General features: G+C 73.6%; 65 protein-coding genes and 1 pseudogene (2 of these 66 running past the window's edge). 40 read left to right on the top strand and 26 right to left on the bottom strand.

Annotation, left to right across the window (positions count from 1 at the left end):
* Positions 1 to 2307, top strand: the 3' portion of a protein-coding gene (locus ACHZ99_RS19080) for a glycosyl hydrolase family 95 catalytic domain-containing protein (RefSeq protein ID WP_420305842.1). Its footprint begins 144 nt before the window's first position; the window shows 2307 of its 2451 coding nt (coding positions 145-2451); its start codon lies off the left edge, out of view; its stop codon occupies positions 2305 to 2307.
* Between the two features lie 67 nt (positions 2308 to 2374).
* On the opposite strand, the gene ACHZ99_RS19075 is transcribed toward ACHZ99_RS19080, so the two are convergent.
* Entirely contained in the window at positions 2375 to 3145 is a 771-nt protein-coding gene (locus tag ACHZ99_RS19075) for a FadR/GntR family transcriptional regulator (RefSeq protein WP_420305841.1), read from the bottom strand.
* 150 nt (positions 3146 to 3295) lie between these two features.
* On the opposite strand from ACHZ99_RS19075, the gene ACHZ99_RS19070 reads away from it, so the two are divergent.
* From ACHZ99_RS19070 to ACHZ99_RS19050, 5 genes are all read left to right on the top strand, one after another.
* Positions 3296 to 4558, top strand: a complete 1263-nt coding sequence (locus ACHZ99_RS19070; RefSeq protein ID WP_420305840.1) for an ABC transporter substrate-binding protein — start codon at positions 3296 to 3298, stop codon at positions 4556 to 4558.
* A gap of 74 nt (positions 4559 to 4632) precedes the next feature.
* A complete protein-coding gene (locus ACHZ99_RS19065; protein WP_420306060.1) occupies positions 4633 to 5550 on the top strand; it encodes a carbohydrate ABC transporter permease in 918 nt (305 codons plus the stop codon).
* On the top strand, positions 5550 to 6377 hold the full coding sequence (locus tag ACHZ99_RS19060) for a carbohydrate ABC transporter permease (RefSeq protein WP_420305839.1): 828 nt from the start codon (positions 5550 to 5552) through the stop codon (positions 6375 to 6377). Before ACHZ99_RS19065 ends, ACHZ99_RS19060 begins: the two co-directional genes overlap by 1 nt.
* Position 6378: 1 nt before the next feature.
* The gene (locus ACHZ99_RS19055) at positions 6379 to 7614 is read left to right on the top strand and encodes a mandelate racemase/muconate lactonizing enzyme family protein (protein ID WP_420305838.1); all 1236 of its coding nucleotides are present in this window, start codon (positions 6379 to 6381) and stop codon (positions 7612 to 7614) included.
* A gap of 28 nt (positions 7615 to 7642) precedes the next feature.
* Positions 7643 to 9655, top strand: coding sequence for a right-handed parallel beta-helix repeat-containing protein (locus ACHZ99_RS19050; protein WP_420305837.1), 2013 nt, complete (start codon positions 7643 to 7645; stop codon positions 9653 to 9655).
* Between the two features lie 57 nt (positions 9656 to 9712).
* Here the strand turns inward: ACHZ99_RS19050 and ACHZ99_RS19045 are convergent, their stop codons facing one another.
* The 4 genes from ACHZ99_RS19045 to ACHZ99_RS19030 all read right to left on the bottom strand — a co-directional run bounded on the left by ACHZ99_RS19045 (position 9713) and on the right by ACHZ99_RS19030 (position 16614).
* Complete coding sequence (locus ACHZ99_RS19045; RefSeq protein ID WP_420305836.1) at positions 9713 to 12064, bottom strand: alpha-glucuronidase family glycosyl hydrolase; 2352 nt, start codon at positions 12062 to 12064, stop codon at positions 9713 to 9715.
* Between the two features lie 102 nt (positions 12065 to 12166).
* On the bottom strand, positions 12167 to 13801 hold the full coding sequence (locus ACHZ99_RS19040) for a glycoside hydrolase 43 family protein (protein WP_420305835.1): 1635 nt from the start codon (positions 13799 to 13801) through the stop codon (positions 12167 to 12169).
* Positions 13802 to 13835: 34 nt separating this feature from the next.
* A complete protein-coding gene (locus ACHZ99_RS19035; RefSeq protein WP_420305834.1) occupies positions 13836 to 15497 on the bottom strand; it encodes a glycoside hydrolase family 27 protein in 1662 nt (553 codons plus the stop codon).
* Between the two features lie 148 nt (positions 15498 to 15645).
* On the bottom strand, positions 15646 to 16614 hold the full coding sequence (locus tag ACHZ99_RS19030) for a glycoside hydrolase family 6 protein (protein WP_420305833.1): 969 nt from the start codon (positions 16612 to 16614) through the stop codon (positions 15646 to 15648).
* A gap of 303 nt (positions 16615 to 16917) precedes the next feature.
* Here ACHZ99_RS19030 and ACHZ99_RS19025 point away from each other — a divergent pair, with 303 nt between their 5' ends.
* A complete protein-coding gene (locus ACHZ99_RS19025; protein ID WP_420305832.1) occupies positions 16918 to 17928 on the top strand; it encodes a LacI family DNA-binding transcriptional regulator in 1011 nt (336 codons plus the stop codon).
* Between the two features lie 339 nt (positions 17929 to 18267).
* Positions 18268 to 18561 carry a hypothetical protein gene (locus ACHZ99_RS19020; protein ID WP_420305831.1) on the top strand — a complete coding sequence of 98 codons (294 nt, stop codon included), beginning with the start codon at positions 18268 to 18270 and terminating at the stop codon, positions 18559 to 18561.
* A 181-nt stretch (positions 18562 to 18742) separates the two neighbouring features.
* On the opposite strand, the gene ACHZ99_RS19015 is transcribed toward ACHZ99_RS19020, so the two are convergent.
* From ACHZ99_RS19015 to ACHZ99_RS18995, 5 genes are all read right to left on the bottom strand, one after another.
* Positions 18743 to 20533 (bottom strand): ABC transporter ATP-binding protein, encoded by a 1791-nt coding sequence (locus tag ACHZ99_RS19015; protein WP_420305830.1) that lies wholly within the window; start codon positions 20531 to 20533, stop codon positions 18743 to 18745.
* Between the two features lie 158 nt (positions 20534 to 20691).
* Complete coding sequence (locus ACHZ99_RS19010) at positions 20692 to 20913, bottom strand: hypothetical protein (protein ID WP_420305829.1); 222 nt, start codon at positions 20911 to 20913, stop codon at positions 20692 to 20694.
* A 688-nt stretch (positions 20914 to 21601) separates the two neighbouring features.
* Positions 21602 to 22051 carry a hypothetical protein gene (locus ACHZ99_RS19005; RefSeq protein WP_420305828.1) on the bottom strand — a complete coding sequence of 150 codons (450 nt, stop codon included), beginning with the start codon at positions 22049 to 22051 and terminating at the stop codon, positions 21602 to 21604.
* A gap of 360 nt (positions 22052 to 22411) precedes the next feature.
* Positions 22412 to 22780 (bottom strand): ArsR/SmtB family transcription factor, encoded by a 369-nt coding sequence (locus ACHZ99_RS19000; protein WP_420305827.1) that lies wholly within the window; start codon positions 22778 to 22780, stop codon positions 22412 to 22414.
* Positions 22781 to 23150: 370 nt separating this feature from the next.
* Positions 23151 to 23876, bottom strand: a complete 726-nt coding sequence (locus ACHZ99_RS18995) for a 4'-phosphopantetheinyl transferase family protein (RefSeq protein WP_420305826.1) — start codon at positions 23874 to 23876, stop codon at positions 23151 to 23153.
* A 339-nt stretch (positions 23877 to 24215) separates the two neighbouring features.
* On the opposite strand from ACHZ99_RS18995, the gene ACHZ99_RS18990 reads away from it, so the two are divergent.
* From ACHZ99_RS18990 to ACHZ99_RS18940, 11 genes are all read left to right on the top strand, one after another.
* A complete protein-coding gene (locus ACHZ99_RS18990) occupies positions 24216 to 24653 on the top strand; it encodes an ArsR/SmtB family transcription factor (RefSeq protein ID WP_420305825.1) in 438 nt (145 codons plus the stop codon).
* A 655-nt stretch (positions 24654 to 25308) separates the two neighbouring features.
* The gene (locus ACHZ99_RS18985) at positions 25309 to 26451 is read left to right on the top strand and encodes an acyl-CoA dehydrogenase family protein (protein ID WP_420305824.1); all 1143 of its coding nucleotides are present in this window, start codon (positions 25309 to 25311) and stop codon (positions 26449 to 26451) included.
* Positions 26448 to 27950: an amino acid adenylation domain-containing protein gene (locus ACHZ99_RS18980; RefSeq protein ID WP_420305823.1), complete on the top strand. Its 1503-nt coding sequence runs from the start codon at positions 26448 to 26450 to the stop codon at positions 27948 to 27950. The genes ACHZ99_RS18985 and ACHZ99_RS18980 overlap by 4 nt, the downstream gene beginning before the upstream one ends.
* 65 nt (positions 27951 to 28015) lie before the next feature.
* Complete coding sequence (locus tag ACHZ99_RS18975; protein ID WP_420305822.1) at positions 28016 to 28300, top strand: acyl carrier protein; 285 nt, start codon at positions 28016 to 28018, stop codon at positions 28298 to 28300.
* Positions 28301 to 28307: 7 nt separating this feature from the next.
* Positions 28308 to 29654: an NAD(P)/FAD-dependent oxidoreductase gene (locus ACHZ99_RS18970; protein ID WP_420305821.1), complete on the top strand. Its 1347-nt coding sequence runs from the start codon at positions 28308 to 28310 to the stop codon at positions 29652 to 29654.
* 257 nt (positions 29655 to 29911) lie between these two features.
* On the top strand, positions 29912 to 45280 hold the full coding sequence (locus tag ACHZ99_RS18965) for an SDR family NAD(P)-dependent oxidoreductase (RefSeq protein WP_420305820.1): 15369 nt from the start codon (positions 29912 to 29914) through the stop codon (positions 45278 to 45280).
* 22 nt (positions 45281 to 45302) lie between these two features.
* Positions 45303 to 61412 (top strand): SDR family NAD(P)-dependent oxidoreductase, encoded by a 16110-nt coding sequence (locus tag ACHZ99_RS18960; RefSeq protein WP_420306059.1) that lies wholly within the window; start codon positions 45303 to 45305, stop codon positions 61410 to 61412.
* A 48-nt stretch (positions 61413 to 61460) separates the two neighbouring features.
* A complete protein-coding gene (locus ACHZ99_RS18955) occupies positions 61461 to 68030 on the top strand; it encodes a type I polyketide synthase (RefSeq protein ID WP_420305819.1) in 6570 nt (2189 codons plus the stop codon).
* On the top strand, positions 68027 to 70681 hold the full coding sequence (locus ACHZ99_RS18950; protein WP_420305818.1) for a type I polyketide synthase: 2655 nt from the start codon (positions 68027 to 68029) through the stop codon (positions 70679 to 70681). The genes ACHZ99_RS18955 and ACHZ99_RS18950 overlap by 4 nt, the downstream gene beginning before the upstream one ends.
* Positions 70682 to 70707: 26 nt before the next feature.
* On the top strand, positions 70708 to 71484 hold the full coding sequence (locus ACHZ99_RS18945; RefSeq protein WP_420305817.1) for a thioesterase II family protein: 777 nt from the start codon (positions 70708 to 70710) through the stop codon (positions 71482 to 71484).
* Positions 71485 to 71531: 47 nt separating this feature from the next.
* Complete coding sequence (locus ACHZ99_RS18940) at positions 71532 to 72476, top strand: lipase family alpha/beta hydrolase (protein ID WP_420305816.1); 945 nt, start codon at positions 71532 to 71534, stop codon at positions 72474 to 72476.
* Positions 72477 to 72494: 18 nt separating this feature from the next.
* Here the strand turns inward: ACHZ99_RS18940 and ACHZ99_RS18935 are convergent, their stop codons facing one another.
* The 3 genes from ACHZ99_RS18935 to ACHZ99_RS18925 form a co-directional block, all read right to left on the bottom strand.
* A complete protein-coding gene (locus tag ACHZ99_RS18935) occupies positions 72495 to 74042 on the bottom strand; it encodes an MFS transporter (protein WP_420305815.1) in 1548 nt (515 codons plus the stop codon).
* Positions 74043 to 74265: 223 nt separating this feature from the next.
* Positions 74266 to 75192, bottom strand: coding sequence for an oxidoreductase (locus tag ACHZ99_RS18930; protein ID WP_420305814.1), 927 nt, complete (start codon positions 75190 to 75192; stop codon positions 74266 to 74268).
* A 53-nt stretch (positions 75193 to 75245) separates the two neighbouring features.
* Complete coding sequence (locus ACHZ99_RS18925) at positions 75246 to 85823, bottom strand: amino acid adenylation domain-containing protein (RefSeq protein ID WP_420305813.1); 10578 nt, start codon at positions 85821 to 85823, stop codon at positions 75246 to 75248.
* 1032 nt (positions 85824 to 86855) lie between these two features.
* Between ACHZ99_RS18925 and ACHZ99_RS18920 the strand changes: the two genes are divergently transcribed.
* Genes ACHZ99_RS18920 through ACHZ99_RS18910 form a run of 3 tightly spaced genes read left to right on the top strand, consistent with a single transcriptional unit; the run spans position 86856 to position 88551 of the window.
* Positions 86856 to 87260, top strand: a complete 405-nt coding sequence (locus tag ACHZ99_RS18920) for a Fur family transcriptional regulator (protein ID WP_420305812.1) — start codon at positions 86856 to 86858, stop codon at positions 87258 to 87260.
* 44 nt (positions 87261 to 87304) lie between these two features.
* Positions 87305 to 87508, top strand: a complete 204-nt coding sequence (locus ACHZ99_RS18915) for a hypothetical protein (RefSeq protein ID WP_420305811.1) — start codon at positions 87305 to 87307, stop codon at positions 87506 to 87508.
* A complete protein-coding gene (locus ACHZ99_RS18910) occupies positions 87505 to 88551 on the top strand; it encodes a WD40 repeat domain-containing protein (protein WP_420305810.1) in 1047 nt (348 codons plus the stop codon). Before ACHZ99_RS18915 ends, ACHZ99_RS18910 begins: the two co-directional genes overlap by 4 nt.
* A 35-nt stretch (positions 88552 to 88586) precedes the next feature.
* On the opposite strand, the gene ACHZ99_RS18905 is transcribed toward ACHZ99_RS18910, so the two are convergent.
* Entirely contained in the window at positions 88587 to 89009 is a 423-nt protein-coding gene (locus ACHZ99_RS18905; RefSeq protein ID WP_420305809.1) for an ArsR/SmtB family transcription factor, read from the bottom strand.
* Between the two features lie 104 nt (positions 89010 to 89113).
* Between ACHZ99_RS18905 and ACHZ99_RS18900 the strand changes: the two genes are divergently transcribed.
* Positions 89114 to 91150: a heavy metal translocating P-type ATPase gene (locus ACHZ99_RS18900; protein WP_420305808.1), complete on the top strand. Its 2037-nt coding sequence runs from the start codon at positions 89114 to 89116 to the stop codon at positions 91148 to 91150.
* Here ACHZ99_RS18900 and rpmF read toward each other — a convergent pair.
* From rpmF to rpmG, 4 genes are all read right to left on the bottom strand, one after another.
* Positions 91120 to 91290 carry a 50S ribosomal protein L32 gene (gene rpmF, locus ACHZ99_RS18895; protein ID WP_420305807.1) on the bottom strand — a complete coding sequence of 57 codons (171 nt, stop codon included), beginning with the start codon at positions 91288 to 91290 and terminating at the stop codon, positions 91120 to 91122. The two genes, ACHZ99_RS18900 and rpmF, sit on opposite strands and share 31 nt — an antisense overlap.
* 73 nt (positions 91291 to 91363) lie before the next feature.
* Positions 91364 to 92518 (bottom strand): GTP-binding protein, encoded by a 1155-nt coding sequence (locus ACHZ99_RS18890; protein WP_420305806.1) that lies wholly within the window; start codon positions 92516 to 92518, stop codon positions 91364 to 91366.
* Position 92519: 1 nt separating this feature from the next.
* On the bottom strand, positions 92520 to 92774 hold the full coding sequence (locus ACHZ99_RS18885; protein WP_420305805.1) for a type B 50S ribosomal protein L31: 255 nt from the start codon (positions 92772 to 92774) through the stop codon (positions 92520 to 92522).
* A 14-nt stretch (positions 92775 to 92788) separates the two neighbouring features.
* Complete coding sequence (rpmG, locus tag ACHZ99_RS18880; protein ID WP_420305804.1) at positions 92789 to 92953, bottom strand: 50S ribosomal protein L33; 165 nt, start codon at positions 92951 to 92953, stop codon at positions 92789 to 92791.
* 86 nt (positions 92954 to 93039) lie between these two features.
* On the opposite strand from rpmG, the gene rpmB reads away from it, so the two are divergent.
* From rpmB to ACHZ99_RS18865, 3 genes are all read left to right on the top strand, one after another.
* Positions 93040 to 93222, top strand: a complete 183-nt coding sequence (rpmB, locus tag ACHZ99_RS18875) for a 50S ribosomal protein L28 (protein WP_420305803.1) — start codon at positions 93040 to 93042, stop codon at positions 93220 to 93222.
* A complete protein-coding gene (gene rpsN / locus ACHZ99_RS18870) occupies positions 93222 to 93527 on the top strand; it encodes a 30S ribosomal protein S14 (RefSeq protein WP_420305802.1) in 306 nt (101 codons plus the stop codon). The genes rpmB and rpsN overlap by 1 nt, the downstream gene beginning before the upstream one ends.
* Before the next feature lie 160 nt (positions 93528 to 93687).
* Positions 93688 to 95532 (top strand): PhoX family protein, encoded by a 1845-nt coding sequence (locus ACHZ99_RS18865; protein WP_420305801.1) that lies wholly within the window; start codon positions 93688 to 93690, stop codon positions 95530 to 95532.
* A 55-nt stretch (positions 95533 to 95587) separates the two neighbouring features.
* On the opposite strand, the pseudogene ACHZ99_RS18860 reads toward ACHZ99_RS18865, so the two are convergent.
* Positions 95588 to 95969, bottom strand: a pseudogene (locus ACHZ99_RS18860) (epimerase); the annotation flags it as partial.
* On the opposite strand from ACHZ99_RS18860, the gene ACHZ99_RS18855 reads away from it, so the two are divergent.
* Positions 95869 to 96408 carry a TetR-like C-terminal domain-containing protein gene (locus ACHZ99_RS18855; RefSeq protein ID WP_420305800.1) on the top strand — a complete coding sequence of 180 codons (540 nt, stop codon included), beginning with the start codon at positions 95869 to 95871 and terminating at the stop codon, positions 96406 to 96408. The pseudogene ACHZ99_RS18860 and the gene ACHZ99_RS18855 overlap by 101 nt on opposite strands.
* Positions 96409 to 96417: 9 nt before the next feature.
* Here the strand turns inward: ACHZ99_RS18855 and ACHZ99_RS18850 are convergent, their stop codons facing one another.
* Positions 96418 to 97233, bottom strand: a complete 816-nt coding sequence (locus ACHZ99_RS18850; protein ID WP_420305799.1) for an SAM-dependent methyltransferase — start codon at positions 97231 to 97233, stop codon at positions 96418 to 96420.
* A gap of 173 nt (positions 97234 to 97406) precedes the next feature.
* On the opposite strand from ACHZ99_RS18850, the gene ACHZ99_RS18845 reads away from it, so the two are divergent.
* From ACHZ99_RS18845 to ACHZ99_RS18820, 6 genes are all read left to right on the top strand, one after another.
* Positions 97407 to 98231 (top strand): HipA family kinase, encoded by an 825-nt coding sequence (locus ACHZ99_RS18845; RefSeq protein WP_420305798.1) that lies wholly within the window; start codon positions 97407 to 97409, stop codon positions 98229 to 98231.
* Positions 98228 to 98620, top strand: coding sequence for a DUF3037 domain-containing protein (locus ACHZ99_RS18840; RefSeq protein WP_420306058.1), 393 nt, complete (start codon positions 98228 to 98230; stop codon positions 98618 to 98620). The genes ACHZ99_RS18845 and ACHZ99_RS18840 overlap by 4 nt, the downstream gene beginning before the upstream one ends.
* Before the next feature lie 186 nt (positions 98621 to 98806).
* Positions 98807 to 99565, top strand: coding sequence for a 3-oxoacyl-ACP reductase FabG (fabG, locus tag ACHZ99_RS18835; protein ID WP_420305797.1), 759 nt, complete (start codon positions 98807 to 98809; stop codon positions 99563 to 99565).
* Between the two features lie 17 nt (positions 99566 to 99582).
* On the top strand, positions 99583 to 100380 hold the full coding sequence (locus tag ACHZ99_RS18830) for an SDR family oxidoreductase (protein WP_420305796.1): 798 nt from the start codon (positions 99583 to 99585) through the stop codon (positions 100378 to 100380).
* Between the two features lie 126 nt (positions 100381 to 100506).
* Positions 100507 to 102087 carry an ABC transporter substrate-binding protein gene (locus ACHZ99_RS18825; protein WP_420305795.1) on the top strand — a complete coding sequence of 527 codons (1581 nt, stop codon included), beginning with the start codon at positions 100507 to 100509 and terminating at the stop codon, positions 102085 to 102087.
* Positions 102088 to 102180: 93 nt separating this feature from the next.
* A complete protein-coding gene (locus ACHZ99_RS18820; RefSeq protein ID WP_420306057.1) occupies positions 102181 to 102849 on the top strand; it encodes a uracil-DNA glycosylase in 669 nt (222 codons plus the stop codon).
* A 4-nt stretch (positions 102850 to 102853) separates the two neighbouring features.
* Here ACHZ99_RS18820 and ACHZ99_RS18815 read toward each other — a convergent pair whose 3' ends face one another.
* Positions 102854 to 103339, bottom strand: a complete 486-nt coding sequence (locus tag ACHZ99_RS18815; protein WP_420305794.1) for a hypothetical protein — start codon at positions 103337 to 103339, stop codon at positions 102854 to 102856.
* 116 nt (positions 103340 to 103455) lie between these two features.
* Positions 103456 to 104079 (bottom strand): TetR/AcrR family transcriptional regulator, encoded by a 624-nt coding sequence (locus ACHZ99_RS18810; RefSeq protein ID WP_420305793.1) that lies wholly within the window; start codon positions 104077 to 104079, stop codon positions 103456 to 103458.
* A gap of 96 nt (positions 104080 to 104175) precedes the next feature.
* Here ACHZ99_RS18810 and ACHZ99_RS18805 point away from each other — a divergent pair, with 96 nt between their 5' ends.
* The 3 genes from ACHZ99_RS18805 (at position 104176) to ACHZ99_RS18795 (ending at position 107657) form a co-directional block, all read left to right on the top strand.
* A complete protein-coding gene (locus tag ACHZ99_RS18805; RefSeq protein WP_420305792.1) occupies positions 104176 to 105396 on the top strand; it encodes an FAD-dependent monooxygenase in 1221 nt (406 codons plus the stop codon).
* Between the two features lie 112 nt (positions 105397 to 105508).
* Complete coding sequence (locus tag ACHZ99_RS18800) at positions 105509 to 106411, top strand: Gfo/Idh/MocA family protein (protein ID WP_420306056.1); 903 nt, start codon at positions 105509 to 105511, stop codon at positions 106409 to 106411.
* A gap of 106 nt (positions 106412 to 106517) precedes the next feature.
* Positions 106518 to 107657, top strand: a complete 1140-nt coding sequence (locus tag ACHZ99_RS18795) for a CapA family protein (protein ID WP_420305791.1) — start codon at positions 106518 to 106520, stop codon at positions 107655 to 107657.
* Positions 107658 to 107703: 46 nt separating this feature from the next.
* Here ACHZ99_RS18795 and ACHZ99_RS18790 read toward each other — a convergent pair whose 3' ends face one another.
* Complete coding sequence (locus tag ACHZ99_RS18790) at positions 107704 to 108573, bottom strand: undecaprenyl-diphosphate phosphatase (protein ID WP_420305790.1); 870 nt, start codon at positions 108571 to 108573, stop codon at positions 107704 to 107706.
* 56 nt (positions 108574 to 108629) lie between these two features.
* A complete protein-coding gene (locus ACHZ99_RS18785) occupies positions 108630 to 109433 on the bottom strand; it encodes a TVP38/TMEM64 family protein (protein ID WP_420305789.1) in 804 nt (267 codons plus the stop codon).
* 74 nt (positions 109434 to 109507) lie between these two features.
* On the opposite strand from ACHZ99_RS18785, the gene ACHZ99_RS18780 reads away from it, so the two are divergent.
* From ACHZ99_RS18780 to ACHZ99_RS18770, 3 genes are all read left to right on the top strand, one after another.
* Positions 109508 to 110323, top strand: a complete 816-nt coding sequence (locus ACHZ99_RS18780) for a DNA alkylation repair protein (protein ID WP_420305788.1) — start codon at positions 109508 to 109510, stop codon at positions 110321 to 110323.
* A gap of 271 nt (positions 110324 to 110594) precedes the next feature.
* Entirely contained in the window at positions 110595 to 111764 is a 1170-nt protein-coding gene (tuf, locus tag ACHZ99_RS18775) for an elongation factor Tu (protein WP_420305787.1), read from the top strand.
* Between the two features lie 89 nt (positions 111765 to 111853).
* Positions 111854 to 112717, top strand: coding sequence for a spermidine synthase (locus tag ACHZ99_RS18770; RefSeq protein WP_420305786.1), 864 nt, complete (start codon positions 111854 to 111856; stop codon positions 112715 to 112717).
* Here ACHZ99_RS18770 and ACHZ99_RS18765 read toward each other — a convergent pair.
* Entirely contained in the window at positions 112648 to 114003 is a 1356-nt protein-coding gene (locus ACHZ99_RS18765) for an MFS transporter (protein ID WP_420305785.1), read from the bottom strand. The genes ACHZ99_RS18770 and ACHZ99_RS18765 overlap by 70 nt on opposite strands.
* Positions 114004 to 114081: 78 nt before the next feature.
* The gene (locus tag ACHZ99_RS18760) at positions 114082 to 115020 is read right to left on the bottom strand and encodes a hypothetical protein (protein WP_420305784.1); all 939 of its coding nucleotides are present in this window, start codon (positions 115018 to 115020) and stop codon (positions 114082 to 114084) included.
* 63 nt (positions 115021 to 115083) lie between these two features.
* Here ACHZ99_RS18760 and ACHZ99_RS18755 point away from each other — a divergent pair, with 63 nt between their 5' ends.
* Positions 115084 to 115343, top strand: partial view of a DUF4442 domain-containing protein gene (locus ACHZ99_RS18755; RefSeq protein WP_420305783.1) — the 5' portion only. The gene runs 193 nt beyond the window's last position; only the first 260 of its 453 coding nucleotides appear in the window; it begins with the start codon at positions 115084 to 115086; its stop codon lies off the right edge, out of view.

Below are 115343 nucleotides of genomic sequence, written 5' to 3'. Positions count from 1 at the left end.
TGGTACGACGAGCCGGCCGGCTCGGACTGGCTGCGTGCGCTGCCGGTCGGGGCCGGCCGTCTCGGTGCCATGGTCTTCGGGAACGTCGGCACCGAGCGGCTCCAGCTCAACGAGGACACGCTCTGGGCGGGCGGGCCCTACGACCCCGCCAACCCGGCCGGCGCCGAGGCCCTGCCGGAGATCCGGCAACTGGTCTTCGACGGTCGGTGGGAGCAGGCGCAGTCGCTGATCGACCGAACGATGCTCGGCCGGCCGGCCGGAGAGCTGGCCTACCAGCCTGTCGGCGACCTCACCCTCACCCTCCCCGGCGCCGCCGGCACGTCCGAGTACCGACGGTGGCTCGACCTCACCACCGCGACCACCGCGGTGACCTACACGGCGAACGGCGTGCGGTTCCACCGCGAGGTGATCGCCAGCGCACCGGATCAGGTGATTGTCATGCGCCTGACCGCCGATACGCCCGGCTCGGTCTCGTTCACGGCCACGTTCTCCAGCCCGCAGAACGCCTCGGTGTCCAGCCCCGACGGAACGACGATCGCGTTGGACGGAGTCTCGGGGAGCATGGAGGGCATCGCCGGCTCGGTCCGGTTCCTCGCGCTGGCCAGGGCCGTTGCCGAGGGCGGCACGGTATCCGGGTCGGGCGGCACGCTCCGGGTGGCCGACGCCGACAGCGGCACGCTGCTGATCTCCATCGGTACCAGCTACGTCGACTACCAGAACGTGGGCGGCGACCACCGGGGCATCGCCCGGCAGCACCTCGACGCCGCCCAGGGCACCGCGTACGACGACCTCCGCAGCCGGCACGTGGCCGACTACCAGGAGCTGTTCGGCCGGACCACCCTCGACCTCGGCCGTACGGGGGCGGCCGACCAGCCGACGGACGTCCGGATCGCCCGGCACGGCGTTGCCGACGACCCGCAGTTCTCCGCGCTGCTCTTCCAGTACGGCCGGTACCTGCTGATCTCCTCCTCGCGGCCCGGTACCCAGCCGGCCAACCTCCAGGGTCTCTGGAACGACCAGATGGCGCCGCCGTGGGACTCGAAGTACACCCTCAACGCCAACCTGCCGATGAACTACTGGCCGGCCGGCCCGACGAACCTCTCCGAGTGCCACGAGCCGGTGTTCGACATGATCGACGACCTCACGGCGACCGGCGCCCGCACGGCCCGGGCGCAGTACGGGGCCCGCGGCTGGGTCACGCACCACAACACCGACGCGTGGCGGGGGACCTCGGTCGTGGACGGGGCGTTCTGGGGCATGTGGCAGACCGGTGGGGCGTGGCTCGCCACCATGGTCTGGGACCACTACCGGTTCACCGGCGACGTCGACTTCCTGCGCGCCAACTACCCCGCGGTGAAGGGCGCCGCGCAGTTCTTCCTCGACACCCTGGTGGCCGAACCGGACCAGGGGTGGCTGGTCACCAACCCGTCGAACTCGCCCGAACTCGCCCACCATCCGAACGCGTCCGTCTGCGCCGGTCCCACCATGGACATGCAGATCCTGCGCGACCTGTTCGACGGCTGCGCCCGGGCCGGCGAGATCCTGGGCGTGGACGCCGACTTCCGCGGGCAGGTCCTGGCGGCCCGCGAGCGGCTGGCCCCGACGAGGATCGGCGCCCGCGGCAACATCCAGGAGTGGCTCCACGACTGGACGGAGACCGAGCAGTTCCACCGGCACATCTCGCACCTCTACGGTCTGCACCCCGGCAACCAGATCACCAAGCGCGGCACACCCGAGCTGTTCGAGGCCGCCCGCCGGACTCTGGAGCTGCGCGGCGACGACGGAACGGGCTGGTCCCTGGCCTGGAAGATCAACTTCTGGGCGCGCATGGAAGAGGGCGGCCGCGCACACGAACTGATCCGCGACCTCGTGACCCCGGACAGGCTCGCCCCCAACATGTTCGACCTGCACCCGCCGTTCCAGATCGACGGCAACTTCGGCGCGACGTCGGGCATCGCCGAGATGCTGCTGCACAGCCACCACGGCGAACTGCACCTGCTGCCCGCCCTGCCGACGGCCTGGCCGAACGGAAGGGTCGAGGGCCTGCGCGGCCGCGGCGGCTACACGGTGGGCGCCGCCTGGACCGGCGGCCGGGCCACGCAGCTCTCCCTCGCACCCGACCGCGAGGGACCGGTGAGAGTCCGCAGCCAGATGTTCCGCGGCGGCTACGAGGTCCTCGATCTGACCAGCGGCGACCCGGTCCGGCCCGAGCAGACCGAGCCGGATCTGATCGAGTTCGCCGCCCGGCCGGGGCACACGTACCGTGCGCAGGCCCCGGGGGCGCGGCGTGGAGGGAAGGGCGGGTGACCGGCCGCCCGCCCGCCTGCGGGCGCGGCCCACCGCGGCGGCGCCGGCCGCCTGCCGGGTGCGGCCGCTACCGGTCCAGCCGCACCGGGTCGCCCGGGGCGCTGCGACGGACGAGCCAGGCTTCGGTGATGTGGGTGAACATCGCCTCCGCGGCGCCGTCCGGATCGTGTGCGGCGATGCGCTCGTAGACGCGGCGGTGGCCGCGGTTGGACGCCATGCACATGGCGCGCTCCGGATGCCCCATGTACCGGGCGGTGTTGACGACCTGGCTCTCCAGCGCGCGCACCACCGCACGGGCGATGCGGTTCTCGGAGGACTGCATGATCACGTCGTGGAACGCGCGGTCGTGTTCGGCGTACGTGACATGGTCGTCGACCAGCTCGTCCATCCGGTCCACCAGCGTGCGCAACCGGTCGACGACCTCGGGGGTGGCCAGCCTGGCGGCGACGTTCGCCATGTCGGATTCGAGCAGGCGCCGCGTGACGACGAGGTCGTCGAGGATCTCCAGGCTCTCGTCCTGGGCGATGCTCGCGGTCAGGACCTGCTCGTCGAGCATGTTCCACAGTGCCGGGGCGGTCACCGTGGTCCCGGAACCCTGCCGGACCTGCACGAGCCCCTTCTCCTGCAACACCTTGACGGCCTCCCGGACGACGGTCCGGCTCACTGCGAAGGTCTCGCAGAGCGCGGGCTCCGGGGGCAGCGGCGTCCCCGGCGGATGCTCCCCGCGCACGATGCGCCCCACCAGTTCGGCCGTGACCGCCCGCGCGAGGCTGGCCGGTCGCTGCGCCCAGGCGGGGGGCGTGGAACTGCTCCGGGCTGCTGGCTGGGATGTCGTCATGGTTCCTCCGGCGGCCCCGCGACCGTGCGGCGCCACGACTAGACGGTCATCATACGCGACCAGCCGTTGACGTAATACGTCATACGAGTTATGTTTCCGGACCATCGGCGATGGCCCGCCGTCTTCCGTCTGCAACGGAGAGTGATCGACATGAAGGGGCCAGCACTGTGGTCGGCCGTCCTGGTCGCCGGGCTGCTGTCCGGTTGCGGCAGCGCGGGCTCCGGCTCGTCGTCCGGCACGGCGGACGGCACACTCGTGGTCTGGGACTGGAAGTCCGGCGAGGAGACGGCCGCGTCGTACATCGAGAAGGCGAAGGCCGACTTCGCCGCGCAGCACCCCGACGTGACGGTCGAGTTCGTGGCCCAGCCCTTCGACCAGTACTACACCCTGCTGGGTACGGCCATGCAGGCCGGCAAGGGCCCCGACGTCATGCTCTTCAACGGCGGCGGCCAGATACGCGACCGCGCGGACGCCCTCCTTCCCCTCGACGACCACCTCGCCGGGGACAGGCAGCGGCTCGCCGGCTGGGAAGCCTTCACCACGGGCGGCAGGACCTATGCCGCACCGGTGACGCTGCAAGGCCATCCCCTCTACTACAACAAGGCGCTCTACGAGGAAGCCGGGCTGGACCCCGACGACCCGGCGACCACGTGGCGCGAGTTCACCGACGACTGCGAGGCCATCACCGAGGCGACGGACGCAAGCTGTCTCTCGCTCGGGAACAAGGAGGGCTTCGGCATCCAGTTCTTCCTCTCGGGCCTGGGACCGGGCGTCCTCACCCCGCGCGAGTACGACGCCTGGATCGACGGGGACCGGGACTGGAACTCCCCCCGCGTGCGGCGGATCTTCGAACTCTGGAAGGAAACCGGCGACGCCGGCCTGAACAACGACGGGTCCAACTCGACCGCACTGTTCAACGACGCCTTCGCCCTCTTCCAGTCCGGCGAGGCGGCCCACATCTTCGGGCTGATGTCGGACGTCGGGCACTGGAAGGACTTCGCCGAGTTCCTGGACCCGGACGACATCGGCGTCATGCGGGCACCGCGTGCCGAGGCCGGCGCCGAGCCCGTCCTGCCGTACGACGGCGGGATCGGCTACGCGGTCGCGAAGTGGACGAAGAAGCCGGACGTGGCCGTGGACCTGGTGCGCTCCCTCACCTCGACGGACGCTCTCCAGGCGTTCCACGCCGAGGCCGGCGCGGTCGTGTCCGACACCACCGTCGACGTCTCGGGCGGCGGACCGGCCCTCTCCACGATCGCGTCGGAGATCGAGGCGGGCAGGCCCGCACTGCACGTCGCACTGTCCACCGGGACGCTGGAGCTGATGGGCAGGCTGTCCCAGCAGATCCTGAGCGGATCGGCCAGCGTCGACGACGCGCTGAAGCAGCTGGCCGACTCCGACCGGAAGGGCTGACCCCCGTGCTGCCCGGAGGCGCGCAGCCGTCGGCCGACCGGGCGGGTGCCGTGCGGACCGGCAGGGCCGAGGCCATGCGGCGGACGCGCGGCACGGGCATCGGTGCGGGCTCCCGGCGTGCCGCCGGTGCGCAGCGTGCGGAGCGCCTCGCGCCCTACGTCCTGGTGGCCCCGGCCGTCCTGGTCATCGGGACGCTTCGGCTGTGGCCGCTGCTCCTGGGCGTCAACTTCTCCTTCACCGGTGACGGCGCGCGCGACGGGACCTCGGTCGGCCTGGACAACTACGCCGAACTCCTCGACGACCCCCTCTTCCGCACCGCGCTGGAGAACGTCGGCCTGCTGGTGCTGCTGCTCCCCGTCGCGGTCGCGATCCCGGGGCTGCTGGCCACATTCATCTTCCTGCGTGTGCCCGGTCACCGGCTCTTCCGGAGCGTCTACTTCTTCCCGGCCGTGCTCTCCCCGGTGATCGTCGGCGCGATCTTCAACCTCCTGCTCGCCTACGACGGTCCGCTCAACACCCTGCTGGAAAAGGTGGGCGTCGGCCCGGTCGACTGGCTGGGCGATCCCGACGTCGCCTTGTTCACCGTCGTCGGAGTGCACGTCTGGGCGACGTTCGGGATGGCCCTGGTGGTCTTCCTCGCCGGCTTCGCCACCCTGGACACCACCCTCCTCGACGCCGCCCGCGTGGACGGCGCGTCGCTCGCCCGGGTCATCCGGCACGTGATCGTCCCCGGCCTGTCCCGCACCATCCAGTTCGTCTTCGTCACCACCATGATCGGGATGCTGACGTCCATGTTCGGCCTGCTCTACGTGATGACCGGCGGCGGACCGGAGGGCTCGACCTATCTGCCGGAGTACTACATCTGGATCCAGCAGGGGCAGATGAACCGCCCGGCGCTCGCCTCCGCCGCGTCGACGGTTCTCTTTCTCCTCATGCTCGTGGTGGGGCTGGCCCAGATCGGGCTGCTCCGGCGCGCGGGGAGGGAGAGCTGATGCGCGTATCCCGCCCGAGGCGCTGGGCGGTCGCCGTCCCGATGGCGGCTCTCGCCGTCGCGACGGTCTACCCCCTCGTGTTCACCGCCAACGTCGCCATGAAGTCCCGCCACGACTACATCCTCGACCGGTTCTCCCCGGCGGACTCCCTGCGCTGGGACAACATCGGCACGGCGTGGACGAGCGTCGGCCTGGGCCGGTACTTCGTCAACTCCGTCGTCGTGGTGGCGTCCGCCGTCGCGCTTCTCCTGCTGCTCGGATCGATGGCCGGCTTCGCGCTGAGCCATCTGCGGTTCCGGGGTTCACGAGCGCTGTTCCTGTGCTTTCTCGCGGCGCTGTTCGTTCCGTTCCAGGTGGTCATGGTCCCGCTCGCGCGGTTCATGGCGGACACCGGCCTCATCGACACCTACCCCGGGCTGATCCTCGCCTACGTCGCGCAGTTCCTCCCCTTCTCGATCTTTCTGATGACGAGCTACTACTCCGGGATCCCGCGCGAGATCGTGGACGCCGCCCGCGTCGACGGGAACACGCTGTACGGCGTCTACCGGCGGATCATGCTGCCGGTCGGCCGCCCGGCACTGCTGTCGGTCGGCATCCTCAACGCCCTGTTCTGCTGGAACGACGTCCTCATCTCCCTGCTGATGATGCCGTCCGCAGAGCACCGCACCCTGATGGTGGGTGTCACCTCGCTGCGCGGACAGTACTCCGACGACATCCCCACCTTCGCCTCCGGAGTGCTGATCGCCGCACTGCCGGTCCTCGTGATCCACCTCTTCTTCCAGCGTCAGATCGCCGACGGGATCACCGCCGGCGCCACGAAGGGCTGATATGCGGATCACCGGGTACCGCACGCTGACGACCGGCCTCGACTGGGGCCGGCCCGTCGGCGACGCGAACGGCGTCCTCACCGACGGGATCACCCCGGTGCCGGTGGTCCTGGTGGACACCGACGCCGGAATCACCGGCGTCGGACTGGGACCCCACGTGGCGGAACAAGCCGTCTTCGCCGCCCTCGACGGCGAGGACCCGCGCTGCGTGACCGCGCTCTACGACCGCATGCTCCGGCAGGCGTTCAAGGCCGGCCACAGCGGGGCCGTCTTCGGGACCATCGGCGCCTTCGACACCGCCCTGTGGGACATCAAGGCGAAAGCGGCCGGCGAACCGCTGTGGCGCCTGCTGGGCGGACGGGACCGGCGGGTCCCCGCCTACGCCTCCGGCCTCGACATCGCCCTCGGCGACGACGAACTGGCCACGGTCTACCAGGTCTACGCCGAGCGCGGCCTGCGGGCGGCCAAGCTCAAGGGCGGCCTCGACGTCGAGCGGGACCGCGACCGCCTGACCCTCGTACGGGAGGTGCTGACCCGGGCCGGGCACGGGATGCGGCCCGCCCTGATGCTCGACGTGAACGAGACCTGGACCCGCAAGCAGGCGGTCCGCCACGTCTGCGAGCTGGAGCAGAGCCTGGACCTCACCTGGGTGGAGGAGCCCGTCCGGCGCTGGGACGCCGAGGGCCTGGCCGCCGTCGGACGGGGGATCCGCGCCTCGGTGGCGAGCGGGGAGAACCTCACCGGGCTCGAACAGTACCGCCCCCTCCTGGCCCGGGGCGGGCTCGACATCGTGCAGGCGGCGGCGGCCTGGGGCGTGACCCACTTCCTGCGGGTGGCCGCCCTGGCGCACGCCCACGACCTGCCGGTCAGCCCGATCGGCGGCTCTCCGATCGCCCTGCTGCACGCCGCGACAGCCGTGCCCAACCACCTCGCCAGCGAACTGCAGAACCTCCAGGAGCCCGTCGGCCTCTCCTTCGACCTGCGCGTCGAGGACGGCGCCTTCGTCCTCGGCGACTCGGCGGGCCTGGGCGTCGAGGTCGACGAGAAGACGATCGAGGCGACGGTACGGCCCCGGCCCACCGCCGCGTCCGACGGCCCCGACGTCCGGCCCGCACACGCCGGACGGAGGCTGCTCGCCGTCCGGGACCGCGGCCGTCCGGCCACCCACCACCCCGGACTTCCCGGGCTCCCCCCGCCACAGCACCTCGACGACACGCCGCACACCGCCTGGCCCTGACTCCCCACCCCGCAGAAAGGACACGGCCATGCCCCCACTCCGCGCACCCTTCACACGCACAGGCGCCGCGGCGGCTGCCGCGGCCCTGGCCGCCGGACTCCTCGCCGCCCTGCCCGCCGAGTCGCTCGCGGCACCCCGGCCGCACACGCTGGTCGTCGCCCCGACCGGAGCCCCCCGGGCCGCCGACGACGGCCCCGGGACCGCCGCGCAGCCGTTGCGGACGCTGGCGGAGGCCCAGCGGCGGGCGCGGGACCTCGCCCGCCGGGGCGACGGCGACGTCCGGGTCAGCCTGCTGGCGGGAGTCCACCGCCTCAGTTCCCCGCTGCGCTTCGGTTCCGCCGACTCCGGCCGCGACGGACACACCGTGACCTGGACGGCCGCACCGGGAGCGGAAGCCGTGGTGAGCGGCGCGGAACCGGTGACGGACTGGGAACTCGACGACCGCGCGCGGGGCATCTACCGGGCCGACGTCGGCACCGGCTTCGACAGCCGGCAGCTCTACGTCGACGGCGTACCGGCACAGCGCGCACGGACCGGGCTCTCCCGGTCCGACATCACGCTCAACCCCACGGGCTTCACCCTCGACAACCCGGACCTCGGCTACCTCGCCACCCTGCCCGACCAGCGGCGCATCGAACTCCAGGCGAAGCTCTCGTTCACCAACCGGTTCGCCCCCGTACAGCGCATCTCCGGCTCGACGGTCGTCATGCAGCAACCCGCGTGGGACAACAACACCTACGGGTACGACACCATCCAGTCCCCGTTCCGGACCCCGGTGTTCTCCCTGCTGAACTCCAAGCGGTTCCTCGACGAGGCCGGTGAGTGGTACCTGGACACCACCGCCGGCACGCTGTACTACAAGCCGCTTCCGGGGCAGGACCTGCCGGGCGCCCAGGTCGAGCTGCCGCGGCTGGAGTCACTGCTGGAGGTCGGCGGCACCTACGACGAGCCGGCCCGCAACCTCCGGTTCGAAGGGCTGACCTTCTCCGGCACCACCTGGCTGCACCCCGGCGGCTCCGACGGATACGCCAACCAGCAGACCGGCGCGTTCCTCACCGGAGTCCAGCCCCACCGGCCGTCCGACGCCTTCACCTCGTGCGCGGTCGGTTGCCGCGGCTTCGAGGGGGCCCGCAACAACTGGGCGCAGACCCCCGGGGCGGTCCAGGTGTCGGCCGCCGAGGACATCGCCTTCGAGGGCAACAGCTTCGTCAACCTCGGCTCCGTCGGCCTCGGCATCGGCAACGACGCCAACGCGCACGCCACGGGCGTGGGCCTCGGGGCGAGGAACGTGTCCGTCGTGGGCAACACGTTCACCGCGAGCGCCGGCGGCGGCATCGTGGCCGGCGGGGTACGCCCCGACGCGCACCACCCGTCCGACCCCCGCATGACCAACAGCGACATCCTGATCAGGAACAACCGCATCCACTCCACCGCGCTCGAATACCTCGATCAGGACGCCGTCTTCGCCAGCTACATCTCCGGACTGGCCATCGAGCACAACTACGTCTCCGACATGCCCTACACCGGCATCGGCATCGGTTACGGCTGGGGCGCCAACGATCCCGGCGGCAGCCCGGAGTACCTCGACCGCGGGCTCTACGACTTCCAGCCGATCTACCGGACCCCCACGACGCTGCGCGACGTGCGCGTCGTGGGCAACCACGTGCGCAACGTCGTGCAGACGATGTTCGACGCCGGCTGCATCTACACCCTCTCCGCGATTCCCGGCGGCCTCGTCGACGAGAACCACTGCGAGAAGAGCGGACAGCTGGGCCTGTACTTCGACGAGGGGTCCCGCTACCTCAGCGGCAGCCGCAACGTCTTCGTCGCCAGCGCCGGTCAGTGGGCGCACGCCAACAACCAGAACGGCAACCACACCGGCGACCTCACCCTGGTCGGCAACTACACGACGAACCCCGCCATCACCGGCATCGTCGACGGCCAGCGCGGCAACGTGGTCCGGGACAACGTCACCTTCGACGCCGACGACATCCCCGCCGGAGCCCGCGAAGTGATCTCCAACGCGGGCCCGACCGGCTAGAGGGCCGGCGTGCACGGGCACCGCGGCCGGCGGTGCCCGTGCGGCGGCCGGTGCAGTTCAGTCCGGTACGCGGACGTCTCTGCCACTGAACCGCTGCCAGTAGCCCACGCAGGTGTCCCGCCAGTCGGCCGCGTCCGTCTCGTGGAGGGCCAGCTTGGACCTGACCTCGGCGAACCGCCGGGCGTCGAGCCAGGGTTCCAGGGAGTCCCAGGTCCGGCGCATGCCGCTGACGTACCGGACTCCCGAGTAGTAGTGGTGGACGAGTTCGTCCCAGAAGATCCTGCCGCTGCTCATCGGGCGGTCCCAGGGGACGTGGTGGAACCACATCATCAGGTTCTCGGGGACGGTGTCGATGTCCCCGTACTCCGCTTCCAGGGTGGGGAAGTACTGGGCGGTGAAGTTGCTCCCGGTGGGAGAGCGGTCGTAGCCCAGACCGACGCTGTCCGCCTTGTTGTAATAGACGGGGTTCCAGTCCTCCCGCGGGAGGTGCGACTCCGACGGGCCCGGGCCGTAGTGCACGTCGGCGGTGAACTGGTGGGCGATCCCGAGCGGGGTCTGGTAGCTCACCAGCGCCTCCCAGGAGCCCATCATCATGGCGACGATCGCGTCGACGACGTTCCGGCGGTTGCCCCAGGTCATCCGGACCCAGTCCGCGGCGATGTCCGCGGAGTCCAGGGTCCAGTCCCAGGCCTGGCGGCCGAAGGCGTACAGGTTCGCCTGGGAGAAGTGGTGCCCGGTCAGGTTGTCCGCGTTGCCCAGGTTGGCCACGCCGACGACGGCGGTGTCCGCGTGGTTCTGGGCCGTTCCGTCGACGACATGGCCGACCAGGCGCTTGTCGAGCAGCCGGCCCCGCTCGTCCGTCGCATAGGTGTCGGTCTTGAAGATCTCCTCCCACATGGGGGCCAGGAAGCAGAGCATCCGGTTCTGGCCGGTGTACTCCTGGGTGATCTGGAGTTCGATGGCCTGGTTGGTGTTCTCCATCCGGCCGAACATCGGGTGGACGGGCTCCCTGGCCTGGAAGTCCAGGGGGCCGTTCTTGGTCTGGAGGAACACGTTGTCCAGGAAGCGGCCGGTGGTCCCGTCGGGCTGGGCCTCGTCGTCGATGTGACCGAACTCCAGGTAAGCGCGCTTCAGCCGGTCGCTGTCGACGTCGGGGTTGTAGACGAAGGTCCGCCAGTAGATCCTCAGGCCGAGAGGTGCCACGGCGGTCGCCATGCCGTTGGCGCCGTCTCCGTGGTCGTAGCCGAAGTCCTGAGGGCCCGGCTGGCCCTCGGAGTTGGCCTTCACGGTGAAACCGAGGAAGTCAGGTATGGATTCCTGGATGCGCCGGGCCCGCCGGGTCCACCAGTCCCGGAAGTCGTCGTCCGTGGGCGCCATCTGCTCCTCGGTGAGGGTGTCGGGAGCGAAGCGGCCGTCCAGGGGCGCCGCGTACCGGATGGAGAGGGCGAGCCTGATCCCGTACGGCCGCAGCGCGTCGGCCAGCGCGGCCTCCTGGGCGATGTACTCGGGGGTGAGGTAGGAGTTGTCGGCGTTGACGTTGTTGATGGTGATCCCGTTGATCCCGACGGAGGCCATCGCCCGCGCCGCCACGAGGTAGCGGTCGAGGACGACCGGCAGGTTCAGCGGGGCACTGGCGCCGGTCGCGGCGAAGTTGAAGATCGCGCCGTTCTCGCCGTGCAGCCCGCCCGTTCCCGACTCGTCGTTGCCGGCGTAGAGACGCTCGGTGTCCCAGTAGTTCAGGTGGCGGTTGGCGACCCTCGGGGTGTCGGTGAGTGCCAGTTCCGTGATCGGCTCGTGCGTCTGGATACGCCGCAGGAACGCGAACGCGCCGTACAGCGCACCCACTTCGGTGGCACCCGCGATGAGGGTGAACGCCCGCCGCCCCTGGGAGACCGACCGGATGACGAAGCCGTCCCGGCCCACGCGCTCCAGCTCGCCGGCCGGCAGGAACCGGCGCACGGCCGGTGAACTCTCCGGGGTGCCCACGACGACGGCGCCGTCGGGCAGGGCGTTCCCCGGCCGCGGGAGCGCCCGCACCGGCCGGTCCAGCAGCCCGCTCAGGCCCCGGACCAGCTCCTCTCTGGCCGCCCCCAGGGTGGACGCCATCAGCCGCTCGGTCGATCCCGGAGCCATGCTCAGGTTCGGTGTGTGGCGGTACGAAGCGTTCCGGTCGGCGTTCTCCACGACGACGGCGGTCACCTGCCGCCGGTACTGCCTCAGCAGGTGCGGGTCGCGGACGGGCACGTAACGCAGCCACATGTCGGAGCCGTCGTAGTCCTCGTCCCGCGGCCCGGCGGGACCTGAGGGCGCGCCCTCCCGGTCCAGTGCCCCCGCGGCCCTGCCCGCGTTCGGTCCCAGGGCCGCGCCCGCCGCGACCGCACCCATGAACGAGCGTCGATTCATTGACATGAACCCCTCTTACCAAAGTGTCCCGGGCTTGTCAGTATGAGGAACTCTGCTCACATCCGTGAACCTCCTTCTGGTGCGCCTCCACGCCTCCGTCGTTCGGGGTCACGGGGTTGCCAACTCGAACCACGCCACCCGGACGCTGCCGCCGAGCTCCCGGGTGGCGTGGTTGAAGATCGCGTAGCGGTAGCCCATGAAGAACTGCCAGGCGTTGTTGAGCGTGAAGGCGGGCCCCAGCGGGCTGAAGGCGCTGCCGTCGGTGCTGTACGAGAACCGGGCCTGCCGCCCGCTCCCGGGCCGGATGTCGGCGCTGGCGCGCAGCCAGATCCGGCTGCCCGCGAAGCCCGCGCTCGCGCGCTCGGTGCCGGTGCCGGTGGTGTTCCAGCTGCCGTCCATGGTCAGGCCGTCGACCATCACCACCCGCGTCGTACCGCCGTCGCGCTTGAGGCCGATCCAGGCGGAGGAGTCGCGCAGCATGGCGAGACCCGTCCGGTCGCCGTCGGCCATCGAGGAGCAGTCGAGTTCGATGGTGGCGGTGGAGACGGGCCCCTGGATGCGGTGGGTGAGGGTGTTGCGGGCGGCGTACAGGTCGTCGGTCACCGTCGCGGTGCGCAGCGTCAGCCCGTCGTCGACGGAGAAGCTGCCGGTGTCGGGGTTGTGGTTCCACTCCCACCGCGGGCCGAGCCGGGTGCCCGGGAAGGTGTCCGTGCCGGTCATCGGCGCGACGGGGCGCAGGGGGAGCGGTGCGGTGTACGACTGCCCCCAGGCACCGTTCACGAGTTGCAGCACGGGCCAGCCGTCCCAGGTCCACGTGACCGGGGCGAGCGCCGGGACCCGGCCGCCGGGGTAGGCGTCGATGAAGGCCATGTAGTGCCACCCGCCGTCCGGGGTGCTCACCAGGCCGCCCTGGTGCGGCACTCCGCCGCCGGGGATCGGTCCGGGCAGGTCGAGGAGCACCCGCCGCATCTCGTACGGGCCGAACGGGCCGGAGGTGGACTTCAGGATGTACTGGCCGTTGGCGGGCCGGGTCAGGAAGATGTAGTAGTTCCCGTTGATCTTGTAGAAGCGGGCTCCCTCCAGGGTGCCGACGCTCGGCGGGGTGCTGAACACCTGCCGGGAGCGGACCTGGGTGCGCGCGTCCGGCGAGAGCTGGGCGACGTGGATCGCGGTGTTGCCGTAGGCCACGTACGGGGTGTCGTCGTCGTCGAACAGCAGCCCCGCGTCGAAGTAGACGCTGCCGAGCGAGGCGTGTCTGGCCCACGGCCCCTCGACGGACGGGGCGGTGTAGAGGTAGGTGCGGGCGAAGTCGATCTGGCCCACCCAGTAGAAGGTGCGGTTGCTGGGACGGTAGCCCAGGGACGAGGCCCAGATGCCGCGGACGTAGCCGCGGCCGCCGTTCAGGTCGTACTTGCTCCCGAAGTCCAGCACCGGCACCGAGTGGCCGGCGAACTCCCAGTTGACCAGGTCGTAGGAGCGCAGGATCGGCGCGCCGGGCGAGTAGTGCATGGTCGACGCGGAGTAGTAGTAGGTGTCGCCGACGCGGATGATGTCGATGTCCGCGAAGTCCTGCCACAGAACGGGATTCGTGTACGTCGCCAGCGGGGCGTCGGCCGCGGCGGGGGACGCCGCGGCCGGGCGGGCGTGTGCGGGGTGCGCGAGGGGCAGGGCGGCAGCGGCGGTCAGGCCGGTGGCGGCGGTGAGCATCCGCCGGCGGCTCCAGGCGTGCAGCGGGTCGGACATGGGGGGTCGGCCTCCACGGTCGGTCGTGTCGGGGTCAGCTGCGGGTCCACCGCTGGTGGGCCTGGCCGCCGCAGCTCCACAGGACCAGCCGCGAGCCGTTCGCGGTGGCCGCGTCGCTCGGCTGCAGGCACAGTCCGGCGTGGACGTTGCGGATCGACCCGTCGGCGGCGAGGGTCCACTTCTGGTTGTCCTGGCCGTTGCAGGGCCAGGTGATCACCGGGGTGCCGTTGGCGGTCCCCTGGTTCTCGGCGTCCAGGCACTTGTCGCCGAAGACGCGGATCTCGCCGCCCGCCCACGTCGTCCAGAGCTGGTTGGCGGCGGTGTGGCAGTCCCAGATCACGACGGCGGCCCCGGCGTCGGTGGCGGAGTTCTCCACGTCCAGGCAGCGGCCGGAGCCGGTGCCGCGGATCGGGGAGGTCTCGGCGGCGAGCGGGTCGCCCCCGGTGACCCGGAACGCCGTCACGCCGTGCGCCGGCACGCTCGCGGTGATCTGGCCGCCCGTGTCCGACGTGGCGCCGGTCCACAGGTCGGTGAGCGTGAACGACCCGCCGGACAGGCCGATCTGCGCGGCCGAGGCGCTGACGGTGGCGGTGCTGTCGCCGCGGTTGAACAGTCCGACGGCGACCGAGCCGTCGGACAGGGGCTTGGCGAACACCTCGGTGGCGCCGTCGTCGCGTACCCGCCGTCCGCCGGCGCCCAGGGGGTCCTGGTTCACCGCCAGCAGCCGCTGGTTGCGCAGGATCGCGCTGACGTCGGCGGACATGGTGCGGATGTCGTTGCCCGCCATCAGCGGCGCGGCCATCAGGGACCACAGGGTGAAGTGCGCGCGCGACTCGGTCAGCGACAGCCCGGGCCGGCCCACGACCAGCATGTCCGGGTCGTTCCAGTGCCCGGGGCCGGCCTGTGCGGCGAGCGGGGCGTTGACGTCGACGACGTTGCCCACGCCCATCGGATAGCTGTTGACGTTGCCGTTCTGCCAGATGTCCAGCAGGTCCTCGGTGGTGCGCCACAGGTCGGCGACCTGACCCCAGTTGTACGTGGAGCCGGTGATCGCGTGGAAGCTGTTGGGGTTGATGCTGTAGACGATGGGCCGGCCGGTGTCCCGCAGCGCGTCGCGCATCAGGGAGAACCGGGCCACCTGCTCGTCGCGCGTGCCCTCGGGCGAGCACCAGTCGTACTTCAGGTAGTCCACGCCCCAGGAGGCGAAGGTGCGGGCGTCCTGCACCTCGTGCCCCATGCTGCCCGTCGAGCCGGGGAACGTGCCGACGCGCTGTGCGCAGGTGCGTTCCGTGGGCACCTGGTAGAGGCCGAACTTCAGGCCGCGGCTGTGGATGTAGTCGCCCAGCGCCTTCATCCCGCTGGGAAACTTCGTCGGGTGCGCGCGGAGGTTGCCCTGGGCGTCCCGTTGCGGGTCGAACCAGCAGTCGTCGACCACCACGTACTCGTAGCCCGCGTCCCGCATGCCCGAGCCGACCATGGCGTCCGCCGCCTGGCGCACCGTGTCCTCGGTGACGCCGCAGCCGAAGCTGTTCCAGCTGTTCCAGCCCAGCGGCGGGGTGACGGCCGGGCTGCCGGGCGCGGCCCGCGCCACCGGCGCGGCCTGGGCCACCGGCTGGTGGGGCACCGTGGCGGCGAGCGTCAGCGCCGCGGCCGTCACCGCGAGCCGGGCCAGTCGCCTGCGTGATCGAGTGAGCATTGTCGCTCCTTCCGCCGCGCCCGTCCCGCGGGGTCTCGCTCGTCGCGGGACGGGCGGTTCCTTGCGGCAGTCCGGTGTTCAATCGGGTGGAGTCGGTCCGGGTGGGCGGGCCGGGTGCGGACCGGGAGGCCCGCCCGGTGCCGGGGGGTCAGTAGCCGTAGATCATCTTGTAGGCGACCTCCGGCAGGAACTGTCCGGCCGAGGAGCCCGATCCGACACCGCAGTCGCCGTCGGACTCTCCCGGCGTCTTGATCCACAGGAGCATCTCGGCGCCGCCTCCCTGCTGGGTGGGCGTGCCGATCCTGCGGCCGCCGGGGTTGCACCACTCGCCGTTCGAGCCGTTGCCGTTGCGGCTGGTGTCCACGACGAACGGCTTGCTGTAGCCGTAACGCTGGCCCAGCGCCTGGTTGACGCTGCCGGCGTAGGACAGGTTCTCCCCGGTGGTGAAGTAGTTCGAGACGTTGAGGGAGAAGCCCCGGGCGAGGCTGAGCCCGGAGGCGTGCAGACGCTCCGCCATGGTCGAGGCGTCGACCCAGCCGGGGTTGCCCGCGTCGAGATAGACCCAGGCGTTGGGCGCGGCGGACCGGAACCGCGAGAGGGCGTTGGTGAGCATGTTCTGCCGCTCGACGATCTGCGCCTGGGACATGCAGCTGTAGTCGCCGAGGGCGTCGGGTTCCAGCACGACGACGGCGGGGCGGTTGCCGATGCCGCGGGCGAAGGCGTCGATCCACCCGGCGTACGCGGACGGGGACGAGGCTCCGCCGCCCGAGTGCCCGCCGCAGGCGTCACGGCCGTACATGTGGTAAGCGACGAGGAGCGGCAGCTTGTCGGCCGCCTGGGCCGCGCCGGTGTAGGAGCCGACGGCGGAGCCGATGTCGCCGCTCCAGGAGCCGAACCAGCGGGCCATGGGGGTGCCGGCGATGGAGTCGCGGATCGCGGCGGCCCGGCCGTCTCCGGGGTTGGCGGCCGACCAGACCGCGGGGCTGGAGTTCGGGTCGACGTAGAAGCCGCTGGTCATGGCGAGCGGGGTGGGCGCAGCCTGCGCGGCGGGCGACGAGGTCAGGAACAGCGGCAGAGCGAGCAGCGCTGCCACCGCCCCGCGTATGAGTGTGCGCATGGGTGAACCTCATTCGTGAAGGGGAACGCCGCGCGGCTCTCGTCCTGAGCCCGCGGCATGAAGGTGCGACGCACGGGTGGCGCATGGGAGCGGTGGTCCCTGTTGGGAGCGCTCCCAGTTTGCGGCGGGGAACCGCGGGGTGCCTCCGGTCATCGTGGGTGTGCTGATGGGGACCTGTCAAGAGTCGGGGCGCGGCCGCCCTTCACCGGAGAGCGCGGAGTCGCTAAGGTCCCGGAACTGGAAGCGCTCCCGGCCCAGCGGGAGGCATCCCCGCCGCCGCCGGCTCGGAGAGGTACGAAATCCATGACAGAGGTGCCGCGCCTGCGGCCCACGCTCGACGAGGTGGCCGAGCGGGCCGGCGTCTCCCGCTCGGCGGCCTCCCGGGTGCTCAACAACGCGCCCCACGTCAGCGCCGAGAAGCGCGCGGCGGTCCTCCGGGCCATCAGGGAACTCGACTACGTGCCCAACACGACGGCGCGGGCGCTGGCCACCCGTCAGCGAGGCGCGGTCGCGCTCGTCATCTCGGGCGAGGCCCCGTCGATCTTCGCGGACCCGTTCTTCGCCAAGGTGATCGTCGGCGCCTCCGCCGCCCTGGAGGAGGCCGACCTGCACCTGATGCTGTGCCTCGCGGCAAGCGACCGCAGCCGGCGGCGGCTGGCGGAACTCCTGCGCGCCCGGGGCGTCGACGGCGCCATGCTCATGGCCGTCCGGGAGAACGACCCCGTGCTCCCCCTCGCCCATGACACGGAGGTCCCCGTCGTCTTCGGCGGGCGCCCGGCGGGCTTCGAAGCGCCGTGGTACGTGGACGTCGACAACGCGGGCGGCGCCCGCCAGGCGACCGAGCACCTGCTCGCCCGCGGGCGCAGGCGCGTGGGCATGATCTGCGGACTGCCGGACACCGAGGCGAGCCGTGCGCGCCATCGCGGCTACCGGGAGGCCCTGATCCTCGCCGGACTGCGGCCCCTCCCTCCGGAACACGGAGACTTCACCGAACCCAGCGGCGCCACCGCGATGGCGGCGCTACTGGAGCGGCAGCCGGACATGGACGGGGTGTTCGCCGCCAACGACAACATGGCGGCCGGCGCCCTGCGCACGCTGCGCGGCGCGGGCCGCGCGGTCCCCGGTGACGTCGCGGTCGTGGGCTTCGACGACCTCGACATCGCGCACATCGCCGAACCGTCGCTGACCACGGTTCACCAGCCCATCCAGGCCCTTGGCGCGGAGATGGCACGCATGCTCACCGCGCGCATCGCCGGCGAGGAACCCAGCTCCCTGATCCTCCCCACCCACCTCGTCGCACGCTCCAGCACGTGAGCCGCGGCCGAAGGCGTACAGGACGATCAGGGCCGGGAGGCTGCCGTACAGGAGTAGCTTGAAGACGATCAGGTGGACCGGACATCTGGCGCCGCAAGAAGATCGCGGACTTCGACGTCGACACGTTCGAGAACGACGTCGAGGCCCTCGCACGGGCGGAAGGATGGACACGCCGGTGAACAGGATCGCCGCGGACTCCCTGTACGCGGTGTCGTACCGCTCCGCCTGGGATACGGAGCCGGCGGCGACGGCACGGCGGCGAACTGGCTCCTGTTCCACGTCGACAGGAACGGGCTCTACCAGCTGCGGGGAAACCCCGGCCTGCTGCACGAGGACTCGATGACGGACAGCCCACCCGTCCACCCCGAGGCCCGGAACCAGCTCGACGCGACGCGGGCACGCTGGGAGCGGTACGGAGCGCTGGTCCGGGGCGACACGGACGACCCCGTCCGGCAGCGCGAGGACTGGGGCACGGACATCGCCGTCCCCGCGCTGCGCCTCGACGAGGGGCGACCGTTCACCTTCGTCGCGGCCACCGCCGGATACCCGTGGCGGCCCGAAGGCGCGGACGCGATCCTGCTGTTCTTCGAGCCGCACACCCGCACCGCGGCGCTCACGTACGACTGGAGCTGAGCCGCGGACGGTACGGCCCCGCGTCGAGAACACCCGGCGGGAACGGCCACGATGTCCGCGGCATCCCCCGGGGCCCCGGATACGGCAACGCCTGCGGACCAGACGGCACGGCCCGTGGGGGAGCGCCGGTGCGGCGGGCGGGGCCGCTGCGGTGGGCGGCCCCGCCCGGTGGGGAGAGGGATCAGCGGTCCTGGGCGAGCGCGTACAGCTCGCCCAGGAGGCTTCCCTGCGTGGCGACGAGCGTGTCGAAGCTGCCCTCCTCGCGGAGGCGCCCTTGGTCGAGGACGAGGACGCGGTCGGCCATCCGCACGTTGTCCAAGCGGTGGGTGACGACCACGGTGATCCGGCCGGGAGCCGTTTCGCGGAGCCGGCGGAAGATCAAGTGCTCGCCGCGGGCGTCCATCTCACTGGTGGGCTCGTCGAGGACGAGCACGGCCGGCTCCCGGTACATCGCCCGGGCACAGGCCAGGCGCTGCCACTGGCCGCCGGACAGTTCGTGTCCGCCCCACACCGAGCGGGCCAGGAGGGTGTCGAGCCCGCCGGGGAGCGTGTGGAGCTTCTCGGCCAGGCCGACATGTGCGGCGGCCTCCCACACGCGGTCGTCGGTGTGCTCGCGGGGCTGGCCGAGGGTGATGTTCTCGCGGGCGGCGAGCGGCCAGTGCCCGTTCTTCTGGGGGACGAGGCCGACGTGCCGCCAGACCGACTCCGCGTCGGCGGTGGCCAGGTCGGTGTCGTCCCAGTGGACGGTCCCGCCGGTCGGCACGGTGAGGCCGGTGAGCATGCGGATCAGCGTGGACTTGCCGGCGCCGTTCTCGCCGACGAGGGCGACGACTTCTCCGCGGCTGAGGGTGAGGGTGACCGGGTGCAGGGCGGGGGTGTCCTTGCCGGGGTAGGTGAACTCGGCCCCGCGCAGGCGGATCTGCCGCGGCGCCTCGGCCCGGGTGGCGCCGCGTGCCGTGGTCATCGAGCGGACCTCGTCGATGAAGTCGTAGTAGTCGCCGAGGTAGAGGCCGTGGTGGAACATCACCGCGCCGTAGCGGACGATCGAGTTCAGAGCCCGTCCCGCGGTCTGCGAGGCGACGATGGCGGTGCCGGCGATCGCGGTGGACATGGCTCCCGAGAGGGCGAGCGCGGCCAGCGTGCCCCACATGCCGAGCGTGAACAGGCCCGCCAGGGACGTCGCGAGGAGGGTCACGAGCAGGTAGGGGCGCGCGCCCTGAAGCTCGCGGCCTTCGACGCGGTCGCACATCACCCGGTACCAGGAGTACAGGTAGGGGCGCATGGTGTTGGCGCGCAACTCGTCGGCGAGTTCGGGAGTGGTCAGCCACCAGCGCATCATGCCGCGCACGGTCCGGGCCGAGATGGTGCGGTCGTGCACGCGGTAGTCGATGCGCGCGGCGATGACGCCGCCCATGCCCCTGGGGATGACGGACAGCAGCAGCACGCCCAGGAGCAGGGGGTGGAGGGTGGTCAGGACGGTCGCGGCGGACAGGAGCTGGACCAGGCCGTTGGTCAGCGTCTTGGCGTCGTCGGCGAGGTCGACCGCGCGCAAGGCGCCGATCTCCGCGGCACGGCTGCGGTCGGTGAACCCTTCGGTGTCGTACGCGGACAGCTCGGCCTTCATGTGGAGGTCGACCAGGGTGAGATCGACGGCCGAGGCGATCTGCGGGTTCAGGCGCCGGGTGGCCCAGTCCGCGAGGATCCACATGCCGGCGCCGAGCGCCATCGCAAGGACTGCGACGGTGAGCGCCGGCCACGCCTGTTCGAGCCCGGTGCGGGCATCGGAAGTGGCCAGGTGGGGCATGGCCTTGGCGACCGCGGTGAGCATCGCGGCGGTTCCGAGGCCGGAGAGCATCTGGCAGACGAGGATCGTGAGCGTCATGCGGCGGTCGACGGACCACGCCAGCCGGGCGGACTGGGCGAGCGCCGTCGGGATCCGGCGGGCCATGTCCCCCAGGCCGGCGTCGTCCATGGCCCGGCGGTGCTTGCGCCCGTGGAAGTCCAACTCGGGCGGCGGAGAGGGTTGCGGAGCCGCCGGTCGAGCGGCCGGAAGGGCGGCCGCCCGCTGGGGCGCGGGCGGGGCTTGCTGCCACGCGCGGGCCGTCTTCCCGGTGGTGTGGCGGAGGCGCCTCATGCGGCCACCTCCGGCGTCAGCCGGTGACGGCTGGGCTCGGTGCGGCGCGCGGCGACGGACGGGGCCTCGTGCGCGTTCGGTGACGGATGGGCGCCGACCTCGGCCACGGGCTGCTTCCAGCCGGGTCCGGACTGCCTGGCCGCCGGGTGTGCCCGTACTTCGACCAACGATGGCGCGGAGAAGCGCGGAACTGCGGCATGTGCCTTCGCGTCGCTCATGCCCCCCACCTCGGTGACGGTCGTGAGGCGGAGGCGAACGGGGCGCGGCGGGCGGCAGCCGGGCGCTGGAGCACCGCGGGCCCGGCGGGCCGAGTGGGAGGATTCTCGAACGCGGGGCGGGCGGCGGGACAGGGGCGCACAGGATTCACGGTTTGCTCCTCGGATGGAGATCGGGTTGAGCACCACGGACAACGCGGATGATCACAGGGCCGATACGGGCAGAGCCGGGCGATGCGTCGAACGCAAGTTCCTCAGCGGGGGCGCCGGGCAAGCCTGGCCCGCACCCCGTACGTTCGATTCACCCGCGCAGGGGAAAGCGGCGAGGGCGTGAGCCGGGCGGGGGATTGCGCGGAGGTCGACAGCACCGGTCTCCTCGGTGGTGTGAGGGGAAACGCAGGAGCGCAACCATCGCCCACGCCACTGACAGGCAGACGGCTGCCGCGCCGGGATCCGGACAGCACGAGCTGCGATCCGGCGTGGGGCAACGATCTCGGAGCGCGCCGGGTGACCTGGGAGGGGCCGGGAGGAACCGTTTTCGCACCGCTCGGCGGATCACCGAGGTGAAGGGGTTGGCGAGTTGGCTGGAACTGCCCGGACCCGGTGGCGGCCGCGGAGTCCATCATGAGGTTGACGTGCAGCGTCGGGCATCGGACGCAGGCTTCGCTGAACTACCGGCAGCGGGTGCGGATCACGTCTCGTCGGTGCCGATTGCGGCGTTCAGCGCGCGCAGGGCGTCATCGTATGGGTGACGGTCGAACCGGAATGGACCGAATGCCCTGTAATCGCGGGCCTTGCGGTGCGGTTGCTCAAAGGCGTCCCAGGTCACGAAGTCGGCCGTCGCGGTGATGCGGGCCATGAGGGGCCAGCATCCCCACTCGCCGCATTCACAGCCGAGAACGGGTGTCTTCGGCCCCTTCGCGCTGGCGGACCGTCCGAGGAAATGATCCTGCATCGGGCCGAACCGGAAGAACTCCGGAATCAGACCGCCGTAGGCGTCACCCGCGGGCTGCATTCCGGCGGCGATCTCGAACCCGTCGATCAGCTCGACGAGCGGTGTTCCGTCGATGTGGGGGACGATCACGAGCGGGCCGTCGTCGCCACGGTGCCGGCAGTCGAACCGGATGCCATTACTGGTCATCCGGCGATTGTGTCAGCGAGGTTGTCGCGGTTGGCGGGCTTGCTCCGCGAGGTCGAGTCGGGGAGTGGGGGAGGGGAGGGCGCCTGAGCCGGCGCGGGTTCGGGCGGTGAGCCCGGCGCGGTGGCGGGACGGGCGTCGTTGTGCCGGGTGTACTGATCGGGAGGCGGACCGGCCGCGCGGGCGTCGGCCTGCCCCGCCCCCGGACGACGGGAGTGCTTCCGTTGTCCGGGGGCGAAAGCTCTGCGACGGGTCCATCGGCCGTGTCAGCTCCGAGTCCGGTCGATGGGCCCGGGGCCGGTCCACCTCACGGCGCAGGCCGTGGTGCGAGGCACACGGACGCGGGACGTCCGTGTGCCTCCCCTATCGTCTGCCCCCGTGGTGTCGCAGTTCGGGCACGGGGGCACCCGTGTCTTCCGCTGCGGTGACCAGCAGTTCGACGCTGAGGAGCAGATCCATCAGCTCCGGCCGGGCCAGGTGGTAGTACGAGGCGGGTCCCTCGCTGCGGAACCCCACCAGCCCGCAGTCGTGCAGGCACGCCAGATGCGTGAGAACGGTGGAGTGGGGGAAACCCAGGGCCGCGGCCACCTCCCCCGGCTGCGCCTCGCCGTTGGCCAGATGCTGGAGGATCGCCAACCGGGTCGTATCCGCGAGGGACCGGAACAAGACCGCTTTCGGAGCTAAATTCTCGCCGCCGGAGCCGTCCCCCCACGAGTCCAAGCTGAAGGCCATGCGCTTCCTTTCCGATCACACCGGGATCGGAAGACACGAGACTCCGACCCCGGCATTGCTGCCATGGGTCGAAGGTCTCGCCCGCCTCGGACTACGAGGCCGCGCGGCCGGACACCTCTGGAGGTGTCAGTATGTCGACCGCGACATTGGGGGCTACTCCCCTTCGCTTCAAAAAGCGTGCCACAGGGACGCGCGGCCGGGCAAGTGCCAGAAGACTGCCGGTGGACGGCCGCTGCCGCGATGCCGTAATGCCTTCGAGGCGCGTACCGGAGTCGTGAGTCGGGCCCGGTGCGCTATCGGTGTACGCGCTGCGAACGAACGGGAAGGCAATGTTACCGGTATCGGCCGAAAGCGCGTACTATTGGCGCCGTCATCCGCCTTTCCGGCTGGGCGGCGGCATTTCCGACGGTGACGCCACCGCCGCGGCGAAGCCGGGTGGCACGGCCACGTCCACGACCTGCCACCGCGCCACCCCGACCGGCCCCGGCGCCGCACCGAGGTAGTCGAGCGACGGGTCGCGGGCGAGTCCGGTCCCGATGCCCTTGAGGTACGCCTCCTTGCGCGCCCAGATGCGCGCACAGGCCGCGGGTCGTTCCGCCGGGGGCAGCAGGCCGAGTTCCGTGGCCTCACGCGGGTGCAGTGCCCCGGCGATCTCCGCCGCCGCACGGGCGGACGGCAGTGCCTCCGCGTCCACGCCCACCGGTTCCGCCGCGAACGCGAGCAGCACGAGCCGGTCGCTGTGGGAGAGGGAGAAGTGCAGCCGTCCGCCGGTGACCGCGGGACGGCCGTGCGCCTGCCCGCAGAGCGGGCACGCTTCGCGGACGAGGTCGACGCGGTGCGGGGCGAGGCCCAACTGTGCGCCCAGCAGCATCCGCAGGGCCACGTGGGCGACCGTGTACGTGTCGCGGTCGCGCGTCCGGCGGAAGGCGGCGGCCCGCCGGCGCTCCTCCTCGTCCAGAACCGCGGGCGCCGCGAGCGCGGCCTGTGTCGCGTGCCGGGCGGCGTCCACGGTCCACAGCGCCGGCGGATCGCCCGGGGCGGGCGGCCGCACCTCGCCGGGGTCGAGAGTGGGGTTCAGCTCGGCCGGGTGGCGCACCTCTGTCCCGACGGGGGTATCCGGGCTGCCGTCTGCGGCGGCCGGCGGCCGCGCGGTGCCCGGGTCCGGCGGGGGTGCCGTCGTGGCCGCCTGATTCCGGCCGACTGCGGCTGCCCGGACGGTGTTCGACGGCACGGAGTCCCCCGTTCCCATGGTCGCCGCACGTCTCCCGTCTCTGTGCGGCATCGCCGAGTCACGGTAGCATCGACGATTGACGTTGAATAGCGGAGTGCGGAGCCCGGCGTACGCCGCCGCGGGGCGGCCGCCGGTGATCGAAACGTTGCCGAATGTTGGTGTACGGCACGTCGACGCAGCATTGGTTGCCGTTATCATTGTGCTATGTCGATAGTCAGTGAGACCGCGTCCGGGTCGCGCCAGGAGCTCGCGCCGGCGGCAGCCATGTTCCGGGGTCTGTCGGACTCGACCCGCCTGGCGATCCTGCAGCGCCTCGCCGGTGGCGAGGCGCGGGTTGTGGACCTGACGACGGCGATGAACCTCGCCCAGTCCACCGTGTCGGCCCACCTTGCCTGTCTACGCGACTGCAACCTGGTGACGGCGCGCCCCGAGGGCCGCCAGATGTTCTACTCGCTCGCCCACCCTGAACTCCTGGACCTGCTCGCGTCGGCGGAGACGCTGCTGGAGGCCACCGACAACGCGGTGGCGCTCTGCCCGAACTACGGCGTCCCGGCGGACGGCGAAGTGGCGGGCGAGCCCGTGCAGTTGACCTCCCGGCCCGCCCGCCGCGCGGCGCGCAAGCGAGCCACCCGGAGCGTCTGACCGCACCCCCCCCGTGGCAGTGCGGTGCCGTGTGTACGGCATCGGCACCCGGCCCGGGGTTGCTCCATGTACTGTCTCCACGCCCCGCCCGTCAGCCCTGTCGATGCCACGGGCGGGGCGGCTCCTTCGTGTCCTCACCGGAATCCACGCAAGCGGTCACCCGTCGGCCCTCGCCGTGGCGTGACCTCTCCTCCGGACGTCGTGTCCCGTCACCGGGCTTGAACGATCCGTGACCGAGACTCGCCACCGAACTTGCTATACGCCCGGATCGTACGCCGCCGCCGTCGCGCGAAGGTCGCAGGTCAACACCCCTGGATCATCCAGTTTCGGCGATGCCAGCCGGTTGGCCTGATGTCATCTGGCGTTCTCGCTCCTTGACTGTTCCGGTGGGGACGTCTTAGGTTTGCCGATGACAGCAGAGATCAACGGCAACATCGTCAACATCCGATGAGATCAGCCCGATGCCGATCGCATTCCCTCGCGGGGGGGTCGGCACACCTGACGAGCGCCAGGTCGCAGGGCGGTCCACGGGGGATGCCGACATTCAACGCACAATGCACTGAGGGCAGTTTCGGCCTGCCCGGTTTGCGGGTGGGAAATAGTCCCGGCCGGTGTGTTGGCAGATGGCGCGCATTCCACAATTAAAGGGGGAATTGTGGATTTTGAACTTACCGTCGAGCAGCAGCGGCGGTACGACGAGACCCTCTCCGCCGTACGGGAACAGCTCGGCGAAGAATCCCTCGGCACCGGCCGTTTCTTCACCCGGCAGCAGTGGAAGACCGCCGCATCTCTCGGGCTCACCGGACTGTGCCTGCCTCCCTCTCAGGGCGGCGGCGGACTCGGCGCCCTGGACACCGCCTTATCGCTGGAGGCGTTCGGCCGCGGCTGCCGCGACACCGGCCTGGTGTTCGCCGTCTGTGCCCATCTGCTGGCCTGCGCCGTCCCCATCCGCGACTTCGCGTCCGACGAGCTGCGCGAGCGGATGGCGACCGGCCTCACCAGCGGTGACGTCATCGCCGCGAACGCGATGACCGAGGACGACGCGGGCTCCGACGTCGGCCGTCTCGCGGTGACGGCCCGGCGCGGGGAGGACGGCGCGTACGTACTCGACGGCGAGAAGTCCTTCGCCAGCAACGCCCCCGCGGCCGACGTCATCGTGACCTACGCGCTCTCCGACCCCGCGGCCGGATTCTTCGGCGTGAGCGGCTTCGCGGTGCCCCGCGACCTCCCCGGCGTCGTCGTCGGCGAGCCGATGGAGAAGATGGGGCTGAGCAGCTGCCCCGCCGCGCGGGTGAGCTTTGAGAACTGCCGCGTCCCCGAGGCGTACCGGCTCGGCGCAGAAGGCCAGGGCGGTGCGATATTCCAGCACTCGATGACCTGGGAACGCGCGTGCCTTCTCGCCGCCTATCTGGGTGTCATGGAACACCAACTGGAACGCTGCGTCGCCCACGCCAGGGAGCGCAAGCAGTTCGGCCGCCGCATCGGCGAGTTCCAGGCGATATCTCACCGAATAGCCGTGATGAAGCAACGGCTGGAAGGCAGTCGGCTCCTGCTCTACCGCGGCTGCTGGCTGCTCGACAACGACCGCGCCCACGTCGGAGCGATTGCGCTGGCGAAGCTCGCGGTGTCCGAGGCGGCGGTGGCCAACAGCCTCGACGCGGTGCAGATATTCGGCGGCGCCGGATACCTCTCCGCCGCCGGTGTCGAGCAGATGCTCCGGGACTCGATCCCGACCACCATCTTCTCCGGCACCAGCGAGGTCCAGCGGGAGATCGTCGCCCGGGAGGCCGGCCTGTGACCCTGCACCGGTACGTCATCGACGCCGCGGCCGCGGCCCCCCGCCACCTCGCGGTGGCCGGCCCCTCGGGCTCGTACACCTACGGCGAACTGGACGACCGCGCCGGCGCCCTGGCCGCCAGGTTGCGAGACCTCGGCGTCGACCAGGGTGACCGCGTCGTCGTCTGGGCCGAGAAGTCCCCGGAGACGGTGGCGGCGATGCAGGCCGTGCTCCGGCTGGGCGCCGCGTACGTCCCCGCCGACCGCAACGTGCCGACGCAGCGGGTCGCCGCCATGGCGCGCGACTGCGGGGCCCGCGCGGTCGTCACCGACGCCGACTCGATCCCGCAACTGACCGCGGACCTGCCCGGAATCCGTACCCAGGACCTGCACGAGGAGATCGGGCCGCCGGCGGCCCCCGTCGACGAGGACGTGGACTCCGACGCCCTGGCGTACATCCTCTACACCTCCGGATCCACCGGCACTCCCAAGGGCGTGTGCGTCAGCCACCGCAACGCCGCGGCCTTCGTCGAGTGGGCGGTCCGCGAACTGGGCGCCACCCCGGCGGACCGGTTCGCCAACCACGCCCCGCTGACCTTCGACCTCTCCGTCCTCGACCTGTACGCGGCCTTCGCCAGCGGGGCATCGGTCCACCTGATCCCCGGCGAGCTGGCCTACGCCCCCCTCCAGCTCGTTGACTTCCTCCACCAGGAGCGCATCAGCGTCTGGTACTCGGTGCCCTCCGCACTCGCGCTGATGATGCGTGCCGGCGGCATGCTCGACAGGCCCGCGCCCGAACACCTGCGAGCGGTGCTGTTCGCCGGCGAGCCGTTCGCGATCGACCACGTCCGGCAGTTGGCCGGGTGGACACCGGCGCAGCTGCTGAACCTCTACGGGCCCACGGAGACCAACGTCTGCACCTTTCACCGGGTCGCCCCCGAGGACCTCCGGCGGGACCGGCCCGTGCCGATCGGCGCGGCGTGCAGCGGCGACCGGGTCTGGGCCGAGCGGCCCGACGGCGCGGTGGCCGGCGTCGGCGAGGAGGGCGAACTCCTCGTCGACGGCCCGACCGTGATGCTCGGGTACTGGGGGCAGCCGGAACACCGGGGCCCGTACCGCACGGGCGACGTGGTGCGGGTGCTGGCGGACGGCGTGTTCGAGTACGTCGGCCGGCGCGACCACATGGTCAAGGTGCGCGGGCACCGCGTGGAGCCGGGCGAGGTGGAGGCGGTCCTTTCCGCGCACCCCGACGTGGCCGAGGCGGTCGTCACGGTCGCCGGTCACGGAATGGAGGCCCGGCTGGTGGCCTTCGTCCTTCCCCGGGCCGGCCGGGAACCCGGGGTTCTGGACCTCAAACGCCACAGCGCGGAAAGGCTGCCCCGCTACATGGTGGCCGACGAGCTGCACACGGTCGCGCACCTCCCGCGGACCCGCAACGGAAAAGTGGACCGGGCCGCGCTGGCCGCACGCGTCGCGCCGGCCTCACCACCGGTGGAACCGCCGGCGAGCGTACGGGGCTGACGTCCCGGCAGACCCTTCACACCAGTACCGACACCCCAGGAAGTCAGCGCAGAGAGGGAACTCACGTGTCCAGTGACGAGATATCGGCAAAGATATCTGCCTATATCAAGGAGAGGTTTCTCAACGGGGACCAGAAAAAAGAGCTGGAGAACAGCACCCCGCTGCTCGAATGGGGCGTGCTCAACTCCATGAACACCGCCCTGCTGCTCATGTACATCCGTGACGAACTGGGCATCGTCGTGCCGCCGCAGGGGATTGTCGCGGACAACTTCAAGGACGTCAGCAGTATTACGCAGATGGTCGTCGACCTCGGCAGCCCGCAGCAGGCGACCGTCGCCGGAACGGAGTGAGGCAGGCATGAGCACCGACTACGACATCGTGATCGCCGGCGGTGGTCCGGCAGGCGCCACCGCGGCGGCGTACCTCGCCAAGGCGGGGCTGTCCGTGGCCCTCTTCGAGGGCGAGACCTTCCCCAGGGAGCACGTCGGCGAGTCCCTCGTGCCCGCCACCACCCGGGTGATGACGGAGACGGGGGTGATGGAGAAGATCGACAAGGCCGGATTTCCCAAGAAGTACGGGGCCGCGTGGACCTCGAAGGAAACCCGGGAGATCGTCACCAACGACTTCAGCAAGATAGCCCACGAATTCGGCGCCGCCGAGATCCAGTTCAGCGAGCGGGACCAGCCCGGCGTCACCCGCGACTACACGTATCACGTGGACCGCGGCAAGTTCGACACGATCCTCCTGGAGCACGCCGAGGAGCTGGGCGCGAACGTCACCCAGGGCACCCGGGTGCTGAAGGTGGACTTCGACGACCCGGACAAGGTGACCGTCACCTGCCGCAACTCCTCCGGCGAGTTCGGCGTGACCGCCAAGATGTTCGTGGACGGCAGCGGCCGGCAGACCATGCTCGGGCGGCAGCTGCGCGTCAAGGTCCCCGACCCGGTCTTCGACCAGTACGCGGTCCACACCTGGTTCGAGGGCCTGGACCGCAAGGCGATGACGCCGAACCCGGAGAAGATCGACTACATCTACGTGCACTTCCTGCCCATCAACGACACGTGGGTGTGGCAGATCCCGATCACCGACACGATCACCAGCATCGGCGTCGTCACCCAGAAGCACCGGTTCACCGAGGCCAACACCGACCGGGACAAGTTCTTCTGGGAGTTCATCGACAGCCGCCCCGAGCTGGCCGAGCAGCTCCGCAAGGCCGAGCAGCTGCGCCCCCTGAAGGTCGAGGCGGACTACAGCTACGCCATGTCGCAGATCACCGGCGACCGCTTCGTGATGATCGGCGACGCGGCACGGTTCGTCGACCCCATCTTCTCCAGCGGCGTCAGCGTCGCGCTCACCAGCGCGAAGTTCGCATCGCAGGACATCGTCGCCGCCTTCGAGGCCGGCGACTTCAGCCGGCAGCGTTTCGGCACGTACGAGAACAAGCTCCGCAACGGAGTCCGCAACTGGTACGAGTTCATCTCCATCTACTACCGGCTGAACGTGCTCTTCACCACGTTCGTGCAGGACCCGAAGCACCGTCTGGACGTCGTCCGCCTGCTCCAGGGCGACCTGTACGACGACGAGGAGCCGGAGGTGCTGCGCGTGATGCGGGAGACCGTGGAGGCGGTGGAGAAGGACGCCACCCACCTGTGGCACCCGTACCTGGGCACGCTGCGCGCGCCCGCCGCGGCACCGGCCTTCTGAACCACCGGAGTGAGGAGAGGGGCGACGTGCAGCCTTGGCCGCACCCCGGATCCGAGGCCGCGTCCCCCCTTCTTCGCACCCCGCCCCCGCACCCGTTCCGCCCTTCGGGCCCCCTCACGCGCCCGACCTTCATCCGGATCCGGCTCCGCAGACAGGTCCCGGCCGCCGACCCGGCATCCCGGTGCCGTAGGAGCCCCGTCATCCAGCCGCCCCACCAGCCCCCGTGCCGTTGGTGACCCGTGGAGGGACAGAAAAGCATGGTTGTCGAGTCAGCCGATTCGCCCGGCGAGAACGAGCCCGTCGCCATCGTCGGCGTCGGCTGCAGATACCCGGGCGGAGTGCGTGACCTCGATGCGTTCGGCACCGTCCTCGCCACCGGTGCCGACCTCACCACCGAGGTCCCGGCGGATCGCTGGGGGCCCGAGTTCTGGGACCCCGAGCGCCGGCGTCCGGGCACCACCTCCAGCCACACGGGCGCCTTCCTCGACGACATCGACCGCTTCGACCCGGCGCACTTCGGGATCGCACCGCGCGAGGCGGGGTCGCTGGACCCGCAGCAGCGGCTGATCATGGAGGTGGCGTGGGAGGCGATGGCCGACTCCGGCCGCCCCCGCGAGCAGTGGCACGGCACGCGCACCGGCGTCTTCGCCGGCATCCTGGCCAACGACTACGCTCTGCTGCACAACAAGACCCTCGGCGCCGAAGGGATCAACCAGAGCTACGCGCCCGGGGTGGAGTTCAGCTTCGCCGCCGGCCGGCTCGCGCACGCCTTCGACCTGCGCGGCCCGGCCGCGGCCGTCGACACCGCGTGCTCGTCGTCCCTCTTCGCCGTCAACATGGCCTGCCAGAACCTGCGCTCCGGGGAGTGCGACATCGCCGTCGCCGGCGGCGTCAACCTCATGGTCGCTCCCGAGCTGAGCGTGTTCATGAGCCGGGTCGGCGCGATCTCGCCGACCGGCCGCTGCCGCCCCTTCCACGCCGCCGCGGACGGCATGATCCGCGGCGAGGGCTGCGGGTTCGTCGTGCTCAAGAGGCTGTCCGACGCCGTCGCGGACCGCGACCAGATCTACGCCGTCATCCGCGGCTGGGCCGTCAACCAGGACGGCCGCAGCCTGGGCGTGACCGCCCCGAACGCGGTCGCGCAGATCGACCTGCACCGGGCCGCGCTGGCGCACGCCGGACTGGGGCCCGACGCGGTGGACTTCGTCGAGGCGCACGGCACCGGCACGCCGCTGGGCGACCAGATGGAGCTGATGGCCCTCGCCGAGGCGTACCAGGAGCGCTCCGCCGACCTGCCCCCGGTGCAGATCGGCTCCAGCAAGGCCGTGTACGGGCACACCGACGCCGCCGCGGGCATCACCGGCCTGCTGAAGGCCGTCTGGATCCTCAACACCGCCCACGTGCCGGCACAGCCCGGCCTCGACCAGCTCACCAGGGCGGTGAACTGGGACGACATCCCCATCGCCGTGCCGACCGCCGGCCACGACCTGCCCGGCACGGACCGCCCGGTGCGGGCCGGTGTCAGCTCGTTCGGGCTCAGCGGCACCAACGTGCACGTGATCGTCGAGGCGCCCGCGGACCGCGGCACCCCCGCGGCGGCCACGGGCCCCCAGGTGCTGCTCGCCTCGGCATCCGGCAAGGCGGGCCTCGCCGAGCAGGTGGCGATGGTGCGTACGGCCGTCGACGGCACCGCCGAGGACCACCTGCCCGACCTGGTGGCGTCGGCGGCGACCCGCCGTACCCACGAATCCCACCGCTACGCGGCCGTGGCCGGCGAACCGCGCGCACTGGCCGCCGCGCTGGGCGACCCCGACGAGCCGCCGCAGGGGGGCTACGCGGGCGTGGCGACGCCCGGCGACGTGCCCGCTCCGGTGTTCGTCTACTCCGGGCAGGGCAGCCAGTGGTCCGGGATGGCCGCCGACCTGTACGACGGCGACGCCACCGTCCGGGACACCCTCGACGAGTGCGACGAGCTGATCCGCAGCCACGCGTCGTGGTCCCTCGTCGACGAACTGCGCCGGGCCGCGGACGGCGCGCTGGACCGCACCGACCGCGCCCAGCCCGCGATCGTCGCCGTCCAGATCGCCGTGACCCGCTGGCTGGCGGAGCGCGGTGTGCGGCCCGCCGCCGTCGTCGGGCACAGCGTCGGCGAGATCGCCGCCGCGCACGCGTCCGGCAGCCTCTCGCTCGCCGACACCATGGAACTGGTCGTACGCCGCGGGGAGTTGCTGCACGGAACCGCCGGCGCCGGCGGGATGCTGGCGGTGCAGGCCGACCCGCCCGCGGTCCGCGAGATCCTGGCCGAGCTGGCCGGCGCGGCGGTGATCGCCGCGGTCAACGGCCCGTCCGCCGTGGTCGTCGCCGGGCCGTACGCCGACCTCGACGCGGCCGAGGCCGCGCTGACCGCCGCCGGGCTGCGCACCAAGCGGCTGGGCCTGGACTACGCCTTCCACAGCCCCGTCGTGGCCCCCTGCGGCCCGCGGCTCCGCGACGAACTGGCCGATCTGGTGCCCGGGCAGGCGTCGGTGCGCATGCTGTCCTCGGTCGACCCGGAGGCGGACGCCGTACGGCCCGACGCCTCGTACTGGGAACGCAACCTGACCCTGCCGGTGCTGCTCGGGCCGGCCGTCGACCGGTTGCTGGCCGACGGCCGGCACGCCCTGGTGGAGATCGGCGGGCACCCCGTCCTCGGCCGCCCGCTGTCCGCCGCCATGTCCGCCGCGCCGCGGCCCGGCCCGGTGCTGCACACCCTGCGGCGGACGGACGACGGTGCGGTGGCCCTGCACCAGACGCTCGCCCAACTGCACGTCGCCGGCGTGCCGGTGGACTGGGAGCGGGTCACCGGCCGGCCGCACCGCTACCACCGGCTGCCCCCGCCGTCGTGGGGCGGCGAGCGCCACTGGCTTCCCGGCGTGGAGCGCGGTCAGCAGAGCCGCCGGAACGACACGTCCGCGGCGGTTCCCGCCGCCGCGCGGCTCAGCCTGCTGGACGCGAACGGCCGCGTGATCGCCGAGATGCTCGCCGAGCCGCCCGGCGGCACGGACGGGACCGCGGCACCGGCCGGCGCGGCGACGCCCGCGGCGCTCGCCGCACCCCCCGCCGCCTCCTCTCCCGCAGCGCCCGCCCCGGCGGCCGCCGCCGTCGATCCCGCACCGGCCGCCGCCGCACCGGCGGCGGGCGCGGCGGACCCGACTCCGGCCGCGCACGTCACGGATCGCGTCGACACCGTCGTACGGGGCGTCCTCGGCATCTCCGCGGGGCAACCGCTGCCGCGCCGCCGCGGGTTGTTCGAGCAGGGCATGGACTCGCTGACCGCGGTGGAGCTGCGCACCCGCCTGGAGGCGGAGTTCCGGGTCTCCCTCCCGTCGACCGTCGTCTTCGAGCACCCGACGATCGAGGCCCTCGGCACGTACGTCGCCGGTCTGGCTCCGGCTCCGGCCGCGACCGGCGAGGCGCCCGCCCCGCAGCCCCCGGCGCGGGACACCCCGCCCGCGGCCGGCGCCGACGCCGCCGAGAGCGGCGTCGCGGTCATCGGCCTGGCGTGCCGCCTGCCGTCCGCGGACTCCCCGGACGCGTACTGGGCGCTGCTGACCGAAGGGCGCCACGCGATCGCCGAGCCGCCGCCCGGCCGCCGCGACCATCCGATCTGGACCGAGGCCGGCACCGACGTGCCCACCCGCGGCGGCTACCTGGACGACGTCGCCGGATTCGACGCGGAGTTCTTCCGCATCGCCCCGCGGGAGGCACGCTCCCTCGACCCCCAGCAGCGGCTGGTCCTGGAGACCGCCTGGGAGGCGCTGGAGGACGCCGGTCATCCGGCGGCCGCGCTGCACGGCCGCCCCGTCGGCGTCTACCTCGGCCTGAACACTGCCGACTACCAGCAGCTGCTCACACGCGACATGCGCCAGGTCGACCACTACTACGGAACGGGCACCTCCTTCGCCGCCACGGCCGGGCGGGTCTCGTACTTCCTGGGGCTGCGCGGCCCCAGCATCGCCGTCGACACCGCGTGCTCGGCGTCCCTGACGGCGCTGCACCTCGCGTGTCAGGGCCTGGACCGCGGCGACTGCGAGATCGCCGTCGTCGGCGGCGCCAACGCCATCGTCGCCCCCACCGTCTCGGTGTCCATGGCCGGGGCCACCGCCCTCGCCGCCGACGGCCGGTGCAAGACCTTCGACGACGCCGCGGACGGCTACGGCCGCGGCGAGGGCGCCGTCGCGCTGATCCTCAAGCCGCTCGCGGCGGCGCAGCGCGACGGCGACCGGGTCTACGCCGTGGTGCGCGGCAGCGCCGTCAACCAGGACGGCGCCAGCGGCGGGATGACCGTACCCAGTGCCGCCGCCCAGACGGACGTGGTGCGGCAGGCTCTGGACCGGGCCGGCTGGAACCCGCACGAGGTCGACTACGTCGAGGCCCACGGCACCGGCACCCCGCTGGGCGACCCGATCGAGGTCCGGGCCCTGGCCGAGTCGCTCGGCCCGGGCCGGGACTCCGCGAACCCGCTGCTGATCGGTTCGGCCAAGGCCAACCTTGGCCACCTGGAGGCCGCGGCCGGCGTCGCGGGCCTGCTCAAGGCCGTCCTGGCGCTGCACCACGACGAGATACCGCCGCACCCGCTCGACCGGCCGTCGACCCGCATCGCCTGGGACAGCCTCCCCGTCGAGGTCGCGACGGCCCGCCGGCAGTGGCCCGAGCGCGGCCGCCCGGCGCGGGCCGGCGTCAGCGCCTTCGGGTTCAGCGGCAGCAACGCCCACGTCCTCGTCGAGCAGGCCCCGCCCGCCCCGTCCCCGGCTCCGTCCCCGGCCGCGCCCCGCGTCACGCCGTACGTCCTGCCCGTGACCGCCGCCACCCCCACGGCGCTGCGGGAGGCCGCGTCGCGCATGGCGGACCGGCTGGACGCCGCGCCGCACGAACTCGACGACATCGTCTACACGGCCGCCCACCGCCGGTCCTGGCTCCAGCACCGCCTGGCCGCCGTGGGACACGACGCCGCCGAACTCGCCGACCGGCTGCGCCGGGCCGCTGCCGGCGAGGACCCCGGCGAGGCCGCGCAGGTACGCGTCGGCAGCGCGGAGGACGAGCGCCCGCGGACCGTGGCGTTCTGGTACGGCCCCGAGTTGCCGGCCGCCGCGGTACGCCGCCGGCTCGGCGCCGCCCCCGACTACGCCCGCGCCCTGGCCACCTGCGCCGACACGCTCCGGACGATCACCGGCACCCCCCACGACCTCACCGCGGAGCCGCCGGCCGAACTGCGCGCGGCGTACCGCTTCTGCCACCACGTGGCCGCGACGATGCTGTGGTCCAGCGTCGGCATCACCCCGCACGGCACCGTCGGGCTCGGTGACGGGGAGGCCGCGGCGGCCTGGGCCGCCGGCCGGCTCGGAATCGCCGACGCGCTGCGGCTGCTGACGGGAGACGCGCAGGACATCGAACTGCGGCCCGGCCGCATCCCCGCCGTGTCCGCCGGGCACGCCGGACCTGCCGCCACCGCCGCCGAGCTGACCGGCCGGTTCGACGCGCCCGCCGAGGCCACCGCGGCCGAGTGGGGCGGGTGCGCCGACCGGATCGCGGCCGCACGGCTGGACGCGGTGCTCGACGTCGTCCTGGGGGACCTGCCGGAGCCGGTCGCCCACCGGTACGGGGTGTCCGTCGAGGCCGGTGACCCGCTGCTGCGCTTCGCCCTCACCGCGGGAGAGCTGCTCGTCACCGGCTGCGCCCCGACCGGCCCGGTCTCGCCCCGGCGCCCGGTCAGCCTGCCCGCGTACCCGTGGGAGCGCCGCCGCCACTGGCTGCACGACGAGCGCTCCGGCGCCGCGGCGCCGCTGGTCCCGTGGGTGCTGACCGCCCCCGACCGGACGATGCTGCGCGAGACGGCCGACCGGCTGCGGGCGTTCGCCGCCGCCGACGACTCGGTGACCACCGCCGACGTCGGATGGTCGCTGGCCACCGCGGGCTCCGCCCACCGGCACCGCGGCGTCGTACTCGGCCGCGACCGGGAGGACTTCCTCGACGGCCTGCGCACCCTGTCCCTCGGCACCCCGGGCGTGAACTCCCTTCTCGGACAGGCACGTCCGGGCCGGCAGCCGGTCCTGCTCTTCCCCGGCCAGGGCTCGCAGTGGGACGGCATGGGCGCACGCCTGCTCGACACCTCCGGCGTCTTCGCCGAGCAGATGCACGCCTGCGCGGACGCGCTCGCCCCGCACGTCGACTGGTCGCTGCTGGACGTCGTCCGCGGGAACCCCGACGCGGCGTCGCTGGAGCGCGTGGACGTCGTCCAGCCCGCGCTCTTCGCCATGATGGTCTCGCTCGGTGCCCTGTGGCGGGCGCACGGCGTCGCCCCCGCCGCGGTCGTCGGCCACTCCCAGGGGGAGATCGCCGCCGCGCACGTCGCCGGTGCGCTGTCGCTGCCGGACGCCGCGAAGATCGTCGCCCTGCGCAGCCGGGCGCTGGTGGCCCTCTCCGGCCTCGGCGCCATGGCCACGGTGAGCCTGGGCCTCGCCGACACCGAGCGGCGGCTCGCCCCCTGGGAGGACCGCCTCTCGATCGCCACGGTGAACGGGCCCCGGACGACCGTCGTCTCCGGCGAGACCGCGGCGGTGGAGGAGTTCACCGCCGCGTGCACCGCGGACGGCGTACGGGTCCGCCGCGTCGGCGTCGACTACGCCTCCCACAGTCCCCAGGTCGAGGCCGTACGCGACCGGATCCTGGCCGACCTGGACGGCATCGCGCCCCGGCCGGGCACCGTGCCCTTCTACTCCACCGTCACCGGCGGCGAGATGGACACCCGTGAGCTGAACGCCGAGTACTGGTACGCCAACCTGCGGCACACCGTCCGGTTCGAGCAGGTCACCAGGCTGCTCCTGGACCGCGGTCAGGATGTGTTCATCGAGGTCAGCCCGCACCCCGTGCTGGCCGTCGGGGTCGAGCAGACCATCGAGGACGGCGACGGCTCCGCCGTGGTGGCCGGGACCCTGCGCCGCAACGACGGCGGCCCCGACCGGTTCACCACCTCCCTGGCCGAGGCTTTCGTTCACGGCGTGGACCCGGACTGGCCCGCCGCCTTCGCGGGCACCACCCCCCGGCACGTCGACCTGCCGCACGAGCGCCCCGCGGACGGGCCGGCCGCCGCCTCACCGGAAGAGGCCGGCTTCTGGGACGCCGTCGACAACCAGGACGCCGCCGCGCTGGCCGACACCCTCGGCCTGCCCGGGGACGACGCGGCCGCCCCCTCGCTCGACGCGGTCCTGCCCGCGCTGTCCGCGTGGCGGCGCCGGCACCGCCTCGGCTCGACGGTCGACTCGTGGCGCTACCGCGTCACCTGGAAACCCGTCTCCGTGCCCCCGCCCGCGGCGCCGTCGGGGACCTGGCTGGTGGCCGTGCCCGCGGACCCCGGCGAGCAGGACGGGACGGGCGCGCTCACGGCCGCGCTGCGCGACGGCGGCCTCGACGCCAGGCCCGTCGCCGTGGACCCGGGCACCACGGACCGCGCGGAGCTCGCCCGGGCCCTCGGTGACGCGGCGGCCGACTGCCCGGACCTCGCCGGGGTGCTGTCCCTGCTCGCCCCGGACGAGACCCCGCATCCGGAGCACCCCGCCGTCACCCGCGGCCTGGCGGGCACCGTGCTCCTCCTCCAGGCCCTCGGCGACGCGCAGATCGGCGCACCGCTCTGGTGCGTCACCCGCGGCGCGGTCTCCACCGGCCCGGCGGACCCGGTGCGCAGCCCCGCCCAGGCCCAGACGTGGGGCATCGGCCGGGTCGCCTCCCTGGAGCACCCGCAGCGCTGGGGCGGACTGGTCGACCTCCCCGAGGAGTTCGACGGCACCGCCGTACGGAACCTGATCACCACGCTCACCCGCGCGGGCGGCGACGACGGCGCGTACGGCGAGGACCAGGTCGCCCTCCGGCCCGCCGGCGCGTACGTGCCCCGGCTGACCCGCGCGCCCCGCGGCGACACCTCGGCCACCGGCCGCTGGACGCCCCGGGACACCGCGCTGATCACCGGCGGCACCGGCGGGGTCGGCGCCCACGTCGCCCGCTGGCTCGCCGCCAACGGCACCGCGCACCTGGTGCTCACCAGCCGCCGCGGCCCCGACGCCGACGGCGCGCGGGAACTCCGCGAGGAGCTGACCGGGCTGGGCGCCCGGGTCACCCTCGCCGCCTGCGACGTCAGCGACCGCGACGCCCTCGGGGCGCTGCTCGCCGACATCCGCGCCGAAGGACCGCCCCTGCGGACCGTGGTGCACGCGGCCGGCGTCGGAGTGTTCGGCCCGCTGGACACCGTCGGCGCCGCCGACCTGGACCGCAACCTCGCCGCCAAGGCCGGGGGCGCCCGGCACCTGGACGAGCTGCTCGACGGCGAGGACCTGGACGCCTTCGTCGTCATCTCGTCCGTCGCCGGCATCTGGGGCAGCGCCGACCACGGCGGCTACGCGGCCGGCAACGCCTACCTCGACGCCCTCGCGGAACACCGCCGGGCCCGCGGTCTGCCCGCCACGTCGATCGCCTGGGGCGCCTGGGCCGCCAGCGGCATGAACGTGGGCGCAGGAGCGGAGCAGCTGCGGCGGCGCGGCCTGGTCGCCATGCCGCCCGAGCACACCACCGCGGCGCTGGCCGGCGCGGTCGGCCGGGACGAGACCACGGTCACCGTCGTCGACATCGAATGGGACCGCTTCGCCCCGTCCTTCACCATGGCCCGCCGCCAGCCGCTGCTGGAGGAGCTGACCGAGGTACGCCGCGTACTCGGCCTGGACGACGACGCCCCCGCCGACGCCCCCGCCTCCGGCCTCGCCCGCGAACTGGCCGAGCTGCCGGCCGCGGAGCAGACCCGCCGGCTCCTCGACCTCGTCCGCGAGCACACCGCCGAGGTCCTCGGCTTCGACGCGGCGGACACCGTGCAGCCGGACCGGTCCTTCCAGGACCAGGGCTCCGACTCCGTCACCGGCGTCGAGGTCCGCAACCGGCTGCAGACCGCCACCGGCCTGCGCCTGCCGGCGACGCTGGTGTTCGACCACCCGACCCCCACCGGCCTGTCCGCCTACCTCCACACCCAGCTCACCGGAGCCCACGAGGCCCGCCCGGGGCAGCCCGCCGCCCCCGCCACGGTGGCGGCCGACGACGACCCGGTCGTGATCGTCGGGGCGGCCTGCCGCTACCCGGGCGGGGTGACCTCGCCCGAGGAGCTGTGGGAACTGGTCGCCGAGGGCCGGGACGCGGTGTCGGACTTCCCGGCCGACCGCGGCTGGGACCTCGACGGGCTGTACGACCCGGACCCGGACCGCCCGGGCACGTCGTACAGCAGGCGGGGCGGCTTCCTCGCGGACGTCGCCGAGTTCGACGCGGACCTGTTCGGGATCTCCCCCCGCGAGGCCCTGGCCATGGACCCCCAGCAGCGGCTGCTGCTGGAGACCTCCTGGGAGCTGTTCGAACGCTCCGGCATCGACCCGCTGTCGCTGGGCGGCACGCGGGCAGGCGTCTACGTCGGCGCCGTCGCCCCCGACTACGTCACCGGCATGCCCCAGGTCCCGCACGCCCTGGAGGGGTACTCGGTCACCGGCAGCGCCACGAGCGTGATCTCCGGCCGGCTGGCGTACGCGTACGGCCTGGAGGGCCCTGCCGTGACGGTGGACACGGCGTGTTCGTCGTCGCTGGTGGCGCTGCACCTGGCGGCGCAGGCGCTGCGGCAGGGCGAGTGCGGCCTCGCGCTGGCGGGCGGCGTGTCCGTGCTGTCCAGCCCGAAGGCGTACGTGGAGTTCAGCCGGCAGCGCGGGCTCGCCGCCGACGGCCGGTGCAAGTCGTTCGCCGCCGCCGCCGACGGGTTCAGCCCCGCCGAGGGGGTGGGCCTGCTGCTGCTGGAGCGGCTGTCGGACGCCCGCCGCAACGGCCACCGGGTGCTGGCCGTCGTCCGCGGCAGCGCCGTCAACCAGGACGGCGCGTCCAACGGGCTGACGGCGCCGAACGGCCCGTCGCAGCAGCGGGTGATCCGGCAGGCGCTGGCGACGGCCGGGCTGACCACGTCCGACGTCGACGCCGTGGAGGCGCACGGGACGGGTACGAGCCTGGGCGACCCGATCGAGGCGCAGGCGCTGCTGTCCACGTACGGCCAGGACCGGCCCGAGGACCGCCCGCTGTGGCTGGGTTCGGTCAAGTCGAACATCGCGCACACGCAGGCCGCCGCGGGTGCGGCGGGTGTGATCAAGATGGTCATGGCGATGCGGCACGGACTGCTGCCCAAGACGCTGCACGTCGACGAGCCGTCGCCGCACGTGGACTGGTCGGCGGGGGCCGTCGAGCTGCTCACCGAGGGCCGCCCGTGGCCGGAGAACGGCCGGCGGCGCCGGGCGGCGGTGTCCTCGTTCGGCATCAGCGGCACCAACGCCCACGTCATCGTGGAGGCCGCCCCCGAGCCGGCCGCCGACGAGGCGGAGACCACGCCTCCCGACGAAGCCGGTGCCCCTGGTGGGGCGCTGCCCGTCGTGCCGTGGGTGGTGTCGGCGCGCTCGGAGGAGGCCCTGCGGGGCCAGGCCGCGCGGCTCGCGGAGTACGTGTCCGCACACCCGGAGCACAGCCCCCTGGACAGCGCCTACTCGCTGGCGACCACCCGCGCCCACCTGGAGCACCGCGCTGTGATCCTCGCCGAGGGCGAAGAGGTCGCCGGGGCACTGCGCGGTCTCGCGGAGGGGCGGCCGGCGGCGGACGAGGTGTCGGTCGGTACGGCTCGCGGTGGTGGGCGTGTGGTGGGGATGTTCCCGGGCCAGGGGTCGCAGTGGGCGGGTATGGGCCGTGAGCTGTACGCGGCTTATCCGGTGTTCGCTGAGGCGCTGGACGAGGTCTGTGCGGAGCTGGACCCGCTGCTGGAGCGTCCGTTGCGGGAGGTGTTGTTCGCCGGGGCCGACTCGGCGGAGGCGGAGTTGCTGGATCAGACGGCGTATACGCAGCCTGCGTTGTTCGCCGTGGAAGTGGCTCTGTTCCGGTTGCTTGAGGCGTGGGGGATACGTCCCGACGTGCTGGTCGGTCATTCGGTGGGTGAGTTGGCCGCGGCCCATGTGGCCGGGGTGTTCTCGCTGGCGGACGCGTGCGCTCTGGTGGCCGCGCGGGGCCGGTTGATGCAGGCGTTGCCGGAGGGCGGGGCGATGGTCTCGCTCCAGGCCGGTGTCGATGAGGTGACTCCGCTGCTTGAGGGCCGGGAGGAGCGGGTGGCGGTGGCCGCCGTCAACGGCCCCGCCGCGACCGTGATCTCGGGCGACGAGGACGCGGTGCTGGAGATCGCGGCCGAGTTCGAGAAGCAGGGCCGGAAGGTGCGTCGGCTTCAGGTCAGCCACGCCTTCCACTCGCCGCTGATCGACCCGATGCTGGCGGAGTTCCGCCGGGTTGCCGAGCGGGTCGCGTTCGCGGCGCCGCGCATACCCGTCGTCTCCGACGTCACCGGCCGGCCGCTGACCGCGGACGAGGCCACCAGCGCCGACTACTGGGTGAACCACGCCCGCCAGGCCGTCCACTTCGCCGCAAGCGTCACCTGGCTGGCCGGGCACGACGCGTCGGTGCTCGTGGAGATCGGCCCCGGCTCCGTGCTGACGGCGATGGCGGCCGACTGCCTCGCCGACACCGACTCGCAGGCCGTGACCGTGCCGATCCTGCGCCGCGACCGTCCCGAGGCCGCCTCCGCCGTCACCGGCGCGGCCCGCGCCTTCGCGCACGGCGTGCCCGTGGACTGGTCCGCCCTGTTCGACGGTACGGGCGCGCGCCGGGTGGAGCTGCCCACGTACGCCTTCCAGCGCACCCGCTACTGGCTCTCCCCGAGCGCCGGCAGCGGCGATCCGGCGGGGCTCGGCCTGGGCACCGCGGACCACCCGCTCCTCGGTGCGGCCCTGCACCTGCCCGACGGCTCCGCCGTCCTCACCGGCCGGCTGTCCACGCAGGCCCAGCCGTGGCTGGCCGACCACGCGATCGCCGGGATGGTGCTGCTGCCCGGCACGGCGTTCGTCGAACTCGCCGTACGCGCCGGGGACGAGGTCGGCTGCGACCGCGTCGGGGAACTCACCCTGGAGACCCCGCTCGTCCTGCCCGGCAAGGGCGGCGTCGCCGTCCAGGTCCGCGTCGGCACCGAAGACGACTCCGGCCACCGCCCGCTGACCGTCCACTCCCGCACCGAAGACGACACCGGCGAGCCGGCGGAGTGGACCCGGCACGCCAGCGGCGTCCTGACCAGCGCCGGCCCCGCCCCGGCGCCCGGCACCGACCTCGGCACCTGGCCGCCGCCGGGGGCGGAGCCGATCGCACTCGACGGCTTCTACGAGGAGATGGCCGACTCCGGCTACGCGTACGGGCCCGCCTTCCGCGGCGTCGGGAGCGCCTGGCGGCGCGACCGCGAGGTCTTCGCCGAGGTGGCGCTGCCGGAGGCCGCCCGCGAGGAGGCCGGGCGGTTCGGCATCCACCCCGCCCTGCTGGACGCGGCGACGCATCCGCTGGGGCTGGCGGAGCTGTTCGGCGGCGGCCCGTCGCGGCTCCCGTTCGCGTGGACGGGCGTCTCGCTGGCGGCTGCCGGGGCGACACACGTCCGGGTACGCCTGGCCGCGGACGGCGGTGACGCGGTCACCGTGGACATCGCCGACGGCACGGGCCGGCCGGTGGCGTCGGCGGAGTCACTGGTGATGCGGCCCGTCGAGGTGGACCAGCTGGAGCGGATCGGCAAGGGCGAGCAGGGCTCGCTGCTGTGCGTGGACTGGCCCGAACTGCCGGCGGCGCCCGGGGTGGCTTCCGGTCACTGGGCGATGGCCGGCGACGGCCCGCACGGGCTGCGCGAGCGCCTGGTGGCAGCGGGCGTCGAGGTGGCCGCCGCACCTGATCCGGCGGCCCTCAACGGCGACGAGCCGGTGCCCGACGTGCTGCTGCTGCCCTGCTTCGGCGCCCCCGGCGACCGGGAGACCGGGCTTGACGCCGGTGCGGTGCACACGGCCGTGTCCCGGGTCCTCGCGTTCGTCCAGCAGTGGCTCGCCGACGAGCGGTTCGCCTCCGCACGGCTGGCCGTCGTCACCCGCGGAGCCGTCGCGGCGGGCGACGGGGAGCCGGTGGCCGACCTCACCCAGGCCGGCGTCTGGGGCCTGCTCCGCTCGGCCCAGTCCGAGTACCCGGACCGCTTCCTGCTGATCGACCTCGACGACGACGAGGCGTCCCTGCGGGCGCTGCCCGCCGCGGTCGGCAGCGGCGAGACGCAGTCGGCGATCCGCGGCGGAGCCGTCCGTGCCGCGCGCCTGACCCGCCCCGACCCGGAAACGCTCGCCCTACCGCGATCCGGGCCGTGGCGGCTCGACGTACGGCCCACCGGCACGTTCGACGGGCTCGAACCGGTCCCGGCACCGGAGGCGGCGGCCGCGCTGGCACCGGAGGAGATCCGCATCGACGTCCGCGCCGCGGGCCTCAACTTCCGCGACGTCCTCATCGGCCTGGGCCTCTACCCGGGCGAACCGGTGCTGGGCACCGAGGCCGCGGGCGTGGTCGTCGAGACGGGCTCCGACGTCTCCGGGTTCGCCGTGGGCGACCGGGTCATGGGCCTCGTACCGGAGTCGTTCGGCTCCCGGGCGGTCGCCGACCACCGGCTTCTCGCCCGCGTCCCGGACGGCTGGTCGTTCGAGCAGGCCGCCTCGGTGCCGGTGGTGTTCCTGACCGCCTGGTACGGGCTGGTGGACCTGGCCGGCCTCAAGCCCGGCGAGACCGTCCTCGTCCACGCCGCCGCCGGCGGCGTGGGCATGGCCGCGGTCCAGCTGGCCCGGCACCTGGGCGCCGAGGTGTTCGCCACCGCCAGCCCGCCGAAGTGGGACGCGGTACGTGAACGGGGCGTCGACCCGGACCGGATCGCCAACTCCCGCACCCTGGACTTCGAGGAGCAGATCCTCCGGGCCACCGGTGGCGCCGGCGTGGACGTGGTGCTCAACTCCCTGGCCGGCGAGTTCCTCGACGCCTCGCTGCGGCTGCTGCCGCGCGGCGGCCGGTTCCTGGAGCTGGGCAAGACCGACCTCCGCGATCCGGCGGACGTCGCGGCCGCGCACCCGGGGGTGACGTACGCCGCGTACGACCTGATGCAGGCCGGACCGGAGCGCATCCAGCGGATGCTCACCGAGGTCGTGGCGCTGTTCGAGAAGGGCGTCCTGCAACCGCTGCCGGTCGCCACCTGGGACGTACGCGACGCCAAGGCGGCCTTCCGGCATCTCAGCCAGGCCCGGCACGTCGGCAAGGTCGTCCTCACCGTCCCGCCCGCCCTCGACCCGGACGGCACCGTCCTGGTCACCGGCGGCACCGGCGCACTCGGCGGCCTCGTCGCCCGCAACCTCGTCACCGCGCACGGTGTACGCCACCTGCTGCTGGCCAGCCGGCGCGGCACCGACGCCCCCGGCGCCGCGGAACTGGTGGCCGAGCTGCACGAACTGGGCGCCACCGCCTCGGTCGAGTCCTGCGACCTCGGCGACCGGGACGCGGTCGCCGGACTGCTCGCCGCCGTACCGGCGGAGCACCCGCTGACCGGGGTCGTCCACACGGCCGGGGTACTCGCCGACGGGGTGGTGGAGTCGCTGTCGGCCGAACAGGTCGACGCGGTGCTGCGGCCCAAGGCCGACGCCGCGCTCCACCTGCACGAGCTGACCCGGGACCTGGACCTGGCGGCGTTCGTGCTGTTCTCCTCCGCGGCCGGCGTGCTCGGCGCGCCCGGGCAGGCCAACTACGCCGCCGCGAACGCCCTTCTCGACGCCCTCGCCGCCCACCGCCGCTCGCGCGGGCTGGCCGGCACGTCTATCGCCTGGGGCCTGTGGGCGCAGACCGGCGGCATGACCGGGCACCTCGGCGAACAGGACATCTCCCGCATGTCCCGCTCCGGACTCGCCGCGCTCTCCGCCGGGCAGGGCCTCGGGCTCTTCGACGCGGCGCTCGCCGGGAGCGAACCGCTGGTCGTCGCCGCCCGAGTGGACACCGCCCGGCTGCGTGGCCAGGCCGAGTCCGGCACGCTGCCGGCGATGCTGCGCGGCCTCGTACGCGCCCAGCCGGCCAGGCGCACCGCCGCCGCGGCCGAGGACACCTCCGCCCTGGAGCGCCGCCTCGCCGCCGCCGACCCCGGCGAACGCCAGCGGATCCTCATCGACCTCGTCCGCACCCACGTCGCCGCCATCCTCAGCCACACGGCCGGCGACGCCGTCGACGAGGACCGGGGCTTCGGCGACATCGGCTTCGACTCGCTGACCGCGGTCGAGTTGCGGAACCGCCTCGGCACGGCCACCGGCCTGCGCCTGCCCGCCACGCTGACCTTCGACTACCCGACGCCCGCCGCGGTCGCCACCTACCTGCGCGGCCGACTCGCCCCCGACGGCGAGGACGGCGGGGCAGGCGTATCTGGCGACGGCGACGGCACCGACCCGAGCGAAGCCGAGATCCGCCGGATGATCGCCGCCATCCCCCTGACCAAGCTGCGCCAGGCCGGGGCGCTGGACCTGCTCGTGCAGTTGGCGCAGACGGGCGACGAGGCCGAGGAAACCAGCCCGGGCGACTCCGCGGCCATCGACGAGATGGACATCGCCGACCTCATCCAGATGGCACACAACGACGGCAACGGCCACCCAGGAACGGGAGTCCACGATGACCGCTGACACCGAGCAAGTCGTCGGCGCCCTGCGCGCGGCACTCAAGGAGGCCGACCGGCTGCGCCGGCAGAACCAGCAGCTCACCACCGCCCTCGGTGAGCCCGTCGCCATCGTGGGCATGGCCTGCCGGTTCCCCGGGGGAGTGGCCTCGCCGGAGGACCTGTGGTCGCTGGTCGCCGAGGGCCGGGACGCGGTGTCCGACTTCCCGGCCGACCGCGGCTGGGACCTCGACGGGCTGTACGACCCGGACCCCGACCACCTCGGCACGTCGTACACGCGGCACGGCGGATTCCTCGCCGACGTCGCCGACTTCGACGCGGACCTGTTCGGCATCTCGCCCCGCGAGGCGCTGGCCATGGACCCGCAGCAGCGGCTGCTGCTGGAGACCACCTGGGAGACGTTCGAGCGCGCGGGCATCGACCCGCCGTCCCTGCGCGGCAGCCGCACCGGGGTGTTCCTCGGCGCCTTCGGGTCCGACTACGGCCACGACACGCAGGCGGCGGGCGCCGAGGGCTACGCCGTGACGGGGAGCGCCACGAGCGTGATCTCCGGCCGGCTGTCGTACACCTTCGGCCTGGAGGGGCCGGCGGTGACGGTGGACACGGCGTGCTCGTCGTCGCTGGTGGCACTCCACCAGGCCGGTCAGGCGCTCCGGCAGGGCGACTGCACCCTGGCCCTCGTCGGCGGGGTCACCGTGCTGTCCAGCCCGAAGCGGTTCGTGGAGTTCAGCCGTCAGCGGGGGCTGTCCCCCGACGGCCGCTGCAAGGCGTTCGCCGCCACGGCGGACGGCACCGGATGGGGCGAAGGCGTGGGCCTCCTGCTCCTGGAGCGCCTCTCCGACGCCGAACGCAACGGGCACCGGATCCTCGCCGTCGTCCGCGGCTCCGCGATCAACCAGGACGGCGCGAGCAGCCGGCTCACCGCGCCGAACGGCCCGTCGCAGCAGCGGGTGATCCGGCAGGCGCTGGCGACGGCCGGGCTCTCCTCGGCGGATGTCGACGCCGTGGAGGCGCACGGGACGGGTACGAGCCTGGGCGACCCGATCGAGGCGCAGGCGCTGCTGGCGACGTACGGTCAGGAGCGGCCGGAGGACCGCCCGCTGTGGCTGGGGTCGGTCAAGTCGAACATCGCGCACACCCAGGCCGCGGCAGGCGTCGCCGGCGTGATCAAGCTGGTGATGGCGATGCAGCACGGGGTACTGCCCAAGACGCTGCACGTGGACGAGCCGTCGCCGCACGTGGACTGGTCGGCGGGGGCCGTCGAGCTGCTCACCGAGGCGCAGCCGTGGCCCGGGAGCGGCCGGCCGCGCCGCGCGGCGGTGTCCTCGTTCGGCATCAGCGGCACCAACGCCCACGTCATCGTGGAGGCCGCGCCCGAGGCGCCGGTCGGCGAGGCCGCCGACGACGGCACCGTGCCGCCCGTGGTGCCGTGGATGGTGTCGGCGCGCTCGGAGGAGGCGCTGCGGGGCCAGGCCGCGCGGCTCGCGGAGTACGTGTCGGCGCACCCCGAGTGGAGCGCCGCGGACGTCGGTTACTCGCTGGCGACCACGCGCGCCCACCTGGAACACCGCGCGGTGGTCGTCACCGACGACCACGACCACCTCGTACGCGCCCTGCGGACCCTCGCGGAGGGGCGGCCGGCGGCGGACGAGGTGTCGGTCGGGACGGCTCGCGGTGGTGGGCGTGTGGTGGGGATGTTCCCGGGCCAGGGTTCGCAGTGGGCGGGTATGGGCCGTGAGCTGTACGCGGCTTACCCCGTGTTCGCCGGGGCGCTGGATGAGGTCTGTGCGGAGCTGGATGCGCACCTTGAGCGTCCGTTGCGGGAGGTGTTGTTCGCCGGGGCGGGTTCGGCGGAGGCGGAGTTGCTGGATCAGACGGCGTATACGCAGCCTGCGTTGTTCGCTGTGGAAGTGGGCCTGTTCCGGCTGCTTGAGGCGTGGGGGATGCGGCCGGATGTGCTGGTTGGTCATTCGGTGGGTGAGTTGGCCGCGGCGTACGTGGCCGGGGTGTTCTCGCTGGCAGATGCGTGTGCTCTGGTGGCTGCGCGGGGTCGGTTGATGCAGGCGTTGCCGGAGGGCGGGGCGATGGTCTCGCTCCAGGCCGGTGTCGAGGAAGTGACTCCGCTGCTGGGCGACCGGGTGGCGGTGGCCGCCGTCAACGGCCCCGCCGCGACCGTGATCTCGGGCGACGAGGACGCGGTGCTGGAGATCGCGGCCGAGTTCGAGAAGCAGGGCCGGAAGGTGCGTCGGCTTCAGGTCAGTCATGCCTTCCACTCGCCGCTGATCGATCCGATGCTGGCGGAGTTCCGCCGGGTTGCGGAGCGGACCGGGCTGAGTGCGCCGCGGATTCCTGTCGTGTCCAATGTCACCGGTGAGCCGTTGAGCGCGGAGGAGGCGACGAGCGCCGAGTACTGGGTGAGGCATGCGCGTGCGGCCGTGTGCTTCGCCGATGGTGTGCGGTGGCTGGTGGAGCAGGACGCGTCGGTGCTCGTGGAGGTCGGCCCCGGCTCCGTGCTGACGGCGATGGCCGCCGACTGCCTCGCCGACACCGACTCGCAGGCCGTGACCGTGCCGGTCCTGCGCCGCGACCGCCCCGAGCCGGTCTCCGCCGTCACCGGCGCGGGCCGCGCCTTTGCGCACGGCGTACCGGTGCGGTGGTCTGCCTTGTTCGACGGTACGGGTGCGCGTCGGGTGGAGCTGCCCACGTACGCCTTCCAGCACAAGAGCTACTGGCTGACCGCCTCTGCCCCTGGCGGCGACCCGGCCGGGCTCGGCCTGGACACCGCGGACCACCCGCTCCTCGGTGCGGCCCTGCACCTGCCCGACGGGTCCGCCGTCCTCACCGGCCGGCTGTCCACGCAGACGCAGCCGTGGCTCGCGGACCACGTGGTAGGCGGGGCCGTGCTGCTGCCGGGCACGGCGTTCGTCGAACTCGCCGTACGCGCCGGGGACGAGGTCGGCTGCGACCGCGTCGGGGAACTCACCCTGGAGGCCCCGCTCGTCCTGCCCGGCCAGGGCGGCGTCGCCGTCCAGGTCCGCGTCGGCACCGAAGACGACTCCGGCCACCGCCCGCTGACCGTCCACTCCCGCACCGACGACGACGCGGCGGTGGGGGAGTGGACCCAGCACGCCAGCGGCTTTCTGAGCTCCGCGGACACCGCGCCCGCGGCCGGTGCCGAGCTGGGCGTGTGGCCGCCCGCGGGTGCCGAGCCGATCGATCTGGACGCGCTGTACGAGCTGGTCTCCGACGCCGGTCTCGTCTACGGCCCGGCGTTCCAGGGGCTGCGGGCCGCCTGGCGGCGCGGCGAGGAGGTCTTCGCCGAGGTCGAACTGCCGGAGGGCGTCGACGGGGGCCGCTTCGGCGTGCACCCCGCGTTGCTCGACGCGGCGCTGCACCCGGTCGCGATGCCCGCGGCGGGCGACGGCGGGTCCGTACGTGCCGAGCTGCCGTTCAGCTGGACGGGCGTGTCCGTACACGCACCGGGTGCCGGCGCCCTGCGGGCACGGCTGGCGCCGAACGGCGCCGGCGGCTCGTCCGTGACGCTCGCGGACGCCGAGGGGCGGCCGGTCGGCGCGGTCGAGTCCCTGGCGGTACGGCCGGTCAGCCAGGAGCAGTGGGGCGGCGCCCGCGGCGGACCGCGCGACTCGCTGTTCCGCGTGGAGTGGACAGCGGCCGCGAGCGGCCCTGCGGCGTCGGCCGACGGGTGGATGTGCCTGGGCACGGAAGCGGATCTGCCCGGGCCGTGGACCGGTGTGGTCGACCTGGCGGCGCTGGACGCCGCCGTCGAATCCGGCACCGAGGTCCCGGGGACCGTACTCCTGCCGTGTGCCGGCCCGCCCGCCGGGGACGCGGCCGGTGGCGCGCGTACGGCGGTGTCGCGCGTGCTGGCGCTGGTGCAGCAGTGGCTGGCCGACGAGCGCTTCGTGCCGTCCCGCCTGGTCGTCGTGACGCGCGGGGCGGTCGCCCTGGCGGGCGACGACGCCGCGGTGGGGCCGGACCTGGCCGGCTCGTCGGTCTGGGGGCTGATACGGTCGGCGCAGTCCGAGCACCCCGGGCGTTTCCTGCTGGTCGACCTCGACGACGAGGAGGCGTCGCTGGCGACGCTGCCGGCGGCGGTCGACAGCGGCGAGCCGCAGCTCGCCATCCGCGGCGGCACCGTGCACACGCCCCGCCTGGCCCGGGTCCCGGCCGCGCCGACCGAAGCCGCCGCACAGAAGGAACTCGACCCCGAGGGCACGGTCCTGATCACCGGCGGCACCGGTGACCTCGGTGCCATGACGGCCCGGCACCTGGTCTCCCGGCACGGCGTACGGCACCTGCTGCTGGCCAGCCGCCGGGGCCCGGCCGCGCCGGGCGCCGAGGCGCTGGCCGCGGAACTGACCGGGCTGGGTGCCACGGTCACCGTCGCGCCCTGCGACCTCGCCGGCCGCGAGGCCGTGGCGGAGCTGCTGGCCGCGGTGCCCGCGGCGCACCCGCTCACAGCAGTGATCCACACCGCGGGCGTGGTGGATGACGGTGTGGTCGCGTCGCTCTCCGCCGCGCAGCTGGAGGCCGTCTTCCGGCCGAAGGCCGACGCGGCCTGGCATCTGCACGAGCTGACCCGGGATCTGGACCTGTCGGCGTTCGTGCTGTTCTCGTCGGCGGCCGGTACGTTCGGCAGCCCCGGCCAGGCCAACTACGCGGCGGCGAACGGCTTCCTCGATGCCCTGGCGACCCATCGCCGCGCGCGCGGCCTGCCGGGGACGTCCGCCGCCTGGGGGCTGTGGGCGCAGAGCGAGGGCATCTCGGCACAGTTGGACGAAGCCGACCTGGCGCGGATGGCGCGCGGCGGCATCGAGCCGATCGAGAGCGACGAGGGCCTGGCGCTGTTCGACACGGCGCTGCGGCGGGCCGAGCCCGTGGTCGTACCGGTGCGGCTGAACCTGCGGGCGGTGCGCGGGGCGGTCCGCGCCGGCGTCGCCCCGGCGCTGCTGCACGGTCTCGTACCGTCCCGGCCCCGGCCGGGACGCCCCGCCCAGGCGTCGTCCTCGTCGCTCGCGGAGCAACTGGCGGGGCTGCCCGACGCCGAGCAGGACCGTCTGGTGCTGGACCTGCTGCGTACGCACATGGGCACCGTGCTCGGCTACGAGTCGGCCGAGGAAGTCGACGTGCGGCGCGGCTTCCTGGACCTCGGCTTCGATTCGCTGATGACGGTGGAGTTGCGTAATCGGCTGAACGCGGCGACGGGTCTGCGGTTGCCGGCGACGGCGCTGTTCGACCATCCGACGCCGGTGGCTTTGGCGCGGCACCTGCGTGAGGAGGTGTCGGGTGTGCAGGCGGCCCGTGGGGTCGTTGCGCCGGTGGCGGCGGTGGGTGCGGAGGAGCCGATCGCGATTGTGGGTATGGCGTGCCGGTTCCCCGGTGGGGTCACGTCCCCGGAGGGGCTGTGGCGGCTGGTCGCCGACGGTGTCGACGCGATCAGCGGGTTTCCGTCCGAACGCGGCTGGAACGCCGACGCGTTGTACGACCCGGACCCCGAGAGCCTCGGTAAGACGTACGCGCGCGAGGGCGGCTTCCTGCACGAGGCGCACCACTTCGACCCCGGGTTCTTCGGCATTACCCCGCGTGAGGCGCTGGCGATCGATCCGCAGCAGCGGTTGCTGCTGGAGACGGCGTGGGAGACGTTCGAGCACGCAGGTATCGACCCGGAGTCGTTGCACGGTTCGGCGACCGGGGTGTTCGCGGGCGTGATGTACCACGACTACCTCACGCGGCTGCACAACTCGCCGAAGGACTTCGAGGGCTACCTGGGGACGGGCAGTGCGGGAAGTGTCGCTACCGGGAGGCTGGCCTACACGTTCGGTCTGGAGGGGCCGGCCGTCACTGTCGACACGGCGTGTTCGTCGTCGTTGGTGGCGCTGCATCTGGCGGCGCAGGCGTTGCGGCAGGGGGAGTGCACGCTGGCGCTGGCGGGCGGTGTGACGGTGATGTCGACGCCGTCGACGTTCGTGGAGTTCAGTCGGCAGCGCGGCCTGGCGGCCGATGGCCGGTGCAAGCCCTTTGCCGCTGCCGCGGACGGTACGGGCTGGGGTGAGGGTGTCGGTCTGCTGCTGGTCGAGCGGCTGTCCGACGCCCGGCGCAACGGTCACCCGGTGCTGGCGGTCGTTCGCGGCACCGCCGTCAACCAGGACGGCACCACCAGCCAACTCACCGCGCCGAACGGCCCGTCGCAGCAGCGGGTGATCCGGCAGGCGCTGGCGACGGCGGGTCTGTCCGCGGCGGATGTCGATGCCGTGGAGGGGCACGGGACGGGTACGACGCTCGGGGATCCGATCGAGGCGCAGGCGTTGCTGGCGACGTACGGTCAGGAGCGGCCGGAGGACCGTCCGCTGTGGCTGGGGTCGGTGAAGTCGAACATCGCGCACACGCAGGCGGCCGCGGGTGCGGCGGGTGTGATCAAGATGGTGATGGCGATGCGGCACGGGTTGCTGCCCAGGACGCTGCATGTGGACGAGCCTTCCTCGCATGTCGACTGGTCGACCGGGGCGGTCCGGCTGCTGACCGAGGCCCAGCCGTGGTCCGGCGACGGTGGGCCGCGCCGGGCGGCGGTGTCCTCGTTCGGCATCAGCGGCACCAACGCCCACGTCATCGTGGAAGCCGCCCCCGAGCCGGCCGTCGACGAGCCGGAGGCGCCGTCCGACGGGGCCGGTGGCCCTGAAGCGGCGCTGCCCGTGGTGCCGTGGGTGCTCTCGGCCCGCTCGGAGGGGGCGCTGCGCGAGCAGGCCGCCCGGCTGAGCCGGCACGTCGCCGCGGAAGCGGACGTCGAGGACGGCGCCGTTGCGTACTCGCTCGCCACGACCCGGGCCCGGCTGGACCACCGAGCGGTGGTGCTCGGCGCAGACCGGGCCGAACTGCTGGCCGGTCTGGACGCCCTGGCGCGCAACGAGACCGCCGAGCAGCTGGTCACGGGCCTGGCTCGCGGTGGTGGGCGTGTGGTGGGGATGTTCCCGGGCCAGGGTTCGCAGTGGGCGGGTATGGGCCGTGAGCTGTACGCGGCTTACCCCGTGTTCGCCGGGGCGCTGGATGAGGTCTGTGCGGAGCTGGATGCGCACCTTGAGCGTCCGTTGCGGGAGGTGTTGTTCGCCGGGGCGGGTTCGGCGGAGGCGGAGTTGCTGGATCAGACGGCGTATACGCAGCCTGCGTTGTTCGCTGTGGAAGTGGGCCTGTTCCGGCTGCTTGAGGCGTGGGGGATGCGGCCGGATGTGCTGGTTGGTCATTCGGTGGGTGAGTTGGCCGCGGCGTACGTGGCCGGGGTGTTCTCGCTGGCAGATGCGTGTGCTCTGGTGGCTGCGCGGGGTCGGTTGATGCAGGCGTTGCCGGAGGGCGGGGCGATGGTCTCGCTCCAGGCCGGTGTCGAGGAAGTGACTCCGCTGCTGGGCGACCGGGTGGCGGTGGCCGCCGTCAACGGCCCCGCCGCGACCGTGATCTCGGGCGACGAGGACGCGGTGCTGGAGATCGCGGCCGAGTTCGAGAAGCAGGGCCGGAAGGTGCGTCGGCTTCAGGTCAGTCATGCCTTCCACTCGCCGCTGATCGATCCGATGCTGGCGGAGTTCCGCCGGGTTGCGGAGCGGACCGGGCTGAGTGCGCCGCGGATTCCTGTCGTGTCCAATGTCACCGGTGAGCCGTTGAGCGCGGAGGAGGCGACGAGCGCCGAGTACTGGGTGAGGCATGCGCGTGCGGCCGTGTGCTTCGCCGATGGTGTGCGGTGGCTGGTGGAGCAGGACGCGTCGGTGCTCGTGGAGGTCGGCCCCGGCTCCGTGCTGACGGCGATGGCCGCCGACTGCCTCGCCGACACCGACTCGCAGGCCGTGACGGTCCCGGTCCTGCGCCGCGACCATCCTGAGCCGGTCTCCGCCGTCACCGGCGCGGCCCGCGCCTTCGCGCACGGCGTGCCCGTGGACTGGTCTGCCCTGTTTGACGGTACGGGCGCGCGCCGGGTGGAGCTGCCCACGTACGCCTTCCAGCACAAGAGCTACTGGCTGGCCGACAACCCCTCGCCCGGGAGCCCGGTGGAGCTGGGCCAGGCGGCGGTGGACCACCCCCTGCTGGCCGCCGCCGTGGGAGACGGCGACGAGTCGCTGACGCTGACCGGCCGGGTGTCGGTGCAGACGCAGCCGTGGCTGGCCGATCACGCGGTGGCCGGGACGGTGCTGCTGCCCGGCACCGGCTTCCTGGAGCTGGCCGTACGCGCCGGGGACGAGGTCGGCTGCGACCGCGTCGAGGAACTCACCCTGGAGACCCCGCTCGTCCTGCCCGCGCACGGCGGGGTTGCCGTCCAGGTCCGGGTGGGCGCGGAGGACGAAACCGGCCTGCGGCCGGTCACCATCCACTCCCGTACCGACGACGACGCGGGCGCGGCCGAGTGGGTCCGGCACGCCGGCGGCACCCTCGGCACGACCGCAGGCGGTGTCGCGGCACCCGTCGCCGAGCTGGGCGTGTGGCCGCCCGCGGGTGCCGAGCCGATCGATCTGGACGCGCTGTACGAGCTGGTCTCCGACGCCGGTCTCGTCTACGGCCCGGCGTTCCAGGGGCTGCGGGCCGCCTGGCGGCGCGGCGAGGAGGTCTTCGCCGAGGTCGAACTGCCCGACGGCGCCGACGGCGACGGGTTCACCCTGCACCCGGCCCTGCTGGACGCGGCCTTGCACCCGGTCGCGATGTCTCCGGCGGCGGGCGGCGACCGCGGGTCGCTCCGTGCCGCCCTGCCGTTCAGCTGGACGGGCGTCTCCTTCCGTACGGCCGGTGCGGCGACCCTGCGGGCGCGGCTGACGCCGCAGGCGAGCGGCGGCCTGTCCGTGGCCATGGCCGACGGCGCCGGACAGCCCCTCGGATCCGTCGAGTCCCTCGCCGTGCGGCCCGTCAGCCGGGAGCAGTTGGGCGCCGCCCGCGGGGCGTTGCACGACTCGCTGTTCCGCGTGGAGTGGACCCCGGCCGCGGGCGGCGGCACCGCGGCATCCGCCGACGCGTGGATCTGTCTCGGCACCGATTCCGGCCTGGCCGGCCCGTGGTCGAGCGTGGCCGATCTCGCCGCGCTGGACACGGCCGTCGAATCCGGCACCGCCGTGCCCGAAACCGTGCTCCTGCCGTGCTCCCCCCGAGCGGCAGTGAGCACCGACCCGCCCACCGCGGCCAGGGCCGCGGTGGGCGGGATACTCCAAGTGGTCCAGGACTGGCTGGCCGACGAGCGGTTCGCGTCGTCGCGCCTGGTCGTCGTCACGCGCGGCGCGGTCGGCGTCCCCGCCGCCGGTACGGCCGCGCCGGACCTGGCCGGCTCGTCGGTGTGGGGACTGATCCGGTCGGCGCAGTCCGAGCACCCCGACCGCTTCGTCCTCGTGGACACGGACGACGACGAGGCGTCGCTGTCGGCCCTGCCGGCGGCGGTGGCCACCGAAGAGCCGCAGGTCGCGATCCGCGGCGGGACCGTGTACGCGCCGCGTCTGGCCCGTGTCGCCGCCGGAGCGGTCGCGGCCGGTGAAGCCGCCGCCCTCGACCCCGAGGGCACGGTCCTGATCACCGGCGGCACCGGTGACCTCGGTGCCATGACGGCCCGGCACCTGGTGTCCGAGCGCGGCGCCCGGCACCTGCTGCTGGTCAGCAGGCGCGGTCCCGACGCCCCCGGCGCCGAGGCGCTGGCCGCCGAACTGACCGGCCTGGGCGCCACCGTCACGCTGACCGCGTGCGACCTCGCCGACCGCGAGGCCGTGGCGGGCCTGCTGGCCGCCGTGCCCGCGGCGCATCCGCTGACGGCGGTGATCCACACCGCCGGGGTCCTCGACGACGGCGTCCTCGCCTCCCTCACGCCCGACCGCTACGACCGGGTCTTCCGGCCGAAGGTCGACGCGGCCTGGCATCTGCACGAGCTGACCCGGGACCTGGACTTGTCGGCGTTCGTGCTGTTCTCGTCGGCGGCCGGTACGTTCGGCAGCCCCGGCCAGGCCAACTACAGCGCGGCCAACGCCTTCCTCGACGCCCTGGCCGCGCACCGGCAGGCCGGCGGCCGGGCGGCGGTCTCCCTTGCCTGGGGGCTGTGGGAACAGAGCGACGGCATCACCGGGCAGCTGGACGACGCCGACCGCGCGCGGATGGCGCGCAGCGGCCTGGAGCCGATCGCCCCCGACGACGGCCTGGCGCTGCTCGACGCCTCCCTGGCGCTGACGGAGCAGCCGGTCGTGGTGCCGGTCCGCCTCGACATGGGTGCGGTGCGCGCGGGCGTGCGCACCGGCATGGCGCCCGCGCTGCTGCGCGGCCTGGTCCCGGCGGCGTCGCGGCGTACGAAGGCCACGCCGGGCTCGGCGTCGGCCCTGGCGCAGCGGCTCGCCGGGCTGCCGGAGGCAGACCAGGACCGGCTGGTGCTGGACCTGCTGCGGACCGAGATGAGCACCGTGCTGGGCTTCGGCTCGGCGACCGACGAGGTCGACACCGGCCGCGGGTTCCTGGAGCTGGGCTTCGATTCGCTGATGACGGTGGAGTTGCGTAATCGGCTGAACGCGGCGACGGGTCTGCGGTTGCCGGCGACGGCGCTGTTCGATCATCCGACGCCGGTGGCTTTGGCGCGGCACCTGCGTGAGGAGGTGTCGGGTGTGCAGGCGGCCCGTGGGGTCGTTGCGCCGGTGGCGGCGGTGGGTGCGGAGGAGCCGATCGCGATTGTGGGTATGGCGTGCCGGTTCCCCGGTGGCGTCACGTCTCCGGAGGGGCTGTGGCGGCTGGTCGCCGACGGTGTGGACGCGATCAGCGGGTTTCCGTCGGAACGCGGCTGGAACGTCGACGAGCTGTACGACCCGGACCCCGAGAGCCTCGGCAAGAGCTATGTCCGCGAGGGCGGCTTCCTGCACGAGGCGGATCACTTCGATCCGGGATTCTTCGGTATCAGCCCGCGTGAGGCGCTGGCGATCGATCCGCAGCAGCGGTTGCTGCTGGAGACGGCGTGGGAGACGTTCGAGCACGCGGGTATCGACCCGGAGCAGCTTCGAGGCACGGCGACCGGGGTGTTCGCCGGGGTGATGTATCACGACTACCTCACGCGGCTGCACAGTCCGCCGAAGGACTTCGAGGGCTTTCTCGGCACGGGCAGTGCGGGGAGTGTCGCTTCCGGGAGGGTGGCGTACACGTTCGGTCTGGAGGGGCCGGCGGTGACGGTGGACACGGCGTGTTCGTCGTCGTTGGTGGCGTTGCATCTGGCGGCGCAGGCGTTGCGGCAGGGGGAGTGCACGCTGGCGCTGGCGGGTGGTGTGACGGTGATGTCGACGCCGTCGACGTTCGTGGAGTTCAGTCGGCAGCGCGGCCTGGCGGCCGATGGCCGGTGCAAGCCCTTTGCCGCTGCCGCGGACGGTACGGGCTGGGGTGAGGGTGTCGGTCTGCTGCTGGTCGAGCGGCTGTCCGACGCCCGGCGCAACGGTCACCCGGTGCTGGCGGTCGTCCGCGGCACCGCCGTCAACCAGGACGGCACCACCAGCCAACTCAGCGCACCCAACGGCCCGTCGCAGCAGCGCGTCATCCACCAGGCCCTCGCCAACGCCGGACTCGTGCCGGACCAGATCGACGCGGTCGAGGGGCACGGGACGGGTACGACGCTCGGGGATCCGATCGAGGCGCAGGCGTTGCTGGCGACGTACGGGCAGGAGCGGCCGGAGGACCGTCCGCTGTGGCTGGGGTCGGTGAAGTCGAACATCGCGCACACGCAGGCCGCCGCGGGTGCGGCGGGTGTGATCAAGATGGTGATGGCGATGCGGCACGGGCTGCTGCCCAGGACGCTGCACGTGGACGAGCCTTCCTCGCATGTCGACTGGTCGACCGGGGCGGTCCGGCTGCTGACCGAGGCCCAGCCGTGGTCCGGCGACGGCGGGCCGCGCCGGGCGGCGGTGTCCTCGTTCGGCATCAGCGGCACCAACGCCCACGTCATCGTGGAAGCCGCCCCCGCCGACGAGCCCGCGGAACCGGCGGCGGCCGACGGGCCCGCCCTCGGCGTGCTGCCCATGGCGATCTCCGCGCGCTCCGAGGAGGCCCTGCGCGGCCAGGCGGCACGACTGCACCGCCACCTGACGGAGAACCCCGGCCTCGGCCACGCGGACGTCGGCCTTTCGCTCGCCACCACGCGCACGCACATGCCGCACCGCGCGGTGCTCGTGGCGGACGGCCGCGAGAGCCTGATGGAGTCGCTCCAGTCGCTCGTACAGGACGGGCCCGCGTCCGGCGCGGTCGTGGGCCGTGCCGCCGACGACGCCCGGCCGGTGTTCGTCTTCCCCGGACAGGGGTCGCAGTGGGCGGGCATGGCGCTGGACCTGATGGACTCCGCGCCCGTGTTCGCCGACCACCTGCGGGCGTGCGGAGAAGCCCTTGCCCCGCACGTCGACTGGGATCTGCTCGCGGTGCTGCGGGAAGAGCCCGGGGCACCCGGCCTGGAGCGGGTGGACGTGGTCCAGCCGGTGCTGTTCTCGGTGATGGTGTCGCTGGCGGAGCTCTGGCGGGCCAACGGCGTCGAACCGGCCGCCGTGGTGGGCCACTCGCAGGGCGAGATCGCCGCCGCGTACGTCGCCGGGGCGCTGTCCCTCGCCGACGCGGCGAAGGTCGTGGCCCTGCGCAGCCGGGCGCTGACGGCCCTGGCCGGGGCCGGCGGGATGGCGTCGGTCGCGCTCTCCGCGGAGCAGACGCGCGAGCGGCTGGGGCCGTGGGAGGGCCGTATCGGCATCGCGGCGATGAACGGGCCGACCTCGACGGTCGTCTCCGGCGATGCCGCCGCCCTCGGCGAACTCCTCGCCGCCTGCGAGGCCGACGCCGTACGGGCACGCCGCATCCCCGTCGACTACGCCTCCCACGCACCCCAGGTGGAGGCCATCCGCGACGAACTGCTCGACGCCCTGGGCACGATCAGCCCGGTCTCCGCGCGCGTGCCGTTCCACTCCACCGTCACCGGCGGGGTCGTCGACACCGCCGGCCTCACCGCGGACTACTGGTTCAGGAACCTGCGGCAGCCGGTGCGCTTCGAGGACGTCACCAGGGAGCTGCTGGAGCAGGGGCACCGGATGTTCATCGAGGCCAGCCCGCATCCCGTGCTGACCTTCGGGGTACAGGAGACCATCGACGCCGCCGGCGCGCCCGCCACCGCCATCGGCACCCTGCGCCGCGACGAAGGCGGCCAGGACCGCTTCACCGCCGCGCTGGGCGAAGCCTTCGTCCACGGCGTGACCGTCGAGTGGCCGCGGCTGTTCGCCGGCACCGGTGCGCGCCGGGTGGAGCTGCCCACGTACGCCTTCCAGCACCAGCGCTACTGGATGACCTCGGCCGCCGGGGACACGGGAGACCCCGAAGGGCTCGGCCTGGACACCGCGGACCACCCGCTGCTCGGCGCCGCCCTGCACCTGCCCGACGGGTCGGCGGTGCTCACCGGCCGGGTGTCGGTGCACACGCAGCCGTGGCTGGCCGATCACGCGGTGGCCGGGACGGTGCTGCTGCCCGGCACCGGCTTCCTGGAGCTGGCCGTACGCGCCGGGGACGAGGTCGGCTGCGACCGCGTCGAGGAACTCACCCTGGAGGCCCCGCTGATCCTGCCCGACAAGGGCGGCGTCGCCATCCAGGTCCGCGTGGGAGCCGCGGACGAGAACGGCCACCGGCCGCTGTCCGTCCACTCCCGCACCGACGACGACACCGGCGCCGCCGAGTGGACCGAGCACGCCGGCGGCGTGCTGGCCCCCGGCGCACCGTCGGACACGAACGTCCTCGCCACCTGGCCGCCGCCGGGCGCGGAGCCCGTCGACCTGGACGGCTTCTACCCGGGGATGGCCGAGGCGGGCTACGGCTACGGGCCCACCTTCCGGGGCCTGCAAGCCGCTTGGCGCCGCGGCGACCAGCTCTACGCCGAAGTCGAGCTGCCCGAGCAGGCGCGCGAGCAGGCGGGCCGGTTCGGCATCCACCCGGCGCTGCTCGACGCGGCCACGCACGCGCTCGCCGTCGCCGGGCCCGCCGACGGCGGGATGCGCCTGCCGTTCGCGTGGGCCGGGCTGTCGCTGGCGGCGGCCGGGGCCACCCGCGTCCGGGTCAGGCTGACCCCTGCGGGCCCCGACAGCACCGAGGTCCTGGTCGCCGACGGCGCCGGGCAGGTGGTGGCGTCGGCGGAGTCGCTGGTGGTACGGCCGGTCGCGGCCGAGCAGCTGGAGCGGATGCGCAAGGGGGAGCAGGGCTCGCTGCTGCACGTGGCGTGGCCCGAGCTGCCCGCGCCGGCGGCGGGCGGGTCCGCCGCGGGCCGTTGGCCGGTGCTCGGTGCCGACCCGCTTCAGCTGCGGGCGGCGCTGGAGCGCGCCGGCGTGCACGTGGCGGCCTGGCCGGATCTGACGGCCGCCGACGGCGACGGAGAGCTGCCCGGGGTCGTGCTGCTGCCCTGCATCGGGGACCCGGCGGCCGACCTCGAAGGCGACGCGGTGCACGCGACCGTGTCCCGGGTGCTCGGGTACGTCCAGCAGTGGCTGGCCGACGAGCGGTTCACCGATGCGCGGTTGGCCGTGGTCACCCGCGGCGCGATCGGCGCACGCGCCGGCGAACCGGTGACCGGCCTGGCCCAGGCCGGCGCCTGGGGCCTGCTGCGCGCGGCCCAGTCCGAACACCCCGACCGCTTCCTCCTCATCGACATCGACGACGACGAGGCGTCCGCGGCGACGCTCCCGGCAGCCGTCGACAGCGGCGAGCCGCAGGTCGCCGTCCGCGCGGGCTCCCTGCGCGCGCCGCGACTCGCTCGCGTCGACGCCGCGGAGCCGGAGAAGCGCGACGCCGTGCTGAACCCCGGTGGGACGGTGTTGGTGACGGGTGGTACGGGGGTGTTGGGTGGTCTGGTTGCGCGGCATTTGGTGAGGTCGTATGGGGTGCGGCATCTGTTGTTGACGAGTCGGCGTGGGTTGGATGCCGGTGGTGCGGTGGAGTTGCGGGATGAGTTGGTGGGGTTGGGTGCGTCGGTGACGGTTGCGGCGTGTGATGCGGCGGATCGTCAGGCGTTGGGGGAGGTGCTGGATTCGGTTCCGGTGGAGCGGCCGTTGACGGGTGTGGTGCATGCGGCGGGTGTGCTGGCGGATGGGCTGGTGGAGTCGTTGACGGCGGGGGATGTTGATGCGGTGTTGCGGCCGAAGGTTGATGCGGCGGTGAATCTGCATGAGCTGACGCGGGGTCTGGATCTTTCGGCGTTCGTGTTGTTCTCGTCGGCGGCGGGGGTGTTGGGGGCTCCTGGTCAGGCGAATTATGCGGCGGCGAATGCGTTTTTGGATGCTTTGGCGGCGCGTCGTCGTGCTGAGGGGTTGCCTGGTACGTCGGTGGCGTGGGGGTTGTGGGCGCAGGCCAGTGGGATGACGGGGGGGATGGGTGAGCGGGATGTTTCGCGGATGTCTCGTTCCGGTCTGGGTGCGTTGAGTGATGAGCAGGGTTTGGCGTTGTTCGATGCGGCGTTGGCGGCGACGGAGCCGTTGGTGTTCGCGGCGCGGGTGGATGCGGGCAGGTTGCGGGCGCAGGCCGGGTCGGGCACGTTGCCGGCGATGCTCCGCGGGCTCGTGCGTGGGCCTGCGCGGCGTGCTGCGGCGTCGGCTGCGGATACGTCCGCGTTGCAGCGGCGTCTTGCGTCGGTGGGCGAGGGGGAGCGGCGGCGGATCCTGACCGATCTGGTCCGTACGCATGTGGCGGCGGTTCTGGGGCATGCGGGGCCGGAGACGGTGAGTGTGGATCAGCCGTTCAAGGACATCGGTTTCGACTCGCTGACCGCTGTCGAGCTGCGCAACCGTCTGGGTGCGGCGACAGGGGAGCGCCTGCCGGCCACGCTGGTCTTCGACTATCCCACCCCCACCGCCCTCGCCGACCACCTCCACACCCAACTCGCAGGAGACCGCGCCGACGGCCCGGACTCCGCCGCCACCCCCGCGCTGGCCGAGCTGGAGAACCTGGAGGCGGTCCTCGCCACGGCCCGGCCGGAGGGCACCGGCCGGTCGCAGCTCGTCAGGCGTCTGCAAGGGCTGCTCTGGAAGCTCGATGACGCACGGGACACCGCGGACACCGCTTCTCGGAAAGACGTGATCGAGTCGGCGAGCCACGACGAAATGCTCGCCCTCATGGAGAAGGAACTGGGCATCGACTGAGTCGCGTCGCCGCCGCGGTCATTCCCTCACGTTGGAGGCAACAACTTCATGGCTAACGACCAGGAAAACAAGATCCTCGACTATTCCAAGCGGCTCATGACCGAGTTGCTGCAAACCCGGGAGAGGCTGACGACCCTAGAGGACAAAATCCGGGAGCCGATCGCGATCGTCGGCATGTCCTGCCGGTATCCGGGCGGGGTGGACTCCCCCGAGGACCTGTGGTCGCTGGTCGCCGAGGGCCGGGACGCGGTGTCGGAGTTCCCGACCGACCGCGGCTGGGACGTGGACGGGCTGTACGACCCGGACCCGGACAGCGTCGGCACGTCGTACACCCGGCACGGCGGCTTCCTGCCCGGCCTCGCCGACTTCGATGCCGCCCTTTTCGGCATCTCCCCGCGCGAGGCGCTCGCCATGGACCCGCAGCAGCGCCTGCTGCTGGAGGCCGCCTGGGAGCTGTTCGAGCGCTCCGGCATCGATCCGCTGTCGCTGGGCGGTTTCCCGGCGGGCGTATTCGTCGGCTCGATGGGGTCGGAGTACAGCTCCGCGTCCGCGCCCGGCGAGAACGGCGAGGGCTTCGGCGTCACCGGCACCGCCGCGAGCGTGGTCTCCGGCCGGCTGGCGTACACCTTCGGTCTGGAGGGGCCGGCGGTGACCGTGGACACGGCCTGTTCGTCGTCGCTGGTGGCGATGCACCAGGCCGTGCAGGCGCTACGGTCCGACGAGTGCAGCCTTGCGCTGGCGGGCGGGGTGTCGGTGCTCATCAGCCCGATGGCGTTCGTGGAGTTCAGTCGGCAGCGGGGACTCGCCCCGAACGGCCGGTGCAAGGCGTTCGCGGGCGCCGCGGACGGCGCCGGATGGGGCGAGGGGGTGGCGCTGCTGCTGCTGGAGCGGCTGTCCGACGCCCGGCGCAACGGCCACGACGTCCTCGCCGTGGTGCGCGGCTCGGCCGTCAACCAGGACGGCGCGTCCAACGGTCTGACGGCGCCGAACGGGCCGTCGCAGCAGCGGGTCATCCGTCAGGCGCTGGCCGGTGCGGGGCTGGAGCCGGCCGACATCGACGCGGTCGAGGGGCACGGGACCGGTACGACGCTCGGGGACCCGATCGAGGCGCAGGCGCTGCTTGCCACGTACGGCCGGGACCGGCCGCACGGCCGCCCGCTGTGGCTGGGCTCGGTCAAGTCGAACATCGCGCACACCCAGGCCGCCGCGGGCGTCGCCGGGGTGATCAAGATGGTGAAGGCGATGCAGCACGGGGTGCTGCCCAAGACGCTCCACGTGGACGAGCCGTCGCCGCACGTGGACTGGTCCGCGGGCGCCGTCGAGCTGCTCACCGAGGCGCAGCCGTGGCCCGGTGAGGGCAGGCCGCGCCGGGCGGCGGTGTCCTCGTTCGGCATCAGCGGCACCAACGCCCACCTGATCGTGGAACAGGCGCCCGACGTCCCGGACGAGCCCGCCGCCGAGGAGGGGGACGAGGAGCCCGGTGGCCACGCCGCCGCGGTGCCGGCCCCGGTCGCGTGGATGATCTCGGCGCGGTCCGAGGAGGCGTTGCGCGAGCAGGCCCGGCGGCTGGAGGCGCACCTGACGGCCCACCCGGGCGCCGCCGCGCTGGACATCGGCTACTCGCTGGCGACCACCCGGGCCCGGCTGGAGCACCGTGCCGTGCTCCTCGGCGCGGACCGCGAGGAACTGGCGCCGGGGCTCCGCGCCCTCGCGCAGGGCGAACCGGCCGCCGGCACGGTGGTGGGGACCGCCGCAGGCGACGCCCGGCCCGTGTTCGTCTTCCCGGGGCAGGGGTCGCAGTGGATCGGCATGGCGCTGGAGCTGATGGACTCCGCGCCCGTGTTCGCCGACCACCTCCAGGCGTGCGCGCAGGCCCTCGCCCCGCACGTCGACTGGGACCTCCTCAAGGTGCTTCAGGACCCCGACGGCGCCGCGCTGGAGCGGGTGGACGTGGTCCAGCCGGTGCTGTTCTCGGTGATGGTGTCGCTGGCGCAGCTCTGGCGTGCCCACGGCGTCGAACCGGCCGCCGTGGTGGGCCACTCGCAGGGCGAGATCGCCGCCGCGTACGTCGCCGGGGCGCTGTCGCTGGAGGACGCGGCCCGCGTGGTGGCGCTGCGCAGCCGCGCCCTCGTCGGCCTCGCCGGCGGGGGCGGCATGGCGTCGGTCGCGCTGTCCGCGGACGCGACCGCGGAGCGGCTCGCGCCGTGGGCGGGCCGCGTGGGCATCGCCGCGATGAACGGGCCGGTCTCCACGGTCGTCTCGGGCGACGCCGCGGCGCTGGACGAGGTCCTCGCCGGCTGCGAGGCCGACGGGGTACGGGCCCGGCGCATCCCGGTGGACTACGCCTCGCACTCGCCGCAGGTGGAGCAGGTGAGGGACGAGCTGATGGAGGCACTGGCGGGAATCGCGCCGCGGGCGGCGCAGATCCCGTTCCACTCCACGGTCTCCGGCGAGGCCGTCGACACCTCCGGCCTGGACGCCGCGTACTGGTGCGCCAACCTGCGGGAGCCGGTGCGGTTCGAGGAGGTGACCCGGCTGCTGCTGGAGCAGGGGCACCGGGTGTTCCTGGAGGCCAGCCCCCACCCCGTCCTGACGGTGGGGGTGCAGGAGACGATCGAGTCGGCCGGCGCGCGGGCGGTGGCCGTGGGCACGCTGCGGCGCGACGAGGGCGGCCCGGACCGGTTCGCCGCCGCGCTGGCGGAGGCGTACGTCCAGGGCGTGCCGGTGGACTGGGAGACGATGTTCGACGGCACCGCCGCCCGCCGGGTCGCGCTGCCCACGTACGGCTTCCAGCGCCACCGCTACTGGCCGGCGCCCGCCGGCAGCACCGGTGATCCGACGGGGCTCGGCCAGACCGCGGTGGACCACCCGATGCTGGCGGCGGCGGTCGAGACCGCCGACGGGTCCGTCGTCCTCACCGGCCGGCTGTCCGTGCAGACGATGCCGTGGCTGGCCGACCACGCCGTGTCCGGAGTGGTGCTGCTGCCCGGCACCGGGTTCGTCGAACTCGCCGTCCGCGCGGGCGACGAGGTGGGCTGCGACCGGATCGACGAGCTGACCTTCGAGGTCCCGCTGATCATGCCCGAGCGCGGCGGCGTCGCGATCCAGGTCCGCGTCGGGACGCCGGACGACAGCGGCCACCGGCCGCTCACCATCCACTCCCGCACCGACGAGGCGGGGGAGTGGGTGCAGCACGTCAGCGGCGCCCTGTCCGCAGCCGAGACCGTACCCGGGGCGGACCCGGAGCTGAGCGCGTGGCCGCCGCCGGGCGCGGAGCCGGTCGACCTGACCGGCTTCTACGCCGGGATGGCCGAGGCGGGCTACGGCTACGGGCCCACCTTCCAGGGCCTTGAGGCCGCCTGGCGGCGCGGGGACCAGGTCTTCGCCGAGGTCGCCCTGCCGGAGCGGGCGCGCGAGCAGGCCGGCCGGTTCGGCATCCACCCCGCGCTGATGGACGCCACCCTGCACGCCCTCGGGCTCGGGGAGTTCTTCGACACCGCGGGCCAGGTGCGGCTGCCGTTCGCCTGGGCCGGGCTGACGCTCGCGGCCACCGGCGCGACGCACGTACGGGTACGGCTGGCCGCGGCCGGCGCGGACACGGTGAGCGTGAGCATCTCCGACGGCGCCGGAAACCCGGTGGTCCGGGCCGACTCGCTGGTCGTCCCGCCCGTCACGCTCGAACAGCTGGAGCAGATACGCAGCGGCGACCGCGACTCGCTGCTGCGGCTGACCTGGATGCCGCTGGCGGCCGTCGCGGGACCCGCCTCCGGCCGGTGGTCGATCATCGGTGCCGACGGGATCGGGCTCCGGCCCGCCCTGGAACGGGCCGGGCTGATGGTCGCCGCGTGGCCGGACATGACCGCCGCGGCCGACGGCTCCGGCGCGGACGAGGCACCGGACGTCGTCGTGCTGCCCTGTACCGGCCACGACGACGCCGCACCACTCGCCGACGGCGTCCGCGCCGCGACGACGCAGCTGCTGGAGTCGGTGCAGCGGTGGCTCACCGACGAGCGGTTCGCGTCCTCCCGGCTGGTGGCGGTCACCCGCGGCGCCGTCGCCGCCGCGGCCGGCGAAGCGGTGACGGACCTGGCGCGGGCGGGCGTGTGGGGCATGCTCCGCACCGCGCAGACCGAACACCCCGGCCGCATCGTCCTGATCGACCTCGACGACGCGCCCGACGCCGCCGACCTGCTGCCCGCCGCCGTCGAGTGCGGCGAGCCCCAGGTGGCGGTCCGCGGCGGCACCGTACACACGCCGCGGCTGACCCGCTCGGGACCGGAAGCGCTGACCCCGCCCGCGGACGGGCCCTGGCGGCTGGACGTGACGGGCACCGGGACGCTGGAGGGCCTGACGCTGGTGCCCCACCCGGACGTCGAGGGCCCGCTGGAGCCCGGGCAGGTGCGCATCGCCGTCCGCGCCGCCGGCCTCAACTTCCGCGATGTCCTGCTGGCGCTCGGCCTGATCCCGAACCAGAAGTTCGCCGGCGGCGAGGCCGCGGGCGTGGTGCTCGAAGTGGGCTCCGCCGTGACCGGGCTGGCGGTGGGCGACCGGGTCATGGGGTTCGTGCCGCAGTCCTTCGGCCCCATGGCCGTCGCGGACCACCGGCTGGTGGTACGGGTCCCGGACGGCTGGTCGTTCGAGCAGGCGGCGTCCGCGCCCGTGGTGTTCCTCACCGCGTGGTACGGGCTGGTGGAACTGGCCGGCCTCAAGGCCGGCGAGACCGTGCTCGTGCACGCCGCGGCCGGCGGCGTGGGAATGGCCGCACTCCAGCTCGCCCGCCACCTCGGCGCGGAGGTGTACGCCACGGCCAGCCACCCGAAGTGGGAGGCGGTGCGCGCCCAGGGCATCGACGACGACCACATCGCCTCCTCGCGGACGCTGGAGTTCGAGCAGCGGTTCCTCGACGCCACCGGCGGCGCCGGCGTGGACGTCGTGCTGAACTCGCTGGCCGGAGAGTTCATGGACGCCTCGGCCCGGCTCCTGCCACGTGGCGGGCGGTTCATGGAGATGGGCAAGACCGACATCCGCGACCCGGAGAAGGTGGCCGCCGAGCACGCCGGGGTGGCGTACGAGGCGTTCGACCTGATGCAGGCCGACCCGGAACTGATCCACCGGATGCTGGGCGAGATCGTGGCGCTGATCGAGCAGGGCGTGCTGAAGCCGCTGCCGGTGACCACCTGGGACGTACGCGAGGCACAGGCGGCGTTCCGGTACCTGAGCCAGGCCCGGCACATCGGCAAGGTCGTCCTGACCGTGCCCCAGCCCCTCGACCCCGGTGGGACGGTGTTGGTGACGGGTGGTACGGGGGTGTTGGGTGGTCTGGTTGCGCGGCATTTGGTGAGGTCGTATGGGGTGCGGCATCTGCTGTTGACGAGTCGGCGTGGGTTGGATGCCGGTGGTGCGGTGGAGTTGCGGGATGAGTTGGTGGGGTTGGGTGCGTCGGTGACGGTTGCGGCGTGTGATGCGGCGGATCGTCACGCGTTGGGGGAGGTGCTGGATTCGGTTCCGGTGGAGCGGCCGTTGACGGGTGTGGTGCATGCGGCGGGTGTGCTGGTGGATGGGCTGGTGGAGTCGTTGACGGCGGGGGATGTTGATGCGGTGTTGCGGCCGAAGGTTGATGCGGCGGTGAATCTGCATGAGCTGACGCGGGGTCTGGATCTTTCGGCGTTCGTGTTGTTCTCGTCGGCGGCGGGGGTGTTGGGGGCTCCTGGTCAGGCGAATTATGCGGCGGCGAATGCGTTTTTGGATGCTTTGGCGGCGCGTCGTCGTGCTGAGGGGTTGCCTGGTACGTCGGTGGCGTGGGGGTTGTGGGCGCAGGCCAGTGGGATGACGGGGGGGATGGGTGAGCGGGATGTTTCGCGGATGTCTCGTTCCGGTCTGGGTGCGTTGAGTGATGAGCAGGGTTTGGCGTTGTTCGATGCGGCGTTGGCGGCGACGGAGCCGTTGGTGTTCGCGGCGCGGGTGGATGCGGGCAGGTTGCGGGCGCAGGCCGGGTCGGGCACGTTGCCGGCGATGCTCCGCGGGCTGGTGCGTGGGCCTGCGCGGCGTGCTGCGGCGTCGGCTGCGGATACCTCCGCGTTGCAGCGGCGTCTTGCCTCGGTGGGTGAGGCGGAGCGGCAGCGGATCCTGACCGATCTGGTCCGTACGCATGTGGCGGCGGTTCTGGGGCATGCGGGGCCGGAGACGGTGAGTGTGGATCAGCCGTTCAAGGACATCGGTTTCGACTCGCTGACCGCCGTCGAGCTGCGCAACCGCCTCGGTGCGGCGACGGGACAGCGCCTGCCGGCCACGCTGGTCTTCGACTATCCCACCCCCACCGCCCTCGCCGACCACCTCCACACCCAACTCGTCCCGCAGGCCGCGGACGGCGCCCCGCCTGCCGCCGACGACGGTGAGGCCGAGATCCGGCGCGCCCTGGCCACCGTCCCCCTCGCCCAGCTCCGCCAGGCCGGCGTGCTGGACGTGCTCCGGCAACTCGCCGGCGCGGACGGCGAGACCCCCGCGGCGCAGCCCGAGGAGTCCAGTGCCATCGCCGGCCTGGAGGTGGCGGACCTGGTCCGCCTCGCACTCGACGGCGCCGACGGGTCCGCGGGCTCGGAAGGGGCGGGCGACCGATGACCGTTTCGACGGACGAGCTGGTCAAGGCGCTGCGCAGCGCGATGCTGGACGTCGAGAAGCTGCGCAGGCAGAACCAGCAGCTGACCGCCGCCGTGGGCGAGCCCCTCGCCGTCGTCGGCATGGCGTGCCGCTGTCCCGGCGGGGTGACCACGCCGGAGGAGCTGTGGGAGCTGGTCGCCGCGGGCACGGACGCGGTCACCCCGTTCCCCACCGACCGGGGCTGGGACCTCGACGCCCTCCGGCGGCCCGGCCAGGCCGGCGAGCACCCCGTGCTGGAAGGCGGGTTCCTCAGCGGCGCGGGCGACTTCGACGCCGGGCTCTTCGGCATCTCGCAGGCCGAAGCGCTGGCGATGGACCCGCAGCAGCGCCTGCTGCTGGAGACGTCCTGGGAGGCGTTCGAACGCGCGGGCTTCGACCCGCTCTCCGTGCAGGGGCTCACCGCGGGCGTGTTCATCGGCGCGATGGCCTCGGAGTACGGCGAAGGGACCGTGCCCGAGGGCGACTTCGACGTCTCCGCGGTCACGGGCAACGCCGGGAGCTTCATCTCCGGCCGGCTGGCGTACACCTTCGGCGTGGAGGGGCCCGCCGTCACCGTGGACACGGCCTGCTCCTCGTCGCTGGTGGCGCTGCACCTCGCCGGGCAGGCGCTGCGGCAGGGCGACTGCGCCCTGGCCCTGGTCGGCGGGGTCTCGGTGATCTCCAACCCGGGGCTCTTCACCGGGGCGGGCCAACAGATGACGCTGGCCGGCAACGGGCGGTGCAAGCCGTTCGCCGCCGCGGCCGACGGCCTGGGGCTGGGCGAGGGCGCCGGGGTGCTGCTGCTGGAGCGGCTGTCGGACGCCCAGCGCGCCGGGCGCGAGGTGCTGGCCGTGGTGCGCGGCTCGGCCGTCAACCAGGACGGCGCGTCCAACGGCATGACGTCGCCCAACGGACCGGCGCAGCAGCGGGTGATCCGCCAGGCGCTGAGCAACGCCCGCCTCTCCCCGGCCGACATCGACGCGGTCGAGGGGCACGGGACCGGCACGACGCTCGGGGACCCGATCGAGGCGCAGGCGCTGCTTGCCACGTACGGCCGGGACCGGCCGCACGGCCGCCCGCTGTGGCTGGGCTCGGTCAAGTCGAACATCGGCTATCCCAGGGCCGCTTCCGGCGTCACCGGAATGATCAAGATGGTGATGGCGATGCGACACGGGCTGCTGCCCGGGACCCTGCACGTGGACGAGCCCTCGCCGCACGTGGACTGGTCCGCCGGCGCCGTCGAGCTGCTGACCGAGGCGCAGCCGTGGCCCGACACCGGACAACCGCGCCGGGCGGGCGTCTCCGCATTCGGGATCAGCGGCACCAACGCCCACGCCATCGTCGAGCAGGCCCCACCCGCCCCGGCGGCACCCGACGCCGCCGTCGCCACTGACGGCCCGGCCCGGTCGCTGCCCCTGGTGCCGTGGGCCCTCTCCGCCCGGTCCGAGCGGGGGGTGCGCGCGCAGGCCCAGCGGCTGCACCGGCAGCTCGCCGCCGACCCGGAGTTCAGCGCCGTCGACGTGGGCTACTCGCTCGCCACCTCCCGGGCCCGGCTCGACCACCGTGCGGTCGTCCTCGGGGAGAGCCGCGACGAGCTGCTGGCGGGCCTTGCCGCCCTGGCGGAGGGGGAGGAGGACGGCCGCGTGGTTCTCGGCCGGGCACGCGGCGACGTGCGCCTGGCCGCTCTCTTCTCCGGCACCGGCACACCGCCCGGCCACGCGGGCAGCGGCCTGTACGCGGCCTTCCCCGCGTTCGCCGGGGCCATGGACGAGGTCTGCGGCGAGCTGGAAGCACACCTGGACCGCGCGGTCCGGCCGGCGTGGCTCGCTCCGGAGGATGCCGGTGCCCCGCGGACGGAACTGTTCGCGTTCCAGACCGCGCTGTTCCGGCTGCTGGGCTCGTACGGGATACGGCCCGACGCGGTCGTCGGGCAGGGCATCGGCGCACTCGCCGCGGCGCACGCCTCCGGGGTGCTGTCGCTGCCCGCCGCCTGTGCGCTGGCCGCCGAGGACGAGCGGCTCCGCCGCGGTGCGCCGGACGGCGAACCGGGCCCGGGCCTTGAGGAGTTCCGCCGGGCGGCCGAGCGGTTGCCGATGGCTGTTCCGTCGATCCCCGTGGTGTCCGGTACGACCGGCGACGAGGTTCCCGCCGGGCAGCTGCGGACCGCCGAGTACTGGGCAAGCCAGATCTGGCGGCCCGCCGGCTCCCTGCCCGGGGTCGGGCAGCTCGGCCGGCGCGGCGTCTCGGCCGTCGTGGACCTGAGCCCGGCGGGCTCCGGAGGGGCCGCCGTACCGCTGCTGTCCGGCGGCCCGGACGAGGCGCACGACGTACTGAGCGCGCTCGCGCGGCTCTCCACGAACGGACTGGCCGTGCGCTGGGAGGGCGCGTTCGCCGCCGTGCCGGCACGGCGGGTCGGGCTGCCGACGTACGCGTTCCAGCGCGAGCCGTACTGGATGGCCGCCTCCGGCGGCCCTGGGCCGGACGCCGGCGAGGCCGCGTTCTGGGAGGTCGTGGAGAAGGGGGACGCCGCCGCGCTGGCGCAGCTCCTCGGTTTCGACGGCCCCGGGGACCGCGAGGCGCTCGAAGCGACGCTGCCGGCGCTGTCCGCGTGGCGGCGCCGGCAAGGACAGTGAGGGACACGGAGATGGGGAGTGGCGTCATGGCAGCACCCGGCGGCGTGGGCGGCTCGTGGATCAGACGGCTGGGACCGGAGGCCCCGCGGGCGCCCCGGCTGGTGGCGTTCCCGCACGCCGGCGGATCGGCCAACGTGTACCTGCCGCTGGCCCGGACCCTCGCCCCGCAGATGGAGGTCCACGGGGTGCAGTACCCGGGCCGGCAGGACCGGATGGGGGAGGCGCTGGTCGACGACGTCGGCGAGCTCGCCAAGCAGGTCTTCCACCGCCTCGTCGGCTGGACGGACCGCCCGCTCGTCCTGTTCGGCCACAGCATGGGCGCGGTCGTCGCCTTCGAAGCGGCGCGGCGGCTGGAGCAGTTCGGCTCCGTACCGCTCGCCGGGCTCGTCGTGTCGGGCCGGCGGGCCCCGGGCGTCGTCCGCGACGACGACGACGTCCACCTTCGCGACGACAAGGGCCTGGTGGCGGAGATGCGCTCCCTGAACGGGACGGACCAGGCGTTCCTCGACGACGAGGAGCTGCTGGAGATGATCCTTCCCGTGGTCCGCAACGACTACAAGGCCGTCGAGACGTACCGGTACCAGCCGGGTCCCAGGCTGCGGTGCGCGCTGACCGCACTCCTCGGGGACGCCGATCCCAAGGCGGGCATCGACGAGACGATGGGCTGGCGCGACCAGGTCGACGGGCCGTTCCACTTCCGGAGCTTCCCCGGCGGTCACTTCTACCTCAACGACCGCATGGAGGACATCGGCAAGGAGGTCACGACCCTGGTGACCGCCGGCCGGCCGGGGGAGCGGCGCTGACGGCGAAGCGGTCGCGGACCCGCGGCCCCCTCCGCCTCACCGCCCTCGTGGCGGCGCTGGCCGCCGCCGTCGTCCTCTTCCCGCCGCCGGCGTCCGCCGCGGCGGGCACCGCCGGCGCCGGCCCGCCGCTGGAGACGCCGGTGCCGGAACTGGCCGCGGCGGTGCGCTGTTCGCCCGACTTACAGGACGCGGCCACGACGCCGGTTCTGCTCGTCCCGGGCACGGCGGAGGCATCCGAGCACGTCTACAGCTGGGGTTATCAGAAGGCGCTGCGCGAGGAGGGCCGGCCCGTATGTGTCCTCGACGCCCTGCCCGGCCAGGGCGTCGGCGACATCCAGACCACCGCCGAGTACGCGGTCCACGCGATCCGGCACATGAACGACATCGCCGGCCGGAAGGTCTCCGTCATCGGGCACAGCCAGGGCGGTCTGCTGGCGGCGTGGGCCCTGCGGTTCTGGCCCGACCTGCCCGCCCGGGTCGACGACGTGGTCTCGCTGGCGTCCCCGTACCGGGGGAGCGGCTTCGCGGACGTGACCTGCGCCGCGGGCGTGTGCCCGGCGTTCGCCTGGCAGTTCAGGCCCTCCGCCGCGTGGGTCGGCGCGCTCACCCGGGAGCCGTTCCCCGAGGGGCCGGAGCTGACGTCGATCGGCTCGCGTACCGATGAGCTGATCTGGCCGGCCCCCGCGGCGACCGCCTATCCCGGTGAAGTGAACGTGATGGTGCAGGAGGTGTGCCCGCTGCGCGCGCCCGGGCACATGACGCTGCTCGCGGACGCCACCGCGTACGCGCTGGCGCAGGACGCGCTCGCCAACCCCGGCGCGGCGGACCCGGATCGCGTCGGGTCCTCGTCCTGCGGCGAGGTGGTCTTCGACGCCGTCGACGTCGCGGGCATGACCCGGCTGCTGGGCCTCGCGGGCGGCCTCGCGGAGGCCGTCCTGACCGCCCCGTACACCACCGCGGAGCCGCCGCTGCGTGCCTACGCGCGCGAGTGACGGCCCGCGCCACGCGTGCTACGCCGTCTTCTCGGCGGGTGCGCCACCGGCCGGGTCCGGCGCCGCGGCGCCGTCATCGGCCGCGACCGCGGGGCGGCCGGGGAGCAGCGCGGTGGTCAGGACGGCGCTGAGGATCGCCACGGCACCGGTGGCGACGAGCACCAGCGTCATGCCGTTCATGTACGCGTCCTGGGCGCTGGCGGCGAGTTCCGGCAGGTCCAAGCGGTCGGCGACGGCGAGCCCGCCGGCCACCGAGTCGCGCGCGGCGTCCGCGGCGGGTGGCGGCAGCCCGTCCGTGTCGACCTGGTCCGCGTAGCCCTGGGCCAGCAGGCTGCCGAGGAGGGCCACCCCCAGGGCGCCGCCGACCTGGCGCAGCGTCATGGTGATGGCCGTGCCGGCTCCCGAGCGTTCGGACGGCAGGTCGTCCAGCACGGCGTCCATCGCGGGCGACAGCGCCATGCCGATGCCCATGCCGACCGCGGTCAGCCAGACGACGACGAAGCCGTAGGACGTACCGGTGTCCGTGGCGGCGCCGACGGCGAGGCCCGCGCCGGAAAGCAGCAGCCCGATCCCCACCGGGACGCGGTAGCCGCCGGCCGCCAGTCGTTCCCCGAGCGGCGCGCCCACGACGAGACCGCCGATCATGGGCAGGAGCCGCAGACCGGTGGCGAACGCGCTGTGTCCCGCGACGTCCTGGAGGTACTGCGGCAGCACGAACAGCATGCCCAGCAGGGTGAAGCTGACCAGCATGCCGGCCAGGCTGGCCCAGAGGAACTGGCGCCGCCCGAACCACCTCAGGTCGATCATCGGCTGCTCGGTGCGCAGTTCCCAGACGCCGAAGGCGAACAGCAGCACGGCGGCCAGCGCCAGCAAGCCCAGGACCAGGGGGTCCCCCCAGCCGCGGCCGGGTGCCTCGATGATCCCGTAGACGAGGGTGACGAGACCGGCCGTGGACAGCAGGGCGCCGGGCAGGTCGAGCCGGCGCGGGGCGGGGTCGCGCGTCTCGGGCATCAGGAAGACGATCGCCGTCAGCGCGATCGCCGCCATCGGGATGTTGATGAGGAAGATCGAGCCCCACCAGAAGTGCTCCAGCAGGTAGCCCCCGATGAGCGGACCGAGAGGGATGCCCGCGCCGGTGCCCACCACCAGGAGCGATACGGCCCGGCCGCGCTCGTCCGGCCCGAAGAGCGCGGCCACGACGGCGAAGGCCACGGGCAGGATGATGGCACCGCCCACGCCCATCCCGGCCCGGGCGGCGATGACGACCCCGGCCGAATCGCCCCACGCCGCCAGCGCCGATGCCGCCGCGAACAGCACCAGCCCGACCACCAGGAGCAGTTTCCGGCCGTACTTGTCGCCCAGCGCGCCGCAGGTCAGCATCAGCCCCGCCAGCACCACCACATAGGCGTTCACGATCCACTGGAGTCCGTCGGTGCCCACCGAGAGCTCGCCGGCGATCGTCGGCAACGCCACATTGAGGATGGTGATGTCGAAACCGATGGTCAGTGCCGCGAGCACGAGGGCCGCCAGAGCCCACCACCGCCGCGGGTTGTCCCATTGCTCCATGGGGGTCCAATCAGTCGACGAGTCCTGCCGACATCGCTTCTTGTCGATTAACGCGTCCGAAACGCTATCATCGCCAAATGGCGATTCAAAGCGCCGTTCCGGTCGTCTCCAGCTTCCTGCGGCGAACGGGTGCGAGGGCTGCCGGAAAGGCAGCCCTCGCGGTGCTTCGGGGCCCGGGACAGCGGGCCGCGGGCGCTCCCGCCCGCGTTCCGCTTCCGGTGCGCTACGCCTTCAGCGCCTCGTAGCCCACCTCCGTCAACTCCTCGCTGCGGGTCCAGAGCTGCTCCGCCACCGCGTCGTCCCGGGTCCACTTCGCCCGCCACGACCGGGTCGGCCGGCCGCGCCAGCCCTGGATGCGGGGGCCGATGAAGTCGTCGGGCGCCACGTCCGGCGCGGTGGCGGCGAACAGCGTCGGCAGCGCGCCGCGGTCGGCGGACTGGGCGAGCAGCCGGTACGTCAGCGTCGTGACCCGCTCCGCCATGCGGCGGCCCTCCAGCCGGGGCGCCGCGTACTGCAGGTTCGTCGCGGCGTAGCCGGGGTGAGCGGCGGCGGCCACGACGTCCGCGCCGGTCGCGTCGAGGCGGCGGGCCAGCTCGTGCACGAAGAGGAGGTTCGCCGACTTCGACCGGGAGTACGTGGTCCATCGGTTGTAACGCCGCTCGCCGTGCAGGTCGTCGAGCTTCACCTGCCCGCCGAAGTGGGAGATGCTGGAGAGGGTGACCACCCTGGCCTTCGGCGCCGCCAGCAGCTTCGGCAGCAGCAGGCCGGTGAGCGCGAAGTGGCCGAGGTGGTTCACGCCGATCTGCGTCTCGAAGCCGTCCGCGGTCCGGCCGTACGGCATGGCCATGACCCCGGCGTTGTTGATCAGCAGGTGCAGCTCGTCCGCCTCCAGGCCCTCGGCGAAGGCCCGTACCGACGTCAGGTCCGCCAGGTCCAGCGCCCGGCACTCCACCTCCGCGCCCGGCACCTCGGCCAGCAGCCTGCCCTGCGCCTCGGCGCCGCGCTCCGCGCTGCGGCAGGCCAGCACCACCCGGGCGCCGTGCCGTGCCAGCTCCCGCGCGGTGGCGTAGCCGAGACCGCTGTTCGCCCCGGTGACCACGGCCAGTCGGCCGCTCTGGTCGGGTATGTCGCCCGCCGTCCAACCGGCCATATCTGCGCACGTCCTTTCGGTGTCGTCCTGTGGTCGAGGTGTGCTCACGCGTCTCACGCCTCCGGCAGCCGCGCGAGGTCGGTCGCGTACTTCCTGATGAGGGACTTCGTGAGATGCGGGACGTCCTTGTCCGCACCGATCCCTTCCGCCTGGACGGCGGTGCGGAAGCGGTCCGACGGCACCCTGGGCGCCGCCATGGCCGCCTCGGGGTACCGGAGCACGTGCAGGAGCGGCTGCGCCGAGTACCGCTGCTGCGCCTCGGGCAGTGCCCGCATCGCCGCCTCGAAGCGGTCGAGCCACTCGTGGTAGTCGTCCACGCGCTCGATCGGATGGCCTTCGTCGACCAGCCAGTCGACGAAGGTGTCGAGGGAGACACCGTCGTCGTGGGGGTTGACGAGGCCGAACGTCCGGTAGCCGGCGGTCATGTGCGCGCTCAGCGCCACGACCGCCTCGGCGGCGAAGTCGACGGGCAGGCCGTCGTAGTGCGGCCGCGGGCCGTCCGCCCGCTGGGCGGCGGGGTAGAAGGTCCGCGGCGCCACGCCGGTGGCGATCAGGCTGAAGATCAGGCGGGTGAACATGTCGGAGGCGTTCAGCTGCCCGCCGTACCTGCGGTGCGCGAGGACCATGCTGGAGCGGAAGGTGGTGACCGGCAGCCCGCACAGGTCGTGGGCCTCCCGCAGGAGGACCTCACCCGCCCACTTGCTGGTGGTGTAGCCGACGCCGTACCCGCCGTCGGCCGCCTGGACCGGGAGGGCGGAGCGTACGTCCGCGTCCTCGCCGACGGCCGGCTCCCCGGGGCGCGACGTCGCGACGACCGCGCTGGAGACGTACGTGACCGGCTTGATCCGCCCGGTCAGTGCCAACCGCACCACCTCCGCGGTGCCCAGGACGTTCGCCTCGAACAGATGCTGGTACGGAAGCACGTGGTTGACCAGTGCCCCGGAGTGCACGACGGCGTCCACGTCGGCGGCCAGGCGCGCCCACGTCGGCTCGTCCAGCCCGAGCCGCGGCTCGGCGATGTCGCCGGCGACCACCTCCAGATGCCCGGCGGCCAGCGTCTCGTACGTCCGCAGCAACTCCGCGTCCGCGGTGCCGAAGGCCGCGTCGAGCCGCTTCCGCGCCGCCGCCGCGTCCGAGCCGCGTACCAGGCAGATCAGCCGCCCGCCCGAGGCCGCCAGGCGCTGGAGCCACTCCAGGCACAGGAAGCGCCCGATGTAGCCGTTCGCGCCGGTCAGCAGCACCGTACGGGGCGTGCCCGCCGGGCTCGCAAGGGTCCCGGCGCCGGCGAGGGTCTGCTCGTCCAGGAACCTGTCCAGCGTGAGATCGGCGGCGCGGACCTCGGTGCTGTCCTCCCCGTGCACCGACCCGAACGTGGGCCGCTGGAGTCCGGCGGCTTGCGTCGCCTCGATGTGCTCGGCCATGGCCGCGACGTTCGGCGTGCTGAACAGGACGCGCAGGGACAGCGCTTCGCCGCCGAGGGCCGCCTTCAGCCGGGCGATGACCTTCGTGGCCAGCAGCGAGTCGCCGCCCAGGGCGAAGAAGTCGTCGTGGACGCCGACCCGGTCGACCTGAAGCACCTCCGCCCACGTCGCGGCGAGCGTCTCCTCCAGCGGCGTACGCGGGGCGACGCTCTCGCCCGCGGGGCGGGCGGGGGCCGTGTCGAGCGCCGCCAGGGCCCTGCGGTCGACCTTCCCGTTGGCCGTCAGCGGCAGCGTGTCCAGCGGCACGAAGGTACCGGGGAGCATGTGCTGCGGCAGCCACTGCGCCAGGTGCTCGCGCAGCTCGGCGGCGCCGGGCGGGGTTGTCGCGCCCGTCGTGACGTAGGCGGTGAGGGAGTGGTAGCCCGGGCGGTCCGGGTGCGGGTCGGGAACGACCACGGCGGCGTTGACATCCGGGTGGGCGGCGAGCTGCGCCTCGATCTCGCCCAGCTCGATGCGCATGCCGCGGATCTTCACCTGGTGGTCCTTGCGGCCGACGAACTCGATGGTGCCGTCGGGGCGCCAGCGGCCGAGGTCGCCCGTGCGGTAGAGGCGCTCGCCGGTGCGGGGGTGCGTGAGGAAGGCGGCCTCGGTGCGCTCGGGGTCGTTCCAGTAGCCCTGGGTGACGCCGACACCGGCGACGTGCATCTCGCCGGTGACCCACTCGGGGCAGGGTTCGAGGCGCTCGTTGAGGATGTGGTACGTGGTGTTGGGGATGGGCCAGCCGTACGGGATGCTCGTCCAGTCGGGGCTGACGTCCCGTACCCGGTACCAGATGTTCCACAGCGTCGTCTCGGTCGGCCCGCCCACGGAGACCAGCTCCGCGTCCGGTGCCGCGGCGGCGAGGCGCTCCGGGACCGACAGCGGGATCCAGTCGCCGCCGAGGAACACCGTCCGCAGCGAGCCGACCGTGCCGGCGCCGGTGTGTTCGAGGAGCATCTCCATCATGGCGGGCACCGAGTTCCACAGCGTGACCCGGTGGGTGCCGACGAGGTCGGCCCAGTGGGCGGCGTCGCGGGTCTTGTCGGCGTCGGGCAGGACGAGGGTGCCGCCGGCGCCGAGGACGCCGAAGACGTCGAAGAGCGACATGTCGTGGTGCAGGGCGGTGAGGCCGAGCGCCCGGTCGTCCTCCGTGATCCCGAACTCGCGGATGGTCGCTTCGAGGGCGTTGACGAGCCCTCGGTGGGCGATCATCACGCCCTTCGGCAGGCCGGTGGAGCCCGAGGTGAACAGCGTGTACGCAAGGTCGTCGGGACCCTGCACGGTCTCCGGCGCGGTGGACCCGTCGCCGGGCAGCGGCCGGTCCACGTACAGGCACGTGGTCTCCTCCGGCCGGGTGAAGAGGGCCTCCAGGTGGGACTGCGTCAGGACCAGCTCGACCTCACCGCGCCGGAGCAGGCTGTCGAGGCGGTCGGCGGGGGTGGCCGGGTCGATGGGCTGGTACGCGGCGCCGGACAGGAGCACTCCGTAGGCCGCGGCTATCTGCTCCCAGCCCTTGTCCATGACGATGGCGACCAGCCGCCCGGGCCGGGCGCCCCGCTCCCGCAGCCACCAGGCCACCTGGTTCGCCGCGCGGTGCAGCTCGCCGTAGGTGAGGGTGCGGCGGGTCGTGACCACCGCCGGCTGGTCCGCACGCCGGCGCGCCTGGCCGAGGAACAGATCCTGCACCAGCGTCGCGTGGACCGGCTCCTCGGTGCCGGCGCTGAGCACGCGCCGCTCGGCCTCCGCGGCGGGCAGCAGGTCCAGGTCCGTGGCCGACCACAGGTCGTCGCTGTCGGCGAGGCGCTGGAGGAGGTCGTGGTGGGCGGTGAACATGTCGGCGATCAGGTGGTCGGGGAAGAGTTCGTCGACGGCGTCCCAGTTGAAGAGGAGTTCGCCTTCGCGTTCTTCGGCCTGGTAGTCGAGCCAGACCTGGGGTGTCTGGGATATGGCGTGGACGGGTGTGAGGGTGTGTTCGAGGGTGGTGCGTTCGTCCTGGGAGAGGGCGAGGGTGCTGGTCAGGACGACGGGCATGAGGGCGCGGTCGACGCCGCCTTGGCGGCGCATGAGTTCGCGCAGGACGCGGACGCCGCTGACGTACTGGTGGCCGAGGTCGTTCCAGAGTTGTTCCTGGAGCCGGCGTGCGCGGACCTCGAAGGGTTCGCGTGCGCGGTTGTCGACTTCGAGCAGGGTGAAGGAGGCGAACTCGCCCATCACCTCGTTGACCTGCGGATGCAGCGGCAACCGGTTGACGCGCGGAACGTTGAGGGTGAAGTGGGCGCTGTTGCTCCAGCAGGTCAGCGCCTCCGCGTACGCGGCCAGCAGGAGACCGGTGGGCGTGAGCCCGGCGCGGGCGGCGCGGGTCTTCAGCCGCGACCAGCTCGGGGCGTCGAGCCTGCTCTGGTGCCGGACGAACGTGGGGAACTCGACCGTGCTGGGGTCCTTGGCCATCGGCAAGGCGGGGGCCGGCGGGAGGTCGTCGAGCCGGTTCCACCAGTACGCGCGGGATGTCTCCCAGAGTTCGGTGCCTTCGATGGCGGTCTCGGCGAGGACGTAGTCGCGGAAGGACATCTCCAGCGGGGGGAGCTGGGCTTCGGGGTCGGCGTAGAACTGCGACAGCTCGCGGAAGAGGATGCGGCCGCTGGCGAAGTCGGAGATCAGCGCGTCCACGCTCAGGTGCACCCGTACGCGATCGCCGTCCAGCAGGGAGACGACGACCTCGAACAGCGGCCACACGTCGGCCGGCCGCACCTCGTGCGACAACCGCTCCCGCACCTCCAGCACCCGGGCCTCCGCCGCGGCGGCGTCCACGCCGCGCAGGTCGACGAGCGTCGGTTCGTACGGGGGCACGTCGGACAGGATCCGCTGCCGGTTGCCGGCCGGGTCCATGACCGCGCGCAGCATCTCGTGCCGGTCGATCATCCGCCGCCACGCCAGCGTGAACCGCTCCAGATCCAGGTCCGTGCCCTCGAACTCCACGTAGGCGTGGGTCGAGACGTTCCCCAGCTCGAACACGTCCGTCCGGCCGAGGAGGTACGCCTGCTGCGTGTCCGTCACCGGGAACGGCTCGAACCGCTCGTCCGGCGCGTCCACCAGGGCCGGCAACGGCGCCGGGAGGAGGTCGTACTCGGACTGGCCCACCCGGTGCCGGTCGATGATCAGAGCGAGTTCGGCCACGGTGCGGGCCTCGAAGACGTCCCGCAGCGCGATCTCGACCTGGAAGACGGCACGGATGCGGGCGACGAGCTTCGTCGCCACCAGGGACTGGCCGCCCAGCTCGAAGAAGTTGTCGTGGATGCCGACCCGGGACAGCTCCAGCAGGTCCGTCCAGATCTCCGCGAGCCGGCTCTCCGTGGGCGTGCGCGCCTCGTCGGCCCGGCCGCCGCCCCCGCCGGTGGCGTCGGAGAGGTCGGGCGCCGGCAGGTTGCGCCGGTCCACCTTGCCGTTGGCCGTCAGCGGCAGCGCGTCGAGATGGACCACGGACGCCGGGATCATGTGCTCCGGCAGCCGCTCGCGCAGCCACTCCCGCATCTCGTCGGGCTGCGGCACCGCCGACTCCTGAGCGGCGGCGTCGACGGCGACGTGGCGCGTGGCCGCGCGGTCGACCCGGCCGCCGACCATGCCGTGCAGGAAGACGTGGCTGTCGCCCAGCCCGAACAGCTCCCCGATGCGCGGGAAGTCCATGTCCCCGACGGGGCACAGCCCGACCTCGTGCTCGGCGGCCCAGGTCATGAGGAGCTGGCCCATGTACCCGGCCTCGATCATGCACAGGTCCCGGGCGATCTCCCCGTACATGGGCTCCACCGCGGCGGTCTCGCCGACGAAGAAGAGGGAGAACGCCGCCGCGTCGAAGAGGGCGTGGTTGTGCGCCGCGTGGACGCCGCGGTCCATGGTGGCGTTCCCGTCGAGGAGGACCAGCGCCCCCTCGCGCGGCTGGTAGTAGTACGTGCCGGGAGGAACGTCCGCCACGCCGCCGGGCGCGACGTAGACGTAGGTCTGCACCGGGTACAGGCCGCCGCCGGAGGGGTAGCGGTACTTCGGCAGTCCGTCCAGCTCGATCTGGTAGAGGCAGTTCAGGCAGTCGCTGAACTCCTGGAGGCCGACGGGCCCGTCGAGGAAGTTCCGGTCGCTGCGGCGCCGCAGGTAACGCTCGACGAGCGCGTCGTCCCGCTCCGGTACGGGCAGCGGCACGCGGGGCCGCTCCGGGTCACGGCGGATGCCGGGCTGACTCAGCTTGAACTCGGCCCGCTCCAGCGGGTCCTGGAGCGTCACCCGGCGGATGCGGGTGTCGGTGAAGTCGCCCTCCCGGGCGGCGGCGAGCTGCGCCGTGTGCTGCGCGCCGGTGGTGATGTAGGCGGTCAGGGCGTGGTAGCCGGGGCGGTCGGGGTGGGAGACGGGGGTGACGACGGCGGCGTTGACGTCCGGGTGGGCGGCGAGCTGCGCCTCGATCTCGCCGAGTTCGATGCGCATGCCGCGGATCTTGACCTGGAAGTCGGCGCGGCCCATGAACTCCAGCACCCCTTCGGGCCGCCAGCGGCCCAGGTCCCCGGTCCGGTAGAGCCGTTCGCCGGTGAGCGGGTGGGTGAGGAAGGCGGCGGCGGTGCGTTCCTCGTCGCGCCAGTAGCCCTGGGCGAGTCCGACGCCGCTCACGTACATCTCGCCGGTCACCCACGCGGGGCACTGTTCGAGGCGGTCGTTGAGGACGTAGTAGCGGGTGTTGGCGATGGGCCGGCCGTACGGGATGCTCGTCCAGTCCGGTCCGAGGTCGCCGACCCGGTGCCAGATGTTCCACAGCGTCGTCTCGGTGGGCCCGCCCACGGAGACCAGCTCCGCGTCCGGTGCCGCGGCGGCGAGGCGCTCCGGGACCGACAGCGGGATCCAGTCGCCGCCGAGGAACACCGTCCGCAGCGAGGTGACCGGGTCGGTGCCGGTGTGTTCGAGGAGCATCTCCATCATGGCCGGGACGGAGTTCCACAGCGTGATGTCGTGCGCGGCGATGAGCCCGGCCCAGTGGGCGGCGTCGCGGGTCTTGTCGGCGTCGGGCAGGACGAGGGTGCCGCCGGCGCCGAGGACGCCGAAGACGTCGAAGAGGGACATGTCGTGGTGCAGGGCCGTGAGGCCGAGCGCCCGGTCGTCCGCCGTGATCCCGAACTCGCGGATGGTCTCGTCCAGGGCGTTCACGAGTCCGCGGTGGGCGATCATCACGCCCTTGGGACGGCCGGTGGAGCCCGAGGTGAACAGCGCGTAGGCCAGGTCGTCCGGGCCCTGCACGGCGTCCGGCGCGGTGGATCCGTCGCCGGGCAGCGGCTCGTCCACGTACAGCCGCGCCGCCGACTCGGGCCAGGGCAGCGTGTCCAGGTGGGACTGCGTGAGCACCAGGGAGACCTCACCCTGCCGGAGGAGGCCGGACATCCGCTCGGGCGGCGTGCTCGCGTCGACGGGCAGGTAGGCGGCGCCGGACAGGAGCACCCCGTACGCGGCGACGACCTGTTCCCAGCCCTTGTCCATGACGATGGCGACCAGTTCGCCGGGCCGGGCACCCTTCCCCCGCAGCCACCAGGCCACCTGGCTGGCCGCGTGGCGCAGCTCGCCGTAGGTGAGGGTGCGGCCGGTCGTGACCACGGCGGGCTGGTCGGCACGCCGGTCCACCTGGCTGAGGAACAGGTCCTGCACGAGGGCGTCGGAGACGTCCCGGTGACGGCCGATTCCGTGGTCGAGCAGCTGCTTCTGCCGCTCCGGCACCGGCTGCGCGTCGACGGCCTTCCACTCCCCGCCGTCCTCGGCGAGGCGCTGGAGGAGGTCGTGGTGGGCGGTGAACATGTCGGCGATCAGGTGGTCGGGGAAGAGTTCGTCGACGGCGTCCCAGTTGAAGAGGAGTTCGCCTTCGCGTTCTTCGGCCTGGTAGTCGAGCCAGACCTGGGGTGTCTGGGATATGGCGTGGACGGGTGTGAGGGTGTGTTCGAGGGTGGTGCGTTCGTCCTGGGAGAGGGCGAGGGTGCTGGTCAGGACGACGGGCATGAGGGCGCGGTCGACGCCGCCTTGGCGGCGCATGAGTTCGCGCAGGACGCGGACGCCGCTGACGTACTGGTGGCCGAGGTCGTTCCAGAGTTGTTCCTGGAGCCGGCGTGCGCGGACCTCGAAGGGTTCGCGTGCGCGGTTGTCGACTTCGAGCAGGGTGAAGGAGGCGAACTCGCCCATCACCTCGTTGACCTGCGGATGCAGCGGCAACCGGTTGACGCGCGGAACGTTGAGGGTGAAGTGCGCCGTGCGGCTCCAGCGGGTGAGCGTCTCGGCGTACGCGGCCAGCAGGAGACCGGTGGGCGTGAGCCCGGCGCGGGCGGCGCGGGTCTTCAGCCGCGACCAGCTGGCGGCGTCCAGTTTCGACTGGTGGCGGACGAACGTCGGGTGCGCGACGGTGCTGGGGTCCTTGGCCATCGGCAGGTCGGGCGCGGGCGGGAGGTCGTCGAGCCGGTTCCACCAGTACGCGCGGGATGTCTCCCAGAGTTCGGTGTCTTCGATGGCGGTTTCGGCGAGGACGTAGTCGCGGAAGGACATCTCCAGCGGGGGGAGCTGGGCTTCGGGGTCGGCGTAGAACTGCGACAGCTCGCGGAAGAGGATGCGGCCGCTGGCGAAGTCGGAGATCAGCGCGTCCACGCTCAGGTGCACCCGTACGCGATCGCCGTCCAGCAGGGAGACGACGACCTCGAACAGCGGCCACACGTCGGCCGGCCGCACCTCGTGCGACAACCGCTCCCGCACCGCCACCAGGCCCGCCTCGGCGTCGGCCCGACTCGCATCGCGGAGGTCGACCACGGTGGGGGAGAACAGCGGAACCTCCCGCAGGATCCGCTGTTCGTTGCGTACGGGATCCATGACCGCGCGCAGCATCTCGTGCCGGTCGATCATCCGCCGCCACGCCAGCGTGAACCGCTCCAGATCCAGGTCCGCGCCTTCGAACTCCAGGTACGCGTGCGTCGACACGTTCCCCATCTCGAACGAGTCGGTCCGCCCCATGAGATACGCCTGCTGCTGGTCCGTCACCGGGAACGGCTCGAACCGCTCGTCCGGCGCGTCCACCAGGACCGGCAGGGAGGACGTGCCGTCGCCGGCGGTCCGGAGCAGTCCGTCGGGTCCGACGGGGAGGGCGTCGCCGCGCTGGAGGACGATGGCGCGGGCGAGTTCGGCGATGCTCGGGTTGTCCATGAGGACGGTCGCCGGCAGGGAAGCGCCCAGCTCGTCCGCTATCCGGGCGAGGAGGTTGAACGTCGCGAGGGAGTCCAGACCGATGTCGAGCAGCCGGTCGTCCGGGACCACCTTCGCGGCGGGGATCCTGATCTGCCGGGCCGTCGCCGCCCGCAGGTAGTCCTGCACCGCCTGCTCGGCACGCCCCGGGGCCGCCGCGGGGGCGTCGGCGGCGCCGGCCGTCCCCGTACCGGGGCGGTCGCTGCCGGACCACTGGCCGAGCACGTGCAGCTCGCCGTCGAGGTGGCCGCGCAGGCACGCGTGCCGCTGGATCTTGCCGCTCGACGTCTTGGGAAGCGTGCCGCTGCGGATGAGGACCAGCGTGTGCACGGCGACGTCGAACTCGGAGGCGATGGCCCGGGTCACCGCGGCGGTGATCGCGTCGATGTCGGGGTCGTGGCTCTCGCGGGCGACTTCCGCCACGATCAGCAACTGCTCCTCCCCGTCCGCCTCCAGGGCGACGGCGGCGGAGCCGTTGGTGCGCATCGACGGGTGGCTGCGCTCCACGCACAGTTCGAGGTCCTGGGGGTAGAGGTTGCGCCCGCGGACGATGATGAGGTCCTTGCTCCGGCCGGTGATGTAGAGCCGGCCGTCGTGCTGGAAGCCGAGGTCCCCGGTACGCATGAAGGGGTCGCTGCCGCCGGCCAGGCGGGCCCGGAAGGTCTCCTCGGTCTGCTCGGGACGCTGCCAGTAGCCCTGGGCCACGCTGTCCGCCGACACCCAGATCTCGCCGATGCGGTCGTCGGGGCACTCGGTGTGCGTCTCGGGGTCGACGATGCGGATCTGCTGCCCGGGGTCGACGCTGCGGCCGGCGCTGACCAGCGTACGGGCGTCGGCGCCGGACGGCTCGGCCGCCGGGAGGACCTCGCCGCGTTCGAGGCCCGCCGCGGAGAAGGACGCCGCGACGGTGGACCGTTCGCCTCCGCTGACGACGAGGGTCGCCTCCGCGAGGCCGTAGCCGGGGGCCATGCTCTCGGGGTCGAAGCCGGCGTCCGCGAAGGCGGCGGCGAAGGAGGCGAGGGTGCTCGGGCGGACGGGCTCGGCGCCGTTGCAGGCGGTGCGCCAGGTGCCGAGGTCGAGCGTGCGGCGCTGCTGCTCGGTGACCTTCTCGACGCAGAGGTCGTAGGCGAAGTTGGGGGCGTACGACGTGGTGCCGCCGTAGGTGGAGATGGCGCGCAGCCACTGGTACGGGTCCCGGGCGAAGGTGGCGGGGGCCATGAGGACGCCGGGGAACCCGCCGTAGAGGGGCTGGAGGACGCCGCCGATGAGCCCCATGTCGTGATACGGCGGCAGCCAGCTCACCGAGCAGGAGTCCGGCGTGTGGTCCAGGCGGCGGTGCAGGACGTGCGAGTTGTGCAGGATGTTGGCGTGGCTGACCATCACGCCCTTGGGGGTGGCGGTGGTCCCGGAGGTGTACTGGAGGAAAGCGATGTCGCTCCCGGTGCTCCGCGGCGGGATCCACTCCTCGTCGCTCGTCCCGATGGCGTCGGTGTTCAGCCAGTACGGGCCCTCCTGCGCGGCCTCGTCGCCCAAGTAGCGCGCCGTGTTCTTCGCGATGGCCTCGTTGACGAGGGCGACACTCGGCCGGGCGTCGTCGATGATGGCCTGGAGGCGCCCGAGCTTCCGGGTCGCCCGGGGCGGGTAGGCGGGGACCGCGATGAGACCGGCGTACAGGCAGCCGAGGAACGCGGCGACGTACTCCAGGCCCGGCGGCTGGAGGATCAGCGCCCGGTCCCCGGGCTCGGCCGTGCCGCGCAGGGTGGCCGCGATGTCCCGGGCACGGGCGTCGAGTTGGGCGTAGGTCCAGCGGGTCTCCTCGCTGCCGTCGCTGGCGAGGAAGACGTAGGCGAGCTGCTCGGGCTGCTGTGCCGCGCGGGCACGGGCCAGGTGCACGAGGGTTTCGGCCTTGATGAGTCCATCGGGAAATGCCATCGGTATCGCCTCGGTATTGATGAGAAACGAAGTGCGGAAGGTCTCACGTCGCCTCACCGGGAATGACGGTGACAGAAAACATTCCGGGCGAGGAAAGAATTCGGCGGCGGCCACGCCGCCGCGTGTCTCTGTCAGGAAGTGGCCGCCGGCGGGAGCTGGACGGCTGAATTCCGGTCGGCCGGACCGGTGGGTGATGCGGCGATGGCAGGTGCGGGTGACGGCGATGGAGTCGCGTCGACTAACTGCGCGGGCACGGAAGGCGGACGATTGCCACACTGCCCCGGCGGCGCCGTAAGGACGTCAGAATCCATGGTTCCCCCTGTGCTCGCGGAATGCCCGCCGTGCGGCCAGGCGCGCGTCGGGTCGGCAGAGGACCCGTGTTCGGGCAAGGCGAAGCCCGTGAAGGAGCGCGCTGGGCGTGAGGTTTCGGCATCCCCCGTAGACCGGCGCCGGGCCGTCGCTCGACGAGCGGTCGACCGCGGACGTGGGCGGCCGGCGCTTCCCGATCTCATCGGATGTTGACGATGTTGCCGTTGAGCTCTGATGTCATCGGTAAACCTAAGGGGCTTCCGTTCGAGCGTCAAGGACGGGGCGGCGCGGCCGGGGGGCCGCTCGCGGTCGGCGCTGGTCGCGGCGGTGGGTTCGCGGTGCCGCTCGCCGCGACGGCGTGATGGGCCTCGCGACGGTGGTGGCGCACGAGTCGGTGGAGGTCCTGGTGAGGGGGAACGGCGGCCGTGCCGGCCGCCGCGGGCATCTGCCGCCGCGTACGGCACCCGCCCCCGGCCTCAGGCCGGGGCCGGGTCATGCATCCGCCCGCGACCGAGGGGCCCGGCAAGGAATTGCCATCCCTGAGCGCCAACATGCCGCTCCGCAGGGCCGCCCCCGCTGCGGCGGGCTGCGGTGGGCACGGGCACGGCTGCGCGAAGTGACGGTATGCGCAGCGGAGGTACCGGGACATCAGATAGACATGAAAACCATGTTCATTTAGCATGGTGCGGAGCACCCGCGGCGGTCAACCAGGGGAGTCGTGCCATGCCAGAGACGCGGCTGCGCAGGACGCGGCAGCGCGCCGCGGTCTTCGGCGCGCTGGAGCGCGGCGGCGACTTCGTCTCCGCCCAGCAGCTGCACGCGCAACTGGCCGCGGCGGGTGTCACCGTCGGGCTGACCACGGTCTACCGCACGCTGCGCGAGCTGGAGCGCACCGGGCGGGTCGACGTCGTCCGGGACCTCTCCGGCGAACGGCTGTACCGCACCCGGCCCGACGCCGGCCACCGCCACTATCTGATCTGCCGCCTGTGCGGGTTGAGCCGGGCCGTCGACACCGACGTCGTCGAGCGCTGGGCCGACGGCCTCGCCGGCGTGACCGGCTTCACCGAGATCGAGCACACCCTCGAACTCAGCGGCCTCTGCGCCCGCTGCCCGCCGCGCCACCGATGAGGAGCCGCCCCTTCGGCCACCGCTCCGGAAGGAGACCGACCGCCATGACCGACGCCACCGCCCGCGCGGGGTCCGCGGAAAGCCGGATGCCGGTGACCGTGCCGCCCCGCTTTCCGAGGCCCGGCGCGAGCATCCTCCTCAACGGGCCCCTTGCCGGGCGCCACCGGCCGCGTGTCACCGCCACCGGGCCCGGCTCCGGTGCGGCCGGTATCGAGGGCTGTCCGGTGGGCGCGGAGGTCGTCGCATGAGCGTCACCTCCGACACCGCCACGGGGACCGGCTTCACCGCCGCGTACGCCTGGACCGCCGAGGTGGACGAAGCCCCGGTCTCCGTCAGCGCCGCCGGGGACCTGGTCGCGGTCGCCGGGGCCGGGGGCACGGTCCGGGTCCTCCACGCCGCCGCCGGCGCGCCGGTGGACGTGTTCCCGCTGTCCGAGGGGCTGTTGCACGCGGCCCTCTCGCCCGACGCGCAGCACCTGGTCGTCGCCGGACCCGGCGGCCACGCACTCTGGCGCCGCGCCGACCGGCGCGTACGGCGCGCCCTCACCGGCGAGCGGTCGCAGGCCGCCGCCTGGTCCGGCACCGATCGGGTGGCCGTCGCGGCCGGCCGCCGGGCCGTGGTCCTCCGCCCGGACGGCACCCACGTGTGGACGACCGGGCCGGGGGCCGGCGCGGTCACCGGCGTCGCGTGGATGCGCGGCGGGCGGTGGCTGGCCGTCGCCGCGTACGGGGAGGTGCGCCGCCACGAACGCCACCCGGCCGCACCCGTGGCCACCTACCCCCACACCGGCTCCCGCCTGGCGCTGGCCCTCGCCCCGACCGGCCGCTGGATCTGCAGCGGCAACCGGGACGTCCCCCTCCGCGTCTGGCGCACCCGCGACGGTGACCGGCTCGCCCTGTCCGACGCCCCGGAGAAGGTCTCCCGGCTCGTCTTCGACGACACCGGCCGCTGGCTCGCCGCCGACGGCACCCCGCACGTCACCGTCTGGGACTTCTCCGGCGACGGCCCCGCCGGCTCCCGCCCCCGCACCCTCCTGGCCCCCGCGGCCGTCACCGCGCTGGCCTGGCGTCCCGGTACCCGCGCGCACCTGGCCAGCGGCGGCGACGACGGCACGCTCTGCCTCTGGCGTGCCGCCGCCGGCCGGGCCGGCGGCAGCCTGCGGCCGGCGCACCGGTACGCGCTCGGGGCTCCCGTCGTGGCATTGGCGTGGTCCGGCCCCGGGCTGCTGGTCGCCGCCACCCGCGAGGGGCGCATAGCGGCGCTCCGGTTGCCTGATGGGACCCGGCTGTGACGCCGTCGTACGACATGCCGTGAGGCCGTCCGCGGTCAGCGGGTGGGGCCGAAGGCGGCGTCCGCTTCCTCGGTGCCCGCGGATTCCGTGGCCTGCGACCCGGCGGCGTCGCTCAGGCCCAGCCGCAGGTGCTCGATGTGGTAGACGGCCTGGTCGAGGAGCTCGGCGACGTGGTTGTCGTAGAGGGCGTACACCACGGAGCGGCCCTGGCGCGTGCCGGTGACGAGGCCGAGGTTGCGCAGCAGCCGCAACTGGTGGGAGCAGGCGGACTGTTCCATGCCGACCGCGTGCGCCAGCTCGGTGACCGTGCAGGCCCCCTCGCGCAGCCGGGCGAGGATCAGCAGCCGGGAGGGGGTGGCAAGGGCCTGGAGCGTGGCGGCCACTTTCGTCGCGTCCGCCGCGTCCAAACGCGCACGCGGGACGGCGTTCTCTGCGGGGGGAACGGCTCCGTGGCCCATGCGGACAGCCTACCAACACAGAATTATTGAAGAGATATTCATGTATTCATGTATGGTGGGCGGGTCGGCACCCCCCTGGTCCGCCCGAAGGAGCCGCCCCGGTCATGCCGCCCACCACCCTCGCCTCTCACCCCGTGCCCGCGACCACCCCGCAGGCCCCGGCCCTTTCCCGGCGGCGCACGCGGGTGCTCGCGCTCCCCGAAGCACGCTGGGCCGCCGCCGCGCTGGCGCTGTTCCTGTCGGCACTGCCGCTGCACCTGGCCGGCACGCCGGTCTGGTGGTGGGGGCCGCTGTACGCGGCGGTCTACGTCGCCGGCGGCTGGGAGCCCGGCCTGGCCGGGCTGAAGGCGCTCGCGGACCGGACCCTGGACGTCGATCTCCTGATGGTGGTCGCCGCCCTCGGCGCGGCTGCCATCGGGCAGGTCAGAGACGGCGCGCTGCTGATCGTCATCTTCGCCACCTCCGGCGCCCTGGAGGCCGTCGCGACCGCGCGGACCGCCGATTCCGTACGCGGCCTGCTCGACCTGACCCCCGCCACCGCCACCCGCCTCACCGCCGGCGGCGGTGAGGCGCAGGTGGCCGTCGAGGAGCTGGCGGTCGGCGACGTCATCCTGGTCCGGCCGGGAGAGCGGGTCGGCGCCGACGGGCGGGTGCTCGACGGCGTCGGCGAGGTCGATCAGGCCACCATCACCGGTGAACCGCTGCCGGTGGCCAAGGAAGCCGGCGACGAGGTCTTCGCCGGCACCCTCAACGGCACCGGTGCGCTGCGGGTGCGGGTGGAGCGGGACGCGACCGACTTCGTCATCGCCCGCATCGTCGCCATGGTCGAGGAGGCGTCCGGGACCAAGGCGCCGACCCAGCTGTTCATCGAGAAGGTCGAGCAGCGCTACTCGGTGGGCATGGTCGCCGCCACCCTGGCCGTCTTCCTCGTTCCGCTGGCCTTCGGCGCCGAGCTGACCGACGCGCTGCTGCGGGCGATGACGTTCATGATCGTGGCGTCGCCGTGCGCGGTGGTGCTGGCCACCATGCCGCCCCTGCTGTCCGCCCTCGCCAACGCCGGCCGCCACGGTGTGCTGGTCAAGTCCGCCGTGGTCATGGAGCGCCTCGCCCAGGTCGACGCGGTCGCGCTGGACAAGACCGGCACCCTCACCCAGGGCGTCCCGTACGTCGCCGAGGTCCGCCCGCTGCCCGGGGCCGGCACGGACGAGGACACTCTGCTGGCTCTGGCCGCGGCGGCGGAGCACCCCAGCGAGCACCCCTTGGCCCGCGCGGTGGTCGACGCCGCCCGTACCCGCGACCTGGCGGTCCCGGCCACGGCCGGCTTCGGCTCCACCCCCGGCCTCGGCGTGGCCGCCACCGTCGACGGCAAGGAGGTCGCCGTCGGCAGCCCCGCCCGGCTCCTGACCGACCCGGCCGGACCACGGGCGAAGGCGGCCGCCGGGGAGGTGGCCGCCCTGGAAGCCGGCGGCCGCACCGCCGTGGCGGTCACCGTGGGCGGCGTCCCGGTCGGCGTGCTGGGCGTCGCCGACCGGCTGCGCCCCGACGCCGCCGCCACCGTCACCGCCCTGACGATGCTCACCGGCACCGCGCCGACGCTGCTCACCGGCGACAACGAGCATGCCGCCGCCCGGCTGGCCGGCGAGGTCGGGATCACCGACGTACGCGCGGGGCTCCTGCCGCAGGACAAGGTGGCGGCGGTGCGGGAACGGGAGCGGGCCGGGCGGCGGGTGCTGGTGGTCGGCGACGGCGTCAACGACGCCCCGGCGCTGGCCGCCGCCCAGGTGGGCGTCGCCATGGGCAGAGCCGGTTCCGACCTGGCGCTGGAGACCGCCGACGCCGTCGTCGTACGCGACGAACTCACCGCCGTGCCCGCGGTCGTGGCGCTCGCCCGGCGCGCCCGCAGGCTGGTGGTGCAGAACCTGGCCGTCGCCGGGCTGTTCATTACCGGCCTGGTCGTCTGGGACCTGGCCGGACACCTCCCCCTGCCGGTCGGCGTGGCCGGCCACGAGGGCTCCACCGTCCTCGTGGGACTGAACGGCCTGCGGCTGCTGCGCGAGAAGGCGTGGCGTCCCCTCGGCACGGAGACGACGGGTGAGGCGCGCCGCGCGCGTCAGTCCGGGGGCGGGAGCAGGCCGCGCTGATAGGCGCGGACGAGATGGCGCGGCACGCGGTGGACCGAGCCGTTGAGGGTCACGGGGACCAGGCCGGGCGCGGTCGCCTTCCACCGGGCGCGGCGGTGGCGGGTGTTGCTGCGGGACAGCTTCCGTTTGGGTACGGCCATGGATTCCTCCGGGCTGCGGCGTAGGTGGGCGTGCACGGGTGGGGAGAAGGGGCGTTCCGCGGGGTTGGTCCGGTCAGGCGGGTGCGCCCAGCAGGGCGTCGAACGCGGTGGACAGCGCGCGCCAGGCGCGGGGGCCCGCGGCGTACTCGGCGTCGGTGAGCAGGCAGGAGTCCAGGACCCGGGTCAGGGTGCCGCGGTCCAGGTCGGGGGCGGTGAAGGTGAGGTGCTGGGCGCGGTCGCCGTGTGCGGGGTGCCAGTCCAGGGCGGCCGCGACGCGGCGCGCGGCCGGCTCCAGCTCCCAGGCGGCCTCCGGCAGCGCGGCCAGCCACGGTCCGGCGTGCTCGATGCACAGCGCGCCGCCGGTGGCGTCCCAGGACAGCAGCGCGTCCGGGCGGTCGGCGAGCCACAGGCGTCCCCGGCTGCGTACGGCGGCGCAGGTGATCTCCTCCAGCGCCGCGTACAGCCGGCCGGGGTGCAGCGGGCGGGAGCGGTGCCAGACCAGGGTGGCCGCGCCGGGCTCGTCCGCCTCCTGGGGCAGCAGCGCGCACGCCGGGTGGTGGCGTGCCGCGGCGGCGTCCGCGTCGAACCCGGCCAGCGCCGCGCGGGCCAGCTCCGTCGAGCCGAGGGGCACCCGGCGGGCGGTGGCGTGGAGTTGGCCGAGGAGCGCGAGGTCGGCCGGCTCGGGGGCGCCGACGCAGGTGAGCGCCAGCAGCGGAGGGTACTCCAGCTGGCGGGCGAAGGTGTCGGCGACGGTGCGCCGATCGGTCGGCGCCAGTGCCAGGTTCTGCTCGGCGAGGTCGTCGCCGCAGGTGAGGTACGGGACCAGCGAGTCGGTGTCGATCGCGGTGAGGACCCCGGTGAGCCGGACGGCCTCGGCGGGCGCGGCGGCGATCAGCTCGGCGACGGCCTGCGGCTCGATGGAGTCCCAGAGGTCGACGACCGCGAGCCGGTGTGCTCCGCCGACGGCGAGGGACAGCAGCACGGGTACCAGGTCGTCGCGGACGGCGCAGCAGGCACAGGTCCTGGACATGCGGGGCCGGCCCCGTTCCCGTACGCCGTCCGCGTCCCGCACGGTACGCGGCATGCGGCCGCCCTCGACCGCGTCCGGTTCGTGGTGAACGGCGACGGCGCCGGGCACGGCGCGCAGCAGGGACTCGACGGCCGCCGTGCGCGCCTCGCTGTGCAGCCCGGCGACGACGACGACCGGCAGCGGGGTCGGCTCCGTCATCTCAGCGCTCCTGGCGTCGGGCGTAACGGCGCTCGAACCGCTCGACGCGGCCGGCGGTGTCGAGCACCTTGGTCCGGCCGGTGTGGAAGGGGTGGCTCGCGGCGGAGACCTCCACGTCGACGACGGGGTAGGTGCGGCCGTCCTCCCAGGTCACGGTCTGCTCGCTGGTCGCGGTGGACCGGGTGAGGAAGGCGAAGTCCGCGGCTCGGTCGCGGAAGACGACGGGACGGTAGGCGGGGTGGATGCCGGGCTTCATGCGGGTGGCTCCCTTCAGCGCTCTTCGCGGAACAGCACGTGGCGGCGGACGACCGGGTCGTACTTGCGCAGGTGCAGCCGGTCGGGGTGGTTCCGGCGGTTCTTGCGGGTGACGTAGGTGTAGCCGGTGCCCGCGGTGGAGCGAAGTCTGACCACGGGGCGGAGTTCGTTGCGTGCCATGCGCCGCAGCATACATCGTAACGGTTTTCATTTTCATGTATGGTCCCGTCTCGTCACCGGAACCCCATCAATGAAAGGAACCGCCCATGTCTGCCCGATGCCAGATGACCGGCCGCACGCCGGGCTTCGGCAACACCGTCTCCCACTCCCACCGCCGCACCCGCCGGCGCTTCGCCCCCGACATCCGGCGCAAGCGCTCCCGGCTGCCCAGCGAGCACCGGTACGAGAGCGCGGTGGCGCGGATGCGCGCCCGGGGGGAGAAGATCTGATGGCGAAGACCAGCAAGATCGTGAAGAACGAGCGGCGGCGGGAGATCGTCGCCCGCTACGCCGCGCGCCGCGCGGAGTTGAAGCGGCTCATCCGCAGGCCCTCCACCCCGCCGGACGTACGCGAGGCCGCCCAGCGCGAGCTGCGTGCGCAGCCGCGCGACGCCAGCGCCACACGTGTGCGCAACCGCGACAGCGTCGACGGCCGCCCCCGCGGCTACTTCCGCACCTTCGGCCTGTCCCGCGTCAACGTCCGTACCCACGCCCACGCCGGCCATCTGCCCGGAGTCCGCAAGTCCAGCTGGTGACCGGGCGGGTCGCCGCTGGTGGGCGCCGACGTATGTGCGCCCGGGAGCTGTTGGCCTGGCCGCCACGTACGTGTACGCGGCGCGTCACCTCGGCTCCCTAAGTTCGGTGCCCGCCCGGGCCGCGAGAGCGACGGTCCTCAGCCACCGTTGGAGGTCACCGATGCACCCGGAACCGAACTCGCCGCCGCCGATCTCGGAGCTGGCCCGGCGCCGGCTTTCCCGCCGGTCGGCGCTGGCCGGCGGGCTCGCCACCGCCGCGGCGTCGTTCTTCGCCCTCTCACCGGCGCCCGCGACCGCGGCCCGGGGAGCGGGGCGGGGCCGGCCCCTGCTCGGCTTCCCCACGGTCGGTCCGAGCAGCGCCGACGCGGTCGTGGTGCCCCCGGGCTACCGCTCTCAGGTCCTGTTCTCCTGGGGTGACCCGATCGTTCCGTCCGGGCCCGCGTTCGCCGAGGACGCCGGCAACAGCGCGGCCGAGCAGGCGATGCAGGCCGGAGACCAGCACGACGGCATGTGGTTCTTCCCGACCAGGGGCGCGAACGCCGGGCTGCTGTGCATCAACCACGAGGCCACGGCCGAGCGACTGCTGCACACCGACGGAACCGCGAACTGGACGGCGGAGAAGACGGCGAAGTCGCAGGCCGCGCACGGAGTCTCGATCATCGCGGTGGAGAAGGACAAGCGGAATCGCTGGCAGGTGGTCGAATCGGAGTACGCCCGCCGCATCACCATGACCACCCCGACCCGGCTCACCGGCCCGGTCGCCGGACATCCGCTGGTGCGGACCAAGGCCGACCCGGACGGGGTGGCGGTGCTGGGCACGCTGAACAACTGCGCCGGCGGTCCCACACCCTGGGGCACCTACCTGACCTGTGAGGAGACGATCAACAAGTATTTCTCCTACGGCGACGGCCCGCCGCCGGAGGGGTCGGTGGAGGAGCGCTACGGCATCGGGTCGGAGGAGCCGTACCTCTGGCACACGACCGACACGAGGTTCGACATGCGCGCCGAGCCGAACGAGTACAACCGGTTCGGCTGGGTCACCGAGATCGATCCCTTCGACCCCGCGTCGACGCCGCTGAAGCGGACCGCGCTCGGCCGGGTGGAGCACGAGAACGCCGTCACGGTTCGCGGCCGGAACGGCGAGGCCGTCGTCTACATGGGCGACGACACCCAGTTCGACTACTTCTACAAGTTCGTCGGATCCGAACCGATCGGGAAGGCGCGTGCGCACGGCCGCAGCCCCCTGGATGAGGGCATCCTCCATGTCGCGGTGTTCGAGGAGGACGGAAGCGGCCGGTGGCTGCCGCTGGTGCACGGCGCACCCGGCCTGACCGAGGACGACGGATTCGCCGACCAGGCGCAGGTGCTGGTGCAGACCCGCCTGGCCGCCGACGCGGTGGGGGCCACGCCGATGGACCGGCCGGAGTGGTGCTCGGTGCAGCCCGAGACCGGTGCGGTGTTCTTCACCTGTACCAACAACAAGGCGCGCACCGAGTCGGTCGACGCGGCCAATCCGCGGTTGCACAACAAGTTCGGGCACATCGTCAAGATCGACGAGGGCGGGAACCCCAGCGCGCTCGACTTCACCTGGGACATCTTTCTGCTGGCCGGCGACGAGGCCAGCGGCGCAACGGTCCCCGCGGACCAGGCGTTCGGATCACCCGACGGGCTCTGGTTCGACCCGGCGGGGCGGCTGTGGATCCAGACGGACGGAAGCCAGCCGCTGGTCGAGGGGGCGGAGCTGAACAACCAGATGCTCGTGTCCGACCCGGGCACCGGGGAGATCCGGCGGTTCCTGGTCGGCCCGCCCGACTGCGAGATCACGGGCATCACCGCGACCCCGGACGGCCGGTCGCTGTTCATCAACGTGCAGCACCCCGGTGACTCGGGTACCCCGGAGGATCCCCGTTCGGGTTCCAACTGGCCCGACTACAGCCCGACCGGTCGCCCACGGTCGTCGACGGTCGTCATCACCCGCGACGACGGAGGCGTGATCGGGGCCTGACGAAGGCCGGGGGCGAGCCGGACACGGGTGGAAACGTGTGGCCGGTCATTGCTCGTCAGCGGTGGACGCGGAGGAAGTCGCGGTACCAGGCGAGGGTGTCGTCGAGGGTGGTGCCGAGGGGGAGGGGGCTTGAGGCCGAAGAGGGTGGGCTCCTGCTTGATCACGAGGTTCAGCGGCCGCCCGGTCCGCTGCTCGATCAGCCCGAAGACGTCCCGGGTGGTGCGGGCGGGTGCGGTGGGCAGGTGCCGGACGCGGCCGTCGCCGTCCGGGCGCTCGCCCAGGGTGGCGAGGCCCGCGGCCACGTTGCGGATGTCGGTGTAGCTGTGCGGTAGGTCGATGTCGCCCAGCCCGTACACCTCGGTGCCGTTGAGCGCGCCGGGGAAGACGGCGCCGCCGAGGCTGGAGTTGAGGACACCGGGGCCGACGAAGTCGGCCGAGCTGTACGCGCTGGCGACCGCGTTCCGTGACTGGGCGGTGGCGCAGCCGCACCTCTACCTGCTCATCCACGGCACCCCGGTCCCGGGCTTCCGGCCGCCGGGCGAGACCGTGGCGCACGCCCGCGCGGTCCTCGGTCCGTTCCTCCCCGTCTTCGTCCAGGGGCGGCCGTGTCCGGCCGTGGCGCCACTCGTGGAGGAGGTCGGCCGCTGGCTGCGGGACGACGCCGCGGTGGCCGCGTGGGTCGAGCGGTGGACCGGGCTGCCGCCCGAAGATCCCGCGGCGGATTTCGCGTTGACGGGGGCCGTCGCCGCCTGGCCGCAGATGCACGGCACCGTCGGCCTGGAAGCGGCCGGCCAGTTCGCCGGCATGGGGCACCGGCCGGGGACGCTGCTCGCCGTTCAGGTCGACATGCTGGCCGACTCGTTCCGGCTCGCGTGAGCCGGGTGGTCAGCGCTTGAGGCCCACGCCGCAGCGGGCGGCGACCTCGGCGGACGGGCCGCCGACCTGGTGGGCGTCGGGACGCCACCGCGAGGTGGAGACCACGCCGGGCTCCAGCACCTCCACGCCGGTGAAGAAGGAGGCGATCTGCCGGGGGCTGCGGTTGGTGTAGGGGCTCGCGGCCTTCTCGTTGTACTCCTCGGTGGCGCGCATCCTCTCCTCGGTGTCGATGCCGTCGTTGATCACCAGGTAGCTGCCCGGCACCACCGCGTCCAGCAGGCGGCCGACGATGCGGCCGCACTCGTCGTCGTCGGGGACGTTTCCCAGCACGCCCAGCAGCATCAGCGCCACCGGCTGCGAGAAGTCCAGCGTCCTGGCCGCCTCGGTGACGAGGAGGTCGACGTCGCGCACGTCGGCGTCGACGTAGTCGGTGGCCCCTCCGTCGCTGGAGGTCAGCAACGCGCGGGCGTGAGCGAGCACCAGCGGGTCGTTGTCGGCGTAGACGATCCGGCAGGCGGGGTGGAGGGCCTGGGCGACCTCGTGGGTGTTGTTGGCGGTGGGCAGGCCGGTGCCGATGTCGAGGAACTGGCGGATTCCCGCTTCGCCGACCAGGTGGCGTACGGCGCGCCGCAGGAACGCGCGGGATTGCCGGGCCACGTCGACGATGCCGGGGAAGACGTCGATGACCTGGGCGGCCATCTCGCGGTCGGCGGCGTAGTGGTCCTTGCCGCCGACCCAGTAGTCCCACACGCGGGCCTGGTGCGGACGGGTCGGATCGATCGGCATGGCCGGCCGCAGGTCTTCTCCGGCGGAGTCCTCGGTCATCGCTGGTTCCTCGAAGGGGTGGTGGGGTGTCCACGGCGAACGTACATCAGGCGGAAGCCGGCAGGTGGCGAAGGGCTCTGCCCGGGGCTCGGGCGCTCCTCGCCTTCGATCACGCTCGGTTACGATGGTCACTGATGCCGGAGGCCGGAAGAAGAGACGGGTTGCCTGGGAAAATGCTGAGAGAGGTCACCGCGACCCGTTACGTCACACCGCTGCGTGAGGGCGGGTCGCTTCCCGGCGTCGTCGAGGCCGACGACCTCGGCACGTACGTCATGAAGTTCACCGGTGCCGGCCAGGGCCGCAAGGCGCTGGTGGCCGAGGTGATCAGCGGAGGGCTGGCGCGGCGTCTCGGGCTGCGGGTGCCGGACCTGGTCGGGCTCCAGCTCGACCCGGTCATCGGGCGCTCCGAGCCGGACGAGGAGGTGCAGGAGCTGCTCAAGGGCAGCGGCGGGCTCAACCTCGGGATGGACTTCCTGCCCGGTTCCCTCGGCTTCGACCCGCTGGCCTTCCCGGCCGACGCGGCGGAGGCCGGCCGCGTGGTGTGGTTCGACGCGCTCGTCGGGAACGTCGACCGGTCGTGGCGCAACCCCAACATGCTGGTCTGGCACGGCGACCTGTGGCTCATCGACCACGGCGCCACCCTGATCTGGCACCACAACTGGCCCTCCGCCCCCGCCGCCGTCGACAAGCCGTACGACGCCTCCGACCACGCGCTCGCCTCCTTCGGCCCGGACGTGGCCGCCGCGGCGGCGGAGCTGGCGCCGCGGGTGACGGCGGAGCTGCTGGCCGAGACGGTTGCCGACGTGCCGGACGAGTGGCTGGAGGGGGAGCCGGGCTTCGTGTCGCCCGCGGAGGTGCGGGCCGCGTATGTCGAGACGCTGGCCGCCCGTGCCGGGCGGGTGCACCGGCTGATCACGGTGGGCGAGCGCAGCGCCGACGGCCCGTCGAAGGCGCCGGAGTGGCTGAAGGCGAAGCCGCCGCGGAGGGGGACGCGATGAGCGGGCGCGAGGTCTTCGAGTACGCGCTGCTGCGCGTCGTGCCGCGGATCGAGCGCGGCGAGCAGATCAACGCCGGCGTGCTGGTGTACTGCAGGACGCGCTCGTACCTCGGCGTACGTACGCACCTGGACGAGCGCCGCCTGCTGGCCCTCGACCCCGCCGTCGACGTCGCGGGCGTACGGGCCGCGCTGCGCGGCGTGGCGGAGGTGTGCTGCGGCGGCGCGCAGGCCGGGCAGGCGGCCGGGGACGACGCCGGGCGGCGCTTCCGCTGGCTGGTCGCGCCGCGCAGCACCGTGGTGCAGCCGGGGCCGGTGCACTCGGGGCTGACCGCGGACCCGGAGGCGGAGGCCGAACGGCTGCTGGAGCTGCTGGTGCGCGCACCCGCGTGAGCGTGTCCGTGACCGTCCCGTACGTGAGCCGCGGCACACCGCCAACGCGCGTGCCGGGGGCACGCGCGGCGCACCGTTGACATGCGGGGGCGGGACTTCTAGCGTCACCTGCCGAACCTACTAAGCGGTTGCTCACCGACGCCCGGGCGGCCCCCCGGCACCAGCCAGCGCGAGGAGAACACCAGGATGTCCACCACCGGAAGGGTCGCGATCGTCACCGGCGGCGCGCGCGGCATCGGCGCGGCCACCGCCGTCCGCCTGGCCCGCGAGGGGCGCGCCGTCGCCGTGCTCGACCTCGACGAGGGCGCCTGCGCGGACACCGTGGAGAAGATCACCGCCGCCGGCGGCACCGCCCTGGCCGTCGGCTGCGACGTCTCCGACGCCGCCGCCGTCGAGGCCGCCGTCGACCGTGTCGCCGCGGCACTCGGCCCGCCCGTCGTCCTGGTCAACAACGCCGGCGTGCTCCGCGACAACCTGCTGTTCAAGATGGGCGAGGACGACTGGGACACGGTCATGAACGTGCACCTGCGCGGCGCGTTCCTGATGTCCCGGGCCTGCCAGAAGCACATGGTCGACGCCGGCTTCGGCCGTATCGTCAACCTCTCCAGCAGCTCCGCGCTCGGCAACCGCGGCCAGGTCAACTACTCCGCCGCCAAGGCCGGTCTCCAGGGCTTCACCAAGACCCTCGCCAAGGAGCTGGGCAAGTTCGGCGTCACCGCCAACGCCGTCGCGCCCGGCTTCATCGCCACCGAGATGACGGCCCAAACCGCCGCCCGCGTCGGCATGGACTTCGCCGACTTCCAGGCCGCGGCCGCGTCCCAGATCCCCGTCCAGCGGGTCGGGCACCCGGACGACGTCGCGGGCGCCATCGCCTTCTTCGCGGGCGACGGCGCCGGCTTCGTCTCCGGCCAGGTGCTGTACGTGGCCGGCGGGCCGCTCGACTGAGGTTGGAGGACGACGACATGACGCAGACGACGGCATCGCACGGCGGCGCCCCGGACGCGCCCGGGGGCCCGGACAGCGGGCGGGTGGCCCTGGTCACCGGGGCCAGCCGCGGCATCGGCTACGCCATCGCCGAGGCCCTGGTCGCCCGCGGCCACCGGGTGTGCCTCACCGGCCGCGGCGAGGAGGCCCTGAACGCCGCCGTGGAGCGGCTCGGCGCCGGGCGCGCCATCGGGGTGCCCGGCAAGGCCCACCACGAGGCGCACCAGGCCGAGGCCGTGGCCCGCACCATGGAGGCGTTCGGCCGGGTGGACTACCTGGTCAACAACGCCGGCACCAGCCCCGTCTTCGGCCCCATCGCCGACGTCGAGCTGAGCGCCGTGGCCAAGGTCTACGAGACGAACGTCCTGTCCGCGCTGGGCTTCGCCCAGCAGACGTACCGGGCCTGGCAGCGCGAGCACGGCGGCGCGATCGTCAACGTCGCCTCCGTCGCCGGGCTCTCGGCGTCGCCGTTCGTCGGCGCGTACGGCATGAGCAAGGCCGCGATGATCAACCTGACCATGCAGCTCGCGCACGAGTTCGCGCCGCTGGTCCGGGTCAACGCGCTCGCGCCGGGCGTGGTGAAGACGAAGTTCGCGGTCAAGCTGTACGAGGGCCGCGAGGAGGAGGCCGCCGCCGGCTACCCGATGGGGCGGCTCGGGGTGCCCGAGGACATCGGCGGCGCCGCCGCGTTCCTGCTCTCCGACGAGGCCGGCTGGATCACCGGGCAGACGCTGGCCGTCGAGGGAGGGATCTTCCTCAACGCCGGGGTCAGCTGAACCACCCCGCACGCACGCCCCGCGCGTCCCCCCGGATCACAGCGCTGTCCGGGGGGATCCTGATCCGCCGACCGTGGGGTAGGGTCTGCGCACCCCATCGAACAGGTGCAAGGAGGGGGCAGGCACGTGTTCCTCAGGCCGGGTCCGCGGCGGGTCGCCGCGGCGCTCATACCCGTGTCGCTGCTGGCGGGCTGCGGCTCGCTGCCGGCCTCGGACGACGGCGAGCGGCACATAGACGTGGGCACGACGAGCGCGCCCAGCACCCTCGACCCGGCGGCCGCGTGGGACGGCAGCTGGGAGCTGTACAGGAACGTCTACCAGACGCTCATGCACTACGCCGGCACCAGCACGGTGCCGCAGCCGGACGCGGCCAAGAGCTGCGGCTTCACCGGCGCGGACAGCCGCACGTACCGCTGCCGGCTGCGCGAGGACCTCACCTTCTCCAACGGCGACCCGCTCGACGCCGCGGCCGTGAAGCACTCCTTTGACCGGGTGCTCGCCATCAACGCCAAGACCGGCCCCGCCGGGCTGCTGGCGAGCCTGGAGAAGGTCGAGACCGAAGGCGACCAGACCGTCACCTTCCACCTCAAGCGCCCTGACGCCACCTTCCCGTTCATCCTCGCCGCGCCCGCCACCTCGATCGTCGACCCAGGGACGTACCCGGCGGACGAGCTGGCCGAGGACGGCGCCCTCGTCGGCTCCGGGCCGTACACGCTCGCGTCGTACGAGAAGGGGAAGGTGGCCGAGCTGGAGCGCAACGACAGCTACGGGGGCGACGCGGAGCTGCGCAACGACTCCGTGACCATCCACTACTTCGACGACTCCGACGCGATGGCCGACGCGCTGAAGAAGGGCGACATCGACGTCACCTACCGCGGACTGCCGCCGGACCGGGTGCCCGAGCTGGAGAAGCGGGCCAACGAGGACGGCTCGATCGCGCTCAGCCGGGTGGTCATGCCGGAGATCCGCTACCTGGTCTTCAACCCCGGGCACGACTACGCCGACAGCCTCGCCGTGCGGCAGGCGGTGGCCCAGGTGGTCGACCGCGACGCGCTCGTACGCAAGGTCTACGGCCGGACCGCCGAGCCGCTGTACTCGATGATCCCGCGCGGCATCACCGGCCACACCACCGCGTTCTTCGACCGCTACGGCGAGCCGGACCCGGACGCGGCGGCGGCCTCCCTGCGGGCGGCGGGGATCACCGACCCGGTGCCGCTGACGCTGTGGTACACCACCGACCGGTACGGGTCGGTGACGGCCCGGGAGTTCGAGGAGCTGGAGCGGCAGCTGGAGGACAGCGGGCTGTTCGAGATCACGGTCAAGGGCCGGAAGTGGGAGCGGTTCGCCGCCGCGTACAACAAGGGCGAGTACGCCGTCTTCGGCCGCGGCTGGTCCCCCGACTTCCCGGACCCCGACAACTACATCGCGCCCTTCACCGGCGCCCGCAACGCGCTCGGCACGCCGTACGAGAACAAGGAGATCACCGAGGAGCTGCTGCCCGAGTCCCGTCGCAAGGCGGACCGGGCAGGGGTGAACGAGCCGTTCGCCCGGGCGCAGGAGATCCTCGCCGAGGACGCCCGGCTGCTGCCGCTGTGGCAGGCCCGGCAGTACATCGCCGCGCAGGACGACATCGCCGGGGTGGAGTGGAGCCTGGACGCCTCGACGATCATGCGGATGTGGGAGCTGTACAAGAAGACCAGTTGGTAGGGGAGTTGTCGGTGCCCGGCGGTACTGTCGGCTGCGCAACGCCTCACCGACCGATCTTCTGTACCGACCGGAGGTCCCTCACCCGTGTCCCCGATGCTGCCCCCGTCCTGGCAGGACGCCCTGGGCAAGGAGCTCGACAAGCCCTACTTCACGCGCCTTGAGTCGTTCGTCGAGGAGGAGCGCGCCCGCGGCCCGGTGTACCCGCCGCCGGAGGAGGTCTTCGCCGCGCTCGACGCCACGCCGTACGAGCGCGTGAAGGTGCTCGTCCTCGGCCAGGACCCGTACCACGGCCCCGGCCAGGGACACGGGCTGTGCTTCTCCGTCCGGCCGGGGGTGCGCACCCCGCCGTCCCTGCGCAACATCTTCAAGGAGATGCGCGACGACCTCGGCCACCCGGTGCCCGACAACGGGTATCTGATGCCGTGGGCCGAGCAGGGCGTGCTCCTGCTGAACGCGGTGCTGACGGTGCGCGAGGGCGAGGCGAACTCGCACAAGGGCCAGGGCTGGGAGGAGTTCACCGACGCGGTCATCCGCGCCGTCGTGGAGCGGCCGGACCCGGCGGTGTTCGTGCTGTGGGGGGCGTACGCGCGCAAGAAGCTGCCGCTGATCGACACCGACCGGCACGTCGTCGTCCAGGGGGCGCACCCGTCGCCGCTGTCGGCGAAGAAGTTCTTCGGCTCGCGGCCCTTCACGCAGATCGACGAGGCGGTGGCCGCGCAGGGCCACGAGCCGATCGACTGGCGGATCCCGGACCTGGCGTAGCGCGCTAGCGCTCGAAGTACTCCGCGCACGCCGCCGCCTCCCGGCCGCCGGGCTTCCAGCGCCCGTAGTCCCCGGCGAGGGCGCACAGGTCGCCGGCGGCCCCGCCGGAGGCGGCGGGCGGCGGAGGCGTCGCCGCGGGCGGTGCGGTACGGGCCGGGCGGGCCGGTGCCGGGCGGGGGGCCGGCGTGCGGGCCGGGGGCGGCGGCGGTCCGTCCGCCGCGGGGGTGTCCGGGCGCGCCGCGCCGCTGCCCGCGGCCCGGGACGGCGGCATGACGCGCGGCGGGCGCGGGGTGGGGCCGACCGTCGCGAGCAGCTCGTGCCCCGGCAGCGGCGCCACGGGCAGTCCGGAAGCCGCGGGTACGGGCCGCGCGGTGCCCGGCGCGGGGCGGGCGCCGGGGCCGGTCTCGGGGGAGACGGCGACGCAGCCGGCGACGGCGGTGAGGGTCGTGAGGCCGGTCAGCAGGGTGCCGGCCGCGGGAGTGGAACGCATCCGGTAACACTGCTGGCCCCGGCGCCGCACCGGTACTCCCCGCAGGGGTGACGCCCGCCGCGCGAGGTTGCCGCCCGCGCCCGTCCGCCGGGCTCCCCGGCCCGCCGCGCCGCCGGTCAGCGGCCGAGCATGCCGCGGAGCAGGTCCTCGTACCCGGCCCGCAGCCGGGCCCTGGGCGGCGTGCGCGTGCCGCTCACCCGGCCCGCCGTGTGCAGGAACATCATGCCGTCCGTCCAGGCGATCAGCCCCTGGGCGTGCCGCTCCGGAGCGGTCGACCCCCACGCCGCGAGCAGCGCGTGCGCGGCCTCGCCGAACGTGGCGCCCGCGCGGTCGTACATCGCCCGCAGCTCGGGGCGCCGGGTGGCCTCCAGCGCCAGCTCGTAGCGGGCCAGGAGCAGCGTGCGGTGCCGGGTGAGGAAGCGGTGCAGCAGACCGGCCAGCGCGTCGGCGAGCTGCCCGACGTCGTCGCCGGGCGGGGGCAGGTCGCCGATGTCCAGCACCGCGCCCTCGCGTTCGGCGAGGCGCTGGACGGTGAGGGCGAGGAGGGCGGCGCGGGTGCGGGCGCGGTTGGACGTGGAGCCCTGCGGCAGCCCCGCGGCCTCGTCCACGGCCCGGTGGGTCAGGCCCCGCATGCCGCGTTCGGCGAGCAGGGCGATGGCGGCGTCGGCGATGGCCTGCTGCCGGGAGGAGGGGGACGCCGCGGGCGGACCGGCGGCGGCCGGCGTGTTCGGGTCGGGCACGGCCCCAACCTATCGCCGCGGCGGCTCCACTACACCCGTAGTGCCGTCGTGCTACGCTCGACCGAGTCACTACAGATGTAGTTGAAGGAGGTCACCGTGAAGCAGCCGCGCGCTCTCGTCATCGGCTCCGGCCCCGGCGGGCTGACGGCCGCCGCCGCACTCCACCGCCGCGGCTGGTCCGTCACCGTGCTGGAGCGGGTCGCCTCCCTCGCGCCCGCCGGCGCCGCCATCTCCCTCGCCGCCAACGCCCAGCGCGCGCTGGACGCCGTCGGCGTCGGCGACGCCGTGCGCGCGCTCGCCGCCTGGGAGGGGAGCCGCGGGCTGCGCACCCCCGGCGGCCGGTGGCTGTCCCGTACCGACGCGGCCGCCGTGGCCGAGCGGTTCGGCGGCGGCATCGCCCTGGTGCACCGCGCCGGCCTCGCCGAACTCCTCGCCGCCCGGCTCCCGGACGGCGCGCTCCGCACCGGCGCCCGCGCCGAGGTCGTGGACCCGGGCGGCCCGGACCGCCCCGCCCTCGTCGGCGTCCCGGACGGCGCGCTGGAGGCCGAGCTCGTCGTCGCCGCCGACGGCATCGCCTCCGCCGCGCGCCGCGTCCTGTTCCCCGGCCACCCCGGCCCCGCCTACGCGGGCTTCACCACCTGGCGGCTCGTCCTGCCCGGGCGGCCGGCCGCCTTCGAGCCGCACGAGACCTGGGGCCGCGGGCAGCTGTGGGGATCGCAGCCGCTCGCCGACGGCCGCGTGTACGCGTACGCCACCGCCGCCGTGCCCGAGGGCCGGCACGCCCCCGACGGTGAACTGGCCGAGCTGCGCCGCCGCTTCGCCGGCTGGCACGACCCGATCCCGGCCGTCCTCGCCGCCGCCGAGCCCGGCCAGGTGCTCCACCACGACGTGCACTGGCTGGCCGAGCCGCTGCCCGCCTTCCACCGCGGCCGGGTCGCGCTCCTCGGCGACGCCGCCCACGCCATGACCCCGAACCTCGGCCAGGGCGGCAACCAGGCCATCGAGGACGGCGTCGTCCTCGCCCACCACGCCGCCGCCGACCCCGCGGCCGTCCCCGACGCCCTGGAGCGCTACACCCGCGACCGCCTCCCGCGTACCCGCACCGTGGCCCTGCGCTCCGCCCGCGCGGGCCGGCTCATCCACCTGACCGGCCCGTTCGCCGTACGCACCCGCAACACCCTGGTCCGCGCCGGCGGGCTGCTCGCCCCCCGCCTCGTCCTGCGCGGGCTGGACGGCATCGCCGACTGGCGCCCGCCGCCCGGGGACGGCGCCGATCCGGGCGGCCCGTATGCTTCCCCCGCACAGACGGCGCCCTGACGCGGGTGGGCCGGCCGGGGCCCCGGGCCCGCGGACCGCGGCCCACCGCGGCCGGGCGCCCACGGGCCGACGGCTGCGGACGGGAGCGGACATGACCACGGGCACCACGCCCCTGAAGGCCGGCGTGATCGGACTCGGCGACATCGCGCAGAAGGCGTACCTGCCGGTGCTCACCTCGCTGCCCGGCATCGAGCCGCACCTGCTCACCCGCACCCCCGCCACCCTCGCCCGCGTCGCCGACGCCCACCGCGTCCCGCCCGCCCAGCGCCACGGCGACCTCGGCTCGCTGCTCGCCGCCGGCCTCGACGCCGCGTTCGTGCACGCCCCGACCGCCGCCCACGTCGAGCTGACCACGGCGCTGCTGACGGCCGGCGTCCCCGTCTACGTCGACAAGCCGCTGGCGTACGACCTCGCCGGTGCCGAGCGCCTCGTACGGCTGGCGGACGAGCGCGGAGTCTCGCTCATGACCGGCTTCAACCGGCGCCACGCCCCCGGCTATGCGCAGTGCCTGGAGCACCCGCGCGAGCTGGTCATCCTCCAGAAGCACCGCGTCGGGCTGCCCGAGGACCCCCGCACGATGGTCTTCGACGACTTCATCCACGTCGTCGACACCCTGCGCTTCCTCGCCCCCGGCCCCGTCGAGCACGTGGACGTGCGCGCCCGCGTACGCGACGGGCTGATGCACCACGTCGTCCTGCAGCTGTCCGGCGACGGCTTCACCGCCGTCGGCGCGATGAACCGGCTCTCCGGCTCCGCCGAGGAGATCCTGGAGGTGTCCGGCCAGGACACCAAGCGCGAGGTCCGCAACCTCGCCGAGGTGGTGGACCACAAGGGCCAGCCCAGCGTGCGGCGGCGCGGCGACTGGGTGCCGGTGGCGCGGCAGCGCGGCATCGAGCAGGCCGTGCTGGTGTTCCTGGACGCGGTGCGCGCGGGGGAGTTGCTGAGCGGGCAGGACGCGCTCGTCACGCACGAGCTGTGCGAGCGGATCGTACGGTCGGTGGGCCGGGCGGGTTGATTCCGCCACCCGTACGCCGGGCACGCCCGGGCTGCTGAGCGGAAAATCACACGAGAAGCGCCACGCTGGGCCCCGTTCGTGCTCCGACCGTACGAAGGGGGCGCCCGTGACCCGGCGCCGCACCCGGCTCACCGCGGCCGCGGGTACCGTCGCCGCGCTCGCCGCCGCGCTCCTCGCCGCGGCCTGCACGCCCGCCGGCCCGTCCGCCGGCCCCGCGGGCCCCGCGGCGGCCGGGCCCGGGCCCGGCGCCCGCCCGTTCACCTTGATGGCCACCGGCGACGTCATCCCCTACCCCTCGATCATGCGGCAGGCGGCCGCGGACGCCGGGGGAGAGGGCCACGACTTCCGGCCCATGTTCGCCGCCGTCGCGCCCGCCGTGGCCGCCGCGGACCTCGCGCTGTGCCACCTGGAGACCCCGCTCGGGCCGCCGGAGGGCCCGTTCACCGGCTACCCCGTCTTCCAGTCCCCGCCCGGCCTCGCCGCCGCCCTGCGCGACGTCGGCTACGACGGCTGCTCCACCGCCTCCAACCACGCGCTCGACGCCGGCACCGCCGGCGTACAGCGCACCCTCGACGCCCTCGACGGCGCCGGCCTGCACTACGCCGGCACCGCCCGCACCCGCGCCGAGTCCGCCCGCCCCGCCGTGCTGCGCGCCGGCGGCGCCCGCGTCGCCCACCTCTCGTACACCTACGGCAGCAACGCCGGCGTGCCCGCCGACGCGCCCTGGTCCCTGGGCCTGCTCGACCCCCGCCGCGTCGTCGCCGACGCCCGTGCCGCGCGGCGGGACGGGGCCGACGTGGTCGTCGTCAGCGTGCACTGGGGTACGGAGTGGCAGCAGGAGCCCGACGCCGGCCAGCGGCGGCTCGCCGACCGGCTCACCCGCTCCCGCAGCGGCGGGCGCAAGGACATCGACCTGATCGTCGGCACCCACAACCACGTGCCGCAGCCGTACGAGAAGGTCAACGGCACCTGGGTCGTCTACGGCCTCGGCGACCAGGTCGCCAGCTTCATCCCGTCGATGTACCGCGGCAACGAGGGCTCCGCGGCCCGCTTCACCTTCACCCCCGGACGCGACGGCTGGCGGGTGACCCGGGCGGAGTTCCTGGTCCACCACGCGGAGACCGGGCCGCCGTTCCGCGTGGTGCCGGCGACGCCGGAGACGTACCCGGAGGTCCACGCGCGCGTACGCGCCGCCGTCCTCAGCCGCGGCGCGGCGGCGGACGGCCTGCGGGAGGCGTCGTTCTGACCGGCCGCCGGCGCCGATCCGCCCGCCCCGGCGGCCGGGCCGCCGCTCAGTGCGCGGGGTCGCCCGCCTCCGGCTCCACCGCGCCCGCCGCGACGAGGGCGAAGATCAGGATCCCGAGCAGCACGCGGTAGATCACGAAGGGCGCGAAGCTGCGGGTGGTGATGAACTTCATGAACCACGCGATGACCGCGTATCCGATGACGAAGGCGATGAGCGTGGCGACCACGGTCCCGCCCCAGTTCATGTGCGTCGCCCCCGGGACCTCCTTCAGCTCGAAGAGCCCGGAGGCGAGCACCGCGGGGATGGCCAGCAGGAACGAGTACCGCGCGGCGGCCTCGCGGCTGTAGTTCAGGAACAGGCCGCCGGTGATCGTCGCGCCCGAGCGCGAGACGCCCGGCACCAGCGCGAGCGCCTGGGCGAGGCCGAACAGCAGGCCGTCGCGGGTGTTGAGGTCGGTCAGCTCCTTGCGCTGCACGACGGCGCGGTGCCGGCCGCCGCCGCCGGAGGCGCGCCAGTCGGCGTAGCCGAGGACCAGGCCCATCCCGATCAGCGTGGTGGCGATCAGCCGCAGGTCGCGGAACGGGCCCTCGATCGACTCCTGGAACGTCAGCCCCAGCACGCCGATGGGGATCGAGCCGACGATGACCAGCCAGCCCATCTTCGCGTCGTGGTCGGAGCGCATCGACTTGTCCGTCAGCGAGCGGAACCACGCGGAGACGATCCGCGCGATGTCCTTGCGGAAGTAGATCAGCACCGCGGTCTCCGTGCCGATCTGGGTGATCGCCGTGAAGGCCGCGCCCGGGTCCTCCCAGCCGGCGAAGGCCGCCGTGAGCCGGAGGTGGGCGCTGGAGGAGATCGGCAGGAATTCCGTCAGCCCCTGGACGATTCCGAGGATGACTGCTTCGAACCAGCTCATACGGGGCTGCACATGTCCTTGAGATCGCTGACGGGTTGGAGGAGATGGTAAGGCCCCTATGTGAGGCGTGTGGCCCCAGGGTCGGCTGTGGCCACGGCCGCGGCGCCGGTGTCGGGGCCCGCGGCGGGCGCCGCGGAAGAGATCACTCCGCGCGCGGCGGCCGCGCGGGCGGAGCGCCGTCTGCGCACGGCGACCGCGGCACCGGCCGCCATGCTGGCGACGATGAAGCCGAAGGCGGCGAGGAAGGCCGGGGACAGCGGGTCGGAGGCCCGGCTGCCGGCGACGACGTAGGCGGCGGTGTTCGGCACGCAGCCCACCGCCGTGGCCAGCAGGAACGGCACCACGCTCATCCGCGAGACGGCCGCCGCGTAGTTGACCCCCGCGAACGGCACGCCGGGGAAGGTGCGCAGCACCAGCATCGAGCGGAAGCTGTGCCGGCTCAGCTGCCGGTCGGCCGCCGTCAGCAGCCGCCCGCGCAGCAGCGGGCGCAGCGCGTCCTGGCCGAGCAGCCGGCCCATCCCGAAGGCGACGCCCGCGCCGATCACCGTCCCGGAGACCGACCCGGCCAGGCCCGCCTGGGCGCCGAAGAGCGTGCCCGAGGCCAGGTTGAGCAGCGGACGCGGGACGAGCGCCGCGGTGCACAGCCCGTACGCGACGGCGAAGACGACCACCGCCGACAGCCCGGTGAACTGCGGCGGCAGCCCGTCGACCAGCAGCCGGTGCGGCCGCCACACGACGGCCGCGGCCACCGCGCCGGCCAGCAGCGCGACGAGCAGGGCCAGCCGGAAGCGCGGGGACAGCAGAGCCCGGCCGCAGCGGACGGCGCGGCCGACGGCGGACGCCTCGGCGGGTACGGACACCGCCTGAGCCTAACCGAAGCGGGCGTGCCCGCGCCGTGACGTCGCACTCAACTCCGGCCGCTACCGTAGCCGTCATGGCCCAGCAGCAACCCGGTGTCCCCGCAGGCCCGAAGGCCCGCACAGCCCCGTTGGCACCGCCCGTCTCCGACGCCCCGGAGACCCCGGACGCCCCCGGGCCCGCGGGGGCCGCCGGCGCTCCGCCCGCCCCCGCCAGCGCCCTCGCCGACACCGTCCTCGACCGCCTCACCGCCGCCTACCCGCCCGCCGCCGACCCCGGCCGCGCCGCCCGGACGGCCGCGTACCTCCGCGGCGTCGCCCCCTTCCTCGGCATCCCCGCCCCGCGCCGCCGCGAGCTGTCCCGTGCCGTCCTCTACGGCACGCCGCGCCCCGCCGAGGCGGACTGCGCGGCGATCGCGCTGCGCTGCTGGCGGCTGCCGGAGCGCGAGTACCACTACTTCGCCGTCGACTTCCTCCGCCGCCACGTGCACCGCTGCTCCTCCGGCCTCCTGCCCGTCGTCCGCCACCTCGTCGTCACGACCTCCTGGTGGGACACCGTCGACGCGCTCGCCGCGCACGTCGCCGGCGGGCTCGTCGCCGCCGACCCCGCGCTGGCCGCCGCCATGGACGAGTGGATCGAGGACGACGACCTCTGGGTCGCCCGCACCGCCCTGCTGCACCAACTGCGCTTCAAGGACGCCACCGACACCGGCCGCCTCTTCGGCTACTGCCTGCGCCGCGCCGGCCACCGCGACTTCTTCGTCCGCAAGGCCGTCGGCTGGTGCCTGCGCGAGTACGCGAAGACCGACCCGGCGGCGGTGCGCGCCTTCGTCGACGCCCACCGCGCCGAGCTGTCCCCGCTCTCCGTCCGCGAGGCGCTCAAGCACCTCTGACCCCGCCGCGGCGCCGGCCGGAAAACCGGTCGACGGCCGCCGGGTCCGTACCCGATCATGGTGGGCATGTTCCGGTACGCCTTCCCCGCGCACACGTCCGCCGCAGCGGACGCGCTGAAGGCTGTGCCGGCCGCACCCGCAGCAGCGGTGGCAGCCGCAGTCGACGGCGCCCGAATCCGCCCCTCCCCGTAATCGCTCCAGCGGACCCCCGCGGGGGAGGGCCGGCCCGGCCCGGGGTCCGCGCACCAGCTGCGATCCGCGAGGAAGAACCATGCCCAAGCAGGCTTACGTGCGCACGAAGCCGCACGTCAACATCGGCACGATGGGGCACGTCGACCACGGCAAGACGACGCTGACGGCCGCGATCACCAAGGTGCTCAGCGACCGCGGCGCCGGCACCTTCGTCCCGTTCGAGCGCATCGACCGGGCGCCGGAGGAGGCCGTGCGCGGCATCACCATCAACATCGCGCACGTCGAGTACGAGACGGCGACCCGCCACTACGCGCACGTCGACATGCCTGGCCACGCCGATTTCGTGAAAAACATGGTGACCGGCGCCGCCCAGCTCGACGGCGCGATCCTGGTGATCTCCGCGGTCGAGGGCGTCATGCCGCAGACCGCCGAGCACGTGCTGCTCGCCCGGCAGGTGGGCGTACGGCACGTGGTCGTCGCGCTCAACAAGGCCGACGCCGGCGACCCGGAGCTGACCGACCTCGTCGAGCTGGAGGTCCGCGAGCTGCTGAGCAAGCACGGCTACCCGGGCGAGGAGGTGCCCGTGGTCCGGGTCTCCGGGCTGCGCGCGCTCGCGGGCGACCCGGCCTGGACCGAGGCGGTCGTGCGGCTGCTCGACGCGGTCGACGCGTACGTGCCGATGCCCGAGCGGCACCTGGACGCGCCGTTCCTGCTGCCGGTGGAGAACGTCCTCACCATCACCGGCCGCGGCACGGTCGTCACCGGCGCCGTCGAGCGCGGCACCGTGCGCGTCGGCGACCGGGTGCAGGTGCTCGGCGCGGAGGTCGAGACGGTCGTCACCGGCCTGGAGACCTTCGGCAAGCCGATGGAGTCGGCGCAGGCCGGCGACAACGTCGCGCTGCTGCTGCGCGGCGTCGCGCGCGACGCCGTACGCCGCGGGCACGTGGTCGCCGCGCCGGACAGCGTCGTGCCGCGGCGGCGGTTCACCGCCGAGGTGTACGTGCTGTCCGCGGCCGAGGGCGGCCGGCGCACCGCCGTCTCGACCGGCTACCGGCCGCAGTTCTACATCAGGACCGCGGACGTCGTCGGCGACGTCGACCTCGGGGAGACCGCGGTCGCCCGGCCCGGCGACACCGTCGCCATGGCGGTCGAGCTGGGCCGCGACGTGCCGCTCGAAGTGGGGCTCGGCTTCGCGATCCGCGAGGGCGGGCGCACCGTCGGCGCGGGCACCGTCACCGGGCTGGGCTGACCCCGGCCCGGGACCGCCGCCCGCCTTCCGTATCCGCGCATTCGTGCGTCCGGGTACGGAAGGCGGGCCTCCACCCGCACAATGTCCGGGTGGAGGAGCCCGTCCCCGTCACCGCCGCCGTGGACGGCGGCACCGCGAAGCTGCTGCCGGACGTCGACCGCCCGCGCGCGTACCTGCTCACGGTCGAGGGCGCCCCGCAGTCGTACGTCGACCTCGACGACCCCACCCATCTGGAGTTCGAGTACGCGCGCCGGCTGGCGCACGTCGTGGACCTGGCGTTCCCGCCGGGGCGCCCGCTGGACGCCGTGCACCTCGGCGGCGGCGCGCTGACCCTGCCCCGTTACGTCGCCGCCACCCGCCCCGGCTCCCGGCAGGAGGTCGCCGAGTCGGACCGGGGGGTGATCGCCCTGGTCGCGGAGCACCTGCCGCTGCCGCCGGACTGCGGCGTCACGGTACGCGCCCGCGACGCCCGGGCCGCGCTGGAGCGGCGCCCGCCGGCCGGCTGCGACCTGGTCGTCGCCGACGTGTACGGCGGCGCCCGGGTGCCCGCGCACGTGGCGTCGCTGGAGTTCGTCGGCGCCGCCGCCCGCGCGCTGCGCCCCGGCGGGGTCTACGTCGCGAACCTCGCCGACAGCGCGCCGTTCCGGTTCCTCGGCTCCCAGCTGGCCACCGCCGCGGCCGTCTTCCCCGAGCTGTGCCTGGTCGCGGAGCCCGCCGTGCTGCGCGGCCGGCGCTTCGGGAACATCCTGGTGGTGGCGGCGAAACAGGGCGAGGGCGGCGAGGCCCGGCTGCCGCTGGCGGAGCTGGCGCGGCGCACCGCCGGCGACCCGTTCCCCGCCCGGGTCGAGTACGGGCCGGCGCTGCGGCGCCTCGCGGCCGGCGCTCAGCCGGTCGCGGACGCCGACGCCGTGCCCTCGCCGGAGCCGCCGGACGACGCCTTCACGATCGGCTGACCCGGGCCGGCGGCCGGGCCCGTACCGGGCGACCGGGCCGCGTGCTCCGTACGCCGCCGCAGCCGCCGTACGTCCGGCACGCACAGCACCGCCGCGGTCAGCGCGACGACCAGCGCCGCGCAGCCCCACAGCGCCGCCGGCCGCCCCACCAGGTCCTGCACCGGCCCGGCGAGCGCGGTGGCCGCCGGGATCAGCGCGAGCGAGCCCAGCCAGTCGTACGAGGACACGCGCGACAGCTTGTCCTCGGGGATCTCCTGGTGCAGCGCCGTCATCCACGCCACCGCGAAGACCTCGACGCACAGGCCGGAGACGAGCATCACCGCCACCAGCCCCGCCACCGGCAGCGGCACCGCCAGCGCCGCGGGCGGCAGGGCGAGCGGGAAGACGCACAGCACCCCGGCGAGCAGCACCCGCCGCGGCTTCCAGCGCGTCATCACCAGCGCCCCCGCCAGGGTGCCCGCGGCGAAGGCGCCCATCGCCAGGCCCCACGGCCCCGCGCCGCCGAGGTGCTCGCGCGCGACCAGCGGGCCGTACACCGCCTCGGCCGCCGCCACCACGGCGTTGACGACCGCGAACTGCAGCACGACGGACCACAGCCAGGGCCGCCCGGTCACCTCCCGCCAGCCCTCCCGGAGATCGGCGAGGATCCCGTCGCCGGGCGGCCGCTCCGGGAGGCCGCGGACGTCGAGGAACGCCCGCAGCGCGGCGGCGACGGCGAACGCGCCCGCGTCCACGGCCAGCACCCACCCCGGCCCCACCGCCGCGACCATGGCGCCGCCGAGCGCGGCGCCGCCGATCCCGGCGCCGTTGACGCCGACGCGGAAGAGCGCGAAGGCCCGGCCCGCCTGCTCGCCGGTGACCGACGAGAGCACCATGCCCTCGGCGGCGGGCGCGAAGAACGCGTGGCCCGTACCGCCGACCGCGGACAGCAGCACCATCTGCCACACCCGCGCCTCGCCGGTGATCACCAGGGCCGCGAAGACGCCCTGGGAGGCGCAGTTGACGGTGTTCGCGACGACCATCACCCGGTGCCGCGGGATCCGGTCGGCGACCGCGCCGCCGACGAGCACGAAGACGACGAGCGCCGTCGTCCGGGCCGCCGCGACCAGCCCGACGTCGGTGGCGGAGCCGCCGGCCTCCAGCACCGCGAACGCCGAGGCGATCAGGGCGCCGGAGGCGCCGAGGTTGGTGATCACCGCGGCGAGGGCCAGGAGCGTGTAGTTGCGTCCCGCCCAGCGCCGGCGGGGCGGCGCGGAGCCGGAGTCGGGCGCGGGCGAAGGAGTCACCCGCGGACTATGCCGGGCTCACCGGGCGTCTGCCAAACGGAATTCCCCGCCCGCCCCGGTTCCCGCCCCGGGGCCCGCTCAGCCCTCCAGCGGGCGCAGGGTGTCCATGATCTTGGCGACGGTGTCGTCCGGGACCTCGTCCTCCACGCCCGTGTCGCTGTACAGCACCCAGGTGGCGAACTCGCCGTTGACGTCGGTGTAGGAGAAGGCGAAGATCTTGCCGTCGGCCGAGCACTCGGTCTCGCGCGGCACGTTCGTGACCGTCGCGGTGGCCATGTGCCCCTTCAGGCCGTGCTCGCTGGTGAACGGCACCGGCTCGGTCTGCTTGACGGTCGCCTTCTTGCTGGTGTTGAAGGCGGCGTTGGCCCAGGCGCCGGCCTCGTTCTCGACGGCCTCCCTGGTGTTCTTCGCGCCGATGCCGCCCTTGGTGCCGGCGCCGGCGCGGCTGGCGTACTTGCAGATGCCGTCCTTGTAGAGCGCGGCCCCCGTCATGGACACCAGCGGGCCGGAGTCGTCCTCGAAGCCGATGGTCAGGGTGGGGGACTGCACCTCCCACTCCGGCGGCACGTCGTAGATGTTGTGTCGCTTGGCGTTGTAGACGGCCTTCCAGCCGGGGACGACCGGCTCGATCTTCTGGTCGGCCGCGCTGCCGCGCGGGTTGTCGGGGTCGTCCACGATCGGCTGCTCGCTCGCCTGCGGGGACGGCGCGGCGGAGGACGAGCCGCCCCCGCCCGCGGGGCTCGCCTTGCCGCCGCCTTCGTCGTCCTCGTTGAGGACCACCACGCCCGCCACGGCCGCCGCGGCGATCACGGCGACGGCGCCGATTATGGCGACGGCGACGCGGGGCGTGGTCCCGCTGCGCGCGGGGACCGGGGCACCGGGCGGTGTGGGCTGTCCCCACTGTCCCTGTTGCTGCTGTCCGTCGTAGCCCTGCGGGCCGTGCGGGGCGGGCTGTTGCTGGTACGGGTTCGGCTGCTGCTGGTGCTGCTCGCCCCCGGGCTGCTGTCCTGGCCACATGGCGAACAACATAGCCGGAGCCGAGGAGTGGTCACACTTATTACCCGCTGGTAACGTGGCCGTATGTCCGACACCACATCGTCGCTGGGCGAACTCCTCCAGGCATCGGTCCCGATGGTCGCCACGCTCGGCCTCGTCTACGACGAGATCAGCCCGGAGGCCGCCACCCTCCGCCTCCCGGACCGGCCCGAGCACCGCAACCACGTCGGCGGCCCGCACGCCGGTGCCATGTTCACCCTCGCCGAGTCGGCCACCGGCGCCGTCGTGCTCGCCGCGTTCGGCGGCCAGATGGAGCGGGCCGTGCCGCTGCCGGTGCGGGCGGA

The organism is Streptomyces sp. MAR4 CNX-425 (genome assembly GCF_048656465.1).
In the GTDB taxonomy this organism is placed as follows: domain Bacteria; phylum Actinomycetota; class Actinomycetes; order Streptomycetales; family Streptomycetaceae; genus Streptomyces.
The sequence above is the reverse complement of the archived record's forward strand: the minus strand, read 5'-3'. Positions and strand labels throughout refer to the sequence as shown.

Excerpts from the sequence above, each read along its gene's own strand:
- ACHZ99_RS19075 (WP_420305841.1), bottom strand. The coding sequence starts at position 3,145 with ATGACGACATCCCAGCCAGCAGCCCGGAGCAGTTCCACGCCCCCCGCC.
- ACHZ99_RS19070 (WP_420305840.1), top strand. The coding sequence starts at position 3,296 with ATGAAGGGGCCAGCACTGTGGTCGGCCGTCCTGGTCGCCGGGCTGCTG.
- ACHZ99_RS19065 (WP_420306060.1), top strand. The coding sequence starts at position 4,633 with ATGCGGCGGACGCGCGGCACGGGCATCGGTGCGGGCTCCCGGCGTGCC.
- ACHZ99_RS19060 (WP_420305839.1), top strand. The coding sequence starts at position 5,550 with ATGCGCGTATCCCGCCCGAGGCGCTGGGCGGTCGCCGTCCCGATGGCG.
- ACHZ99_RS19055 (WP_420305838.1), top strand. The coding sequence starts at position 6,379 with ATGCGGATCACCGGGTACCGCACGCTGACGACCGGCCTCGACTGGGGC.
- ACHZ99_RS19050 (WP_420305837.1), top strand. The coding sequence starts at position 7,643 with ATGCCCCCACTCCGCGCACCCTTCACACGCACAGGCGCCGCGGCGGCT.
- ACHZ99_RS19045 (WP_420305836.1), bottom strand. The coding sequence starts at position 12,064 with ATGTCAATGAATCGACGCTCGTTCATGGGTGCGGTCGCGGCGGGCGCG.
- ACHZ99_RS19040 (WP_420305835.1), bottom strand. The coding sequence starts at position 13,801 with ATGTCCGACCCGCTGCACGCCTGGAGCCGCCGGCGGATGCTCACCGCC.
- ACHZ99_RS19035 (WP_420305834.1), bottom strand. The coding sequence starts at position 15,497 with ATGCTCACTCGATCACGCAGGCGACTGGCCCGGCTCGCGGTGACGGCC.
- ACHZ99_RS19030 (WP_420305833.1), bottom strand. The coding sequence starts at position 16,614 with ATGCGCACACTCATACGCGGGGCGGTGGCAGCGCTGCTCGCTCTGCCG.
- ACHZ99_RS19025 (WP_420305832.1), top strand. The coding sequence starts at position 16,918 with ATGACAGAGGTGCCGCGCCTGCGGCCCACGCTCGACGAGGTGGCCGAG.
- ACHZ99_RS19020 (WP_420305831.1), top strand. The coding sequence starts at position 18,268 with ATGACGGACAGCCCACCCGTCCACCCCGAGGCCCGGAACCAGCTCGAC.
- ACHZ99_RS19015 (WP_420305830.1), bottom strand. The coding sequence starts at position 20,533 with ATGGACGACGCCGGCCTGGGGGACATGGCCCGCCGGATCCCGACGGCG.
- ACHZ99_RS19010 (WP_420305829.1), bottom strand. The coding sequence starts at position 20,913 with ATGAGCGACGCGAAGGCACATGCCGCAGTTCCGCGCTTCTCCGCGCCA.
- ACHZ99_RS19005 (WP_420305828.1), bottom strand. The coding sequence starts at position 22,051 with ATGACCAGTAATGGCATCCGGTTCGACTGCCGGCACCGTGGCGACGAC.
- ACHZ99_RS19000 (WP_420305827.1), bottom strand. The coding sequence starts at position 22,780 with ATGGCCTTCAGCTTGGACTCGTGGGGGGACGGCTCCGGCGGCGAGAAT.
- ACHZ99_RS18990 (WP_420305825.1), top strand. The coding sequence starts at position 24,216 with ATGTCGATAGTCAGTGAGACCGCGTCCGGGTCGCGCCAGGAGCTCGCG.
- ACHZ99_RS18970 (WP_420305821.1), top strand. The coding sequence starts at position 28,308 with ATGAGCACCGACTACGACATCGTGATCGCCGGCGGTGGTCCGGCAGGC.
- ACHZ99_RS18965 (WP_420305820.1), top strand. The coding sequence starts at position 29,912 with ATGGTTGTCGAGTCAGCCGATTCGCCCGGCGAGAACGAGCCCGTCGCC.
- ACHZ99_RS18955 (WP_420305819.1), top strand. The coding sequence starts at position 61,461 with ATGGCTAACGACCAGGAAAACAAGATCCTCGACTATTCCAAGCGGCTC.
- ACHZ99_RS18950 (WP_420305818.1), top strand. The coding sequence starts at position 68,027 with ATGACCGTTTCGACGGACGAGCTGGTCAAGGCGCTGCGCAGCGCGATG.
- ACHZ99_RS18945 (WP_420305817.1), top strand. The coding sequence starts at position 70,708 with ATGGCAGCACCCGGCGGCGTGGGCGGCTCGTGGATCAGACGGCTGGGA.
- ACHZ99_RS18935 (WP_420305815.1), bottom strand. The coding sequence starts at position 74,042 with ATGGAGCAATGGGACAACCCGCGGCGGTGGTGGGCTCTGGCGGCCCTC.
- ACHZ99_RS18930 (WP_420305814.1), bottom strand. The coding sequence starts at position 75,192 with ATGGCCGGTTGGACGGCGGGCGACATACCCGACCAGAGCGGCCGACTG.
- ACHZ99_RS18925 (WP_420305813.1), bottom strand. The coding sequence starts at position 85,823 with ATGGCATTTCCCGATGGACTCATCAAGGCCGAAACCCTCGTGCACCTG.
- ACHZ99_RS18920 (WP_420305812.1), top strand. The coding sequence starts at position 86,856 with ATGCCAGAGACGCGGCTGCGCAGGACGCGGCAGCGCGCCGCGGTCTTC.
- ACHZ99_RS18915 (WP_420305811.1), top strand. The coding sequence starts at position 87,305 with ATGACCGACGCCACCGCCCGCGCGGGGTCCGCGGAAAGCCGGATGCCG.
- ACHZ99_RS18910 (WP_420305810.1), top strand. The coding sequence starts at position 87,505 with ATGAGCGTCACCTCCGACACCGCCACGGGGACCGGCTTCACCGCCGCG.
- ACHZ99_RS18905 (WP_420305809.1), bottom strand. The coding sequence starts at position 89,009 with ATGGGCCACGGAGCCGTTCCCCCCGCAGAGAACGCCGTCCCGCGTGCG.
- ACHZ99_RS18900 (WP_420305808.1), top strand. The coding sequence starts at position 89,114 with ATGCCGCCCACCACCCTCGCCTCTCACCCCGTGCCCGCGACCACCCCG.
- rpmF (WP_420305807.1), bottom strand. The coding sequence starts at position 91,290 with ATGGCCGTACCCAAACGGAAGCTGTCCCGCAGCAACACCCGCCACCGC.
- ACHZ99_RS18890 (WP_420305806.1), bottom strand. The coding sequence starts at position 92,518 with ATGACGGAGCCGACCCCGCTGCCGGTCGTCGTCGTCGCCGGGCTGCAC.
- ACHZ99_RS18885 (WP_420305805.1), bottom strand. The coding sequence starts at position 92,774 with ATGAAGCCCGGCATCCACCCCGCCTACCGTCCCGTCGTCTTCCGCGAC.
- rpmG (WP_420305804.1), bottom strand. The coding sequence starts at position 92,953 with ATGGCACGCAACGAACTCCGCCCCGTGGTCAGACTTCGCTCCACCGCG.
- rpmB (WP_420305803.1), top strand. The coding sequence starts at position 93,040 with ATGTCTGCCCGATGCCAGATGACCGGCCGCACGCCGGGCTTCGGCAAC.
- rpsN (WP_420305802.1), top strand. The coding sequence starts at position 93,222 with ATGGCGAAGACCAGCAAGATCGTGAAGAACGAGCGGCGGCGGGAGATC.
- ACHZ99_RS18865 (WP_420305801.1), top strand. The coding sequence starts at position 93,688 with ATGCACCCGGAACCGAACTCGCCGCCGCCGATCTCGGAGCTGGCCCGG.
- ACHZ99_RS18855 (WP_420305800.1), top strand. The coding sequence starts at position 95,869 with ATGTCGCCCAGCCCGTACACCTCGGTGCCGTTGAGCGCGCCGGGGAAG.
- ACHZ99_RS18850 (WP_420305799.1), bottom strand. The coding sequence starts at position 97,233 with ATGACCGAGGACTCCGCCGGAGAAGACCTGCGGCCGGCCATGCCGATC.
- ACHZ99_RS18845 (WP_420305798.1), top strand. The coding sequence starts at position 97,407 with ATGCTGAGAGAGGTCACCGCGACCCGTTACGTCACACCGCTGCGTGAG.
- ACHZ99_RS18840 (WP_420306058.1), top strand. The coding sequence starts at position 98,228 with ATGAGCGGGCGCGAGGTCTTCGAGTACGCGCTGCTGCGCGTCGTGCCG.
- fabG (WP_420305797.1), top strand. The coding sequence starts at position 98,807 with ATGTCCACCACCGGAAGGGTCGCGATCGTCACCGGCGGCGCGCGCGGC.
- ACHZ99_RS18830 (WP_420305796.1), top strand. The coding sequence starts at position 99,583 with ATGACGCAGACGACGGCATCGCACGGCGGCGCCCCGGACGCGCCCGGG.
- ACHZ99_RS18820 (WP_420306057.1), top strand. The coding sequence starts at position 102,181 with ATGCTGCCCCCGTCCTGGCAGGACGCCCTGGGCAAGGAGCTCGACAAG.
- ACHZ99_RS18815 (WP_420305794.1), bottom strand. The coding sequence starts at position 103,339 with ATGCGTTCCACTCCCGCGGCCGGCACCCTGCTGACCGGCCTCACGACC.
- ACHZ99_RS18790 (WP_420305790.1), bottom strand. The coding sequence starts at position 108,573 with ATGAGCTGGTTCGAAGCAGTCATCCTCGGAATCGTCCAGGGGCTGACG.
- ACHZ99_RS18780 (WP_420305788.1), top strand. The coding sequence starts at position 109,508 with ATGGCCCAGCAGCAACCCGGTGTCCCCGCAGGCCCGAAGGCCCGCACA.
- tuf (WP_420305787.1), top strand. The coding sequence starts at position 110,595 with ATGCCCAAGCAGGCTTACGTGCGCACGAAGCCGCACGTCAACATCGGC.
- ACHZ99_RS18760 (WP_420305784.1), bottom strand. The coding sequence starts at position 115,020 with ATGTGGCCAGGACAGCAGCCCGGGGGCGAGCAGCACCAGCAGCAGCCG.